Source organism: Nocardia jejuensis NBRC 103114, from assembly GCF_001613145.1.
Classification (GTDB): domain Bacteria; phylum Actinomycetota; class Actinomycetes; order Mycobacteriales; family Mycobacteriaceae; genus Nocardia; species Nocardia jejuensis.
The window spans coordinates 57,672-173,014 of record NZ_BDBU01000024.1 but is presented as its reverse complement, the minus strand read 5'-3'; the positions used below and the strand labels follow the sequence as shown (position 1 = coordinate 173,014).

At 67.5% G+C, this 115,343-nt stretch carries 96 protein-coding genes and 4 tRNA genes (2 of these 100 cut by a window edge); 54 read left to right on the top strand and 46 right to left on the bottom strand.

Annotated elements, in window-relative coordinates; genetic code table 11:
• Window positions 1-63, bottom strand: the 5' portion of a protein-coding gene (locus NJ1_RS19865) for a MarR family winged helix-turn-helix transcriptional regulator (protein ID WP_067696447.1). The gene continues 438 nt to the left of window position 1, outside the view; 63 of the gene's 501 nt are visible here — the first part of the coding sequence; the start codon lies at window positions 61-63; its stop codon lies off the left edge, out of view.
• A gap of 103 nt (window positions 64-166) precedes the next feature.
• On the opposite strand from NJ1_RS19865, the gene NJ1_RS19860 reads away from it, so the two are divergent.
• Together NJ1_RS19860 and NJ1_RS19855 are read left to right on the top strand one after the other, a co-directional pair.
• Complete coding sequence (locus NJ1_RS19860) at window positions 167-1,102, top strand: EamA family transporter (protein WP_067696444.1); 936 nt, start codon at window positions 167-169, stop codon at window positions 1,100-1,102.
• Window positions 1,103-1,270: 168 nt separating this feature from the next.
• Complete coding sequence (locus tag NJ1_RS19855; RefSeq protein ID WP_067696441.1) at window positions 1,271-1,924, top strand: NAD(P)-dependent oxidoreductase; 654 nt, start codon at window positions 1,271-1,273, stop codon at window positions 1,922-1,924.
• Window positions 1,925-2,036: 112 nt separating this feature from the next.
• Here the strand turns inward: NJ1_RS19855 and NJ1_RS19850 are convergent, their stop codons facing one another.
• Window positions 2,037-3,542, bottom strand: coding sequence for a protein kinase domain-containing protein (locus NJ1_RS19850; RefSeq protein ID WP_084478527.1), 1,506 nt, complete (start codon window positions 3,540-3,542; stop codon window positions 2,037-2,039).
• A 92-nt stretch (window positions 3,543-3,634) separates the two neighbouring features.
• Window positions 3,635-4,366 carry a S1 family peptidase gene (locus tag NJ1_RS19845; RefSeq protein WP_067696435.1) on the bottom strand — a complete coding sequence of 244 codons (732 nt, stop codon included), beginning with the start codon at window positions 4,364-4,366 and terminating at the stop codon, window positions 3,635-3,637.
• A gap of 204 nt (window positions 4,367-4,570) precedes the next feature.
• Here NJ1_RS19845 and NJ1_RS19840 point away from each other — a divergent pair, with 204 nt between their 5' ends.
• From NJ1_RS19840 to NJ1_RS19830, 3 genes are all read left to right on the top strand, one after another.
• Window positions 4,571-5,326, top strand: coding sequence for a MerR family transcriptional regulator (locus NJ1_RS19840; protein ID WP_067696432.1), 756 nt, complete (start codon window positions 4,571-4,573; stop codon window positions 5,324-5,326).
• A gap of 202 nt (window positions 5,327-5,528) precedes the next feature.
• Complete coding sequence (locus NJ1_RS40215) at window positions 5,529-6,182, top strand: hypothetical protein (protein WP_067696430.1); 654 nt, start codon at window positions 5,529-5,531, stop codon at window positions 6,180-6,182.
• A gap of 26 nt (window positions 6,183-6,208) precedes the next feature.
• Window positions 6,209-6,811 carry a hypothetical protein gene (locus NJ1_RS19830; RefSeq protein ID WP_157574097.1) on the top strand — a complete coding sequence of 201 codons (603 nt, stop codon included), beginning with the start codon at window positions 6,209-6,211 and terminating at the stop codon, window positions 6,809-6,811.
• Here the strand turns inward: NJ1_RS19830 and NJ1_RS19825 are convergent, their stop codons facing one another.
• A complete protein-coding gene (locus NJ1_RS19825; protein WP_245717475.1) occupies window positions 6,812-8,008 on the bottom strand; it encodes a hypothetical protein in 1,197 nt (398 codons plus the stop codon).
• Window positions 8,009-8,415: 407 nt separating this feature from the next.
• On the opposite strand from NJ1_RS19825, the gene glf reads away from it, so the two are divergent.
• From glf to NJ1_RS19725, 20 genes are all read left to right on the top strand, one after another.
• Window positions 8,416-9,612 (top strand): UDP-galactopyranose mutase, encoded by a 1,197-nt coding sequence (gene glf, locus NJ1_RS19820; RefSeq protein ID WP_157574096.1) that lies wholly within the window; start codon window positions 8,416-8,418, stop codon window positions 9,610-9,612.
• 29 nt (window positions 9,613-9,641) lie between these two features.
• Window positions 9,642-11,555, top strand: a complete 1,914-nt coding sequence (locus NJ1_RS19815) for a glycosyltransferase (RefSeq protein ID WP_174557095.1) — start codon at window positions 9,642-9,644, stop codon at window positions 11,553-11,555.
• 68 nt (window positions 11,556-11,623) lie between these two features.
• Window positions 11,624-12,136 (top strand): phosphatase PAP2 family protein, encoded by a 513-nt coding sequence (locus NJ1_RS19810; RefSeq protein WP_067696786.1) that lies wholly within the window; start codon window positions 11,624-11,626, stop codon window positions 12,134-12,136.
• A gap of 29 nt (window positions 12,137-12,165) precedes the next feature.
• Entirely contained in the window at window positions 12,166-13,110 is a 945-nt protein-coding gene (locus NJ1_RS19805; protein ID WP_067696418.1) for a decaprenyl-phosphate phosphoribosyltransferase, read from the top strand.
• Between the two features lie 46 nt (window positions 13,111-13,156).
• Window positions 13,157-15,097: an arabinofuranosyltransferase AftB family protein gene (locus tag NJ1_RS19800; protein WP_067696789.1), complete on the top strand. Its 1,941-nt coding sequence runs from the start codon at window positions 13,157-13,159 to the stop codon at window positions 15,095-15,097.
• Window positions 15,098-15,413: 316 nt separating this feature from the next.
• Window positions 15,414-16,475 (top strand): alpha/beta hydrolase, encoded by a 1,062-nt coding sequence (locus NJ1_RS19795; RefSeq protein ID WP_422615763.1) that lies wholly within the window; start codon window positions 15,414-15,416, stop codon window positions 16,473-16,475.
• 288 nt (window positions 16,476-16,763) lie between these two features.
• Entirely contained in the window at window positions 16,764-17,861 is a 1,098-nt protein-coding gene (locus NJ1_RS19790; RefSeq protein WP_067696415.1) for an alpha/beta hydrolase, read from the top strand.
• A gap of 300 nt (window positions 17,862-18,161) precedes the next feature.
• Window positions 18,162-19,205, top strand: coding sequence for an alpha/beta hydrolase (locus NJ1_RS19785; RefSeq protein WP_067696782.1), 1,044 nt, complete (start codon window positions 18,162-18,164; stop codon window positions 19,203-19,205).
• 172 nt (window positions 19,206-19,377) lie between these two features.
• Window positions 19,378-20,409: an alpha/beta hydrolase gene (locus NJ1_RS19780; RefSeq protein WP_245717474.1), complete on the top strand. Its 1,032-nt coding sequence runs from the start codon at window positions 19,378-19,380 to the stop codon at window positions 20,407-20,409.
• Between the two features lie 379 nt (window positions 20,410-20,788).
• Entirely contained in the window at window positions 20,789-21,811 is a 1,023-nt protein-coding gene (locus NJ1_RS19775; RefSeq protein WP_067696412.1) for an alpha/beta hydrolase, read from the top strand.
• A 251-nt stretch (window positions 21,812-22,062) separates the two neighbouring features.
• On the top strand, window positions 22,063-23,295 hold the full coding sequence (locus NJ1_RS19770) for an alpha/beta hydrolase-fold protein (RefSeq protein WP_067696409.1): 1,233 nt from the start codon (window positions 22,063-22,065) through the stop codon (window positions 23,293-23,295).
• Window positions 23,296-23,399: 104 nt separating this feature from the next.
• Entirely contained in the window at window positions 23,400-24,413 is a 1,014-nt protein-coding gene (locus NJ1_RS19765) for an alpha/beta hydrolase (RefSeq protein WP_067696406.1), read from the top strand.
• A 214-nt stretch (window positions 24,414-24,627) separates the two neighbouring features.
• Complete coding sequence (locus NJ1_RS19760) at window positions 24,628-26,565, top strand: alpha/beta hydrolase-fold protein (RefSeq protein WP_245717472.1); 1,938 nt, start codon at window positions 24,628-24,630, stop codon at window positions 26,563-26,565.
• A 110-nt stretch (window positions 26,566-26,675) separates the two neighbouring features.
• On the top strand, window positions 26,676-27,206 hold the full coding sequence (locus NJ1_RS19755; protein ID WP_067696403.1) for a DUF732 domain-containing protein: 531 nt from the start codon (window positions 26,676-26,678) through the stop codon (window positions 27,204-27,206).
• On the top strand, window positions 27,203-28,180 hold the full coding sequence (locus tag NJ1_RS19750; RefSeq protein WP_067696400.1) for a cutinase family protein: 978 nt from the start codon (window positions 27,203-27,205) through the stop codon (window positions 28,178-28,180). The genes NJ1_RS19755 and NJ1_RS19750 overlap by 4 nt, the downstream gene beginning before the upstream one ends.
• Window positions 28,181-28,802: 622 nt before the next feature.
• Window positions 28,803-30,725, top strand: a complete 1,923-nt coding sequence (gene fadD32, locus NJ1_RS19745) for a long-chain-fatty-acid--AMP ligase FadD32 (RefSeq protein WP_067696398.1) — start codon at window positions 28,803-28,805, stop codon at window positions 30,723-30,725.
• Window positions 30,726-30,864: 139 nt separating this feature from the next.
• Complete coding sequence (gene pks13 / locus NJ1_RS19740) at window positions 30,865-36,036, top strand: polyketide synthase Pks13 (RefSeq protein ID WP_084478523.1); 5,172 nt, start codon at window positions 30,865-30,867, stop codon at window positions 36,034-36,036.
• Between the two features lie 55 nt (window positions 36,037-36,091).
• Complete coding sequence (locus tag NJ1_RS19735) at window positions 36,092-37,636, top strand: acyl-CoA carboxylase subunit beta (protein WP_067696395.1); 1,545 nt, start codon at window positions 36,092-36,094, stop codon at window positions 37,634-37,636.
• 148 nt (window positions 37,637-37,784) lie between these two features.
• Window positions 37,785-38,366, top strand: a complete 582-nt coding sequence (locus tag NJ1_RS19730; protein WP_067696391.1) for a Uma2 family endonuclease — start codon at window positions 37,785-37,787, stop codon at window positions 38,364-38,366.
• Between the two features lie 270 nt (window positions 38,367-38,636).
• Complete coding sequence (locus NJ1_RS19725) at window positions 38,637-39,242, top strand: hypothetical protein (protein ID WP_157574095.1); 606 nt, start codon at window positions 38,637-38,639, stop codon at window positions 39,240-39,242.
• A 182-nt stretch (window positions 39,243-39,424) separates the two neighbouring features.
• Here the strand turns inward: NJ1_RS19725 and aztD are convergent, their stop codons facing one another.
• The 3 genes from aztD to aztB form a co-directional block, all read right to left on the bottom strand.
• Window positions 39,425-40,648, bottom strand: coding sequence for a zinc metallochaperone AztD (gene aztD / locus NJ1_RS19720; protein WP_067696385.1), 1,224 nt, complete (start codon window positions 40,646-40,648; stop codon window positions 39,425-39,427).
• A 169-nt stretch (window positions 40,649-40,817) separates the two neighbouring features.
• The gene (gene aztC / locus NJ1_RS19715) at window positions 40,818-41,693 is read right to left on the bottom strand and encodes a zinc ABC transporter substrate-binding protein AztC (protein WP_245717471.1); all 876 of its coding nucleotides are present in this window, start codon (window positions 41,691-41,693) and stop codon (window positions 40,818-40,820) included.
• Window positions 41,694-41,908: 215 nt separating this feature from the next.
• Window positions 41,909-44,212 carry a zinc ABC transporter permease AztB gene (gene aztB, locus NJ1_RS19710; protein WP_067696382.1) on the bottom strand — a complete coding sequence of 768 codons (2,304 nt, stop codon included), beginning with the start codon at window positions 44,210-44,212 and terminating at the stop codon, window positions 41,909-41,911.
• Between the two features lie 51 nt (window positions 44,213-44,263).
• On the opposite strand from aztB, the gene aztA reads away from it, so the two are divergent.
• Together aztA and NJ1_RS19700 are read left to right on the top strand one after the other, a co-directional pair.
• Window positions 44,264-44,962, top strand: coding sequence for a zinc ABC transporter ATP-binding protein AztA (gene aztA, locus NJ1_RS19705; protein WP_067696379.1), 699 nt, complete (start codon window positions 44,264-44,266; stop codon window positions 44,960-44,962).
• A gap of 12 nt (window positions 44,963-44,974) precedes the next feature.
• On the top strand, window positions 44,975-45,175 hold the full coding sequence (locus tag NJ1_RS19700; protein WP_067696377.1) for a DUF5988 family protein: 201 nt from the start codon (window positions 44,975-44,977) through the stop codon (window positions 45,173-45,175).
• On the opposite strand, the gene NJ1_RS19695 is transcribed toward NJ1_RS19700, so the two are convergent.
• From NJ1_RS19695 to dprE1, 7 genes are all read right to left on the bottom strand, one after another.
• The gene (locus NJ1_RS19695) at window positions 45,176-45,946 is read right to left on the bottom strand and encodes an alpha/beta fold hydrolase (protein WP_067696374.1); all 771 of its coding nucleotides are present in this window, start codon (window positions 45,944-45,946) and stop codon (window positions 45,176-45,178) included.
• A 180-nt stretch (window positions 45,947-46,126) separates the two neighbouring features.
• Window positions 46,127-49,456, bottom strand: a complete 3,330-nt coding sequence (locus NJ1_RS19690) for an arabinosyltransferase domain-containing protein (protein ID WP_084478521.1) — start codon at window positions 49,454-49,456, stop codon at window positions 46,127-46,129.
• Window positions 49,457-49,588: 132 nt separating this feature from the next.
• Window positions 49,589-52,843 carry an arabinosyltransferase domain-containing protein gene (locus NJ1_RS19685; RefSeq protein ID WP_067696772.1) on the bottom strand — a complete coding sequence of 1,085 codons (3,255 nt, stop codon included), beginning with the start codon at window positions 52,841-52,843 and terminating at the stop codon, window positions 49,589-49,591.
• 100 nt (window positions 52,844-52,943) lie between these two features.
• Window positions 52,944-54,746, bottom strand: coding sequence for a glycosyltransferase family protein (locus NJ1_RS19680; RefSeq protein WP_067696770.1), 1,803 nt, complete (start codon window positions 54,744-54,746; stop codon window positions 52,944-52,946).
• A gap of 279 nt (window positions 54,747-55,025) precedes the next feature.
• Window positions 55,026-57,035, bottom strand: a complete 2,010-nt coding sequence (locus tag NJ1_RS19675) for a galactan 5-O-arabinofuranosyltransferase (RefSeq protein WP_084478519.1) — start codon at window positions 57,033-57,035, stop codon at window positions 55,026-55,028.
• Between the two features lie 496 nt (window positions 57,036-57,531).
• Window positions 57,532-58,293, bottom strand: coding sequence for a decaprenylphospho-beta-D-erythro-pentofuranosid-2-ulose 2-reductase (gene dprE2, locus NJ1_RS19670; RefSeq protein WP_067696371.1), 762 nt, complete (start codon window positions 58,291-58,293; stop codon window positions 57,532-57,534).
• Window positions 58,290-59,765: a decaprenylphosphoryl-beta-D-ribose oxidase gene (gene dprE1 / locus NJ1_RS19665; RefSeq protein ID WP_084478518.1), complete on the bottom strand. Its 1,476-nt coding sequence runs from the start codon at window positions 59,763-59,765 to the stop codon at window positions 58,290-58,292. Before dprE1 ends, dprE2 begins: the two co-directional genes overlap by 4 nt.
• A gap of 108 nt (window positions 59,766-59,873) precedes the next feature.
• Between dprE1 and NJ1_RS19660 the strand changes: the two genes are divergently transcribed.
• On the top strand, window positions 59,874-60,329 hold the full coding sequence (locus tag NJ1_RS19660; protein WP_157574094.1) for a GtrA family protein: 456 nt from the start codon (window positions 59,874-59,876) through the stop codon (window positions 60,327-60,329).
• Between the two features lie 91 nt (window positions 60,330-60,420).
• On the opposite strand, the gene NJ1_RS19655 is transcribed toward NJ1_RS19660, so the two are convergent.
• The 4 genes from NJ1_RS19655 to NJ1_RS19640 all read right to left on the bottom strand — a co-directional run bounded on the left by NJ1_RS19655 (window position 60,421) and on the right by NJ1_RS19640 (window position 66,941).
• Complete coding sequence (locus NJ1_RS19655) at window positions 60,421-61,038, bottom strand: pyridoxamine 5'-phosphate oxidase family protein (RefSeq protein ID WP_067696368.1); 618 nt, start codon at window positions 61,036-61,038, stop codon at window positions 60,421-60,423.
• 379 nt (window positions 61,039-61,417) lie between these two features.
• Window positions 61,418-62,077 carry a Crp/Fnr family transcriptional regulator gene (locus NJ1_RS19650; protein ID WP_067696365.1) on the bottom strand — a complete coding sequence of 220 codons (660 nt, stop codon included), beginning with the start codon at window positions 62,075-62,077 and terminating at the stop codon, window positions 61,418-61,420.
• Complete coding sequence (locus NJ1_RS19645) at window positions 62,074-64,464, bottom strand: adenylate/guanylate cyclase domain-containing protein (protein WP_067696362.1); 2,391 nt, start codon at window positions 64,462-64,464, stop codon at window positions 62,074-62,076. The genes NJ1_RS19650 and NJ1_RS19645 overlap by 4 nt, the downstream gene beginning before the upstream one ends.
• A gap of 14 nt (window positions 64,465-64,478) precedes the next feature.
• Window positions 64,479-66,941, bottom strand: a complete 2,463-nt coding sequence (locus tag NJ1_RS19640) for a molybdopterin-dependent oxidoreductase (RefSeq protein ID WP_084478517.1) — start codon at window positions 66,939-66,941, stop codon at window positions 64,479-64,481.
• 139 nt (window positions 66,942-67,080) lie between these two features.
• On the opposite strand from NJ1_RS19640, the gene NJ1_RS19635 reads away from it, so the two are divergent.
• Window positions 67,081-67,515, top strand: coding sequence for a response regulator transcription factor (locus tag NJ1_RS19635; protein WP_067696359.1), 435 nt, complete (start codon window positions 67,081-67,083; stop codon window positions 67,513-67,515).
• A gap of 194 nt (window positions 67,516-67,709) precedes the next feature.
• Here NJ1_RS19635 and NJ1_RS19630 read toward each other — a convergent pair whose 3' ends face one another.
• The gene (locus NJ1_RS19630; protein WP_157574093.1) at window positions 67,710-68,192 is read right to left on the bottom strand and encodes a hypothetical protein; all 483 of its coding nucleotides are present in this window, start codon (window positions 68,190-68,192) and stop codon (window positions 67,710-67,712) included.
• 394 nt (window positions 68,193-68,586) lie between these two features.
• Here NJ1_RS19630 and NJ1_RS19625 point away from each other — a divergent pair, with 394 nt between their 5' ends.
• A complete protein-coding gene (locus tag NJ1_RS19625) occupies window positions 68,587-69,177 on the top strand; it encodes a DUF4282 domain-containing protein (protein ID WP_067696356.1) in 591 nt (196 codons plus the stop codon).
• A 104-nt stretch (window positions 69,178-69,281) separates the two neighbouring features.
• Window positions 69,282-70,154: a helix-turn-helix domain-containing protein gene (locus NJ1_RS19620; protein WP_067696353.1), complete on the top strand. Its 873-nt coding sequence runs from the start codon at window positions 69,282-69,284 to the stop codon at window positions 70,152-70,154.
• 30 nt (window positions 70,155-70,184) lie between these two features.
• Here NJ1_RS19620 and NJ1_RS19615 read toward each other — a convergent pair whose 3' ends face one another.
• Window positions 70,185-70,610 (bottom strand): MarR family transcriptional regulator, encoded by a 426-nt coding sequence (locus NJ1_RS19615; protein WP_067696350.1) that lies wholly within the window; start codon window positions 70,608-70,610, stop codon window positions 70,185-70,187.
• A gap of 44 nt (window positions 70,611-70,654) precedes the next feature.
• Here NJ1_RS19615 and NJ1_RS19610 point away from each other — a divergent pair, with 44 nt between their 5' ends.
• The gene (locus NJ1_RS19610) at window positions 70,655-72,181 is read left to right on the top strand and encodes an MFS transporter (RefSeq protein ID WP_084478516.1); all 1,527 of its coding nucleotides are present in this window, start codon (window positions 70,655-70,657) and stop codon (window positions 72,179-72,181) included.
• 138 nt (window positions 72,182-72,319) lie between these two features.
• Here NJ1_RS19610 and NJ1_RS19605 read toward each other — a convergent pair whose 3' ends face one another.
• Window positions 72,320-72,886 carry a dTDP-4-dehydrorhamnose 3,5-epimerase family protein gene (locus tag NJ1_RS19605; RefSeq protein ID WP_067696344.1) on the bottom strand — a complete coding sequence of 189 codons (567 nt, stop codon included), beginning with the start codon at window positions 72,884-72,886 and terminating at the stop codon, window positions 72,320-72,322.
• A 5-nt stretch (window positions 72,887-72,891) separates the two neighbouring features.
• Complete coding sequence (rfbA, locus tag NJ1_RS19600) at window positions 72,892-73,767, bottom strand: glucose-1-phosphate thymidylyltransferase RfbA (RefSeq protein WP_067696342.1); 876 nt, start codon at window positions 73,765-73,767, stop codon at window positions 72,892-72,894.
• Between the two features lie 248 nt (window positions 73,768-74,015).
• Here rfbA and NJ1_RS19595 point away from each other — a divergent pair, with 248 nt between their 5' ends.
• Window positions 74,016-75,029 (top strand): alpha/beta hydrolase, encoded by a 1,014-nt coding sequence (locus tag NJ1_RS19595; RefSeq protein ID WP_084478550.1) that lies wholly within the window; start codon window positions 74,016-74,018, stop codon window positions 75,027-75,029.
• Window positions 75,030-75,160: 131 nt separating this feature from the next.
• On the opposite strand, the gene NJ1_RS19590 is transcribed toward NJ1_RS19595, so the two are convergent.
• The gene (locus tag NJ1_RS19590; protein WP_067696341.1) at window positions 75,161-75,862 is read right to left on the bottom strand and encodes a DUF8020 domain-containing protein; all 702 of its coding nucleotides are present in this window, start codon (window positions 75,860-75,862) and stop codon (window positions 75,161-75,163) included.
• Between the two features lie 436 nt (window positions 75,863-76,298).
• Here NJ1_RS19590 and rfbB point away from each other — a divergent pair, with 436 nt between their 5' ends.
• A complete protein-coding gene (gene rfbB, locus NJ1_RS19585) occupies window positions 76,299-77,303 on the top strand; it encodes a dTDP-glucose 4,6-dehydratase (protein ID WP_067696339.1) in 1,005 nt (334 codons plus the stop codon).
• 124 nt (window positions 77,304-77,427) lie between these two features.
• Here the strand turns inward: rfbB and NJ1_RS19580 are convergent, their stop codons facing one another.
• Window positions 77,428-79,041: a DUF2142 domain-containing protein gene (locus NJ1_RS19580; protein ID WP_245717469.1), complete on the bottom strand. Its 1,614-nt coding sequence runs from the start codon at window positions 79,039-79,041 to the stop codon at window positions 77,428-77,430.
• A 98-nt stretch (window positions 79,042-79,139) separates the two neighbouring features.
• Entirely contained in the window at window positions 79,140-80,114 is a 975-nt protein-coding gene (locus NJ1_RS19575) for a glycosyltransferase (RefSeq protein ID WP_067696333.1), read from the bottom strand.
• 155 nt (window positions 80,115-80,269) lie between these two features.
• Between NJ1_RS19575 and NJ1_RS19570 the strand changes: the two genes are divergently transcribed.
• Entirely contained in the window at window positions 80,270-80,815 is a 546-nt protein-coding gene (locus tag NJ1_RS19570; RefSeq protein ID WP_245717468.1) for a GtrA family protein, read from the top strand.
• A gap of 89 nt (window positions 80,816-80,904) precedes the next feature.
• Complete coding sequence (locus NJ1_RS19565) at window positions 80,905-82,803, top strand: glycosyltransferase (RefSeq protein WP_157574092.1); 1,899 nt, start codon at window positions 80,905-80,907, stop codon at window positions 82,801-82,803.
• Between the two features lie 239 nt (window positions 82,804-83,042).
• Here the strand turns inward: NJ1_RS19565 and NJ1_RS19560 are convergent, their stop codons facing one another.
• Window positions 83,043-83,630, bottom strand: a complete 588-nt coding sequence (locus NJ1_RS19560; RefSeq protein ID WP_067696326.1) for a TetR/AcrR family transcriptional regulator — start codon at window positions 83,628-83,630, stop codon at window positions 83,043-83,045.
• 21 nt (window positions 83,631-83,651) lie between these two features.
• Here NJ1_RS19560 and NJ1_RS19555 point away from each other — a divergent pair, with 21 nt between their 5' ends.
• Complete coding sequence (locus tag NJ1_RS19555) at window positions 83,652-84,032, top strand: hypothetical protein (RefSeq protein ID WP_067696317.1); 381 nt, start codon at window positions 83,652-83,654, stop codon at window positions 84,030-84,032.
• Window positions 84,029-84,619, top strand: coding sequence for a hypothetical protein (locus NJ1_RS19550; RefSeq protein ID WP_245717467.1), 591 nt, complete (start codon window positions 84,029-84,031; stop codon window positions 84,617-84,619). Before NJ1_RS19555 ends, NJ1_RS19550 begins: the two co-directional genes overlap by 4 nt.
• Window positions 84,620-84,868: 249 nt before the next feature.
• Here the strand turns inward: NJ1_RS19550 and NJ1_RS19545 are convergent, their stop codons facing one another.
• A complete protein-coding gene (locus NJ1_RS19545; RefSeq protein ID WP_067696314.1) occupies window positions 84,869-85,717 on the bottom strand; it encodes an SDR family oxidoreductase in 849 nt (282 codons plus the stop codon).
• 263 nt (window positions 85,718-85,980) lie between these two features.
• On the opposite strand from NJ1_RS19545, the gene NJ1_RS19540 reads away from it, so the two are divergent.
• Window positions 85,981-87,162: a serine hydrolase domain-containing protein gene (locus tag NJ1_RS19540; RefSeq protein WP_067696311.1), complete on the top strand. Its 1,182-nt coding sequence runs from the start codon at window positions 85,981-85,983 to the stop codon at window positions 87,160-87,162.
• A gap of 33 nt (window positions 87,163-87,195) precedes the next feature.
• Window positions 87,196-88,731, top strand: a complete 1,536-nt coding sequence (locus NJ1_RS19535; RefSeq protein WP_245717466.1) for an alpha/beta fold hydrolase — start codon at window positions 87,196-87,198, stop codon at window positions 88,729-88,731.
• 172 nt (window positions 88,732-88,903) lie between these two features.
• On the opposite strand, the gene NJ1_RS19530 is transcribed toward NJ1_RS19535, so the two are convergent.
• The 4 genes from NJ1_RS19530 to NJ1_RS19520 all read right to left on the bottom strand — a co-directional run bounded on the left by NJ1_RS19530 (window position 88,904) and on the right by NJ1_RS19520 (window position 91,874).
• Window positions 88,904-89,548 (bottom strand): response regulator, encoded by a 645-nt coding sequence (locus NJ1_RS19530; RefSeq protein WP_067696303.1) that lies wholly within the window; start codon window positions 89,546-89,548, stop codon window positions 88,904-88,906.
• Window positions 89,536-89,703, bottom strand: a complete 168-nt coding sequence (locus NJ1_RS39260) for a hypothetical protein (RefSeq protein WP_157574091.1) — start codon at window positions 89,701-89,703, stop codon at window positions 89,536-89,538. The genes NJ1_RS19530 and NJ1_RS39260 overlap by 13 nt, the downstream gene beginning before the upstream one ends.
• Entirely contained in the window at window positions 89,700-91,097 is a 1,398-nt protein-coding gene (locus tag NJ1_RS19525) for a sensor histidine kinase (protein ID WP_067696301.1), read from the bottom strand. The genes NJ1_RS39260 and NJ1_RS19525 overlap by 4 nt, the downstream gene beginning before the upstream one ends.
• Before the next feature lie 294 nt (window positions 91,098-91,391).
• Entirely contained in the window at window positions 91,392-91,874 is a 483-nt protein-coding gene (locus tag NJ1_RS19520) for a MarR family winged helix-turn-helix transcriptional regulator (RefSeq protein ID WP_067696299.1), read from the bottom strand.
• Here NJ1_RS19520 and NJ1_RS19515 point away from each other — a divergent pair.
• Complete coding sequence (locus NJ1_RS19515; RefSeq protein ID WP_067696298.1) at window positions 91,873-92,334, top strand: pyridoxamine 5'-phosphate oxidase family protein; 462 nt, start codon at window positions 91,873-91,875, stop codon at window positions 92,332-92,334. The genes NJ1_RS19520 and NJ1_RS19515 overlap by 2 nt on opposite strands.
• A gap of 115 nt (window positions 92,335-92,449) precedes the next feature.
• Here the strand turns inward: NJ1_RS19515 and rsgA are convergent, their stop codons facing one another.
• The 5 genes from rsgA to NJ1_RS19490 all read right to left on the bottom strand — a co-directional run bounded on the left by rsgA (window position 92,450) and on the right by NJ1_RS19490 (window position 97,236).
• Entirely contained in the window at window positions 92,450-93,553 is a 1,104-nt protein-coding gene (rsgA, locus tag NJ1_RS19510; RefSeq protein ID WP_067696296.1) for a ribosome small subunit-dependent GTPase A, read from the bottom strand.
• Window positions 93,554-93,934: 381 nt separating this feature from the next.
• On the bottom strand, window positions 93,935-94,858 hold the full coding sequence (glfT1, locus tag NJ1_RS19505; protein WP_067696293.1) for a galactofuranosyltransferase GlfT1: 924 nt from the start codon (window positions 94,856-94,858) through the stop codon (window positions 93,935-93,937).
• Window positions 94,855-95,670 (bottom strand): galactan export ABC transporter ATP-binding subunit Wzt/RfbE, encoded by an 816-nt coding sequence (gene wzt / locus NJ1_RS19500; RefSeq protein WP_067696292.1) that lies wholly within the window; start codon window positions 95,668-95,670, stop codon window positions 94,855-94,857. The genes glfT1 and wzt overlap by 4 nt, the downstream gene beginning before the upstream one ends.
• Before the next feature lie 7 nt (window positions 95,671-95,677).
• Window positions 95,678-96,502 (bottom strand): galactan export ABC transporter permease subunit Wzm/RfbD, encoded by an 825-nt coding sequence (gene wzm, locus NJ1_RS19495; protein WP_439957699.1) that lies wholly within the window; start codon window positions 96,500-96,502, stop codon window positions 95,678-95,680.
• 152 nt (window positions 96,503-96,654) lie between these two features.
• Entirely contained in the window at window positions 96,655-97,236 is a 582-nt protein-coding gene (locus tag NJ1_RS19490; protein WP_067696285.1) for a bacterial proteasome activator family protein, read from the bottom strand.
• A gap of 156 nt (window positions 97,237-97,392) precedes the next feature.
• Between NJ1_RS19490 and NJ1_RS19485 the strand changes: the two genes are divergently transcribed.
• Complete coding sequence (locus NJ1_RS19485; RefSeq protein WP_067696745.1) at window positions 97,393-98,598, top strand: cysteine desulfurase-like protein; 1,206 nt, start codon at window positions 97,393-97,395, stop codon at window positions 98,596-98,598.
• A 6-nt stretch (window positions 98,599-98,604) separates the two neighbouring features.
• Here NJ1_RS19485 and NJ1_RS19480 read toward each other — a convergent pair whose 3' ends face one another.
• The gene (locus NJ1_RS19480) at window positions 98,605-99,597 is read right to left on the bottom strand and encodes an NAD(P)H-quinone oxidoreductase (RefSeq protein ID WP_067696282.1); all 993 of its coding nucleotides are present in this window, start codon (window positions 99,595-99,597) and stop codon (window positions 98,605-98,607) included.
• Between the two features lie 349 nt (window positions 99,598-99,946).
• Between NJ1_RS19480 and NJ1_RS19475 the strand changes: the two genes are divergently transcribed.
• The 5 genes from NJ1_RS19475 (at window position 99,947) to NJ1_RS19455 (ending at window position 103,952) form a co-directional block, all read left to right on the top strand.
• Entirely contained in the window at window positions 99,947-101,122 is a 1,176-nt protein-coding gene (locus tag NJ1_RS19475) for a lactate 2-monooxygenase (RefSeq protein WP_067696279.1), read from the top strand.
• A gap of 125 nt (window positions 101,123-101,247) precedes the next feature.
• Entirely contained in the window at window positions 101,248-101,673 is a 426-nt protein-coding gene (locus tag NJ1_RS19470) for a MarR family winged helix-turn-helix transcriptional regulator (protein WP_084478549.1), read from the top strand.
• A gap of 39 nt (window positions 101,674-101,712) precedes the next feature.
• Window positions 101,713-101,797, top strand: a tRNA-Ser gene (locus NJ1_RS19465).
• Window positions 101,798-101,825: 28 nt separating this feature from the next.
• Window positions 101,826-102,875, top strand: coding sequence for a Nickel transporter NicT (nicT, locus tag NJ1_RS19460; RefSeq protein WP_245717465.1), 1,050 nt, complete (start codon window positions 101,826-101,828; stop codon window positions 102,873-102,875).
• A 24-nt stretch (window positions 102,876-102,899) separates the two neighbouring features.
• Window positions 102,900-103,952 (top strand): alpha/beta hydrolase, encoded by a 1,053-nt coding sequence (locus NJ1_RS19455; protein ID WP_067696270.1) that lies wholly within the window; start codon window positions 102,900-102,902, stop codon window positions 103,950-103,952.
• Between the two features lie 26 nt (window positions 103,953-103,978).
• Here NJ1_RS19455 and hisC read toward each other — a convergent pair whose 3' ends face one another.
• Window positions 103,979-105,058, bottom strand: coding sequence for a histidinol-phosphate transaminase (gene hisC, locus NJ1_RS19450; RefSeq protein ID WP_067696269.1), 1,080 nt, complete (start codon window positions 105,056-105,058; stop codon window positions 103,979-103,981).
• A 170-nt stretch (window positions 105,059-105,228) separates the two neighbouring features.
• On the opposite strand from hisC, the gene NJ1_RS19445 reads away from it, so the two are divergent.
• The 3 genes from NJ1_RS19445 (at window position 105,229) to NJ1_RS19435 (ending at window position 106,244) form a co-directional block, all read left to right on the top strand.
• Window positions 105,229-105,918, top strand: coding sequence for a dienelactone hydrolase family protein (locus tag NJ1_RS19445; RefSeq protein WP_067696267.1), 690 nt, complete (start codon window positions 105,229-105,231; stop codon window positions 105,916-105,918).
• A 114-nt stretch (window positions 105,919-106,032) separates the two neighbouring features.
• Window positions 106,033-106,122: transfer RNA gene (locus NJ1_RS19440), tRNA-Ser, on the top strand.
• A gap of 49 nt (window positions 106,123-106,171) precedes the next feature.
• A tRNA-Arg gene (locus NJ1_RS19435) sits at window positions 106,172-106,244 on the top strand.
• A gap of 136 nt (window positions 106,245-106,380) precedes the next feature.
• On the opposite strand, the gene NJ1_RS19430 is transcribed toward NJ1_RS19435, so the two are convergent.
• From NJ1_RS19430 to NJ1_RS19415, 4 genes are all read right to left on the bottom strand, one after another.
• Window positions 106,381-107,097 carry a maleylpyruvate isomerase family mycothiol-dependent enzyme gene (locus NJ1_RS19430; protein WP_084478513.1) on the bottom strand — a complete coding sequence of 239 codons (717 nt, stop codon included), beginning with the start codon at window positions 107,095-107,097 and terminating at the stop codon, window positions 106,381-106,383.
• A 9-nt stretch (window positions 107,098-107,106) separates the two neighbouring features.
• The gene (locus NJ1_RS19425; RefSeq protein WP_084478512.1) at window positions 107,107-107,838 is read right to left on the bottom strand and encodes a DUF998 domain-containing protein; all 732 of its coding nucleotides are present in this window, start codon (window positions 107,836-107,838) and stop codon (window positions 107,107-107,109) included.
• Between the two features lie 161 nt (window positions 107,839-107,999).
• A complete protein-coding gene (locus NJ1_RS19420) occupies window positions 108,000-108,446 on the bottom strand; it encodes a very short patch repair endonuclease (protein ID WP_281202143.1) in 447 nt (148 codons plus the stop codon).
• Between the two features lie 238 nt (window positions 108,447-108,684).
• Complete coding sequence (locus NJ1_RS19415; RefSeq protein ID WP_174557098.1) at window positions 108,685-109,827, bottom strand: DNA cytosine methyltransferase; 1,143 nt, start codon at window positions 109,825-109,827, stop codon at window positions 108,685-108,687.
• A gap of 582 nt (window positions 109,828-110,409) precedes the next feature.
• On the opposite strand from NJ1_RS19415, the gene NJ1_RS19410 reads away from it, so the two are divergent.
• Window positions 110,410-111,012: a putative glycolipid-binding domain-containing protein gene (locus tag NJ1_RS19410; protein WP_084478511.1), complete on the top strand. Its 603-nt coding sequence runs from the start codon at window positions 110,410-110,412 to the stop codon at window positions 111,010-111,012.
• Between the two features lie 40 nt (window positions 111,013-111,052).
• On the opposite strand, the gene NJ1_RS19405 is transcribed toward NJ1_RS19410, so the two are convergent.
• Window positions 111,053-112,003: a prephenate dehydrogenase gene (locus tag NJ1_RS19405; protein ID WP_067696252.1), complete on the bottom strand. Its 951-nt coding sequence runs from the start codon at window positions 112,001-112,003 to the stop codon at window positions 111,053-111,055.
• 58 nt (window positions 112,004-112,061) lie between these two features.
• On the opposite strand from NJ1_RS19405, the gene NJ1_RS19400 reads away from it, so the two are divergent.
• The 3 genes from NJ1_RS19400 (at window position 112,062) to NJ1_RS19390 (ending at window position 113,294) form a co-directional block, all read left to right on the top strand.
• Window positions 112,062-112,601, top strand: coding sequence for a tRNA adenosine deaminase-associated protein (locus tag NJ1_RS19400; RefSeq protein WP_067696247.1), 540 nt, complete (start codon window positions 112,062-112,064; stop codon window positions 112,599-112,601).
• Window positions 112,602-112,713: 112 nt separating this feature from the next.
• Window positions 112,714-113,151 carry a nucleoside deaminase gene (locus NJ1_RS19395; protein WP_067696733.1) on the top strand — a complete coding sequence of 146 codons (438 nt, stop codon included), beginning with the start codon at window positions 112,714-112,716 and terminating at the stop codon, window positions 113,149-113,151.
• A 55-nt stretch (window positions 113,152-113,206) separates the two neighbouring features.
• Window positions 113,207-113,294: transfer RNA gene (locus NJ1_RS19390), tRNA-Ser, on the top strand.
• A gap of 167 nt (window positions 113,295-113,461) precedes the next feature.
• Here NJ1_RS19390 and NJ1_RS19385 read toward each other — a convergent pair.
• The 3 genes from NJ1_RS19385 to NJ1_RS19375 form a co-directional block, all read right to left on the bottom strand.
• Window positions 113,462-113,758: a hypothetical protein gene (locus tag NJ1_RS19385; protein ID WP_067696244.1), complete on the bottom strand. Its 297-nt coding sequence runs from the start codon at window positions 113,756-113,758 to the stop codon at window positions 113,462-113,464.
• A 640-nt stretch (window positions 113,759-114,398) separates the two neighbouring features.
• Window positions 114,399-114,839, bottom strand: coding sequence for a hypothetical protein (locus NJ1_RS19380; protein WP_067696241.1), 441 nt, complete (start codon window positions 114,837-114,839; stop codon window positions 114,399-114,401).
• A 148-nt stretch (window positions 114,840-114,987) separates the two neighbouring features.
• On the bottom strand, window positions 114,988-115,343 hold the final stretch of the coding sequence (locus NJ1_RS19375) for an IclR family transcriptional regulator (protein ID WP_169813170.1). It continues 436 nt past the right edge of the window; the window shows 356 of its 792 coding nt (coding positions 437-792); its start codon lies beyond the right edge, outside the window — the gene reads right to left on this strand; its stop codon occupies window positions 114,988-114,990.

Below are 115,343 nucleotides of genomic sequence, written 5' to 3'. Positions count from 1 at the left end.
AACGTCCACGTCAGGACGTGCTTCCTGCCAGGCCGTGGTGATCAGGTCGATGGCGTCGCTCACTGAGGCTCCTCTCGATGGAAATATTCTTAACGTTGAGATACTTGACGCTGAGGTACCTGGATGCTTTTATCTTAACGTTGAGATTATCAATGAGGAGCCGAAGATGAGCAGCACCCGCACCAGCGCCGCCGGATACGCCGGCACGCTCGCGCTGACCGGACTCGCCCCGCTCGTGTGGGGGTCGACCTACGCGATCACCACCGAATTCCTGCCTCCGGATCGGCCGCTGTTCACCGCGCTCATGCGGGCGCTGCCCGCCGGGCTGCTGTTGCTGGCGGTGACGCGGAAACTGCCGCACGGACAGTGGATATGGAAGGCCGGAGTGCTCGGCGTGCTGAATATCGGCGCGTTCTTCCCGCTGCTGTTCCTGGCCGCGTACCGGCTTCCGGGTGGTGTCGCCGGCGTCCTCGGAGCCGCCGCGCCGCTGATCGCGCTCGGGGTGGCGAGCGTCGCGCTCAACGACAAACTGACCACCCGCAAGGTGGCCGCCGGGGCGGTCGGGATGCTCGGTGTGTCACTGGTGGTGTTGCGCGCCACCGCCGCACTGGACACGATCGGCCTGATCGCGGGGCTCGCGGGTGCGGCCTCGATGGCCGTGGGCACCGTGATGACCAAGCGCTGGGGACGGCCGGAAGGCGTTACACCCCTTGCCATGACGGGCTGGCAGCTCACCGCGGGCGGCATCCTGCTGCTCCCGCTCGCGCTGATCGTCGAGGGCGGGCCGCCCGCGCTGGACGCCCGCGCCATCGGCGGCTACCTGTTCCTCGGACTGATCGGCACCGCCCTGGCCTACAGCCTCTGGTTCCGCGGCCTGGCTCGCGCCAACGCCACCTCGGTCGCCTTCCTCGGCCTGCTCAGCCCGCTCTCGGCCGCCGTCATCGGCTGGATCGCTCTCGGTCAGGCGCTTTCTCCGCTACAGGTGCTCGGCATGGCGATCGCGCTCGGCGGCACCCTGCTCGGTCAGACCACCCCGCGACCCGCCCCGGCCGTAATCCCCGCCGCCCCAGTCGAACCCGCCCTGGCCCGCTCGGCGGCCTGACCCCTCTCGCCCCTGCGCGCTCGCTCGCACGTCCTGTGCGGGCGAGCGCGCCGGTGACGCCGTATCGAGCCGGCCGACGGAACTGGCACCCGTGGAAAACGCTGCCTTCGATCACCGGCGCATCCCTGACCCACCGACGAGCACGACCGAACGAGGAGTTGAAACATCATGCAGATCACCGTTTTCGGAGCATCCGGCGGAGTCGGAAGTCGTGTCGTCGCCGAGGCTCTGAGCCGCGGCCATCGGGTGCGGGCCGTCTCCCGCGATGCGAGCCGCCTGAGCGACCTGCCCGCGGGCGTCGACGTGCGGTCAGGAGACGTCTCGGACCCCGATCAGGTCGCCCGCCTCAGTGCCGACAGCGATGTCGTGATCAGCGCGACCCGCCCCGAACCCGGTCGCGAACACGAACTGCCGGAAGTCGCCGCGGCACTCGTGGAAGGTCTGTCTCGCAACGGAACTCGTCTACTCGTCGTCGGCGGAGCCGCCAGTCTCACCGTCCCCGGCACCGGCAAGACCCTCGGCGAACAGCCCGATTTTCCCGCCGAACTGCTCCCCATCGCCGAAGGCTGCAACCGCCAACTCGCCGTCTTCCGCACCGCCGCAGTGCAATCCGACGGCGGCCCCGTCGACTGGGCCTACCTCAGCCCCGCCGCCCTCCTGGAACCCGGCACCCGCACCGGCGCCTACCGCCTCGGCACCGACCACCTGATCACCGACGACGAGGGCAACTCCGCCATCTCCATGGAAGACCTGGCCGTCGTCCTGCTGGACGAAGCCGAAACCCCCGAACACCACCGCACCCGCTTCACCGCCGGGTACTGACCGAGTGGCTACACCAGCGTGCAGCCATCCCTGCCGCGCCGTGCACCATGCCTGGCGCGTGGTCCACGAATCGTCGTCCGGCAGACTCCGGACGCGGCGAATCGTCCGAGGATCAGCCCGTTACCCGGCAGTTCTCCCCCTGAACCGACGCCCCAGCGGTCTGCTGGGCGATCGCGGCATTCGCGGGTGCGACCTGGGTTCCGCAGGGTGGCAACAGGTCTCGGGTCACCAGGGCCTGGATGCGGATGAGGGCCAGGGCGCGGGAAGTGGAGGACATGCCCTCGTTCACGCTGTCCCGGGCGGCGGGCCGCAGGTCGGTGAGTCGCAGTTCGCGACAGTCCGCCGGGAGTTGCGCGTCGGGGTCGACGAGTTTGAGTTCGTTGTTGGCGTTGACGCATCCGATTCGGTAGACGCCGTGTAGCGGCAGGCCGAATATCGACATGGCCGACCCTCTCACGATCACCACCCGCCCGTTGTCGGCTGCCACGTAGTAGTTGGACCGAATGACGGTGTAGCCCACGGCGAGTCCGATGGCGAGCGCCAGGGTGATCGCGATCGCCACCAGTCGCGCGCGTCCACGCGAGGAGGTGGACGCGCGTGCGGAATCCACGGCCGCGGCCCGGTGCTCGCGGCCATTCGAGTCCGCAGTCGATCCGCCCCGCTGTTCGCGGCCGTCCGGGTCCACTCCCGATCCCGCTCGGTGTTCCGAGTCGGTCCGGGATCCTCTCGGTGAAACCGACTGTCGTACCGCAACTTCGGGGGAGACGCGCCGAGATTCGACAGGGGAGGACACCACCGGCAGACTGCCGGTCGAATGCTGCACCGTTCGCGCCGCCGCCATCAGCGCCGCCGCGGACGGATACCGATCCTCGGGATCCTTCGCCATTCCCCGCGCGATCACCTGATCGAACTCGATCAGCCCGCCCGTGCTCATCGACGGCCGCGGTGGCGGTTCGGTCAGATGGGCGATGATCTGCCGCTCGGCACTGTGCCCGGGAAAGGGTTTGGAGCCGGTCAGGCATTCGTACAGCACACACGCGAGCGAGTACACATCCGAGCGCCCGTCGTACGCCTCGTGCGACAACCGCTCGGGCGCCATGTAGGCGAACGTGCCGATCGTCGCGCCGGAGGTGGTGAGGCCGGTGTCGTCGTATCCGACCGCGATGCCGAAGTCGATGAGGTACGCGAATTCCTCCGGCGTCACCAGAATGTTGGAGGGCTTCACGTCCCGATGCACCAGACCCGCGCGATGCGCCGCGTCCAGTGCCGTCGCGATCTGGCCGAGGTAGCCGACCGCGCGCACCGGGAGCATCGGCCCGCCCTCGAGCAGGGCATCCAGGTCGGTGCCCTGCACCAGGCGCATGTCGAGGAACAGCTGTCCGTCGATCTCGCCGTAGTCGTGGATCGGGATGATGTGCGGCTCGCTCAGCCGGGCGGCGGCATGGGCCTCGCGCCGGAACCGCTCGCGATAGATCGCGTTGTGCGCGTACGCCTCCGGTAGCACCTTCAGCGCGACGACCCGATCGGTTCCGGTGTCGTACGCCCGATGGACCCGCCCCATGCCGCCCTCGCCGAGCAGCCCTAGTAGTTCGTATCTGCCGAATGGAGTTCCCCGCACGCGTCCCGTCTATCACACCCCGGAGGGACGCGTGCGGTGTTGGATCTACACCGTATTGCTATGGCAGTGACCGCTTTTGGTGAGCAAACTTCTCAGAAGACGCGGAATCCCGCGCCCACGCCGCCGTGGCGGTTGATGTCGGCGAGCACCATGGCGATGGTGGTGGAGAGCTCCGGCTCGTGAATGATGTCGCCCGATCCCGTGCAGGCGGGCAGCTCGATGCTGATCGGCCCGGCGTCGAAATTGGTTCCGGCGACGACCATTCCGACGAGGCGGTCACCGAGCAGGACCGGTGCGCCCGAGTCGCCGTGGTTCGCGCAGACCTGGCTGCGGAACCAGTTCCCGGTGGCCTCCCAGACCGGGCCGCAGGTGAAGCCGGTGGTGCGACCGTTCTTGCAGGCGATATCGCCGATCTTCGGCGGTGCGCCGATGCCGGCGATGGTGGACTGCGCGACCTGACGGGTCGGGTCGACGCGCGACGGGTCGAACTGGATGACGGCCCAGTCGTTGTTCGCGCTCTTCTGCACGATCATGCCGATCCCGCCGCTGCGGGTGTATTCGGCGGCGATCCGGGCGCCGACCTCGCCGCAGTGACCGGCGGTGATGCCGACCAGGCGGTTCTCGCTGTCGAAGCCGATGGCGGTCAGCGTGCATTGAGCGCTGGAGGTCGGGTCGTCGAGTTGCTCGACATAGATCCCCGATCCGCCGCCCAACTGCACCGGCGCGACCGCGTCCGCGGTGCCTTCGAGCAGCAGGGTGGAGCTCAGGGCGGTTGCTACTACGGCCGCCCAGGTCAGAATTCGGGCGCGGCCAGCTGTGAACATTGAAATCCTCATCCCCCGGAAAAACGCGTTCGAGCGGCGCGCCGGAAGCCGGTACCGTCAGCGCGCTCGAGGATCGTGACACGGGGGTGTGACACGAACCAAGCCCGGGCCGCGCATTCGCGCGTCGAATATCCTTGACCTTGACGCTACGTCAACTTGCATCCTTGATTCGTCGAGGTGAATACGAGGAGGAAAGGACGCACGGTGGCAACCGAATGGTCCATTCAGGAACTGGCCAGATCGGCCGGGACCACCAGTCGCACCCTGCGGCATTACGGTGAAATCGGCCTGCTGCCGCCCAGTCGGATCGGCGCCAACGGTTACCGCTTCTACGACCAGGAATCCCTCGTACGGCTGCAACGGATTCTGTTGCTGCGAGAACTCGGACTGGCTCTCCCGGCCATCGCCGAAGTGCTCGCCGGACAACGCGATACATCCGCCGCACTGCGCGCGCATCTGGAATTGCTGAAACACGAGCAGGACCGGATCGCGCGTCAGATCGCCTCGGTGCACACCACATTGCGCAAAACGGAAGCGGGTGAGCCACTCATGGCCAAGGAAGTATTCGACGGATTCGACCACTCCCAGTACCGGGACGAAGTCACCGAACGCTGGGGCAAGGACGCCTGGGAGAGCGGTAACACCTGGTGGAACGCCATGTCGGACACCGAGAAACAGGAGCACTCGCAGACCCACCTCGACATCGCCGCCGACTACGGGCGGGCCCGCGCGGCCGGTCTCGCGGTCGAGAGCGAGCAGGTGCAGGCGATCGTCGAGCGGCACTTCCGCTGGGTGACGACCGGCTGGCAGGGAAAGTGCCCGACCTCGGAGTACTTCGTCGGACTCGGTGAAATGTACGTCGCCGACCCACGATTCGCGATCAACTACGACAAGCACGGGGAGGGCACCGCCGTGTACGTACGGGACGCGATGCGCGCGTATGCCGACGCGCGCCTGTAGGGATTTGTCCACACCTTTCACATGCGGCTCCCCCTTCGGTATTCGCCAGGGGGAGCCGTCATTTTCCCGGGCTTGGAATCACGGGCCGGATATGCGTGTCGGTGACGCCTGGTAAACCACGTCACATCGCCGAATATGGCCTCGCCGGACTGTGATTCGGCGCGGTACTATGCGCGCCGAAGTGACGAGGGGGAGAACACCCATGACTTACCCGTACGACCAGCCCGGCTACCCCGGAGCGGAAAACCAGCCGGGCTATCCACAGCAGCCCGGTTATCCCCAGCAATCCGGTTATCCCCAGCCCGCTGGTTATCCACAGGGATACCCGCAGAACGCGGAATACCCCTATCCGCAGCCCGGATATCCGATGTACGGATATCCGCCCGCGTATCCGCCGCCCGCGCCGAGTGGCGGCACCGGCATCACCGCTGCGGTACTCGCGCTGATCGCGGGGCTGCTCGCCGGAATCGGCGGCCTCATCATGGTATTCGTCGGCGCGGACTACAAGTCCAAACCGTCCAGGAGCGGCAGCTATCGGACCGATGACGATCTCGGCTCGGGCCTGCTGCTGCTGGGCTTCGTCCTGGCCGTCGCGGGACTGCTGTGGGTCCTCGGAGCGGTGCTGCTGTTCATGCGCAAGGCCACCGGTCGCGTTCTGCTCATCATCCTGTCCTCGCTCACGATGATCGGCAATCTGATCACCATCGGCAGCGGGACCGGCTCCGGAATCCTCGGATTGATCTTCAGCATCACGATTCTCACGCTCGCGGCGGTCCCCGCCACCGGGCGCTGGATAGCCGCCAAGGACCCGGCCTTCCAGCAGCCCGCTCACGCGTACGCGCCGTACCAGTACTGAATCCGTGTCTCCCGGGGGAGAAAACCTTGTCGTATCCGCATGACCAACCTGTTCACACCGACTCGGAAAACCCACAGCCGCAGGGTTATCCACAATCCGGCGGCTCGATTCCGGGCTATCCGATGCCCGGAATCCCGCTGCCGGGATATCCGCCCGCGTATCCACCGGACCCGGTGAGCGGCGGCACCGCGATCACGGCCGGGGTGCTGGCCACCCTTTTCAGCATCCTGATGGTTCTCGGCGGTTTCTCCGCGGCCGCCATGGCCTGGTCGAAGGACTCGAGCTTCTACGACGAATACGACAGCGTCCCCGAGGGATTCACCACGGTGATGACCGGAGTCGGAATCGGGCTCGGGGTCGTCGGGCTGGTGGGGTTCGTCGGCGCCGTTCTGCTGTTCAATCGCAAGACTTCCGGGCGGGTGATCGTGATCGCGCTGTCGTCGCTGTTCGCGGTCCTGTTCATCGTCTCGTCCCTGGTGGGGGCGCCGGACGGCGGCGGCACCCTCGGCCTGCTCTTCACGGTGCCCACCGCACTGCTGGCCGCCCTGCCTTCGACCGGCCGCTGGATCGCGGTCGGTCGCAAGCCGGAGTTCTCGCAGGAGTACGCGCCCTACCCGCTGGCGCCGTGATCAGGCGGCCGCGCACATCGACTGCATGACTCCGCGCAGGATCGGCATGCCGTAGGTGGTCGGTGCGAAGGCGAGCGTCTGGGCGATGCCCAGCGGGATGGTCACCGACTGTCCCACGCCGCTGAACCCGGCCACGGTCGTGCCCACCGTCATCAGCAGGCTCGCGGTGTCCAGGGTGAGCGTGATCAGGTCGAAGGCGTTCTCCACCTTCACATCCCCGAGCGGGACGGTGTTCAGCGCCTTGCCCTCGTAGATGTCGAAGCCGAGGTTGGCCAGGAAGGTGAGCGGGCCGTAGTCCATGGCGTTGACCAGCGGCCCGAGTTCCTCGATCCGTCGCAGCGTGACGATCTCCGCGACCCGGTTGTCGCGCAGGAACCCCTGCAGGGCAGCGGCATTGCCGTCGACGGCGGCCGGGTCGACCGGAAGTCCCGCGGTGCGGGTCAGGAAATCGCGGGTGCGTTCGACCAGGTCGGAGGTCTTCAACTCGGCGATCGGGGTGCAGGCGCCGTCGGCGCGCGCGAGCTGGTTCGCCAGATCCAGCAGTGGCTGTGGAATCTCGACATGCTCGTCGGGGAATTCGAGCTGGAGCTTCTCATAGGCGTTGGGGCCGTTGCAGTTACGAGCCAGCGACGCCTGCACCGTGCGGGCGAGGGACTTCACGCCGTTGAAGAGCGCGCCCACGATGGGCTTGAGCACGAACCCGACGGTCGGCACCAGACTGGCCGCGAACTGGGCGGGGATCTTCACGATTCGGGTGCCGAGAATGAACACCTCGATCACGTCGGCGACCGTCACCCGCGAGAGCGACAGCGTCTTGTCGATCTGCCCGGTGCGGATCGAGTCCAGGGTGTTCACCAGGTAGGTGACGATCGGATCGTCCAGGAATTGCAGTCGCCCGCCCGGTCCGGCCGGGTCCACGGGCAGACCCTGGCGGTGCACGCGGACCTGGGCGATCGTCTGCCGGAAATCGTTGACCTGCTGATCGAAAGCAGCTTGCTGAACTGGGGGAACAACCGTGCGCACGGCGGTCGCGGCACCGGTGACGATGTCGTCGAAGGAGGCCGTGCCGGTGCCGCAGACCCCGGCGGAGTCGGCGACCTGCACGGCGGCCAGGGTCTCGGACTCGGCGCGGGCCGGCGCGGCGGCCGGAATCAGGGCGACCGTGCTGAGCACGGCGGCGAGGGAGAGCGCGCTCACGAGCGGGGCGAGGCGGGGCACACCTCGCGGAGCGAGACGGGGCAAGCTGGGCGGGGCGGGGCGAGGCGAGGCAAGCGCATGGTGTCGGGGTCTTCCGGATCGAGCGGGCAGGCACTGCCGCGTACAGCTCTCGGCGATGAACTGGACAAACGTTCAGCTCGATTCGGTATGTAATACAGTCCGCGTGACGCGATGGTCGATGCTTCGGTGAACTCTGAGCTAAATCCTCGACAAGCTGTCCCACTCGCCGAGGTCGGCGAATCCGGCGAATATCCGCCCGATCTGCCTGATTGGTCCCGTGAATCCGTACTCTTCGGACGCCGAAATCCGGGCTCGCGGCCCTCCCGTCAACCCCTCCCACCGGAGCCGACGCGCGCCCATTGCTTCTGCCGGTACTCTGGGCACCCGTGACCGTCGCATCCCCCTTCGATCTCGTCATTGTCGGCTCCGGCTTCTTCGGACTGACCGTCGCAGAACGCACTGCCAACCTGCTGGGAAAGCGGGTGCTGGTCGTCGAACGCCGCTATCACCTGGGCGGCAACGCGTACTCGGAGGCGGACCCGGAAACGGGCATCGAAATCCACAAGTACGGAGCCCACCTCTTCCACACCTCCAACAAACGGGTGTGGGATTACGTGAACCAGTTCACCGAGTTCACGGGCTACCAGCATCGCGTGTTCGCCATGCACAAGGGCCAGTCCTACCAATTCCCGATGGGTCTGGGACTCATCTCCCAGTTCTTCGGCCGCTACTTCACGCCCGCGGAAGCGCGCGCGCTGATCGGTGAGCAGGCCGCAGAAATCGACACCAAGGACGCCGCCAACCTCGAGGAGAAGGCGATCTCCCTGATCGGCCGCCCCCTCTACGAGGCGTTCGTCCGCGACTACACCGCCAAGCAGTGGCAGACCGACCCCAAGGAACTGCCCGCCGGAAACATCACCCGGCTGCCGGTGCGCTACACCTTCGACAACCGCTACTTCAACGACGCCTACGAGGGCCTGCCGAAGAACGGCTACACCGCGTGGCTCGCCAAGATGGCCGAGAACGACCTCATCGAGGTCCGCCTGGACACCGACTGGTTCGACGTGCGCGATCAGATCCGCGCCGAGAACCCGGACGCCCCGGTGGTCTACACCGGCCCGCTGGACCACTACTTCGATTACAGCGAGGGCGAACTCGGCTGGCGCACCATCGATTTCGAGACCGAAGTGCTCGAAACCGGTGACTACCAGGGCACCTCGGTGATGAACTACAACGATGCGGATGTGCCGTACACCCGCATCATCGAACCGCGCCACTTCCACCCCGAGCGCGAGTACCCGAACGACAAGACGGTCATCATGCGCGAGTTCTCGCGCTTCGCCCAGACCGGCGACGAACCGTACTACCCGATCAACACCCCCGAGGACCGCGCCAAGGTGCTGGCCTACCGGGAGCGCGCCAAGAAGGAAACCGCCGAGAACAAGGTGCTTTTCGGTGGCCGCCTGGGCACCTACCAGTACCTGGACATGCACATGGCGATCGGAGCGGCGCTGAGCATGTTCGACAACGTGCTCCGGCCGCATCTGGAAACCGGCGCACCCCTGGTGGACGCAGCCGAATGACGACCACCGCCGAAGCGATGTTGGAAGAAATGACCCCCGATACCCGCGCCAAGTCCCTGCTGCAGCGCGTCATCCTGCCGCGCCCGGGCGAACCCCTCGACGTACGCACGCTGTACCTCGAGGAATCCGACACCAATGCCCGTCGCGCACATGCCACCTCGCGCACCTCGCTGTCGATCGGCGCGGAGTCGGAGGTGTCGTTCTGCACCTACTTCAACGCGGTCCCGGCCAGCTACTGGCGGCGCTGGAGCGTGCTGGACTCGGTGGTGCTGCAACTGGAACTGTCCGGCCACGGCCGCGTCGACGTCTACCGCTCCAAGGCGGACGGCTCGCGAATCCACGTGCAGGGCAACGAGTTCAGCACACCCGGCGATTCCGTCGCCGCCGCCGAGTTCGTCGAGTTCGAGGTGGATCTCGGCCCGTTCGAGGACGGCGGCTGGATCTGGTTCGACATCACCACCGACAGCCGGGTCGATCTGCGCAGCGGTGGTTGGTACGCGCCGATCGAGGCGCCCGGCGAGGGCAGCATCGCGGTCGGCATGCCGACCTTCAACCGTCCCACCGACGCGGTGAAAACCATTGCGGCCCTGGGCTCGGACCCGCTGGTGCTGGAGAAGATCAAGGCCGTCATCATCCCGGATCAGGGCACCCGCAAGGTGGTGGACGAGCCCGGTTTCGCCGAGGCCGCCGAGCCGCTGGCCGGTCGCCTGGCCATCCACGACCAGCCCAACCTGGGCGGGTCCGGCGGTTACAGCCGGGTCATGTACGAGGCGCTCAAGACCACCGACGCCGAGTTCATCGTCTACATGGACGACGACATCGAGATCGAGCCGGACTGCATCCTGCGGGCCCTGGCCTTCTCGCGGTTCGCCAAGTCGCCCATCCTGACCGGCGGTCAGATGCTCAACCTGCAGGAGCGCTCGCACCTGCACACCATGGGCGAGATCGTGGACCGATCCATCTTCATGTGGACCGCGCCCGCGACCGTCGAGTACGACCATGATTTCGCGAAGTACCCGCTGCGCGACCGCGACAACTCCAAGTTGCTGCACCGTCGCATCGACGTGGACTTCAACGGCTGGTGGACGTGTGTCATCCCGCGCCAGGTGGCCGAGCAGATCGGGCAGCCGCTGCCGCTGTTCCTCAAGTGGGACGACGTCGAATACGGCTTGCGGGCAAGGGATCACGGCTACCCGACGGTCACCCTGCCGGGTGCGGCGGTGTGGCACATGGCCTGGAGCGACAAGGACGACGCGATCGACTGGCAGGCGTACTTCCACCTGCGCAACCGCCTGGTGGTCGCCTCGCTGCACCTGCCCAACGACGGCCGTCCGATGGTGGTCAACACCGTCAAGGCGACGCTGAAACACCTGCTCTGCCTGGAGTATTCGACGGTCGCCATCCAGAACGAGGCGATCCGCGACTACCTGGCCGGACCGGACAAGCTGTTCGACCTGCTGCCCACCGCGCTGGGCAAGATCCACGCCATGCGCAAGCAGTTCCCGGACGCGGTCGTGGTGCCGTCCTCGACCGAGCTGCCGTTCGCCAGTCATTCCGGCGTCGGCGCGGTCGGTGAACCGGGCAACCCGCTCGCCAAGATCGCCCGCCTCGGCAAGGGTGTGCTGCACAACTTCCGCAGGGCCGACCCCAAGCATCACGAGACGCCGCAGCTGAACGTGCCCACGCTGGACGCGCGCTGGTTCCTGCTCTCCCAGGTCGACGGCGTCACCGTCACCACCGCCGACGGCCGCGGCGTGGTCTACCGCAAGCGTGATCCGCGTCAGGCCATGGAGCTGTTCAAGGAGGCCATGCGCCTGCGCAAGGAACTGGCCGAGCGCTTCCCCGAGGTGCGCGAGCAGTATCGTCGCGCGCATTCGCATCTCACGAGCAAGGCCGCGTGGGAGAACATCTTCGGCGTCGACTCAGGAGACGAATCGAAATGACCGCACCCCAGCCGGCGTCCGACCCGGATCGCGGCCTGCACGTCGTTCCGGACGCACCGCAGGCTCCGGTGGCCTCGCCCGCCGAAGTCAAGATCATCAATGTGGTGCAGGGGACCATCGGCCGGAGCCCGGCCGTGGTCAAGGCCGCACGCGGCATGTCGTACTTCGGTGATCACTCGCTCGGCTGGATCGGCATCGCCGCCGTCGGCGCCCTCGCGGACAAGCCGCGCCGGCGGCAGTGGGCCGGGGTCGCCGTCGGTGCGTTCGGGGCGCACGCCGCCTCGGTCGTGATCAAGCGGGTCGTGCGTCGTCGTCGTCCGCACGATTCATCTGTGCAGGTCAACGTGACGACTCCGGGCAAGCTCAGCTTCCCGTCCTCGCATGCGACCTCCACCACGGCAGCGGCTGTGTTGCTCGGCAGGCTCACCGGGTTACCCTTGCCCGCGGTGCTCGTCCCGCCGATGCTGCTCTCCCGAGTCGTTCTCGGAGTGCACTACCCCTCCGACGTGCTCGCCGGTTCCGCACTGGGCGCTGCTTCGGCAGCCGTGGTGCTCGCCGCCGAAAAGAGACTCGCCAAGTGACCACGCAGGAAGAAAGAGCCCTTGCCGACATGAGCGAAGAGCCGACCGCCACAGACCTGGACGAAGGCGTCGTCAAGGGCCCGCCGAAGACGCTGGGCGGTGGCCTGATCAAGGCGATGCGCCCGCGCCAGTGGGTCAAGAACGTGCTCGTGCTGGCGGCGCCGCTGGCAGCGGGCAAGACCGCGGCCGGCGATATCGTGCTCACCGATGTCACCGTGCTCGCCAACGTCGGCATCGCGTTCGTGGTGTTCTGCCTGGCGGCCTCGGGCATCTATCTGATCAACGACGCCCTCGACGTCGAGGCGGACCGGGCGCATCCGACCAAGCGCTACCGTCCGATCGCGGCCGGTGTGGTGCCGGTCAATCTGGCCTACGCGCTGTCGGTGGTGCTGCTGGCCGCGTCGATTCTGGGTTCCTTCCTGGCCAATTGGCATCTCGCCGTGGTGATGGCGATCTACATCGTCATCCAGCTGGCGTACTGCCTGGGCCTCAAGCATCAGGCCGTGCTGGACATCAGCATCGTGTCCTCCGGCTTCCTGCTGCGCGCGGTCGCCGGTGGCGCCGCCGCCGAGATCCCGCTGTCCAAGTGGTTCCTGCTCGTGATGGCCTTCGGCTCGCTGTTCATGGCGGCCGGAAAGCGCTACGCCGAGTTGAAGATCGCGCTCGACACCGGCGCCAAGATTCGCAAGTCGCTCGAGTACTACACCGCCACCTACCTGCGCTTCGTCTGGACGGTGGCGGCCACGACCGTCGTCATGTGCTACGGCCTGTGGGCCTTCGAGCCGCCGCGGTCGAACAACGTCTGGTTCGCCATCTCGATGATCCCGTTCACCATCGCGATCCTGCGCTACGCGGTGGATGTGGACGGCGGCGAAGCCGGTGAGCCCGAAGAGATCGCCCTGGGGGACCGGATCCTCCAGTTCCTCGCAATAGCCTGGATCGGAGCGGTAGGTGTCGCTGTCTATCTCACCTGACGTGGAAGTGGGAGAAGAGCGAGAGGGGGGCGCGCCGACCGCACAGTTGCCGGTCGGTGGCGTCCGTCGGCGTGCGGGCGAATCGGCCGTGCGCTCCTCGCGACTATCTCGCAGCGTCTTCATCGGTGGGATATTGCTGACCGCGACACTTTTCGCGGCCGGCGGCTGGCAGCGGCGCTGGATCGCCGACGACGGCCTGATCGTGCTGCGCACCGTCCGCAATCTGCTGGCGGGCAACGGCCCGGTCTTCAACGCGGGTGAGCGGGTCGAAGCCAATACCAGCACGGCCTGGACCTATCTGGTCTGGTTCTTCAGCTGGCTGACCCAGTTGCGCCTGGAGTACGTGGTGCTCGGCATCGCGCTCACGCTCTCGGTGCTGGCGGTCGTGTTCGCCATGCTCGGGGCGGCGCGGCTGTGGGGCGGAACGGGTTCGGGCCTGCTGCTGCCCGCGGGCATGCTCGTCTACATCGCGGTGCCCCCGGCCCGCGACTACGCCACCTCCGGCCTGGAGTCCAGCCTGGTCATCTGCTGGCTGGCGGTGCTGTGGTGGTGGCTGATTCGCTGGAGTCAGGCCGAGAAGGTCCGGCTGGGAAGCTTTTTCGGGCTGGTGTTCTTCGCCGGGCTGTCCCCGCTGATCCGGCCGGAGATGACACTGGTCGGCGCGCTGGCCCTGATGATGATCTTCCTCGCGCCGCTGCCCGAGACTCGCCTGCGCCCCTGGGTGTTCCGGGTCGTGGTGGTGGCGGTCGCGGGTCTGGTGCCGATCTGCTATCAGATCTGGCGGATGGGCTACTACGGCCTGCCCTACCCGAACACGGCCGTGGCCAAGGACGCCGGCGGCGCGAAGTGGAAGCAGGGGTTCGTCTACCTGTGGGATCTGGTCGGGCCGTACTGGCTGTGGGTGCCACTGCTGGTGCTCGCGGTCGCGGCGGCGCTGGCGATGTGGTCGCGCCGGGATCCCGGTGCTGCGGACCGCCGGTCGGAAACAGGCGATCAGGCTCAGGACACCAGCCTGCGCGGGCGGATCCACCGCTTCAGCCTCTGGCTGCGCACCCCGGCCGCCGTGGTCACGCTCATGGTCGGCAGCGGACTGCTGCTCGTCGTCTACGAGATCCGCGTCGGCGGTGACTTCATGCACGGCCGCATGCTGCTGCCGCAGTTGTTCTCGCTGCTGCTGCCGGTGGCGGTGCTCCCGGTGCGCGTTCCGGCGGCACTGGCGAACGGCGTGGCCGGAATCCGTGGTCGCGACTGGGCTTTCGTGGCGGTGCTGGCGGCTTTCGCCGGAACCGCGGGCTGGGCGCTCTTCGCGGCGAACACCACGGCCATCAAGTCCGGCACCAAGATCAGCTCCTCGGGCATCGTGGACGAGCGGGTCTACTACGTCCTCAACACCGGCCACGATCACCCGATCCGCGCCGAGGACTACCTGGACTACCCGCGCATGCGCGCCATGGTTCGCGATATCGCGAACACCCCCGAGGGCGGCCTGCTGCTCAATTCCCCGTCCTACATGATGTGGTACGTCGCGCCCGCCCCGGCTCCGGTCCCCGAGACCGGTCCGGAGCACACCGTGTTCTTCCTCAATCTGGGCATGACGAGCATGAACGTTCCGCTGAGCGTGCGCGTCGTGGACCAGATGGGCCTGGCGTATCCGCTTGCCGCGCATACCGAACGGCTCGCGGACGGTCGCATCGGGCACGACAAGAACCTCTACCCGGACTGGGTCGTGGTCGATGCCGGCATGGTCGACAAGCATCCGTGGCTGCCCTGGTACATGGACGAGCGCTGGGTGACTCAGGCGCGCACCGCGCTGAGCTGCCCCGCGACCCAGGACCTGCTGTCCTCCTCGCGTTCGCCGCTGACGTTCGATCGGTGGCGGCACAATGTGCAGCAGGCGCTGGAGTTCTCGAAGTACCGCATCGATCGCGTGCCCAAGTACGAGATCGAGCGGTGCGGGCTCGTGGATCCCACGGCTCCGCCGAAATAAGCACAAAAGCAAGCAACCCCCGCGTCCGAATATGGACGCGGGGGTTTTCGCATTCGGGTGTCGATTACGTGGCGGGTTTGCCGATAGCGCGGGGTGAAGTCCCGAGAACCGAAAGTTGGTATTTGTCCCCATTATCACGCTTCGGGGCTGTGAATCTCGAGTTCCATCTCGATTCGGTAACACCGGGGAGTGGGTTTCACGATAGGCTCCACGAAGACGCTCGCTACGGCCCACAATTCATGTGCCGCAACGGTTGTCGCAATACTAACGGGCTCTTGCGGGGGAGACCCGCGCACAGATGGAAGGCCTGATGAGGATGCGGGGCGTGGGCATGTTCGTTCGGGGGCAGCACAATTCGAGGCCACGGAGATGGCTGCGCGGCACCGTGCTGAGCCTGGCGCTGGCGGCCACGGTGCCGCTCGGTGGAACGGTGGCGGGAACCGGCGTCGCGCACGCCGCGTTCGATCCGTCCGGGTTCGATTTCTGGGTCGACTCGAGCATGGGCCCGATCAAATCGCGCATTTTCCGTGCGGCCGACGGCAATACCGACCGGGTGGTCTACGCGCTGGACGGTCAGCGCGCCCGCGACGACCTCAACGGCTGGGAGATCGAGACCGATGCCGCTCGCGCGCTGACCGCGGCGAACATCAATGTGGTCATGCCGGTCGGCGGCCAGTCGAGCTGGTACGCGGACTGGACCTCCGCGAGCACCTTCCTGGGCGTGCCCGCGGGCACCTCGGGCGGAACCGGCTCCGGTGCGACGCAGGCGCTTTCCGGCGGGCCGGGCAAGTCCACCCCGTACAAGTGGGAAACCTTCCTCACCACCGACCTGCGCAATGCCGTGCGAGATCGATTGGGCTTCAGCGTGACTCGCAACGGCATCTTCGGATTGTCGATGAGCGGCGGCGCGGCGCTGATGATGGCGGCGTTCCATCCCGATCAGTTCGCCTATGCGGGTTCGTTCTCCGGTGCGCTCAGCCTCTCGGTGCCCGGCATGCGTGAGGCCATCCGGGTCGCCATGCTCGATTGCGGCGGTTTCAATGTCGAGGCGATGGCCGCGGCCAAGGACACCGGCAAATGGCAGCATCTGGACCCGTATCAGTTCGCGCCCAAGCTGAAGGCGAACAACACCCGCCTGTACATCTCGGCGGGCAGCGGCCTGCCGCAATCGGTGGACGGCATCAATGCCGCGACCGTCAATGCCATGGGCATCGAGGCGGTCGCCCTGGTCGGCACCAAGTCCTTCCAGACCCGGTACGCCGGTCTCGGCGGCGGCAATGTGGTCTACGACTTCCCAGCACTGGGTGTGCACAACTGGAACAACTGGAACGCCGAACTGACCCGGATGATCCCCGATCTGTCGGCGCATATCGGATGAGCGCGCTCACTTCTCGAGACGGTGGATGCTGATGGTGTGCAAGGCCTTTCGCGTGGTCTCGAGTGATAGCTGTGGCGAATGAGTCCGGCGAGGCGTATTTTGTCTGTTGCGTTCTATCGAGGCGCTGGTCTGGACCACATTCCTCGTAAACAGTGGTACCGGTCACTTTCGTCACAAACTGATAACGCTCCGTCAGTCGAACCACGATAGGCTCCCCGAGACCTCTGCCGTGGTCACGAACACATGGCAGACAGAAAAAGCCGATGACACGAAAGGCCGGACAAATACATGCGAGGCGATAGACGTCAGAGATCTCACGGCGGTTGGCTCAAGAAATCCGTGGTCGGGGTCGCACTGGCGATGCTGATGCCCCTCGGGGTTTCGGTGGCAGGGGTGGGCGGCACCGCGAACGCGGCCTTCGATCCCTCCGGTTTCGACTTCTGGGTCGATTCCGCGTCCATGGGACCGGTCAAGTCCCGAGTCTTCCGCGCGGCCGACGGCAATACGTCGCGCGTCGTGTACGCCCTGGACGGCATGCGTGCCCGCCAGGACCTCAACGGCTGGGAGAACGACACCGACGTCGCGCGTGCGCTCACCGCGGCCAATATCAACGTGGTCATGCCGATCGGCGGCCAGTCCAGCTTCTACGCCGACTGGAACGCCGCGAGCAGCATCCTCGGCTCCGGTGACGGCAGCGGCTCCGCGTCCGGTTCGGGCACGCTGTCCTCCTCGGGTTCGGCCTCGGGCTCCTCCTCGGGTTCGGGCGCGTTCAACCTGCTCTCCGGCGGTCCCGGCAAGAGCTACCGCTACACCTGGGAAACCTTCATCACCCAGGACCTGCGCAACGCGCTCAGCGGTCGTCTCGGCTTCAACCCGAACCACAACGGCATCTTCGGTCTGTCCATGGGCGGTTCCGGTGCGCTGACCCTGGCGGCCTACCACCCGGACCAGTTCAGCTTCGCGGGTTCGTTCTCGGGCTACCTGAACATCTCCGCCCCCGGCATGCGTGAGGCCATCCGCCTCGCCATGATCGACGCCGGCGGCTACAACGTGGACTCGATGGCTCCGCCGTGGGGCCCGCAGTGGCTGCGCATGGACCCGTTCGTCTTCGCGCCGCGCCTGAAGGACAACAACACTCGCCTGTGGATCTCCGCGGCGAGCGCCATCCCCAGCGCGGGCGACGTCACCTCGGTCATGTCGGTCATCCAGGGCATGCCGCTGGAAGCCCTGGCACTGGCCAACACTCGTGCCTTCCAGGTTCGGATGGCCTCGATCGGCGCCAACAACGTCAACTACGACTTCCCGGCGACCGGTGTGCACAACTGGAACAACTGGGCGTCCGAGGTCTACCGGATGATTCCGGACCTGTCCAACAACATCGGGTGATCGCCCGGCCCTTTCAATAGCTCAGGCTTCGCCTGAATCATCGGCAACCGCAGGCCCCCGCCTTTCGAGGCGGGGGCCTGTCGGCGTTCTGCGGGTCGGCGATCGGTACCGACTGGTAGGTCTCTTTACGGACTCGACGGCCGGGACACGACCGACACGGCGAGTTGGTCATTCGATCTGCGCGCAGGATCAGCGATGATGCGTGAACAGTGCCATCGGCCGATGGCGGTCACGGCATGCCAGTTCGAAGATTTCTCTGTCTGCGAGATCGGTTTCAGCTCCAACGAGAGGGTCGGAGAGATGCGGGGTAGTGGTTTCAAACGGGTGGTTCTGGGAGTAGCGGCATCATTGCTGCTTCCGCTCGGCGTCGCAGTGACCGGATCCGGTACCGCCACAGCGGCATTCGATCCGAGCGGTTTCGACTTCTGGGTCGACTCCCCGGTCATGGGTCCGATCAAGTCCCGTATCTTCCGCGCGGCCGACGGGAACACCAACCGCGTCGTCTACGCCCTCGACGGCCAGCGAGCCGGGGAGAATCTGAGCGGCTGGGAGATCGACACCAATGTCGCGCAGGTACTGACCAGCTGGAACATCAATGTGGTGATGCCGGTCGGCGGCATGTCCAGCTTCTACGCCGACTGGAACGCCCCCAGCTCGTTCTTCGGCGTGCCGGGCGGCGCGGGCTCCTCCGCACAGACCGGCTCCGGCGTGACCGAGGTGCTCAGCGCCGGACCGGGCAAGAGCTACCGGTACGACTGGGAGACCTTCCTGAGCAACCAGCTGCGCTGGGCGCTGCGAGATCGGCTGGGCTTCAACCCGAATCGCAACGGCATCTTCGGTCTGTCCATGGGCGGCTCCGGCGCGCTGACCCTGGCGGCCTACCACCCGGACCAATTCAGTTACGCCGGTTCGTTCTCCGGCTACCTGAACATCTCCGCGCCGTCCATGCGCGAGCTGATCCGCGTGGCCATGATCGACGCCGGCGGCTACAACGTGGACTCGATGGCCCCGCCGTGGGGCCCACAGTGGCTGCACATGGATCCATTCGTGTTCGCCCCCACCCTGATCGCGAACAACACCCGGCTGTGGATCGCGGCGGGCAGCGGCACGCCGATGCAACAGGATCTGGACATCCCGCTCGGCGCGGCCGCGGATCGATTGATTCGTGGCGGGCCGCTGGAGACGCTCGCGCTGGCCAATACCAGAGCGTTCCAGGCGCAGATGAATTTCCTCGGGGCGCAGAACGTGGTGTGGTCCTTCCCGCCCGCGGGATTGCACGCCTGGACCAACTGGCAGGACGAGGCGTACCGGATGATTCCGGACATGTCGGCGAATATCGGGTAATAGCTGGTCGGAAGGCCCCGCCTCGAAAGGCGGGGCCTTACTTATCACGATTCCGCATCCCGGCGTGGTTCTCCGGACATCCGCTCCGAATAACGACTTGTAGTGAAACTTCAGAGCGGCAGCGTTTCCGGCAATTCGGGTGTGGTCAACGATGATCACGAAAGGCGAGTCGATGCGGTCTGTTCGAGTGGTCGGTTCGGGAGCGGTACGAGTGGGGCGCACCATGCTGCGCCGCTCGGTGGCGGGGCTGGCCCTCGCTCTGGCATTACCCATGGCGGTGGCCGTCGTTCCCATGGCGGTGGCCGTCGGCGGTGGCGCCGCGCCCGCCGCGGCGTCCTTCGACCCCGGCGGATTCGACTTCTGGGTCGACTCGAGCATGGGGCCGATCAAGTCGCGCGTCTTCCGTGCGGCCGACGGCAATACCCAGCGTGTGGTCTACGCGCTGGACGGACTCCGGGCCCGCAATGATCTGTCCGGCTGGGAGATCGACACCGACATCGAGCGCGTGCTCACGGCCTGGAACATCAATGTGGTCATGCCGGTGGGCGGCCAGTCCAGCTTCTATTCGGACTGGGTGGCGGCCAGTAACACGAACGGCCAGCCGTCGCCCTATGCCTGGGAGACCTTCCTGACCCGGGATCTGCGCGATGCGCTCGCTGCCCGGCTGGGATTCAACCCCAATGGGAACGGCGTACTCGGATTGTCGATGGGCGGTAGCGCCGCGCTGGTGCTCGCAGCGTATCACCCGGATCAGTTCCGTTATGCCGCATCATATTCCGGTTATCTCAATATCTCCGCGCCCGGTATGCGCGAGGCGCTGCGCCTGGCGCTGCTCGATGCCGGCGGCTACAACATCGACTCGATGTGGGGCCCGCCGTGGAGCGAATTGTGGTTGCGCAACGATCCTTTCGTCTTCGCGCCGATGCTGCGCGCGAACGGAACCCGGCTGTGGATCTCCAGCGGAAACGGCGTTCCCGGACCGCGCGATGTGGTGAACTCGCCGCTGGACGCGTTCAACCTGACCAATGCCTCCGGACTCGAGACCGTCGCGCTGGCCAATACCCGTGCCTTCCAGGCCCGCATGGACTCGCTGGGGCCGAGCAATATCGTGTTCGACTACACGCCGGCCGGCGTGCACAGCTGGGGGTACTGGGCCGATCAGGTCTACAAGATGCTCCCGGACATGAGTGCGAACATCGGCTGAATCGGAACGAATCCGGTTCGAACACCTGAGCGCAATGGTCGATCGCGCTCAGGTTTTTTCGTTCGCGAACATCGGTCGGGCGTAAGGCTTTCCAGCCGTTGCCGCGACATCACGAGCGATTCGCGATAAGGTCACCGCACGATTACGGTCGGTTGCGATGGTGGAAATCAGTCACACATTAGCGTGACCTTGCCAACCGCTCGGACGGTCGAATACCCTCCAGCGAGCGCATGTGTAACCAACCGTGGTAGCGCTGCACTCGCATCGAAGCGTCGGGATTCGCTGTGAGTGCGGATCGTGTCTGCGCGCAGTGGCTTCACTGTGCGTGCGAACGCGATACAACTAAAAAACTTCAGCAGTTAGAGAAGGAGCAGTATCCATGCGTTTCGGCAGGTCCGTCATGCCGGAGGGAAGCCGTAGAGCTCACCGCGGCTGGGGCGCACGACTTCTGGCTGCTAGCGCCGCGGCACTGGCAATCCCGACCGCCGCAGCAGTGGCGACTCCCACCCTCGCAATGGCCGCCCCCGCTTTCGGTCCCGTGCATCGCACGCCCGCCGGCGGCTTCGAAGAGTTGATGGTTCCCTCCAGCATGGGACCGGTCAAGGTCCAGGTGCAGTGGGCGCGCAACGGCGGCAACAAGGCCATCTATCTGCTCGACGGCCTCCGGGCCCGCGACGACAAGAACGCCTGGTCGTTCGAGACGAACGCGCAGCAGCAGTTCGAGAACGACGATGTCACCCTGGTGATGCCGGTCGGCGGCCAGTCCAGCTGGTACGCGGACTGGGCGACCGCGAGCAACACCAACGGTCAGAAGTACACCTACAAGTGGGAAACCTTCCTGACCAAGGAACTTCCGGATTTCCTTGCGGGCTACGGTGTTTCGCGCACCAACAACGCCGTGGTGGGTCTGTCGATGAGCGGCCCGGCCGCGCTTCGCCTGGCCGCGTTCCACCGCGATCAGTTCAAGCACGCGTCCTCGTTCTCGGGTCCGCTGAACTGGAACGCGCCGGGTATGCGTGAAGCGATTCGCGTCATGATGCTCGATTCCGGTCGCTTCAACGTGGATTCGATGGCTGCCCCGTGGAGCCCGGCGTGGCTGCGCATGGACCCCGCCGTCTTCGCGCCGCAACTGAAGAACCTGCCGATGTACATCTCCTCGGCCAGCGGCCTGCCGGGTGCGGCCGATGCGCCGAACTCCGCGATCGGTGTCTTCAACACCGGTAACGCCATGGGCATCGAGGCCATCTCGATGGTGACCACCCGCCTGTTCCAGCAGCGGCTCAATTCGCTCGGCATCAACGCGGTCTACGACTACCCGGCTGCCGGTGTGCACAACTGGAAGAACTGGGAAGCCGAGCTGTGGAAGGCTCGCCCGTACATTCTGAACGCTCTGAACTCCTGAGCCCTCGATAGGGCGCAGACGCGAAAAGCGCTGCTGGAGTACCGAAACCGGCCACCCTACGGGGTGGCCGGTTTCGTTGTGGCTCCCCATGAACCCCCTCGGCGCGGTAGAAAATGACTGTGACACGTGTGGCGATCGGTAGACGGGGGAGACGGGGGCGTCGCGGGATCGCGGCGCTCGCGGCGGCCACTTCGGTACTTCTGACAGGGGCGACGGGGGGAACGGCATTCGCCGAACCTGGTGCGGCGCCGGTGAAATCCACGCCGGCGATCCGAAATGTGGTGTGGCTGAGCGAGAGACGGGTGGCGCTGTGGGTCGATTCGCCTGCCATGGGAACTCAGATCCAGGTGCAACTGCTCTTGGCCAGGGAATGGAACAGCAAGCCGGACAGTAGATTCCCGACGCTGTTCATGCTCGACGGGCTGCATGCCGGTGATGATCAGAGCGGCTGGACCGAGAACGCCGGGGCCGAAACGTTTTACGCGGACAAGAACATCACTGTCGTATTGCCGATCGGCGGGGCGGGGAGTTTCTACGCGGACTGGCGGCGAGGGGACAACGGCCGGACCTACCGGTGGGAGACATTCCTCACCAAGGAGTTGCCGCCGCTGCTGGAGCACGACTGGCGCACGAGCGCCGTGCGCGGCCTGGCGGGGCTGTCCATGGGCGGCACCGCGGCCATGAGCCTGGCGGCGCGCAATCCCGGATTCGCGCGGTACGCGGCGTCCTACTCGGGTCTGCTGACCCTCACCACTCTCGGTATGCCGCAGGCGGTTCGGTACACCGTGAACGACGCCGGCGGGTTCGACTCGGACGCCATGTTCGGCTCGGCCACCGACGCGGAATGGGCCGCGCACGATCCGTACGCACTGGCCGAGCGGCTCAAGGGGGTCAGTCTCTACGTGTCCAGTGGGAGTGGACTGGCTGGAGCCAGAGACATTCCGCGCGGCATTCCGGGCGTGAGCACCAACTGGGTCGGCATGGCGCTGGAGGTGCTCTCGCGGTTCTCGTCGCAGCAGTTCGTGGCGAAGCTGAACAAGCTCAGCATTCCGATCCAGGTGAATTACCGTCCGTCCGGCACACATTCATGGCCGTACTGGGATTTCGAGATGCGCCAGTCCTGGCCGCAGGCGGCGTCCGCCCTGGGGGTGGAGGCCGCCAAGCCGGACTGTGCCGCGGCCGGTGCGATTGTGACTGCGGCCCTGGGCAAATCATGGCTGGGCGACTGCCTCACCGGTGAGTTCCCGGTGGCCGGTGGTGTGGCCCAGGACTTCCGGGGCGGGCGGGTGCTGTGGTCGGCGGACTCGGGCGCGCACGCGGTCGGCGGCATGATCGCCGGCGCGTACCAGGGTGCGGCGGGACCGGCTGGGGCGCTCGGCTTTCCGATAAGCGACGAAACTCCCATACCGGGCGGGGCTCGGCAGAATTTCCAGCACGGGTACATCACCTTCGGCAACGGAAAGGCCGAGACACACGCCAGCTGAACGCAGATACTCGCCAGTTAACCCTGCTGCGCCGGTAGAGTGCTCCGCGTCCGTGACGCCCGTCACGTTTGAAGCGTTCCCCTGCGGTTCAGGAGTCCAATCTCATGACAGCACAGGGCGAGTCATGCCCACGCACGGTTCGGATAGTTAAGCGGCAGCAAAGATTTCGTGGATGGCGGCGCGTGCTCGTGCTCGCCGCCGCGTTGGCGGCGTTGCCGGGCCTCGCGGCCCCCGCCCTCGCCGCGCCGGTGCATCCGCTGCATCGCACGCCCGAGGGTGGTTTCGAGGAGTTGATGGTCCCCTCCAGCATGGGACCGGTGAAGGTGCAGGTGCAGTGGGCCGCGCACGGCGGCAACGGCGCGCTGTACCTGCTCGACGGCCTGCGCGCGCGAGAAGACTTCAACGCCTGGACTTTCGAGACCAATGCGCTGCAGCAGTTCGCCCAGGACAACGTCACCCTGGTGATGCCGGTCGGCGGTCAGTCCAGTTTCTACACCGACTGGCGTTCGCCCTCGAGCACCAACGGCCAGAAGGTCACCTACAAGTGGGAGACCTTCCTGACCGAGGAGTTGCCCGCGTTCCTGGAGGGCTACGGCGTCTCGCGAACCAACAACGCGATCGCCGGTCTGTCCATGGGCGGTTCGGCCGCGCTCGCACTGGCCGCCTATCACCGCGATCAGTTCAAGCACGCGTCCGCGTTCTCGGGGTACCTGAACATCTCCGCGCCCGGGATGCGCGAGGCGATCCGCCTCGCCATGCTCGATGCCGGCCGGTTCAACGTGGACTCGATGGCCGAGCCGTGGAGTCCGGCCTGGCTGCGGATGGACCCGTTCGTCTTCGCACCCCAGCTGCGCAACCTGCCGCTGTTCATCTCGGCGTCCTGGGGAATTCTCGGCGTGCACGACGACACCGAGAACCGCAGCGCCTTCAACACCGTCAACGCCGTCGCACTCGAGGCGCTGTCGATGGTGAACACGGTCTCGTTCATGGCCCGTCTCAATCAGCTCGGCATCAAGGCGCACTACAGCCTCCCGATGCGCGGGACCCATTCGTGGGGCTACTGGCAGGACCAGCTGGGAATCGCGCGTCCCGAGATTCTGGCGGCCCTGGGCGCGTGAACCTGTCCATCGTTCGCGGAGGTGACCGCTGATTCTCCCCGCGTGAGGGCCCCCGGGCCGATCGCCGAAGCTCCGGAGACGATGTGCTGACCGTTTGCTGGTTTGCGCGCGTCGTCCCGGAGTTTCGGCATTCCGGGGGTACAACACATATGTGGTCAGAGTTGTTGGTGGGACGAAACGAGCGCGCCGACTATGTTCGGCGATCGCCGCAGCTGTGCTGTTTCCGCTGGCTGCGGGCACCTTCACGGGTATACCCCCGGCGGGGGCCGCACCCGAGGCCGAGACCGCGCCCGCGTCCATCCAGAAGATGGTGTGGCTGAGTGATCGCCGGGTGTCGCTGTGGGTGAACTCGCCCGCGACCGGAGCGCCGGTCGAGGTGCAGTTGCTGCTCGCCCGCGACTGGCACGCCAAACCCGATGCCAGGTTCCCGGTCATGTTCATGCTCGACGGCCTGCGGGCCACCGACGACGAGAGCGGCTGGACCAAGGACGCGGGCGCGGCGGGCTTCTTCGCCGACAAGAACCTCACCGTGGTGTTGCCGATCGGCGGGCAGTCCAGCTTCTACACCGACTGGCTGCAACCGGCCAACGGCCAGAACTACAAGTGGGAAACCTTCCTCACCAAGGAACTTCCGCCGCTGCTGGAAAGCCAGTGGCGAGCCACCAATGCCCGTGCGGTGTCCGGGCTCTCGATGGGCGGCACGGCCGCGATGATGCTGGCCGCGCGCAATCCGGGCTGGGTCCGGCACGCCGCGTCCTACTCCGGCTTCCTCACCCTCACCACGCTCGGCATGCCGCAGATGGTCGATTTCGCGATGCACGACGCGGGCGGCTTCGACTCCGACGCCATGTTCGGCCCGCCGGGCAGCCCGGCGTGGAAGGAACACGATCCGTACGAGCTGGCCGACAAGCTCAAGGGCCTGAGCCTGTACGTCTCCAGCGGCAGCGGCACCGCGGGCGCGAGCGACGCGCAGTCCGACATCCCGGGCATCAGCACCAATTACGCGGGCATGGGCCTGGAGGTGCTGTCCCGCTTGAGTTCCCAGAACTTCGTGGCCAAGCTGAACAAGCTCAGCATTCCGGTCTCGGTGAATTACCGTCCGTCCGGCACACATTCATGGCCGTACTGGGATTTCGAGATGCGCCAGTCCTGGGCGCAGACCGCCACCGCGCTCGGGGTGGACACCGCCGCCTCGGACTGCCGCACCGGGGGCGCCATCGGCCCGCTGGTGCAGGGCAACACCTGGCTCGGCGACTGCCTCACCGGTGAGTATCCGGTGTCCGGCGGCGTCGGGCAGGACTTCCGCGGCGGTCAGGTCTACTTCTCGCCGGCGACCGGCGCGATGCCGGTGGCGGGCGCGATCGGCGGCAGTTACGCGGGACTCAGCGGCCCGGCCAGCGGCCTGGGCTTCCCGGTCGGCGGCGAGCAGCAACTGCCCGACGGCCGCGGGCGCTGGCAGCGTTTCCAGAGCGGATCCATCTACTGGACACCCCAGACCGGCGCGCAGATGGTGCGCGGCGCGATCCTGGACGAATGGGGTAAGCAGGGGTTCGAGGCGAGCGCGGCGGGCTACCCGAACAGCCAGGAGCTGCGGACCCCCAACCGGGACGGCGTGGTCCAGGGCTTCGAGCACGGGCCGATGTACTTCAGCTCCGCGACCGGCGCGCATCTGGTGCAGGGCCTGATCCTGGGCAAGTACTCGCAGCTCGGATTCGAGAACAGCGCCTTCGGTTTTCCGGTGGCCGAGGAAGCGCCGCTGAAGGATCTGGGCCGCTACAGCAGGTTCGAGGGCGGCAGCATCTACTGGAGTCCGCTCTCGGGCGCCTGGGGCGTGCGCAACGGCCCGGTCATGGACGCGTGGGGCGCGCTCGGATTCGAGAACGGCGCACTCGGCTATCCGATCGGTGACGAGGGCCCCGGCGCGGGCGGCACCCAGCAGATGTTCCAGGGCGGCTCGATCACCCTGCGTGACGGCCGGACCCTGGTGGCGACGCTCGACGGCAGGCCGATCCCGCTGCCCGGCGAGGTGTCCAAGCCCGAACCCGCGCCCGCGGCCGCCGCGACACCGGATGCGGTTCAGGGTCTTCCGCTGCCGGTCGAGGGCCTGCCGCTGCCCATTCCGGCGCTCGGGCCGGATGTCCGCCCGAACTGATTCGGTCTGAGAAGTGCATGAGGTTAGCTTGCGAGGGAACCCCAGGGACGCGGCTTGCCGCTAGCCTGGGTGCGACCTTGCGCCCGCAGACAGATCAAGGAATCGAATAAATGCATCGGACCCGTGGAAAGGTATTCGGCATGGTGGCCGCCGTCGCCGCCGCCGGACTGCTCGCCGCCTGTGGAAACAACGACTCGACCGCGACGAGCACGCCCACGCTGACTCCCACCACGACCAAGACCAGCGCGGCGGCCACGCCGGGTGGCGACGCGCCGTCCTCGGGTCAGCCCGCACCGCAGTCGGAATCGGTGCCGTCGGTCAGCGCGACCGAGCGCCCGGCGCCGGTACCGAGCCAGTTCATCACCACCCCGAGTGGTTCGCCCGCGCTCACCGACCGGGACAAGACCTTCCTCGAGGAGCTCAAGAAGAAGGGCATCACCCCGGCCGCCTCGGATATCGCCCTCACCGCGGCGAATCTGGTGTGCCAGGGCAAGGCCGAAGGCGCCTCCGACGATCAGATCCTGACCTACGTGACCGCCATCGCCGGTTCCGATCCGTCCTTCGACGAGTCGAAGATGTCGGTCGAGCAGGCCGGCAAGGTCTACGTCGACGTCGCGACCTCGAGTTTCTGTAACAAGTGACCACCCGACGCCGCTCCGGAAGCCGGTCCAAGCCGGCGGGTTGCCTGCTGCTCGTCGCGCTGGTCGTGATCGCGATCATCGTGGCGGTGCTGCTGTGGTACCTGCTGGCGGGCCGGCTGAAGTTGCCCGGATCCAAGCCGCCGCCGCCCAAGGAGCCGACCTCGCAGCCGGCGACCTGTCCCGACGTGTTGTTCATGTCGGTGCCGGGCACCTGGGAGTCGAACAGCAACGACGATCCGTACAACCCGACCGCGAATCCGGCGTCGCTCATGCTCAACATCAGCAACCCGATCCGGGCGCAGTTCCCGAACGAGCGGCTCGAGGTCTACACGGTTCCGTACGTGGCGCAGTTCTCCAATCCGATCGCGCTGCCGCCGGACGGTCAGGCTTCGTACAACAACAGCCGTTCCGAGGGCACCAAGCGGGGCACCGACAAGCTGGCCGCCACCTTCCGCGAATGTCCGCTCACCACATACGTTCTCGCGGGTTTCTCGCAGGGCGCGGTGATCGCGGGCGATATCGCCGCGCAGATCGGCGAGGGCAAGGGGCCGGTCCCGGCGGCCAAGGTGCTCGGTGTCGTCACCATCGCCGACGGCCGTCGCGATGTGGCGCAACCGGGCCAGGCCACCGAAATCGGCCCTTCGCCCGCCGGTGTCGGCGCCGAGGTCGCGCTCAAGGGCTTGAACGTGCCGGGCATCAGCATGACCGGGCCGCGTTCGGGCTTCGGTCCGCTGGCCGATCGCACCTTCACCATCTGCGCGCCCGGCGACATGGTCTGCGACTCCCCGAATCAGGCGCTCAACCCGCTGAACATCCTCGGCAGCGTGAACACCCTGGTGCAGGCCGCGGGCAATCCGGTGCACAGCCTCTACAACACCTTCCAGGTGGACGAGAACGGCACCACCGCCACCCGGTGGACGGTCGATTGGGCCGCCGGGCTGATCGAGAAAGCCCCGCATCCGGCCCACTCCTGAGCCGTTCCTTACCCGTGAGTCACGACCGACCCCCCAGTTTCGGGGTCACGCTGTAAAGTGCTCCGAGATTGCGCCACCGGCCCCTTCCGGGGCGGTGCCGCAGCATCATCCGGACAGTCAGGAGCAGGTGTTCATGACAGCAGTCGTAACGGTGCGGGCGAGCCTTCGCCGCCACCGTGCGCCGGCCGCGCCGTGGACTCCGCACCCGACTTCGCCGCACCCGGTGGCCGGTGTGTGTCCTACCCCCGCGTACTCGTCTCGCGTGGTTATCGGCACACCGATGGGCCTCGCCCATCGGACCCGGCTCGTGCGGCAACTCACATCCATGTGCCGAGGCGGGGGTATTCCCTGTCCGCAAGGAGGTATTCGCGCCGGTGATCCCGGTGAAGCGGGTCGAGTGAGCTGGGATATGTTCGGCCGCTCCGGAGCATGGCCAGGCGGCTCCTCTGTAACATGTCCCTGGTTTGAGAACATGTAGCCAATAGACGGTCACCGCGCAGACCGCAACACATTTCTGCAGGTTGGCTCTCGCATGGAGCTCCCGCGGGCGAAGAGAGTCGGGGCCTCACAGGTATCAGCGGCCATTGCCGCATGCCGCGTGTGCCTCGGAGGAGAAGAAGGAATGGACGAGACTTTCGACGATTACCTCGACGAAACGGGGAACATCACGATTCCCGAGGGGCGAACCCTCGTCGACTACGTCGAGACGCACACCCACGGTAACGACGCAGATGATCTGGCGTACCGCTACATCGACTACTCACGTGAGCGCGACGGTGAGTATCAAGACCTGACCTGGAGCCAGTTCGGCACTCGGCTGCGCGCGGTGGCCGCCAGACTTCAGCAGGTCACCAAGCGGGGTGACCGTGTCGCGATCCTGGCTCCTCAGGGCCTGGATTACGTCATCTCCTTCTTCGCTGCCATCTACGCGGGCACCATCGCCGTGCCGCTGTTCGATCCGGACGAGCCGGGTCACACCGATCGTCTGCACGCCGTGCTCGGTGACTGCACGCCCTCGGCGATCCTCACGGCCAGCTCATCCGCGGCCGGTGTCCGCCAGTTCTTCCGGTCGCTGCCCGCGGCGCAGCGTCCCCGCATCATCGCGGTGGATGCCATTCCGGACAGCGTGGGCGAGTCGTGGATCCGCCCCGATATCGCGGTCGACGATATCGCGTACCTGCAGTACACCTCCGGTTCGACACGCGTCCCGGCGGGCGTCGAGATCACCCATCGCGCGGTCGGAACGAACGTCCTGCAGATGGTCAACGCGCTGGATCTGAACTGGAATTCGCGTGGCGTGACCTGGCTGCCGCTGTACCACGACATGGGTCTGCTGACGGTGATCCTGCCCGCCGTGGGCGGCAAGTACATCACCATCATGTCGCCGGCCTCGTTCGTGCGCCGCCCCTCGCGGTGGATCAACGAGCTGGCCGCCGTGTCCGACGGCGCCGGAACCTTCGCCGCCGCACCGAACTTCGCGTTCGAGCACGCCGCCGCGCGCGGCCTGCCCAAGAAGGACGAGACGCTCGATCTGTCGAACGTCATCGGCCTGATCAACGGCTCCGAGCCGGTGACCACCTCCTCGATGAAGAAGTTCAACGAGGCGTTCGCGCCGTACGGTCTGCCCAAGACGGCCATCAAGCCCTGCTACGGCATGGCCGAGGCCACCCTGTTCGTCTCGGCCACCCGGCACGAGGACGAGGCCAAGCACATCTACGTCGACCGCTACGAGCTCAACGCCGGTCGCATGGTGAAGGTCGAGCAGGGACACGAGAACGCCATCGCGCAGGTCTCCTGCGGGTACGTGGCGCTCTCGCAGTGGGCCGCGATCGTGGACCAGGAGTCGATCGACAGTCCCGACGGCGCGGTCGAGCTGCCCGAGGGCCGGGTCGGCGAGATCTGGCTGCACGGCAACAACATGGGCATCGGCTACTGGGGTCGCGCCGAGGAAACCCAGAACACCTTCCGTAACCGGCTGGTCAACCGGGTCGAGGCCGGCAGCCACGCCGAGGGTGTTCCGGCCGACGGCAACTGGCTGCGCACCGGTGACTACGGCGTCTACGTCGACGGCGAGCTCTACATCACCGGTCGCGTCAAGGACCTGGTCATCGTGGACGGCCGCAATCACTACCCGCAGGACATCGAGTTCTCCGCACAGGAGTCCTCCAAGGCGCTGCGTCCCGGCTTCGTCGCCGCGTTCGCCGTTCCGGCCAACCAGCTTCCGGCGGAAGTCTTTGCGCAGGACAGCCATTCGGGTCTGAGCTACGACGTCGACGATGCCTCCGAGCAGCTGGTCATCGTGGCCGAGCGCGGCCCGGGCGCGGGCAAGGCCGATCCGGGCCCGATCGCGGACGCCGTGCGCGGCGCGATCTCGTCGCGGCACGGTGTCACCGCGCGCGACATCCTGCTCGTACCGGCCGGTTCGATTCCGCGTACCTCCAGCGGCAAGATCGCGCGCCGCGCGTGCAAGGCCGCCTACCTGGAAGGGACGCTGCGTGGTGGTTACACGCAGCAGGCCTTCCCCGATGCTCCCGACGAGGAGTGAGGCGGAGCATCTAACGTGGAGTGGCGCGGGCCGAAATTTGGTCCGCGCCATTCATGCATGACGCTTGATCGCTCATGACGCTTGATCACTGCCGATTCACTGCCGCGCACCGTACGCAGACAGGTAGCTTGAGGAACTGATGGCTGAGAACGAGGGCATGACCCCCACCCAGACGACCGATACTGCTCCGACGGTGTCCGACAGCGACACCGCGCCGAAGGCCGCCGCCGCGGACATATCGGTGGGCGAGCTTCGGGAGTGGCTGCGCCGCTGGGTCGCCGACGCGACCGGGCAGCCGATCGACAACATCACTGTCGATCGACCGATGGAGGAGTTCGGCCTGGCCTCGCGCGATGCCCTCGCGCTCGGTGGCGATATCGAGGAGTTCACCGGGGTCGTGCTCAACGCGACCATCGTCTATCAGCATCCGACCATCGCGTCGCTGGCCGAGCGAATCGTCAACGGAGAGCCCGACGTTCCCGCCGAGGCCTCCGACGATTCGTTCTACACCGCCGGTTATCAGCCCGGCGCGGCGCACGACATCGCGATCGTCGGATTGTCCACCCGGTTGCCGGGCGCGGGGGACACCCCGGAATCGACCTGGGACTTCCTGATCAACCGCGGTAACGCGATTCGAGACCTACCCGAGGGTCGCTGGTCCGAATTCCTCGGTGATCCGCAGATGCGCGCGGCCATCGAGAACGCCAACACCAAGGGCGGCTACCTGGATCAGGAAGTCGTCAAGAGCTTCGACGCCGAGTTCTTCGCCATGTCGCCCGTCGAGGTGGAGCGGGTCGATCCGCAGCAGCGCCTCATGATGGAGCTGACCTGGGAAGCGTTGGAGCACGCCAGGATTCCGGCGAACACCCTCAAGGGTGAGCCGGTCGGCGTGTTCGTCGGCAGCTCCACCAACGACTTCATGCTGATCGCGGCCGCCAGCCTCGGCGCGCCGAAGGATCCGAACACGCCGCTGTCCGCCGAGGCCTACGCCCTGATGGGTGCGTCCACGGCGATCATTCCCAACCGCGTGTCCTACTTCTACGACTTCCGCGGTCCGTCGGTCGCGATCGACACCGCGTGCTCGTCCACCCTGGTCGCGGTGCACGAGGCGGTGCGCTCGCTGCGCCTGGGCGATTCCGACGTGGCCCTCGCGGGCGGCGTGAACATGGTGCTGGCACCGGTGGCGAGCCTCGGCTTCGACATCAACGGCGCGATCGCCAAGGACGGCAACCTCAAGGCGTTCTCCTCGGACGCGGACGGTTTCGTCCGCTCGGAGGGCGCGGGCATGGTCGTGCTCAAGCGCCTGGCCGACGCCGAGCAGGACGGCGACACCATCTACGCCGTCATCAAAGGCAGTGCGGTCAACAACGACGGCCGCTCCAACGGCCTGCTGGCGCCGAACCCGGACGCCCAGGCCGATGTGCTGCGCCGCGCCTACCGCGATGCCGGAATCGCCCCCTCCACAGTCGATTACGTCGAGGCGCACGGCACCGGAACACTGCTGGGCGACCCCATCGAGGCGGACGCGCTCGGTCGCGTCATCGGCCGCGGCCGTGATGCGGACAAGCCGGCGCTGCTGGGTTCGGCCAAGTCCAACTTCGGTCACCTGGAGTCGGGCGCGGGCGCGGCCAGTCTCGCCAAGGTCATCATGGGCCTGCAGCACAACGTGATTCCGCCGAGCATCAACTTCGCGGGCCCCAACCCGTACATCCCGTGGGATCAGGCGAACCTGAAGGTCGTCGCCGAGCCCACCGAATTCCCGCGCTACAGCGGCACGGCCACCATCGGTGTCTCGGGCTTCGGTTTCGGTGGCACCAACGCGCACGTGGTGATCCAGGAGTACGTGCGCGCCGCCGCCGCCGAGCCGGTGGTGCCGGAGCCGGTCGAGGAGGCGAGCGCCGATCTCGACCTCGTGGCCACCGATCCGGTGACCGAAGCCGAGCGAATCGTCGAATCCGCCGCACCGGAACCGGAGTGGAGCAACCGCGAAGAGCCGCTGCCGCTGATCATCCCGGTCTCGGCGTACCTGCCCTCGCGCCGCAAGCGCGCCGCCAAGGATCTGGCCGACTGGCTGGAATCGGAAGCGGGACAGGCGACTCCGCTCGAGGACGTGGCTCGTTCGCTGGCCAAGCGCAACCACGGCCGTTCGCGCGGCGTGGTCGTGGCCACGACGCGCGAGGAGGCGATCGCCGGTCTGCGCGCCATCGAGGCGGGCAAGCCGGGAGCGGGCGTGTTCACCGCCGATGCCCCGTCCGCGCGCGGCGCGCTGTGGGTGATGGCCGGTTTCGGTGCGCAGCACCGCAAGATGGGCAAGCAGCTCTACACCGAGAACTCGATCTTCCGTAAGGCCGTCGACCAGGTCGACGAGCTGGTCGTGGACGAGGCCGGGTACTCGATCGTCGAGATGATCCTGGACGACTCGCAGGACTACGACATCGGCACCGGCCAGGTCGGCACCTTCACCATCCAGGTCGGTCTGGCCTCGGTGCTGCGGGCGCACGGCGCGGAAGCCGAAGGCATCGTCGGACATTCCCAGGGTGAGGTCGCGGGCGCGTACATCTCGGGCGGTCTGCCGCTCGAGGACGCGGTGCGGGTCATCTGCGCGCGCTCGCGGCTGATGGCCGAGGGCGAGGCCATGCTGACCGACGATCAGGTCCGCAATATGGCGCTGCTCGAGTACAGCACCGAGGACATCGAGCGGCTGCGCGTCGAGTTCCCCGACATCGAGGTCGCGATCTACGCCGCGCCCACCAACACGGTGATCGGCGGTGTGCCGGACCAGGTTCAGGCGATCGTGGCGCGTGCGGAGGCCGAGGGCAAGTTCGCCCGCGTGCTGCCCACCCGCGGCGCCGGGCACACCTCGCAGATGGACATGCTGCTGGGCGAACTGGCCGCCGAACTGGCGGGCATCGAACCGACCAAGCTCAAGCGCGATCTGTACTCGACCGTCCACAAGGACACCGTCTACCGCGCTGGCCACGACCCGGTGCACGACGTGGACTACTGGTGCACGAACATGCGCGGGTCGGTCTACTTCACCAATGCCATTCGTCAGGCCGTGGACGCGGGCATCACCACCTATCTGGAGCTCGCGCCGCATTCGGTCGCGCTCATGCAGGTCATGGGCACCACCTACGCCATGGGTGTGCACAACGCCGCGCTGATCCCCACGCTCAAGCGCAAGGAGGACGAGGCCGGCGGCATCGTCTCCGCGCTGGCGCAGCTGTACGTGCACGGCCACAAGGTGGACCTGGCCTCGATGCTGCCCGCGGGCGGCTACGCCGACGTGCCGCGCACCGCGTTCCTGCGCAAGGAATACTGGCCCCGCACAGCGGGATTCGGTGGCTCGGGCAGTGGCCGGATCCCCGGCTCGCACGTGGCGCTGCCGGACGGCCGTCACGTGTGGGAGATCCAGGCCGGTGCCGTCACCGATCTCGGTGCCCTGGTGAATGCCGCTGCGGCGCAGGTGCTCTCGGATGTCAGCCTGGGCGCCTTCGTCGCGCACGCGGCGATTCCGACGCTCGGCACGCTGACCACCACCCTCACCCCGCATCCCGGCGGCGCGTCGGTGCAGGTGCACGCCAGGGACGGCGGTGAGTTCCGCCCGGTCTTCGACGCCGTCGTCACCTCCGGTGCACCGCTGCCGGAATCGGCTGTGCCGCAGTCGGTCTCGGCCGCTCCCGCGGTGAATCCGTCCGCGCAGGTTCAGCTCGCCGAGTCCACCGGTGATCGCTGGGATCCGAACGGCACGCAGACCATCGAGGCGCGGCTGGCGATCATCGCCGCCGAATCCATGGGCTACGCCGTCGAGGATCTGCCGATGGAGATCCCGCTCATGGAGCTGGGTCTGGACTCGCTGATGGCCATGCGCATCAAGAACCGCGTCGAGTACGAGTTCGACATCCCGCAGCTGCAGATCGCCGCCGTGCGTGACGCCAGCCTGTCGGAGGTCGGCAAGGTGCTGCGCTACGCCATCGAGCATCGCGATCAGCTGAACGACATCGCGGCCCGCCAGGCCGCCGGTGAGGACATCTCGGTCGGCGAGGATCTGGTCTCGGCGGCCCGTGCCGCCATCGCCGCGGGCGAGGATCCGCTGACGGCGCTGCCGTCGGCGGTGGCGGGCAAGCGGGAAGCCACCGAGATCGTGCCGGAGGTCGCCGTCGCCGACGGGAGTTCCGCCGCCGATTTCGACGGCGCTCCGCCGGTGGCCGAGACCGACAAGGACAACGTCCCGCCGCGCAACGCCCCCGAGCGTCTGGTCTTCGCGACCTGGGCGCTGGTGACCGGCAAGTCGGCCGGCGGCATCTTCAACACCCTGCCCGCCGTCGACGACGCCACCTTCGACAAACTCCTCGCGCGGCTGTCCGAGCGAGCCAAGGCGCAGATCGATCCCGCCGAGATCAAGGCGTGCACCACGATCGAGAAGATCGCCGACGTGGTCGCCACGTACCAGGAGCACGGCGACGACGTCGAGGGCTTCGTCCGCACGCTGCGCGCGAAACAAGCCGGTTCGACCGCTACACCGGTCTTCGTGTTCCACCCCTCGGGCGGCAACACCCTGGTCTACGAGCCGCTGCTGAAGCGGATCCCGGCCGAAACGCCCATGTTCGGTTTCGAGCGGGTCGACGGTTCCATCGAAGAGCGTGCGCGTCAGTACATTCCGGAGATCCGCAAGCGTCAGCCCGAGGGGCCGTACGTGTTCTACGGATGGTCGCTGGGTGCGGTGTTCGCGCTGACTGTCGCGCAGCTCATGCGCGCCGAGGGTGCGGACGTGCGTGAGGTCGGGCTGATCGATCTCGCGATTCCGAGTGAGCCCGAGCGCAATACGCCCGAGGAGCGACTGGAGCGGATCAAGCGCTTCCAGAGGTTCGCACAGAAGACCTACGGCTTCAACGGTGAGCTCGACGAGGAGCAGCTGGAAGAGCTTGCCGCAGCGTCGGACTCGGAGCAGATGGAAATCATCATCGAGCTCGTGAAGTTCGCCGGGGTCGACATTCCCGGTGGCGTGCTCGAACACCAGCGCACCTCGTGGATCGAAGGCCGTGCGCTGCAAGCCGTGACACCCTCGCGGTACGACGGTCACGTGGTTCTCTACCTCGCGGATCGCTACCACGATGGAATCATCGAGCTGGAACCGCGTTTCGGTGAGCGCCTGCCGAACGGTGGCTGGAGCGAGCACATCGCGGATCTGGAGATCATCCACATCCCGGGTGATCACCTCCAGATCATCGACGAGCCGCGAATCTCGACCATCGGCGCCGATCTGTCCGAGAAGCTCGTGGAGATCGACACGCGCACGCGCACGAAATAGCCCCACCGCGAAAAAGGTTCTGCGAAAGTAGGTTTTCTGCCGAAGGGAGCCCCCGTTGAGCACTACCGCCGAGAAACTCGCCGATCTGCGACTCAAGCTGGATGTCGCCAAAGAGCCGGCGGGAGAAGCGGGAGTCGCCAAGCGGGCCCGAAAGGGCATCCCTTCGGCACGAGACCGGATCAAAATGCTGCTCGATCCGGGCACCTTCGTGGAAATCGGTGCGCTGGTGCGCAATCCGGGCGACCCCAAGGCGCTCTACGGCGACGGCGTCGTCACCGGTCACGGACTGGTGGAGGGGCGCCCGGTGGCGGTCTTCTCCCATGATCAGACCGTGTACGGCGGTTCGGTCGGAGAGATGTTCGGCCGCAAGGTCGCCGGGATCATGGAATTCGCGGCCAGGGTCGGCTGCCCGGTGGTCGGCATCAACGATTCCGGCGGCGCGCGCGTGCAGGAGGCGGTGACGTCGCTGGCCTGGTACGCCGAGCTGGGCCGTCGCCAGGAGCCGCTTTCCGGTCTGGTGCCGCAGATTTCGATGATCCTGGGCAGTTGTGCGGGCGGCGCGGTCTACGCGCCGATCAATACCGATGTGGTGGTGGCGACCGAGGCCGCCTACATGTTCGTCACCGGCCCCAAGGTGATTCGCGAGGTCACCGGCGAGGACGTCAGCCTCGAGGAACTCGGCGGCGCGCGCAGCCAGGCCGAGTACGGCAATATCCACCACGTCGCGAAAGACGAAGCGGCGGCGTTCGACTGGGTCCGCGAATACCTCGGCTATCTGCCCTCCAGCTGCCAGGAGCTCGCGCCGATCGTGAATCCGGGTCTGGAGCCGGAGATCACCGATTCGGATCTGGAGCTGCGCGGCATCGTCCCCGACGCCGACAATGCGGCGTACGACATGCACGAGATCCTGCTGCGCATCTTCGATGACGGCGCCTTCCACGAATTCGGTGAATCCGCGGGCAAGAACGTCATCTGCGGCTTCACCCGGGTGGACGGCCGCACGGTCGGCGTGGTCGCCAATCAGCCGATGGTCTACGCCGGAGCCCTCGACGCGCGCGCCTCGGACAAGGCCGCGCACTTCGTGCGCCTCTGCGACGCCTTCGAGATTCCGCTGGTCTTCGTGGTCGACACCCCCGGCTTCCTGCCGGGCGTGGAGCAGGAGAAGATCGGCGTCATCAAGCGCGGCGGCCGCTTCATCTTCTCCTTCGTCGAGGCCACCGTTCCCAAGGTCACCGTCGTGATCCGCAAGTCCTACGGCGGCGGCTACGCCGTCATGGGCTCCAAACAGCTCGGCGCCGACGTCAACCTGGCCTGGCCCACCGCTCGGATCGCCGTCATGGGCGCGGAATCCGCGGTCACCCTCATCGGCGGCAAGTCCATCGAGGCCGCCCCCGAGGACCAGCGCGCCGCCATGCGCCAGCAGATGATCGACTTCTACAACGCCACCATCGCCACCCCCTGGGTGGCGGCCGAACGCGGCTACATCGACTCGGTGATCGATCCCGCCACCACCCGCCTCGAAATTCGCCGAGCCCTCCACCTTCTCCGCGACAAGCGCCTCCCCCGAAACCCCCGCAAACACCACCTCCTCCCGCTCTGATCGGCTCGGACGTGTTGCCCCTCGGAGGAGACGAGCCCACCGGCCCCGGCGGCGGATGCGACAATGGTGCTCGAACGCACGACCCAACCCGCGTGCCACGCCCACAATTCGGGCCACTGTGCGCGTGGCGAGTACCTGGAGGCGGACGATGACGGCCGAGGCTGTGCCAACCCCGCACGGGCGTCCGATCAGCGTGGCAGAATTCGACGCTCTGCCAGTGGACACCAGCCATCGTTACGAGATCGAGAATGGACTCTTGCTCGTGAACGCTCGCCCCGCGCCGCCTCACAGTCGTGCCATCATCCGTCTGATCGGTCAACTCAATGAGCAACTGCCGCCGGAATGGGAGGCGTTCGCGGAGTTGGAGGTCGAACTAGTCGGCCGATCGCCACGTCGTGTCCCCGATGTCGTGGTGGTTCCGGTCGACGTCGATGAACAGGTCCGGGTGCGCAGCGAGCAGATCGTGCTCGCGGTCGAGGTCGCTTCCACCGAGAATTCCGCGGTTCGCGATTACTCGATCAAGGCCGGCGAGTACGCCGCGAACGGCATCGCCCACTACTGGGTGATCGACATCCTGGAGGGGGAACCGGTCGGCCTCACCGTCTACACCCTGGACGAGACAGGCCAGTACCGCATCTCCCAGCGGGTAACCGGGGTAGCGAAGGTGGACATGCCTTTTGCGCTGACGATCGATCTCGATTCGCTGACGTCGCGGCGGGGTGGGCGGTAGGGTCTCGCGGCAGGTGTTCTCGCCGTACAACTTTCGCTGTAGCAGCGTAGTCGCGGGCAATTAGGGCATTTGCCCGATACCGGGCCGAACTTTTTCTCTTTACCGTTATCGCGGGATTCGTCATGCCTCGGCGTGCCGTCGCCGTCGGGTCCGACGCCCCTGGAAACAGGGGCGGTGGAATTGAGGGCGGGGCGAAAGCGTAATGGGCGCAGGCGCTTCACGGACATTCCGGACGAGTGTGGGTCGGGGATCAGTAGGAGGACGGGTCGGATGAGGGTTGTGCGCAAGGGTTTACGCGGGCGTGCGGGGCTGGGTTGTGCGGTTCTGGTGGCGGCGGCAGGATTGGGGCTCGCGGGGTGCTCCGATCCTGGTGATTCCTCACCGACCGTGGTCAAGGGCTCGGGAACCGTCACCGTGACGACCAGCCCGAAGGGTAGCGCCACCGGTACGACCGCTGCGCCGCAGGCGAATCCGGGTGGCGCGGGCGGTGGCCAGGGTGCACCGGGCAATTCCGGCGGAGTTCCGGCCGCGCGACCGGGCGGAGGCGGGCAGGCTACTGTCGCCGAGATCGGCGGCGAGGGGCCGCCGCCGGAACATCTGGGCGTGGATCACTACGTGAAGTGCACCGACAAGATCAACTATGCCGGTGATCCACGCTCCAACGCGGAGATCAATCTCCTGGGCGAACAGAACGGCGGCGACTGCCCCGCCCCGGTCTCGGCCACCACGTCCCCGGCCACCAGCGCGGCGACCACCAGTACGGCGGCCACGACCACGGTTGCCCCGACCACCACGGAAGCTCCGAAGACCACCCCGCCGGCAACCACCGAGGCCCCGGTCACCACGGTCGCCACCAGCGAGAAGCCCGCCGCCTGAGACGAATCGTTCGGGGTGCGCGCAGGGGTGCGCCCCCCGGATTCGAGATCGCGTGCGGGATCGGCCTTCTCGATCGAGGAGCCGATCCGAGGAAGCCGATCGAGGGCTCAGGCCGGCGGCGAACCGGGGCCGGACTCGTTGCCGTGGACTGCCCCGGGGAACAAGGCCGCGGCGACGCGCGGTCAGTGGGCGCTGGTACCGGACAGTTCGTTGGGCGTCGCGGAGAGCGTCGCGGTGGCGGTGATTTCGCCGGTGGTCAGGTCGATGCGGCGAATGGTCTTGGTCGCGGGGTCGGAGACGTAGGTGTCGTCACCACGGACGAACAGGTTCGGGCGGGGGGACTGCCACTTCAGGGGTTCCTCCCAGGCGGGCAGGACCGGGATGGTGCGGGTGACGGTGCCGGATTCGGGGTCCAGGACGTGGATTCGACCGTCGGTGCCCAGGATCAGCGCCTCGCCCTTCGGGCCTCGGGCGAAGGAGCGGAAGGTGTAGCTGGTGCCGAGATCCACCAGGCGAAGAGTGTCGGTCCGGGTGTCGATGAGGGAAACCTGGTGGGGGCGTTCGAGTTCGGCGTCCGGGTCCTGCTTGTAGTCGCCCAGCACGACGGGTGAGGTGTCGGTGCCGGACTGATTGCCGATGCGGCCGTACGGGGTGGGGCTCGCGACCTTGGTGATCTTGCCGTCGCGGTAGACGAGAACTCCGTTCTGGCAACCGATCACGACGGCTTCGCCCTGGGCGGTCGCTTCGCCGTGCACGCCGGGGCAGTCTTCGCTGCGGGCGATCTCTGTGCGGTTCTTGTCCAGAACCACCATGCCGGTGCGCTTCTCCTCGGTGCCGAGGGTGAGGACCAGGTTCCCGTTGGCGAGTTCGATGGCGACCCCGTGGTGCGGAGCGGCGGCCCGGTAGGTGTCGACCTTCGGCGTGCCGCCTTCGAGCTGGCTCGGGTCGAAGATGCGGACCTCGCCGGTGCCGTCGGTGAACAACACGGTGTGATTCGCATGGCGCACAACGTGTCCGGGCTTCGGGCCGGGGAATTCGATATCGGTGAGTTCGGCGTGCACCGCGTCCAGGATGCGGAAGCCGTCGGCGGTGGAGACCACGACGTGGTGGTCGTCGCCCGCCGGGTTGACCCGGTTGTAGCCGTCGAGTTTCACCTCGCTCGCCACCTGGAGGGTGTTGCCGTCCAGGAGGTAGACACCGCCGTCGTAGGTGACCGCGAGCGGATCGGTGATCGGTGCACGGTCGGAGTGGGACTCGGACTTGTCGTCCGCTCCGCACGCACCGAGGGCGAAGACGGTGGCGGTGAGGCCGGACAGCGCGACGGCCTTGCGGGTGCGCGAGGCGGGCCTGCGCGGGGCCGCGGGCCGAGCGTGCCGTTCGGAGGACTGTGCTGTGCGTAACCGCATGGGTGACTCCATCTTTCGTGAGATCTGGGGACGACTACCTGGGGATGACTGTGGAAGACCGCGCAGCGACGATTCGGGAAGCCCGAGGCGTCCATGGCTGCTCAGTGGCGATGCGGGTGCCGATATCGGGGGGAGGGATGCGCACGGGATCGTTCGCGCCGGGGCCGATTCACGCGGTGAGCCCGGTGACGATGGCGTCGGTGTTGGCGCGCATCATGGCGAGATAGGTGGGCGCTCCGCCGCCGGGCTCGGTCAGCGACTCGGAGTACAGCGGGATCACGCGGACCCGCAGGCCCGCGTGTTCGGCCAGCACCTGGGCCAGACGATCGGAACGGGAGGAGTCGGCGAAGATCGCGCGGACTCCGGCGGCGCGCACGGTGTCCGCCAGCCCGGCCAGATCCGACGCGCTGGGGGAGGCCAGCGTGGTGCCACCGGGGATCACCGCCCCGATCACCTCGAACCCGAAACGCTCTGCCAGATAGCCGAACACGTGATGGTTGGTGACCAGCTTGCGCTGCTCGGGTGCGAGGGCGGCGAACCGCTCGCGCATCCATCCGGTGAGGGTGTCGAGTTCGGTGAGGTAGCGATCGGCATTGCCCCGCACCGCCGTCGCGTCGATCCCGGACACCTGCTCGATCACCCGGTCGCGGATCACCTCGACCGCCCGCCGCACCCGCACCGGATCAGTCCAGAAGTGCGGATCGGGAGAATCGTTGTCGCGGTATCGAATCGGATCGACCGCGGACCCGACCGCCAGGGTCGCCACCCCCTGCTGCTCGGCGCTCTCCACATTGCTCCGCACGCCGGTCTCGAGGCCGAGCCCGTTGTGCACGATGAGCGCCGCCGCCTCCAGCTGGGCGGCCTGCCGCGCCGACAACGCGAACTGATGCGGATCGGCGTTCGGGGCCATCAGCACGCTGACCCGCGCCGCGTCACCCACGATACTGCGCGTGATATCGCCGAGAATGTTTGTGGTGACGATGATTTCGCGCTCGCGACCTTCGCCGGTGGAACAACTCGCTATCGCCGCGAGCAGCGCAGCCACGAGCCACACTCGGATCGAGATCGCGACGAGCCGAGGGCCGAGCAACCCGTTCGGAGTCCCCGGACCTCGGTCCTCATCGTGCGCCCCGGTAGAAGCGCTCCCACGGCGGTCGCTGCCGCGCACGCGGGTCGAACCGACCGCGACCTGCTTTCCGCCGAGTGGTTCGACCCGCGTGCGCACCCGCGGTGAGTGGCTGCCCGTCGCGCGCGAAACCTTCACAGCCCGGTCTCCACGAGGTACGACGGTGTGATGTCGAGGGGAAAGGTCCGAGCGAGTCGGAGGTCGTCGCGGTAGTCGATCTCGTAGATCGCCCGCCCGGCCTCGTCAGTGATATACGCCCGGTTCGAGTCCACCGTGATCACCGGTGCGACGCCCGCGGCAGGCAGTGCGGTGATCGGCCGTGCCCGAGCGATTTCCGATCCGGACGCGATGTCGAATGCGCGCAGCGTCCCGTCTGCGGTGAGCGTCAACAGCGGAGCCGTGTCCCCGGCGGAGTTCGCCGCCACGACCGGCCCGGCGGCGACGAACGTCCAGGCCTTGCGCGCCACGTCGAGCACCCACACCCCGCGCTCACCGGACTTTGCCACGAGCGTCGAACTCCCGGGTCGATGGGTGAACTCAGTCGCCCGATCGCTCTCCGAAACCGGCTGTGGATAAGCGATTTTCGACGCCGTGAAGGCGCCGTCGGCCTGCTTCACCACCACGGCCCCATCGGCACAACCGAATACGGCCCCGCGCCGCGTCACCGCCTGCCCGCTGGGCGCGGGACAACTCTCGCTCAACTCGCTGATCAGCGACCCGTCCCGTGCGCGAATCTCCATTCGCCCACTTCCGGGCAACGTTACGACTAGCCGCTCCCCGTATGGCACCGCCATCCCCTCGACAGTCCCCAGCGCGACGATCTCGCCCGCCCCGAGTGCCGTTCGATCGAGCAGTACGGTTTTCGCCACCGACCCGACAGCCGCCACCGCGGCATCGCTGTGCACCATCGTGACCAGGGCGCGCGCCGAGCCGCTTTCGCCGGTGGCCGAAGGACTCCGCCCGGACTCCGAATTGCCACCGGACTCCGAACCGCCGAGCGCCGGTACCGATTCGCGGTGTGACGGGGGCGAACTGTCCGGCGGCGCGCCCGAGCCGCCGGGGGACCGGGCCGAGCGATCGGGTGACGGTGCCGAACCTCCGGGCACCGCCGCGATCCGGGCCGGTTCGATTCGACCGACCTCACGCGCGCCGGCTCGGTAGTAGTGCACGTGGTCGCCGTGATCCACGATCCACGATCCGCCGTCGATGACCCGGACCGTCCCGCCGCTGACCGAGTACGCGAACCGTCCGTCTCCCAGCAGACGCTCCACTCGCCGCGCATCGTTCTGCCGAGCGTCCGCCGATCCGGCCTCGGCGACCTGCCCGTTCGTCAGATCGACGATCCGGATCGCTCCACTCTCGCGGTCCGCCACCACCAGCCGTGGCTGTTCCTCGGCGGTCTCCTCGGCCCCGGCGATGTACCCGTGCGGTCGTTCGTCCGCGCTCTCCGCGCCGCGATCCGCACCGCACCCGGCCACAGGCAGCGCCATCGTCGCGATGGCGGTCAGCACGAAGGTTCTCCCACGCTGCCCGCCGCGCGGTACTCGGGCAGAGCCGAGCGGCAGCGCGTGAACCACCGGACCCGGAGGCGTCCCGCCACCACCGCCGGTTCGCCGGGCGCGCAGCCGATCTCGGACCTGCGCCGCCACTGCCGACACGAAGAACGACGCGACGGCGACTCCGGCGATGGTGGCTCCCGCCGCTGTTCCGGCATGCCAGGAGATGGTCAGCCCGGCAACGGTCGCGAGCCCGCCCGACAGCGCGGCCAGCAGCATGATCACCGGAATTCGGTTGCTCCAGTAGGTGGCTGCCGCCGGTGGTGCGATGAGCAGACCGAAGACCAGCAGGGTGCCGACGACATGGAACGAGGAGACGATCGCCAGGGTGACGAGGGTGAGCAGGGCCGCGTGGGCGACTCGGGGGCGGAGTCCGAGGGTCGCGGCCTTGCGCGGATCGAAGGTCAGGGCCACGAAGGCCCGGTGACCGAGGATCGTGATCGTTGCGGCGATGCCCAGTGCCGCAACGAGATACGCGATGTCCGGGTCGCGGATGGCCAGCACATCCCCGAACAGGAACGAGGTCACCTCCACCGCGAAGGATTGGGATCTCGACACGATGATCACACCCGCCGAGAGCATTCCGGCGAAAAGCAGTCCGATCGCGATATCGGGGGTGAAGCGCGGGTTTCTCCCGAGCACGCTCACCCCTGCCGCCATGGCGGCCGCGCTCACCGCCGCGCCGAGCAGCAGATTTCCGCCGAGCAGCGACGCCACCGCGACACCCGGCAACATCCCGTGCGCCATGGCGTCACCGAGAAATGCCATGCCGCGCACAACGATCCACGTGCCGGCCAGTGCGCACACGCAGGACACGAGCAGTCCACCCCACAGTGCGCGCTGTACGAACGACACCTCGAACGGGGTGATCAGCCAATCCATGAGGCGTGACGGTATAGTGAAAATGATTTTCACTTCAAGTAAGGTGATGTAGTGCACAATCCAGACGCCCCGGCGATCCGAATCGACGCGCTGTCCGCCGGCTACCCCGGAAGGACTGTGCTACAAGGAGTCTCGGCCGAGATCCCGAGCGGCCGGATCACCGCCGTCGTCGGGCCCAACGGATCGGGCAAATCGACGCTGCTGAGCGTGCTCGCGGGCGTGCTCGCACCCGTGTCGGGCACGATCGAGCGGGCGAGCCGATGCCGCCCGGCCCTGGTCGTGCAGCACAGCGCGGTCCCGCTCACCCTGCCGATCACCGTTCGCCAGACGGTGGCGATGGGCCGGTGGTCACAGCGCGGTCCCTGGCGGCGGCTGACCCGGCACGACCGCCTGGTCGTGCGGATCTGCCTGGACCGGTTGGGCATCGCCGAGCTCGCGGACCGGCGTCTGGGCGCGCTCTCGGGCGGCCAGCGCCAACGCGCCCTGCTGGCTCAGGCCCTGGCCCAGGAGTCTGATCTCCTGCTGCTGGACGAGCCCGCCTCCGGTCTCGACGCCGACGCTCGGCGGGACATCTCCGAGCTGCTCGTTGAGCTCGCCGACACCGGGGTCACCGTCGTGCAGGCGACCCATGACGACGCCGAAGCATCCCGCGCTCACCACCGCCTTCTGCTGCACGACGGCCACGTCAGAGCGGGTCGGCGCGACACCCCCGATTACGTCGAATCGATCGGTCGTCCGGTCCCGATGTGAGAGCCTTCAGCTATGAGTAGCTCACCGAAGGCATTACTCGAAGGCGGTCCCGACGAGCTGAAGCAGCGGATCGTGACGATCACCCCGCCCGGCATAGAGCTGCGGGTGGCGTTCGGGGGCGGCTACGAGAGGTTCAAGGTGACACCACGCTGGGAGGACACCCCGGAGGGCAGCCTTCCGGTCTACGAGTGGGTCTCCCACGTAGACGCGTGATCAGGCCGGTGCGGCGCGGCGGATGGGCTGTCGCGTCGGCACCGGATCCTTGCTGAGGAAGTCCGAGACCAGGCCGTAGACCTCGCTGGGCTTCTCCATGACCAGAAGATGTGACGTGCCGGGCACGACGGCCAGCTCGGAGTCGGGAACGGCGCGATAGAGCGCGATCGTGTGCTCCAGCGTCACCGCGTCGTCGTCCCCGGACATGACGAGCGTGCGCGCGCGGACCGCGCGCAGCTCCGACTCGGTGAGACTCGGCTGAGTGCGGCCCATGTCGGCCACCTTCCGCGCGAGCACCGGGAAGTGCTCCTCCCCGTCCGGCGACACCTCGCCGTGGCGTGCGCCCAGGTAGCGAATGGTGTCCTCGGCGGTGAGCTCGTCCAGGATGCTCGGCAGCACGCCGTCGTGATGAAAGTTGCCGCTGATCATGACGATTCGGCGCACCAGATCAGGGCGCTTCAGCGCGACCAGCAGCGCCACGTTCGCGCCGTCGCTGTGCCCGACCAGGTGCGCGGGCTCGCCGACCACCTTCTCCAGGAACGCGATGGTGTCCTGCGCCATGTCCTCGTACGACAGCGGACCTTCCACATCGGGGGTGTGCCCGTGCCCGCGGCGATCCGTGCGGTACAGCCGGAACCGCCCGACCAGGGTCTCCATCGCGGGTGCGAACATCCGGGAATCGACCAGTCCGCCGTGCAGCAACACCACTGATTCGCCGTCACCGTGTACGTCGTACCAGGTAGCCACATCGCCGAGCTGAACGTTTGCCATGGCCCCATTCTCCCGGTCGTGGCCCGGCGATCTCACAACGGGTGCCCGGTCGCGGTGAATCACCCGCGACCCGGATACGGGAACAGCCGCCCGGATCGCGTTCGGAGACGCGATCCGGGCGGCTGTTCGTCGAGGAAATCGATCAGCTCCTCGGGTGAATCGATCAGCGCGGTCGGCGGATCAGAACACCCGCAGCTTGCCCGGTGACCAGAACCCCGAGCGGGTCTCGGTGCCGGTCTGGATCTCGGCCGCCTTGGCCGGGTAGTACTGCTCGTACTGCTCCAGCGAGCCCCAGTCCCGCGCCCAGTCGTCCTTCAGGTAGGTCGGGATGGTCTTGGACTCGGCGAGCATCTCGGTGAATCCGAGCGGTCCGCCGTTCTCGCCCGCCTGCCAGGTGTTGGTGGAGCTGATGGCCAGCGGACGGTCCGGCAGGATGCGGTAGTTCGGCACCTCGGCCACGCCGTAGCGGTGGTCGAACGGCCGCTGGCACGGGAACTGCAGGCCCACGGCCCAGTCCTCGAGGATCGGCTGTTCGGACCCCAGGAAGGTGTTGATCGTCTGCAGCTTCGGCACCCGCGGCGGGGTGAACGCCAGCCACTGATCACCGATCAGGATCGGATCGTTGGCCACGATGCGCACCGCGTTCACGTCCGAGGGGACCGCGTCCATCGGCACCCGCAGGTTTCGCCACGACGGGGCCGGGCCGACGTCGCGCGGTTCGTAGAACGACTTCAGTTCGGTGACGGAGCCGTCCGGGTTCTGATGGCCGTACTGCACCAGCAGCGACTGGCCGTAGGTCATATTGCCGGTGTCGTCGTGCGACATGACGCGTCCGGCCGCCGAGATCACGATGAGCGGCGAATCGTCCGAGCGGGCCGGCAGGGCGTACCAGCTGGAGGTCAGGTTGGCGGGCTGCTGCACGCCGTCCTGGTAGCTGCCCATGATCGGGGTGGTGGCCGGGTCGAGGCCGAACGGCAGCGCGACGGTGCTGCCGTTGACGCCCTCGGCGCCCTGCCCGCCGCCGGTGCCCGCGCTCTGGCCCTTCTCGAAGGCCGGGCCGACGGTCTGGGTGGAGGTGTTGCCGGTGCCCGGCTTCACCTCGACGCTGTCCGCGTCCAGTTTGTCGGGAACTCCGTTGGGGGAGAAGCCGATCGGTCCGCCGCCCGCGAGCGGGTCGTCGTTCTTGGGCGGGTTGGCCGGATCGATGATCGGCCTCAGGTTGCCGCCGTTCGGATTCGCCTCCACGAGAACGTCATTGGCCAGGCCGCACGAATTGCCGCCCAGCGCGTCGAAATTGGAGCGGGCCAGCGAGTACGCCGGGTACTGCGTCGCCGCGCCCTTGGCCAGCGACAGCACCTCGAACAGCACCATGAAGGCCGCGATCACGGTCAGCGGGATGGCCGCGAACTTGCGAATCCGCTTGCCGCGCTGGGTCTTCCCGTTCTCCATCGGCTTGGCATAGCCCTCGCGCAGCGACTGCCAGGCGACCACCGCCAGCGCCAGCCCGAACAGGACCAGCATCAGGGTGTTGGACTGGTAGCCGTGCAGCGAGACCCGCTTGTCGTACCAGGGCACACCGTAGCTGGACACGTACCAGTAGCCGTTGATGCCCGAGAACGAGAGCGCCAGCAGGAACAGCAGTCCGGCCAGGAACACCGAGCGGTTCTTGCGCGAGCGCAGCGCCGTCGCCGACACCGCGACCGCGGTGACCGCCGCCAGCGCACCCGCGATACCGGCGTAAGCGCCGAAGTGGTGCGTCCACTTGGTCGGGTTGAACATCATGAAGAAGATGGTTCCGAAGACCACGCCCATCAGCCGCCACGTCGGGCCCGAGGCGATGCCCGGCACCCGCCGCCTGCGCAGCAGCACCAGCAGGGTGGTGATCAGGCACAGGATCATCAGCAGGAAGGCGAAGCGGCGCGCGAGCGAGCCGTCCACGGTCTCCACGAACAGGTAGTAGTAGCGCAGGTAGTCCTCGTACCAGGCCAGGTTCGGGCCGACGGCCTGGCGCACCCGGTTGGCCTCCATGATCCCGGCGAAGGTCTGATCACCGAAAACGACCACCAGCACCAGGAATCCGGCCGCGGCTATCGGCGCCAGGAGTGCGAGGTCACCGAACTGCTTGCGCCGACGCACCACGATCGCGACCAGCGGCCGGATTCCGGCGAGCAGCGCCGCCACACACATCAGACCGGTGGGCGCGGCGGCCAGCGTGAACGCCGCGACCAGGACCGCGACGGCGGCGGGCAGCAATCGTGAAGTGGCGATGGCCCTTTCGATCGACACCCAGGTCAGCAGCGCGCCGAGCGCGACGATCGGCTCCGAGCGCAGGCCGTTGTTGTAGGGCATCCAGAACGCGAGGAACACCAGACCGCCGGTGATCAGCGCGACCTTGGAGGTCGCCACACCGCGTCCGAGCCGGGGCACCACCTCTCGGCTGATCACCATCCAGCACAGAATTCCGCAGAGCAGCGCGGGAATTCGCACCCACGGGCTCGCGGTGGAGATCTCCGCGAAGGCCTGGATGACGTAGTAGTACCAGCCGAACGGCGCCTCCGGGACGCCGAACCATCGGAAATAGTTGGCCATGTAGCCGGCGTGCGGGGCGACCCGCACCATGCTCATGATGTAGCCGTCGTCGGAGGTGTTCGCGCCGATGAAGTGCCACAGCACCAGTGCGCCGATGACGCCGCCGTCGGTCCAGGTCGGCTTCAGCCAGTGCGCCGGGAAGATGCGCCGGTGCCCGCGTCCGTCGCTGGTGTCGAGCGTGGCGAGCGCGCCCATGGCCAGCAGGGTCAGCAGCACCGCGGCGACGATCGCCACCATCTTGTAGACCGAGGGCGAGGAGGAGAATCGCGAATCCACCGTCATGTGGAACGAGAGACCCTGCGGCACCTCACCTTTCATATCGGTGAAGACGCCGACCACCTGCGGGCGCAGATCGCCGTCGAGCTTGCCGTCGACCGGCACCACGACGGTTTCCTTGCCGCCGTCGGCCCGCGTGCGCTCGACGGTGCGGGTCAGACCCTCGAAGGTGGCGGAGGTCTTGTCGATGTCGGAGGTGATCACGATGGCCGAGCACTGGCTCATCTCCGACCGCGCGGCCGTGGCCACCACCGCGTTGCGATCCAGGACGTCTACGTTCTCGCCCGACACGCGAACGAACATGGATTCGAGGTCCGCGCCCTTGCCGCGCGGCGGCGCGGTTGCCAGCAGGATGCCCCCGCGCGGGTCCAGTTGCTCCACCGCCGTACACGGAATGCTGATGCTCAGATCCAGTGGCACCTGGGACATCAGCGGCGCCTGCACATTGCCGAGCGTCCCGTCCTGCGGCCAGTTGACCACCGCGGTGGTCTGCTCCACCGGAAGGAACGGCGTCGTCAGCGCGAACAGCGCACCGAGCAGACCAGCGACGATCGCTATCAGCTTCGCGACTCGATAATCGCCCGGCGTGGCCGGGTCGGTGGCCGGTGGATTCGGCTTGGTCAGGACAGCGGAGGCGTCGGGCACGGTTGCTGATCGTAGCTTCCCGGACCGATAGTGGCCCTGTTCACTCTCGTGCGAGACAGGTTGTCCCCTCTCGGGCCGAAGACACGCGTGTCACACTCGCGCGGACGCGCCGATGCGACACGCGTGCAGCATTCATCGGGCGCGAATCGGAGCGTCCTTCGCCAGCCCCGAACGAGTGTCGACGGTGACGCTCAACTCGGCCGGTTTCGCATCGGGCGCATACGGAGTGAACTGCTCGAGCGAGCCCCAGTCCCGCGCCCAGTCGTGGTTCAGATAGGACGGGATGGTGGCGGACTTCAGCAGCAGTCCGGTCCAGCCGAGCGGTCCGCCGCCGATATCGTCCTGCCAGGCATTGGAGGCGTCCGCGCCGACGCGGTCCGGCAGGATGCGCCACATCGGTACCTCGGCGACGCCGTCGTGGTGATCGAACGGGCGCTGGCACGGGAAGGCCAGCCCGACATGCCAGTCCTCCAGGACCGGATCGGTATGTCCGACAAGGGAATCGAGTGACTGCAGCTTCGGCACGCGGGGCGGGGTGACCGCCAGCCACTGCTTGGGCGTGATGTCGGCGTCATTGGCGACCAGGCGAACGGCGTTGGCCCCCACCGGAATCTGGTCCAGCGGCACACGCAGATTGCGCCACGACGGATTCGGGCCGATATCGATGGGCCGGATGCGTCCGACGCTGTCGTCGGCGACCTTGCCGTCGGCGTCGCGGGTGCCGTACTCCAGGAACAGATCCTGGCCGTAGGTCTCCACGCCGTCCTTGGTGAAGGAGCGAATGCGTCCGGCGGCGGTCACCACCAGCACCTTGTAGGCCGAATCCGTGCGCACCGCGGAGTCGAAGCGGTACCACTCGGTGGTGAGGGTGGAGACCTTCTGCTCCCCGGAGCTGTAGCTGCCCAGGATGGGGGTGGCGGCCGGGTCCAGGCCGAACGGCAGCGCGACGGTGCTGCCGTTGATTCCGGTGGCATCGCGGGTGCCGCCGCCGGTGCCCGCTCCGGTGGTGTTGGTGGTCTTGTTGTCGGAATCCTTGGTGACCGAGTTCGCACCGCCGGTGACGGTCTCCTCCGCGTCCGCGGTGAGGTCGGTGGCGACGCCGTCGGGGGTGAATCCGGTGTTCTGCGCGGCCAATCCGTCCGCGTCCGAGCCGCTCCACGGGTGCAGCAGCGATCCCTTCGTATTCGTCTCCACCAGTACGTCATTGGCGAGCGCGCACGAATCACCGGTCAGCGAGCGCAGGTTCGACGCCGCGATGGAGTAGGCCGGGTACTGGGTGACCGCCGCCTTGGCGAGCGAGAGCACCTCGAACAACACCAGCACCGCCGCCGCGATGGTGAGCGGCATGGTCGCGAATTTGTCGAACTTGCGGGTCTCGGGCTTGCGATAGGGCTCCCGGTAGTGCTGCCACAGCGCGAAGAGCAGGCTCAGGATCGCCAGGCCCAGGAACAGTGTGGAGAAACCCTTTCCGGCGACCAGGGGAGCCTTGTCGAACCACGGCACGCCGTAGGAGGACACGTACCACCAGCCGTTGGACCCGGTGAAGGTCATCGCGAGCAGGAAGAACACGGCCGCGGTGAACAGGGTGCGATTGCGGGGGGAGCGAATTCCCTTCGCGCCCACCGCGACCGCGGCCAGCGCCGCCACCGATCCGGCCAGTCCGGCGTACACGCCGAAGTGATGCGTCCACTTGGTGGGCGTGAACATCATCAGGAACAGCGACATGAAGATGATGCCCAGAATCCGGGCCGACGGCCCGCGTGAGGTGCCCGGAATGCGGCCGTTCTTGCGCAGCATCACCGCGAAGCAGACGGCCAGGCACAGCAGCATGGCCAGGATGCCGAACCGGCGCGCGAGCGACCCGTCGGGGGAGAGCATGAGCAGCGAGTCCCAGCGGGTGCGCTCGTCGAACCAGGCCACGTTCGGGCCGATGAGCGTGCGAACCCGGGTGGCCTCCAGCACCGAGGCGATGGTCTGATCGGCGAAAACGACCACCAGGACCAGGGTTCCGGCCGCGATGCCGGGTGCCAGGAGCGCGCCGTACCGCAGCAGCGCCGAGCCCCGGGACCCATCGCCCCTGCCGCGCTCGAGGATGGCCAGGACCACCGGTCGCGATCCGGCGATCAGCGCGGCGATGCAGATCAGGCCGGTCGGGCCGGCCGCCAGCGAGAAGCCCGCGATCAGCACCGCGACGGCCGCGGGCAGCAAACGCCTTGTGGCAATGGCGCGTTCGATGGAGCACCAGGTCAGCAACGCGCCCGCGGCGATGATCGGTTCCGGGCGCAGGCCGTTGTCGTACGGCATCCACGCGGCCAGGAACACCAGGCCCGCGGTCCAGACGGCCACCTTGTCGCGCCGCACCCGAGCGCCGAGCCGCGGCAGCACCTCGCGACTGATCACCAGCCAGCACACGATGCCCGCCAGCAGGGACGGCAGACGCATCCACGGGCTGGCATCGCTGATCCGGGTCATCCAGACCAGGACCTCGTACGGCCAGCCGAACGGGGCCTCGGCCACACCGAACCAGCGGTAGTAGTTGGCCATGTACCCGGATTCCTTGGAGGCCCGGGCCATATTGAGGATGTAGCCGTCGTCGGAGGTGTTCGCGCCGATGAAATGCCAGAGGACCAGCGTGCCCAGCACGGTGACGTCGGCCAGGCTGAATCGCCACCAGTGCGCGGGCAGGAAGCGCCGGGCCCGGCGGCGGTCGCCGGTGTCGAGCAGATGCAGGGCGTACAACGCGATCAGCGTGAACACCACCGCGCCGATGATGGCGGCCTGCTTCATCCAGCTCGGGCTCGAGGTGAAGCGCGCGTCGATGTCCGCGACCGCGACCGCGCCGCGCAACTGCTCCCGCGTCAGATCGGTGAACATCCCGACCACCTGCGGCCGGGTGTCACCGCCGACCTTGTTCGCGAACGGCGTCCCGTCCTTGCGCGCGGCGCCGGTGATCTCGACGTTCGTCGCGGTGGCGTCGGAGTGCAGGCTCAGCGATCCGCCGTCCCGGATCTCCGAGATCGGTACGGACAGCAGCGGAATCAGCCGCAGCAGCACCGACACCGTCCTGCCCAGCTCCGGTTCCTCGCTGACCTTGATCACCAGGCCCTTGTTCGCCGCCTGCCCCGAAGCCACCGGGACGGTCGAGAACAAGGTGCCGTCCGGAGCGTCACGCAGCAGCTCGTACGGCAGGTTCACATCGAGGTTCAACGGGACGTAGGACACCAGTGGTGCCTCGACATTGGCGGAATCCCCCTGCGGCCAACTCAGCGTCGGCCGGTCCTGCCGCACGGGCAGAACAGGAGTCAGCACCGCCAGCAGGATTCCGAGAATCCCGGAGATCAGGGCGACGAGTCGGATACGAGGGAACGCTCGGGTGTCTTCGCGCACGAGCACCGATGCTATAGACCGTCCGGATCGGTTCGCCCGCACGGGAGCGTTCTCCGCGACCATGTCCGCGGCCGCGCCGGCGGTTCCCGGTGGTCCTGGGTCAGACGAGGGCGCGGACGTCCCACAGCCAGACGCCGTCCACCTGCTTGGCCTCGATGCCCAGGAGTTGATCCATGGTGAGGCGCAGGACGTCGGCATTGTCGGTGGGCGGCAGCACGACCACATCGGCCCGCCAGTAGCGCAGATCCTCGAGGGCCTGGGCGCGGGCGGCCTCGTCGACGACCGGCACCCGGTTGGACTGCTGGGCGCGGATCAGGAGGCTGGCGGTGGGGCGGTCGTCGGGACCGTAGCGGCCCTTCTTCTCGGTACCGGTGGGGCCGACGAAATAGCCTCCGGCGAGCGGGAAGTCGAAGTCGGCGTCGGCCTGCCAGCGCAGGGCGCGCGCGTCGGGCGGAGACGGCGGCGGCGCGATCACCACGGAGCCGTCCGAAACGTACTGGCGCACAGTGCCGTCCGCGAAGAAAGCGGGTGTGGGGGCGCGCTGCACCACCGGCAGGATGGTGGGGGTGAGCGGCAGCAGGGCCAGGATCAGCGCGCCGAACCAGGCCAGCGGCCGCCAGTCGGTCGCCGATTCACGCCAATACTCGAGGGCGCGTTGGGTTGCCACCGCGAGCATGACGCCGATGGCCGGAATGGCGGCCATCGTGAAACGCGATTCCAGCACCGAATTGAGCAGCGGTACCTGCTCGAACCACTTCCACGGCAGCGCGAAACCGCTGTCGTGGCGGCCGAACATGAGCGTCGCGCCCAGCGACAGCACGGTGAATCCCACGATGACGGTCACCGCGGCCCGCACCACGCGCTCGCGCCACATGAGTACGGCAGTGACGGTGAGCAGGATCAGCAGCGGCCAGCCGAAGTACGAATTCTCCTCGGTGGCATTGATGCTCACGTTCTGCTGATGCGAGAACACGCCGCCGAGCGATTCGGACGGGAACTGGTACAGCGATTTGAAGTCGTTGCCCATCGGACCGTGATCGATGGAGCGGTAGGACTGCGGGCCGAAGAACTGCCACCAGAGCGGAATCTCGGTGAGCGCCACCGTGATCAGCGCCGCCAGCAGCACGGTCGGGGTGATGGCGCGCAGGGCGCGCACACCGGCGCGCGGGGAGTGCAGGTAGTAGACGAGCGCGAAGACGCCGAAGGCGAGCGCGAAGATGAGGAGCGGCTCCTCGCCCAGCGCGATCTGCAGCGCCACCAGCAGGCCCAGCACGAACGCGTCCCGCAGCCGGCGGGCCTTGCGGGCCTCGGCCGGGGCGTTCGCGCGCCGGGCCAGCTTGATGATCTGCAGCGCGATCAGCGGAAGCAGGGCCAGTACGACGAAATTCGGGTGCGCGTTGGCGTGCGAGATCATCGCCGGTGCGAAGCCGCAGAACAATCCGCCCACGGCCGCAGCGGTTTTGGAGGTCACCAGTTCCCGGGAGAACAGCCAGTACCAGGCGAAGGCGGTGCCGAACAGGCCGAGCGTGAGCACCAGCACGAAGGTGACGGTGGGTCCGAACAGCAGCGTGACCGGTGTGAGCGGTACGCCGACGCCGAACATGGCGGTATTGGCCATCATGTTCACGCCGTCGGGATAGTTCTGCAGCACGGTGCCCAGCGGATTCTGCAGGTTCGCGATCCGGTGCGCGGTGACGGCGAAGAACCACTCCCACATGGTCTGGTCCTGGCCGCTCTTGATCAGGTAGCCCCGATCGGTGTGCAGCCATTGCCCGGACAGCACCAGCACCGCGAGCGACAGATACCCGGTCGCGACGAGCAGGTCGGCGCGAGCCAGGCGGATGCGCCGGGCGACCCGCGCGGGGCGGGTCGGCGTGGGGGGAGCGGACGTTCCGGAGTCCACAGCCGGTGCGGTGCGGTCGAGAACCGCGACCGCCGATCCGTCTTCGTTTGTCCGGTTGGTTGCCCACCCCAGTGCCACGCGCAAACTCCTGCCTTCACAATCAGGCGCTCACGCTACCGGTAAGGACTGAGAGTGCGCTGGCAAGTGCGAGAGCTATCCACGGAAACGCCGATTTATCCCCGGAATCGGCGGCTTTTTCGGGGATAAAGTGACCCTTGTCTCGTTCTCCGATAACGATTTCCGGCGAGGCGATTTGTATGTGACCTGGGACACAACGGATCAGCGGCGCACCACAAGGGTGAACGGCCCGAAATCGGTAACCCGGAAGTGTTCGCTCTCGAACAGTGCTGCCGGGAAACTCACCGTGTACCGCTTCACATTCGGATCGTTCGGGTAGACATCCTCCGCCAGGCGCAGCGTGTATTCGTTTCCGGAGCGGCGGAACAGGAACGCGTCGGGGGCCCGCCACACGCAGTGATTCAGTGCGTCCTGCAATTCCTGTGGCGACTTCAGCTGTGACCAGCGCTTGATCTCGGCGGCGCGTGCCGGGAAATCCGCGAGCGGATTGGCGTAATGCGAAGTGAGGGCCTGGAATCCGAAGTACGGGTAGATGGACAGGAAACTCATGTCCGCGGTCAGCACCACGCTCTCGTCGCGCCGACGGCCGGTCTGCTCCAGCAGGGCCGCGTCGATCGCGGCGTAGTGCGAGACCGCCGAGGGCGGGCGCTTGTCCGCGCGAACGCCGCTGCCGTCGGTGTCGGTGTACGCGGTGGTGATCTCCGAGGCCAGCACGTGCGGAATCTGCTGGCTGAAGGCCACCGCGCCCAGCACCGCGACCACGGCGGCGGCGGGGCGGAATCGGTCAGGTTCGCCGAGCGCCTGATAGATCGCCCGTGCACCCTCCACGAAGCCGAAGGATCCGGCCGCCGCCAGCAGCGCGAGCAGGATCGGGTCGAGCCGGAACGAGAGCAGCGTGGTCCCGGCCGCCGTGGCCAGCATCGACAGCAGGCACCACAGGTAGACCGCCAGCACGCCGATGCCGAGCGCCTGCGCCCGCCGCGAACTGCCCGCCCGCACCACCAGCCAGATCGTCCCGAGCAGGCAGAACATGCCGAGCGGATCGAAATCGAGCATGGGCAGCGGCAGTCGCGAACCGGATTCGGGCAGGTAGTGGAACGCGCTCCCGGACGCGAAGTTCGCCTTCCCGCTCACGAACTTCAGCAGGAAGGGCAGCCACACGGTCAGCGCCAGCAGGCCCGCGACCGCGCCCATGGCGATCAGCCGAACCAGAATCGGCCATACCGCTCGCCACACGGTCGGGACCGACTCGCGTGCGCGGCGAGCCGCACTGCGGCCGCGCAGTGCCAACCCGAGCGCGATCACGGCCATCACGCAGACGGTGAAGACGACGACGGCGAAGTACAGCGTGTAGAACGTGGCCGCCAGGCCCAGGAACAGGCCCGCGCCGATCACCGCACCCCAGCCGCCGGCGGTCGACGGGTCCGGCTCGGCGGGCCGGTACAGCGCGCCCCAGGCCAGCAGCAGGGCCGGGCCGAGCAGCAGTACGAGCGGCGCGCTGTACGCCTCGGGCGAGCCGTAGGCGAGCACCACCGCCGTGGTGGCCGCGGTCACCGCGACCGCCCATTCGGCGCGAACCAGCCTGGACCACAACACGAGTGCGATGACCGCGGCCACCGCGAGCCCGATGATGGCGAACGGCTTGAACGCCTCCCACCCGGCCATCCCGGTGAGGTTGGCGAAGCGTCCGCCGAGCCAGAACCAGCCGCCCGGATAGAACGGCGGAATCTCGGCGTAGTTCATATCCCGCAGTGCCGCACTGTCGGTCAGCCGCGTCAGGTACTGCGTGCGGAACTCCTGATCCACCGAGAGCCCGAACAGATACAGCTTGGTGGCGGCCAGCGGCATGCCGAGCGTGACGGTGACGAAGGCCGAAAGTCCGGCCCAGGACAGCACTTTGGCCAGCAGCGGGCGGCGGTGTGCGCGAATCAGCACGATGGCGATCACCAGCACGGCGATCGCGGCCACCTGCCCGGCGGTGGTCAGCGCGCGGGTCACATTCGAGGAGTTGAACGCCGGCCACTGCACCCGCGCGAAGGCGAGCAGGCCCACCCCGGCCACCCCGGATGCGACGACGGCCGCCAGGATCGCTTCGCCGAGGGCACTGCCCGCCGGCCGGGCGAGTCTCGCGACGCGGCCCGGCGAGTCGGGTGCGGGGTTCGGGGCGGGCGCGGGATTCGCCGGGGCCGTCTCCGGTGCGGTGCTGCTCATCGGCCCGCCCCGTTCACATCCGGCGCGTCCACGCCGTATGCAGCCAGCTGCTCGATGTTTCGCACTCCGCCTCCGGATTCTCGGTCACCGTGCCCGGCGCCCCACTGGACGCCGCGCGTCAGCCTACTTACGTTGTATGTGCGATGTCGCCACGTCATCCCCGTGCGATGTCGCCCGTCATTCCGGTTCGACGTCGTCACGTCATGCCGGTTCGATGTCGCCCTGTCATCCTGGCGCGCAACTTGGTCCCGGTGTGACGTAGCCCCGTCATCGCGGCGCGCTTTCGGCCGGGATCCACACCGCGGCCGCTCGACGAACAGGGTGGGTCGCGGCTGAAAGCATGCCGGAACGACGGTTGGTGAATGCTCACGCAAGATGGTCGGCGAGTTCGCTCGAACGGTTGACGAGATCGCGTAAGACGGTTGATGAGCGCACACAAATGGAACTGCCGCACCTGCGAATGCGGGTGCGGCAGTTCCGAGTTCGCGGGCAGACCCTAGATGGGCAGCTTGCGGAAGATGGGGCGCGGGACGTGGCGCAGGATCATCATGACGTACCGGAAAGTGCCCGGGGCCCAGACGATTTCCTTGCCCTTCTGCGAGGCGGCCACCGCGAGGACGGCCACGTCCTCCTTGTTCACGGTGAGCCCGTTCTCCTTGGCGTGCGCCGAGAGCTTGGTGCGCACCATGCCGGGGCGGATGACGGTGACGCGCGGGCCGAACTTGGCCAGCGCCTCGCCGAGGCCCAGGTAGAAGCCGTCGAGTCCGGCCTTGGTGGAGCCGTACACGAAGTTGAAGCGCCGCACACGCTCACCGGCGACCGAGGACATGGCCAGAATGCGGCCGAAGCCCTGCGCCTTCATCTTCGCGCCCAGCAGCACGCCGACGGACACCGCGGCGGTGTAGTTGATCTGGACCATGGTGACGGCCTTGCGCTGGTCCTGCCAGAACACCTCGCCGTCGCCGTCGATGCCGAACGCGACCACGGCCACGTCGACGTCACCGCTCGCCCACGCGGTGTCGATGACGGCCGGGTGACTGTCGGTGTCGAGCGCGTCGAAGTCGATGACCTGCACCTCGCTCGCGCCGGCGTCCTTCATCTGGCGCTCGGCGTCCTCGCGCAGCGGGTCGCCGGGCAGCGCCGCCAGGATGATACGGGCGGGCCCCTTCTTCAGGTACTCCGAGACGATCGCCAGACCGATCTCCGAGGTACCGCCGAGAAGCAGAATGGACTGCGGATTCCCTACCGCATTGATCACTGAAGCTCCAGCCTTCGCGCCATATCGGACATGAAAACGCCTGTGGGGTCCACGGATCGGCGAATCTTGATCCACTCGTCGATGCGGGGATACATCTTGTGGAAGGACTCCGCGGTGGTGCGGGAATCCTTCGCGGTGTACAGCCGGCCGCCGAATTCCAGGACCCGCTTGTCGAGATCGGAGACGAGCTCGTTGAGCCCCGCACGAATCGGGAAGTCTACGCAGATGTTCCAGCCGGGCATCGGGAAGCTCAGCGGCGCCGCATTGCCCTGGCCGAACAGCTTGAAGACGTTCAGCGCCGAAATGTGCCCGGATGCCTGAATGTCGATGATGATCTTCTTGAATTCCTCGACCGCTTCGGTCGGCACCACGAACTGGTACTGCAGGAATCCGGCCGGACCGTAGGCGCGATTCCACTCCGAGATCATGTCGAGCGGGTGGTAGAACTGCGTCAGGTTCTGCACCTTGCCGGTGTAGTTACCGCCCATGGCGTAGTACGCCTCGCCGACCGCGCCCAGGGTGAGCCGGTTCGCGGTGAAGCTCGGGAAGATGTTCGGCACCGTGAGCAGTTGCGGCGCATCGAACTTCAGCGGATTCTTCTGCTTCTTCGCCGGCAGCTCGTCGACCTTCGCCAGCCGGCCGCGAGTGATGCACGCGCGCCCCAGCTTCGGCTGCGGGTTCATCACGTCGAACCACGCGCTCGAGTACGTGTAGTTCGCCTCGCTGCCGTCGCTGTGCGCCGCGATGGTCTCGTCCAGCGTGGTGGTCTTCACGCCGTCGTTGATGAAGTACGCGGACTCCGTCGGGATCATCTCGATGGTCGCGCGCAGGATGATGCCGGTCAGCCCGTTGCCGCCGACGGTCGCCCAGAACAGCTTGGCGTTCTTCTTCGGCCCGATGGTCTGCACCTTGCCGTCCGCGGTGAGCAGATCGACGGACCGGACGTGATTACCGAAAGAACCCTCGCTGTGATGGTTCTTGCCGTGAATATCGGAGGCGATGGCGCCGCCGATGGTGACCTGACGCGTCCCGGGTAGCACCGGAACCCACAGCCCGAACGGCAGCGCCGCCTTCATCAGCTGATCCAGGCTGACGCCGCCGTCCACGTCGACCATGCGCGAGTCGCGGTCGATGCGGTGGACGCGGTTCAGCGCGGTCATGTCGACGACGAGCCCGCCGGAGTTCTGCGCGTGGTCACCGTAGGAGCGGCCGAGGCCGCGCGCGATGACGCCGCGTCGCAGATGCGCGGGCTTCGAGTCGTTGTCCTCCGCGACCATGGCGACCGCACGGGCGATGAGCTCCGGGTCACTGGTCGAGAGAACTTCGGCGGTGGTGGGTGCGGTGCGACCCCAACCGGTCAGAGTGCGAGTCCGCGTCGGAAGGGCGAACGAGCCGCCGTTCGACGCTGTGTCCGCACCGTCGCTCGCCGAGATATCGGCGGCGGCCGTGGTGGTCTGAGCTTTCGTGGACATCGGGATAGAGGCTACAGGCATAACCGGATCGAGGCTTGTGTCCTATCTCCCCGGCGGTACTGTCTCGAGCGACCTGCGAGCAGGCCGCTGGAGGTACTCTCGTGCGCTGTGACCGCGGAACCCCATCTGCCCCTGCCGCCCGAGCTGCCCGTCGTCGACGAACCGGGTGGTACGGACGTTGATCTGAAGACTCAGATCATCCGATTCGCGGCGACCGGCGGCCTGTCGGCCATCGTCGACTTCGGCCTCTACACGCTGATGTTCAAGGTGTTCGGGCTGCCGCTGCCGGTGGCCAAGGCCATCAGTTTCATCGCCGGGACCACGACCGCGTACCTGATCAACCGGCGCTGGACCTTCAAGGCCGAGCCGAGCCGCAAGCGCTTCATCGCGGTGGTGATCCTGTACGCGGTGACCTTCGCCATCCAGGTCGGCATCAACCAGGTCTGCTACTACGCGCTGCCGGACGAATGGTGGCGGATCTGGCTCGCCTTCTGCGTCGCCCAGGGAACCGCCACGGTGATCAACTTCATCGTGCAGCGCGCGGTCATCTTCAAGATCCACTGACGGATCATCCAGGATGAACAAGGCCCCCGCCGACCGGCGGGGGCCTTAGTTCTCTCGAGGTTCTTTCCAGGACGCCTTTGTTCTGCCGGCCTCAGGACTCGACCAGGTCTCGTGCTTCTTCTTTGACGTGGAAGTAGTCGCCGCCCTTGGCGCGCATATTGTCGGTGCCCCACTCGCGATTTTCGCGCTGGGCGGGCACCAGGTGCGGGATGTGCTTGCGGCAGTGGATGTACGCCTCTTCTATGTCCACCACCACCCAGCGCTCGGGCTGGCGGCCGCGTTCGCTGTCGGGCAGGTCGGGGACGCAGCGGCGCATGAGGGTGTCGTCGACGACCCGGGCCGTCCCGTTGATGTGCAGCCCGATCAGGTCCTGCACGAAGTCGACCATGAGGATCCCGATGTGCGGGTTCTCCAGCATGTTTCCGAGGCTCGCCAGGACGCCGTTGCCGCGATACTCCGGGTAGGTGACGGTTCGTTCGTCGATGACGTGCAGGAAGCCGGGTCTGCCCGCCCGGAAGCTGTTGTCGCACTCACCGTGTTTGTCCGCGGTGGCGATGAACGCCATTTCCATCCGGGCGATGAATTCGATCATGTGGCGGTTGAGCTGATTCCGGACTTGATCCTCGTAGAAACGCTCTGCCCGATCCTGGGTTCCGTAGCGTTCCTGGAGTTCTCGCTCGCCGTCGCTGCCGATTCTGTTACCGGGCATCGTGCGCCCCCTTTGGTAGCTGAATACCGGATAGAAGAGGCTCGGCCACGAAACTAGGCCGTATGAAATCCTATCCGGTCTAACCATTTTGGTGTGGCGAATGGGTGAACCGGCGAAAAGGCCTGTTGGGGCGGGGTCGAGGGATGCTGGTCACACCTTCTCGGGCGAGGATCCTCCCGTATGGAAGCTTCGGCAAGGGACCTTCGTCGCTTAGCTGCGATGATGCTGACCTTGCTTCGGCTATCGAAATATCGAGTTACCCGGCGCGGGCTGGGATTTCGCGGTAGTGGTTAATCCCTTTTGCTCGGATATGTCCGGCTTCCTTCGGGCGTCATCCCCCCTTGCGCAACGGATCCGGTGGCGCGGAGGGGTGCGGGAATCACCGCGCCTTGCGCTCCAGCCCCGCCCGATCCACGACCAGCACCGATCCGCGGCCGAGCCGCACCACGCCCTGATCTTCCAACTCCCGCAACACCTTGTTGGCGGTGGCGCGCGTGGTCCCGGCCATGGACGCCAGATCCTCCTGGGTGAGCCGCACTGTCGAGGGCCGATCGTCCCCGTCCCCGTACACCCGCGCCAGATGCGCCAGCCGCCGCAGCACCCGCGTCTCCACCGGGAGGTACAGCGCCTCCAGCACCGCGGCCGAGAGCCGACGCACCTGTGCCGCAAGCGATGTCGTGAGGAACCGCTCCACCTGCGGATGCTCCGCGCGCAGTCGTTCGAGCTGCCGCCGATTCAGGGTCAGCGTCTGCGCGTCGGTGACGGCCACGATGGTCGCGGTGCGCCGGGCATCCGGGCTCAGCAGGGCCTGCTCGCCGAACATGTCGCCGGGGCCCAGGATGGTCAGCGTCGCGGTGTGCCCGAGCGGCGTGGTCACCCGCACCACCAGCCGGCCCGCCGTGATCAGATGCACGCAGTCGCCGGGATCGCCCTCGTGGCAGACGATGTCGCGACGCTGGAACCTCCGGGGCGTGCAGGCCGCGATGAACTCGCGCCGCTCCTGCGGCGAGAGTCCTTCCAGCAGTTCGAATTCCGTCATCGCAGCGCCACCAGTTCGTACACGGTCACCGGCAGACTCTTCCCCTTGATGTCGAAATCGCCCAGGCACGTCACCTCGGCCCGGTCACCGAGCCGTTCGCGGGTCAGCGGGCCGACCGCCACGGTGCCCGGTTCGGCCAAACCCTCCAGGCGCGCGGCCAGATTGGTGGTGTCCCCGATGGCGGTGAAGTTCCGCATCTCGCGCGCGCCGACGTTCCCGACGATGGCGGGACCGGTGTTCACCCCGACCCGGAACATGGGCCACTCGCCGTGCGCGCCGTTCCCGCGCTCGCGCACCGCGGCCGTGGCCCGCTGCAGCGCCAGCCCGGCCCGCGCCGCCCGCAGCGCGTGATCACGTTGCCGCACCGGCGCATTGAAGATCGCCATCACCGCGTCGCCGACGAACTGCACCACGGTGCCGCCCTCGGCCAGGATCTCCGGCACGATCGCCCCGTAGTAGGTGTTCAGCATGCGCATGACCTGTTCCGGCCCGGCCTGCTCGGCGAACGGGGTGTAGCCGCGCAGATCCGCCATCAGCACGCTGACCTCGTGGATCTCACCGCCCAGCCCGGCCTGCGAGGGGTCCGCCAGCAGCGCGTTCGCCACCTGCGGTGACATGTACGACCGGAACAATCCGTCCAATTGCTGGTAGAGCCGGGCGTTTTCGAGCACCACCGAGGTCTGCGCCGCGAACGACCGCGCCACCGCGTGCTCGGCCGGACCGAGCCCGGCGCCCGCCGCCGGATCGGCGTACGGCAGCGGCGCGGCCGGCGCCCGCGTGCCGGTTCGGGATGTCGGAACCGCGGGCCGCCAGCCGAATCCGCGAGTCCGGCCGCGCACGCGTGAGCCGGGCGCGGGCACGGTGAGTTCGGCATCCGACGCCTCGTCGCCGACCGGCCGATCGATCCCCGATTCGGCAGGGAGCGCACCGGTTGCCGGATCGGCCGAGTCCGGTGCCGTAGCAACGGGAATCGCTCGGGCCCGGGTACCTACCGAGTGTGGTCCGCGATCGCCGACTCCGCCCGCGCCCGGATCGGCCGCACGTCTCGAAGCGCCGCCCGCGCTGCCGGCTTCGGCAAGCCCGTACGCCGGGCCGGTGTCCTCGATCGCCGCCGGTGCAATCGTGCCCGTGGCCGGGCGGGTCAGTTCCAGCACTCCGGCCTGAATCCCCTTGACGTGCAACGGGAATCCGAAGGAAGCCGGATTGGGTGGGCCGCCGTCGGCGAAGACCAGCCGGCCGCGCCGCAGCAGGCCGATCCGCACCACGTCGCGGTCGAAGGCGGATCCGGCCAGCCGCTGGATCTCGGCCAGCAGCTGCGTCTCACCGCGAATCACGCTGGAGCGCTCACCGACCGCCACCAGCGCGCCGAGCCGCCGCACCTGCTCGCGCTCGTTGCCCAGCGCCTGCGCGCCCTGCTGCAGCACCGCGATCTGGCGTTCGGTCAGTCCGAAACGCCGGGCCAGCTGCTGACCGACCGCACCCAGCGGTTCCGTGGCCGGAACACCGCCGCTGGCACGGGTTTCCAGCGCGGCGACCATCTCCTCCAGGGCGTGGTCGTAGTCGCGCTGGATGGCGACGATGGTGCTGCGCTGGGTGACGCTGTCGAACAATCCGCGCGCGGATCCCTCCTTGCGGAAGGAGCGGTGCGCGCTGATCGCGATGAGCGCGAAGGCCGCCCCCAGCAGCACGTGCCACTCCCACCACGACACCCGCCAGCTGCGGCCGAAGCCGACCGCGAACAGCGCCTCGGCCAGCAGGATGAACGCCGTGAGCACACTGAGCAGGATGGTCCCGCGAGTGCGCAGGTACAGCACCGCGTACGCGCCCGCCGCGATCAGATAGCAGGCCGCACCGACGAAGGCCAGCGCCACCAGCGGCCCCTGCGCCTCGGAGTGATCGGGCGGGGTGTCGAAGGGCGGGACCCGGGTGAGCGAGAGCAGCGCCCACACCGCCATCAATGAAAGGGGCAGGACGGCAAGGATTTCGGTGATTCGGTGAACCCGCGCGGTGGGCCGATACTCCACCACCGAGCCCAGTGCCGCCAGCCCGCCCAGCACCATACCCACCGGAACGGCGACCGTGAAGCCCACGTTCGCGGACGACAGGATCACCCCCGGCGTGGCCAGCGCGTGCAGGCCCAGAAATCCCGAATTCAACTGGAACACCAGCGAAACCAGCACCAGGCGCATGTCCCGGTGTGCCCGCGCGGCCCGCAGCAGCAGCACGCCCAGCGCCAGCGACAGCACCGCGGCCCCGAGGATCAGCCAGAAGTGCACGCCCTGGTGCATGTACATGTGATCCAGCTCCGGGCGGCTGATCAGCAGCCACAACCCGGCGGCGGGCAGCGCGACATGTACTGCCCACAGCAGTATTCGAATCGGCGACATTCTCTTTTCCGGTGTCAGGCCCTGGTGAGCGTCACCGGTACGCCGTTGAACACGGCGTTCCCGGACGGCGCGTCCACGAGCGAATCATCGGTCAGCGCATTGGCGTTCACTCCGGCGTGCTCGCGTGCGACCTGCTGGTTGCTGTCCTGATGTCCCCACCCGTGCGGCAGGCTCACCACCCCGGGCATGATGTCCGGCGTCTGTTCGAGCTCCACGGTCACCGAGCCTGCCGCCGACTTCACCACGGCGTGCCCGTCCAGACCCAGCCGCGTGGCGTCGTCCGGATGGATGTGCAGCGTGCACCGATTGGAGCCGCCCACCAGCGGCGCGACATTGTGCAGCCAGCTGTTGTTGGATCGCAGCTGCCGCCGCCCGACCAGCACCATCTCCGGCGGGGCATCCCGCAACCGTCCCCGCAATCGCACGACATCATCCAACAGCTCCCGGGGCGCGAGCTCCACCTTTCGTGACGCTGTTCGCAGTGCGCCCGGCAGGCGGGGCCGCAACGGTCCCAGATCGATCCCGTGCGGGTTGTCCAGCAATACCTGCAGGTTCAGCCCGCTCGAGTACACCCGGGCCTCGGATTCGCCACCTCCCGCGGAGCCCGCGGGCGCACCGGGTGCTGCGACGTCGTGCACCGGGACACCGGCCGCACTTCCCGCCGCCGTGCTCGCATCGTCGCCGGGGGAGGCGCCGAGAGCCTGCGCCGTGGCATCGCCCGCACCACCGGCGCTCGGGACGCGGTCCGCGGGGGCTTCGGGCGCACCGTCGCCGGGGCGGGTCCGGTCGGCAGCGTCTCGGGCGGCCCGGTTCGCCGCCGGGTTCCATTCGCCGTACGGTCCGAGTTTGAGCATCATGTCGATGCGGTGCTCGGTGGTGTTCTCGCCCAGGAGTTCGTGGCGGCGCTCCGCCATGCCGGCTTTGTGCAGGGTGCCCGCGATGACGATCTCGTCGACGACGGTGAGCGGGTCCAGACCGGGCTGGGGGTCCTGGCCGCTGACCGCCAGCGCGAGCCGCGCCATGACCTCGGCCTCGGAGAGCTGCTCGGGCTCGGTGCCGGTGCCGGTCGTGCGCAGCGGAATCAGCGGTCGCGAGTAGCGGGCGTAGTTGTGCACGGCGAACTGCAACAGCGCGAAGTCGTAGTGCGGGGACTGCAGGATGCGCGGCGGCGGGAGGATCACGTCGGCGTGCCGGGTGGTCTCGTTGAGATAGCGATCCACGCTGACCATGAACTCGAGGCTCGCGAAGGCGTCGTCCAGACGGGTGCTGCTGGGTGCGGAGCGGACCGGGTTCCCGGCCACGGTCACCATCGTGCGGATCCGGCCCTCGCCCGGTGTGAGGATCTCATCGGCGAGCGTGGCGACCGGCAGCTCGCCCATGGCCTCGGGGAGCCCGCGCACCCGGCTGCCCCAGCGGCCGAGCCGGAACGGGCGGCTGCGCACGATGCCCAGCGCCGCGCCGTTCGCGAACATGGCCCCGCCGGGCGAATCCAGATTGCCGGTCAGCACGTTCACCACATCCACCAGCCACTGCGTGAGGGTGCCGAATTCGGCTGTGCACGTGCCGATTCGCGCGTAGACGGCCGCGGTCGGCGCGGCGGCCAGCTCGCGGGCCAGCCGCACCACGGTCTCGGCCGGGACGCCACAGCGCTCGGCGACCTGATCCGGAGTGAAAGGCGCGGCGGCGGCGCGCACGTCGTCCAGTCCCTCGACCTCGACGCGCACCGCGGTGAGATTCTCCGCGAACAGCGTGTTCACGATCCCGAACAGCAGGTAGGCGTCACTGCCGGGGCGCACGAACAGGTGCTCGTCGGCCAGTTTGGCGGTGCGGGTGCGGCGCGGATCGACCACGACGAGCCGGCCGCCGCGCTTCTTCAACGCCCGCAGCCGCCCCGGGAAATCCGGTGCGGTGCAGAGTGATCCGTTGGACTCCAGCGGATTCGCGCCCAGCATGAGCAGATAGTCGGTGCGATCCAGGTCCGGCACGGCGACGGTCAGCGGATCACCGAACATGAGCCCGCTCGACACCTGCTTGGGCATCTGGTCGGCGGTGCTGGCGGAGAAGAAGTTCCGGGTGGCCAGCGCGCGAATCAGCAGCGGCACGTACAACGCGCCCGCGACGGTGTGCGCGTTGGGATTGCCCAGATACAGCCCGGCCGACTGATTGCCGTGCTCGGCGGTGATCTGCGGCAGCCGCTCTCGGATGATCCCGAACGCCTCGTCCCAGCTCGCGGTCCGCCAGCGGTCGGTGGCCCGGTCCCGGATCATCGGCGCGGTGAGCCGGTCCGGGTCCTCGTCGAGATGGCCGAGGGTCGCGCCCTTGGGGCAGATGAACCCGCGACTGAACGGATCGGCATGGTCACCGCGTACGGAAGTGATGTGGTCGGCACTGTCCACCGTGAGCTCGAGGCCGCACACGGCCTCGCAGAGTGGGCAGGTGCGCAGCAGTGTCCGATGACTGTCCGTGACATGGGTCATAACCAATGATCGCGCGGGAAGGCCGAAGGCGAAACACTTGCGCATCAACTCGGTCGTCCCCGCTTGTGTCGGCGAATTGACACACGCAGCGTGTGGACGCGAACAGACCGGCGCCGCAGCGCGGGCGAAGCTGGCTGACATGCGGTTCTTGGAGCGAACAGAAGCCCTCGAAGCCCTGAGCCGGGCCTGGGAGGAAGTCGCCGCCGGTCGTGGCACGGTGGCCGAGGTGTCGGTCGACGGGGAGCGGGGACTGGTCGTGCGCGCTCCGGAGACGGTCCCGGAACCGCCGGGCCCCGGAGTCCCCCGGCTCACCGGCCGCCAGCAGGACGTTCTGGATCTGCTCTGCGCGGGTCTGACGAATGTCGAGATGGCCGAATACCTGGTGTTGTCGGTCCGGACCGTCGACCATCACGTCTCCGCTGTGCTGCGCAAACTGGGTGTCACCAATCGCCGAGCGGCCCGCGCCCTCGCCCTGAACCAGCCGGTTCCACAGCGGACCTCGCATGTCGGGCGGCCCAGGACCGCTCTGTCACATGGGGATTCGACTCGCGTGCGGGTTTTGCACAGCGCCTAGCGGGTATCGCTCAGCGCATAGGTGATCTCAGAGTTTTCCGCCGGGACTCCCTGACCGAGAGGTCGGCCGGTTTCGGCCGTCTACCCGGCCTGATACCGAGCATCGATCATTTCGCAACGTTTTCCCCCGGATACAGCGAAACCCGCGAGTGCCGGGGTGCACTCGCGGGTTTCGCGACGGACTTATCTGGAACCTCAGGAGGCGATACGCGCGACTCCGGGCTTGACTCCCTTGGCGGCGGCGGCGCGCACCGCGGCGGCCACCGCGACCACCGGCGGGACCCAGCGGGCCTCGCCCGGGGCGACGGCCCAGCAGGTGGAGCCGGTGGCGATCTGGGTCGGCGGCAACGGGATGCCGGCACCGTCGGTGTGGACGATCACCCCGGCCGCGCGCAGCGCCTCGATCGCCATGGTGGCCTTACGGATGCCCGTGACCAGGTGGATCTCGCGGCGCTCGGTGCCCGGGATCTCGATGACCGGCCCGGTCAGGTCGTTGGCGCGCAGGTAGCGGCGCACGAAAGCGGCGGTTTCGCCGGTGATCTCGATGCCCGAAATCTGGTCATCGGTGATCAAGCAAAGGCCGTTGGCCGTCTCGGCGACCGTCCAGCCGCGCTGGATGCATTCCTGCGCGGATTCCTCGACGGCAGACGAAAACGTCTTACGCACTGGATTCTCCATTCCCCGGTAGATCTAGAACCTGCTCTGTGCCTGGTATCGGCACAAGAGGTTCGGAGCGTTACACATTCTGTGTGACGCGAGTCCGGTTGTTGACCTTGAAACGACAACCTCCGGTCTGTTTGGTCCAGATCCGGACAGTGTCGCTTTTGCGACAGACGGCCCCCGGGGGGCGCTGCCTGCAACAACGGCGTCAAGGGCGATATCGCTCGCGGGGGCGGATTCGTGAACATCTACCCGATACGTGTTCTAGAACACACCGTGGCGGTCTACATCGCGGCCGTGCGAGCGATGAGACTTTCTTCGAGCGGCCCCGACCCTGGAATGCTGTCGGGGCGCGACGCCGTGCTGCGGCCGTCGAGTGTCGAAAAGGTCTGCGGGAGAGGGGAACGTCGGCATGACCGACCAATCAGGCGGGACCGGACCGGAATTCGGTGACCTCGAGGATCTGGAGGAGATCGAGGCGGAAGGGCGCTGGGCCGCCTTGAAGGAAACGGCCGCCCGCCGGATGTCCCGCCGCGCCGCGGATGAGGTCGCCGAGGGGGAGCAGCCGGTCGAACCCTTCGCCAGCCCAAGCGCTTTCGGCTCCTGGGCGGTCGAGGCCGCGCGAGCGCTGCTGGACGTGCAGTTCCATCGTTCCGCCACCCGCACCCTGCTGCCGCTGGCCTATGTACTCGGCTTGGCGAGCGCGTTCGCCATCCCGATCGTGGGCACGATCGGACTGTGGCGGGTCTCGGCGTGGCTCGGCGTGGTCTTCGGGCTGGTCTTCGCAATTCCGTTGGGGCTCACCATCGCCGCGGTGGTGCGCCTGCTGCTGGAGTTCGTGCTCAACGCCTCGCGTCTGGCGAGCCGGGTCGAGCACATCTCGGTGCTCGCCGACGATCTGTTCCAAGCGCTCTCGGATGTGGCGGAACCTGTCAATCAACTCTCGGAAGACATGCGTGCGGTGCAGTTCTGGCGCTATCGGAAGCGTTCGGCACGCAAATAACCCGCTGAAAACCGCGATCGTGGCCACCGGACCGGGCCGTTCATCCATGGATCGGTGAGTTTTCCTGTGCAACAATGCGATCGCACACGTTTTCAGGGGGATTGATGGCGCTACCGCAGGGGATTACCGGATCGACCATGCCTCGGCGACAACTCGGGCGTCAGCTGCGCGACCTGCGAAATCGCGCCCGCATGACGACCCGGGTGGCCGCACAGCGACTGGAATGGTCCGAGGCCAAGATCTGGCGGATCGAGACCGGTCAGACCTCGTTGCGCAGCCTCGATGTCGAGGCCATGTGCCGGATCTACGGCGCCCCGGAAGAGGCGATCGAACCGCTCACCACGCTCGCCCGGGAAACCAAGGCGCGCGGCTGGTGGACCGAATTCAGCGATGTGATCGACGAGGGGTACGAGGTCTACATCGGTCTGGAAGAGGCCGCCGCCCGGCTGACCACCTATGAGAACGAGCTGGTCCCGGGCCTGTTGCAGACCGAGGGCTATCTGCGGGCCGTGCTGGCCGCGGGCTATCCGGGCATCTCGGCGGAGCAGATGGACCGGCGCGTCCGGGTCCGCACCGCCCGCCAGGCACTGCTGACCCGCGCCGATTCACCGCTGCAGCTGGACGTGGTGATCTCCGAGGCGGTGCTGTGGCATCGCATCGGCGGCGACGAGGTGACCCTCGGTCAGCTCGATCAGCTGCGCAAACTCGGTGAACTCCCCAATGTCCGGCTGCGCCTGGCGCCCGCGGACTGCGGCTATCACCACGGGATGGACGGCGGGCGCTTCGTCCTGCTGGAGTTCCCGACCGCGCCGAACGAGGCCACCGAACCGCCGGTGGTGTACGTCGAGTCCCTCACGGGCGCTTCGTATCTGGACAAGGAGCCGGATGTGGAGCGTTACCGCGAGGCGTTCGCCTCGGCCACGGCGCTGGCCGTGGACGCGCTCCCGATGATCGACACCATTCGCGACACGATCTGAGAACCGGGCCCGCCGCGGGGCGGGCCGGGATCAGCTCAGTTCCTGCTCGAGCACGCCCCGATGCGTCGGCGCGGCCTGCGCGTGCACCTCACGACCCTTGTCGGTGAGGCACACGAAGATCGCCCGGCGGTCCTCGGTACACAGCGTGCGGCCGACCAGTCCATCGCGCTCGAGCCGGGCGACGGCCCGCGAGAGGGCGCTCTGGCTGAGGTAGATGTCGTTGGCGAGATCGCTCATCTTGTAGCTCTCGCCGCCGGCCTCGATGAGCCGGTCCAGGGTTTCGAATTCGCTGAGCCCGATGTGGTGGCGGCCCTGCAGCTCCTTCTCGAGAGCGCACGAGGTCGTCGCGTGCCGGGTCAGCAGATCACGCCATTCGGCTACCAGACCAGTCGTTTCGGTCGGTGACTCGACCGACGCGGTCGGGGGCAGCTCGACTGACGTTGTCGGCTTCGGCATGCCCAGATCTTAGACCTCGGCGCAGTCTCATGCAACCGCATTAAATGCTTGTGCATTTGATGCACACGCATGTACTGTCCGTTCTCGTGACTTCCACCGAGACCCGCCCCGCAGTGAGCAACGCGGCCGACTCCACGCAGTGGACCGCCCGGCTCTGGGGCATGCTCATCACCCTGTGCATCGTGCTGTTCCTCGACGGCCTCGACGTGTCGATGATCGGCGTATCGCTGCCGTCCATCGGCTCCGAACTCCACCTCGAAACCTCCACCCTGCAGTGGCTGGTCAGCGGTTACGTCCTCGGCTACGGCGGCCTGCTGCTGCTGGGCGGCCGCACCGCGGACCTGCTCGGCCGCCGCAAGGTCTTCCTGATCGCGCTCGCGGTCTTCGCCCTGGCCTCGCTGGCCGGTGCGCTGGTCAGCTCGCCCGCGCTGCTCATCCTCACCCGATTCGTGAAGGGCCTGGCCGCCGCGTTCACCGCGCCGACCGGTCTGTCGATCATCACCACCAACTTCGCCGAGGGCCCGGCCCGCAACAAGGCGCTGTCCATCTACACCGTCTTCGGCGCCGGCGGCTACTCCATGGGCCTGCTGTTCGGCGGCCTGATGACCGGCCTCGGCTGGCGCTGGACGTTCCTGCTGCCGGTCCCGATCGCGCTGGCCGCCCTGGCCGCCGCGGCCTACCTGGTCCCGAAGGACAAGCCCGCCGAAGAAGGCGGTCACGACCTGTTCGGCGCGCTGCTGTCCACGGCGGGCATGCTGCTGCTGGTCTACACCGTCGTCTCCGCGCCCGAAGCGGGCTGGACCTCGGTGCGCACCCTCGGCTCGTTCGTGGCGGTCATCGCCCTGTTCGCCGCCTTCGTCGGGGTCGAGAAGCGCGTCCGGTACCCGCTGGTGCGCCTCGGCATCCTGCGCAAGCCCACCCTGTGGCGGGCCAGCGTGGCCATCATCGCGGTCGGCGGCTCGTACTTCAGCTGGCAGTTCATCACCACGCTGTACCTGCAGGACACCCTCGGCTGGACGCCGCTGCACCTGGCCCTGGCGCTGCTGCCCGTCGGCGTGCTCGTGGTCGCCTCGGCCTTCGTCTCGGACAAGCTGGTCGATCGCTTCGGCACCGGTCCGATCATCGCGATCACCCTCGCGGTCATGGCCGTCGGCTACCTGATGTACCTGCGCCTGGACACCGCGCCGGACTACCTCACGGTGCTGCTGCCCGCGGTCCTGCTGATCGGTATCGGCTGGGTTGGCTTCCCCGCCATCAACATTCAGGCCACCAGCGGTATCGAGGACGACGAGCAGGGCCTCGCGGCCGGCGTGCTGCAGACAGCCATGCAGGTCGGCGCGGCCATCGTGCTCGCGGTGACCACCGCCATCGTCACCTCGAGCCACAGCGCCGACGCCAGCCCCGGCGCCATGCTCGACACCTACCGCCCGGGTCTGCAGTTCGCCGCCGGAGTCGCCATCGTCGGCGCGCTGGTCGCCTTCTCCGCCTTCCTCCCGAAGGTGCGGGCGCGGCGCAACGAAGCCGCTGCCGTCGCGGCCGCGCGTGAACCGGAGGTCGAACTGGTCGGCTGACGGACGAGCCCGCCGAGCCCGCCGCTCACACGGGCCGGACGGGGGACACGAAAAACGCTGGGGCGCACCACGACTGTGGTGCGCCCCAGCGTTCGTTCATCGGAAGCGAGCGGTGCCGCCGCCGGACGTGCGGGAGGGTCAGTGCGGAAGTTTCAGGTCCGCCAGGCGCGGGGCCGCGGCGTCCTTGGGGGAGCGCACGAAGGTCAGCGGCTCGCCCCTGCGGTTCACGCTCGGCCACTCGATCGCCAGATCCGGATCGAAGGCGTCCAGATCCCGGTCGAATTCGGGCGAGTACTCCAGCGAGCACAGGTAATTGACGGTGGAATCGTCCTCGAGCGAGAGCAGCGCGTGTCCCAGCCCCTCGGACAGGAACACCGACTTGCGCTCCACGTCGTCGATGATCACCGCGTCCCAGGTGCCGAAGGTCGGCGAGGCCGGGCGCAGGTCCACCACCACGTCCAGGAACGAACCCCGAACGCAGGTCACGTATTTGGCCTGTCCCGGCGGATCCTCGGTGTAGTGGATGCCGCGCAGCACCCCGGCCGCCGAGGTGGAGATGTTGACCTGCAGCAGTTCGAAGGGGCGGCCGACCGCCTTCTCGAACTCCGAGGCCTTGAACGCCTCGGTGAAGACCCCGCGCTCGTCCCCGTGCAGCCGCGGCGTGAATTCCCACGCCCCCGGCACGGACAGTTCTCGAATTCGCATCTCGTCTACTCCCACGCTCGCCCGTGCTCCAGCAGGCCCATCAGGTATGTGCCGTATCCGGAGCGCACCAGTGGTTCGGCCAGCGCGGCCAGCTGGGCATCGTCGATGAAGCCCAGTCGCCAGGCCACCTCTTCCGGAACGCCGATCTTGAGGCCCTGTCGCTCCTCGACCGTGCGCACGTAGTTGGCGGCGTCCAGCAGCGAATCGAAGGTGCCGGTGTCCAGCCAGGCGGTACCGCGCGCGAGCACCTCCACGTGCAGGCGTCCCTGTTCCAGGTATGCCCGATTGATGTCGGTGATCTCGTATTCGCCGCGATCGGACGGCTTCAGCTCGCGCGCGATCTCGATGACGTCGTTGTCGTAGAAGTAGAGCCCGGGGATCGCGTAGTTCGATCGCGGCCGCTGCGGCTTCTCCTCGATGGAAATGGCCCTGCCGTCCGCGAATTCGACCACGCCGTAGGAGGTCGGGTCCGAGACCCGGTAGGCGAAGACCGCGCCGCCGTCGAGGTTGTCGAACCGGTTCAGCTTGGTGCCGAGTCCGGGACCGTGGAAGATGTTGTCGCCCAGCACGAGTGCGGCGCTCTCGCCGCCGATGTGGTCCGCGCCCAGGACGAAGGCGCGGGCGAGGCCGTCGGGTTCGGGCTGCACCACATAGGTGATGGAGATGCCGAACCGGCTGCCGTCGCCGAGCAGCCGCGTGAAGGCGGCGCTGTCCTCGGGGGTGGTGATGACCAGGATGTCCCTGATCCCCGCGAGCATGAGCGTGGACAGGGGGTAGTAGACCATCGGCTTGTCGTACACCGGGACCAGCTGTTTGCTCACCCCGCGCGTAATGGGGTGCAGCCGTGACCCCGTGCCGCCCGCCAGGATGATTCCGCGCATGTCACGACAGTCTGCCAGTTCGGTCGCGGGGAAGGCCGGTCAGGTTCCGAGTGGACGGCGAATCGATCACGCACGTTTACCGGGCATACCAAATGGTCGATAACTGTTGCGTAGGTCACGTTCTCATGGTGTTCTGAAACGACGCTTTGTGAGATGTCAGCGCCGACTCTCCCGCGCCGGTTACCGAACCGCTCGGTCTCTGGTCGACCGGTTCGGCGCGCCAACAATGAGGTAGGTGCGCGATGTCCATGGCCAGCAACAACACCCGCAACACACACTCGTCGACCGGCAACGACCAGCCGGTGGCCAACCCCCATGGAATCAGCGCCTACGCCCGGGCGCTCACCCTCGCCTGCCGGACCATGATCCGCCCCATGGGCGAGATGGCCACGGTGACCGAGGCCTCCATGCCGGTGGTCAGCGGCGTCATCAACAACCTGGCCAAACTGCGCCCCACCCCGCGCGGAGTCGAGCGGGAGGAAGTGCGGCTCAACGGATTCCGCATCGAGATCGTGCGCCCGGCCGGTGCCCGCAGCTCGCTGCGCGACGGCGCGGTGATGTACATGCACGGCGGCGGCTTCTTCCTCTGCGGCCTCGAGACCCATCGACCCGTGGTGGCCTCCATCGCCCGCCGCACCGGACTGCCGGTCGTCAGCGTCGAATACCGGCAGCTGCCCGTGACCGACATCGCCGGATCGGTGGCCGACTGCCTGACCGCGTACCAGTGGCTGCTGAGCCACGGCGCGGATCCCTCGCGCATCGTGTTCGCGGGCGATTCCGCGGGCGGCTACATGACCTTCGCGACCGCCCTGCGGGCGCGCGACGCCGGACTGCCGGTGCCCGCCGGACTCGTCGGCCTGTGTCCCGCACTGGATCTGGACTGCACCGAGAAGCGGGCGCATCCGAACTACCACCGTGACGTCCTGATCCCGCTGTCCGCGCTGGAATCGGTGGTGAAGCTCGGCGCCGAGGTCGACGGGCGACTGGATCCGGAGATGTCGCCGGTGAACGCGGTCCTGGCCGGACTGCCGCCCGCACTGCTCATCGTCGCGGAGGACGAGGTGCTGCGGCGCGACAGCGAGATCATGGCGCAGCGGCTGGCCGGTGCGGGAGTGCCCGCGACGCTGGAGATCTGGCGCGGCCAGGTGCACGCCTTCATGGCCATCTTCCCGAGCATGCCCGAGAGCCGGGCGGCGCTGGCGCATGTCGCGCAGTTCGTGCGGGCCAGGCTCGAGGCCGGGGAGATCGCCCGCACGGCGTGAGAGTGGCGGGGCCGAGATTCGGAAGAGTCCCCGATATAGCGAGAAGCCCCGCCCGGGTGGTCCGGACGGGGCTTCTGCCGTGATTCGTGTCGTAAGACGACTCGAGCCGTATTACTCGGCCGGGGCCGCGATTACTTGGCCGGGGCCGCGATCGACGGCTGGTTGATCGTGGTGAAGTACTGCACGGCGGCCAGGATGGCGACCGGGGCGGTGATGAACACCTGGCCGGCGATGGTGCCGAGGAAGCCGACAGCCGCGGCGCCCGCGACGCAGCCGCCCAGCGGGCCGAGGCCGAACAGGGTGGCCAGCGCGCCGGTGGCGACCAGGCCGAGGGCCGCGCCCGCGACACAGCCGAGGGCCGCGCCGCCGATGCCGCCGACCAGGGTCGCGACGGTGGCGCCCAGGGCGATGGTGTCCTTCATGCGGTTCCAGGCGGCCTGCTCGCGGTCGTAATCGCTCTTCCAGGGGGCCTGGTTCTCGTAAGGCAGGGAGACCGGCTTGTAGACGGCCTTCTCCATGGTGAGCTCGGGGGTCAGGGTCGCGGTGTGATCCTTGATCTCCGCGGCGATCGGGAAGACGAAGTCGTCGACGCGCAGGTTCAGCTCGGCACCGGCAACGGTGGTGCCGTTGGCGGCCTTGACCTTGAAGATGCCGTCTTCGACGACCATCGAGCCACCATCGGTGTTGATGATGGTGTTGGTCGGGGAGTTGGTGGCCGTGTAGTTGATCACGTCGGCCTCATTGGCGGCCGGCGCGGCGTTGACGGTACCGGCGGCGACGCCCATGGCGGCGATCAGCAGCGCCGACGTGGCGGCGAATTTCCTCATCAGCATTTGGTGCAAACCTCATCAAAGAGCTCGGGGGGACATGAGGAATCGAAATGGAGATCAGCTAACGAGCGGTGAACCAGCCGTGACCGTTCGTTCAAATTCCGTTCACCGAGCGGATCATGCGCGCGGAGAACTTCCGGAAATGTGCTGCGTAAGTACGGTTTTGATAGTCGGATCTGATCCACCGGTTCGTTACCAAACGGTCTGTTAGTGATTAAGGTCACACGCAATGGGGGAAAGTGCGCGGTGTTTTCGATCCGAAATGACCGGCCGCGTCGAGAAATTGCGACATTAAGGATCCCGCCGTCCATTCGATGTCGAAATTTTGTTTCGTTCTCGTGTCCGATTCCGCTCCTGAGGAACGGCTCGAAGGTGTAAAGCGCGCAACACTTCCGGGCCGTCCGGCGCCCCCGCCGCGAAGCGACGTAGTGTTTCTCTCGTGCGACTGCTCGTAACCGGTGGCGCCGGGTTCATCGGCGCGAACTTCGTTCATCAGACCGTGACTCGTCGACCCGGTGTGCAAGTCACCGTGCTCGACAAACTCACCTACGCGGGCAACCGCGCCTCACTGGCCTCGATCGCCGACCGCATCGAGTTCGTGCACGGCGACATCGCCGACACCGCACTGGTCGATCGACTGGTCGGAGGTGTGGACGCGGTCGTGCATTTCGCCGCCGAATCACACAACGACAATTCCCTCGCCGATCCGTGGCCGTTCATCCAGACCAATATCGTCGGAACGTATTCGCTGCTACAGGCGGTGCGCCGGCATCAGGTGCGCTACCACCACATCTCGACCGACGAGGTGTACGGCGATCTGGCGCTGGACGATCCGACGGCATTCAGCGAGGTCACGCCCTACAACCCGTCCAGCCCCTACTCGGCGTCCAAGGCGTCCAGCGACATGCTGGTGCGGTCCTGGGTGCGCTCTTTCGGAGTGCGGGCCACACTCTCCAACTGCTCCAACAACTATGGCCCGTTTCAGCATGTGGAGAAATTCATCCCGCGACAGATCACCAATCTGATCGACGATGTGCGACCGCGTCTGTACGGCGCCGGACATCAGGTGCGCGACTGGATCCACGTGGACGACCACAACAGCGCGGTGTGGGAAATCCTGGACCGCGGTCGTATCGGCCAGACGTATCTCATCGGGGCCGACGGTGAACGCGACAACAAATCCGTCGTGCAGTTCATCCTGGAGGCGTTCGGCCGCGATCGGGACGACTTCGATCACGTCACCGATCGCCCCGGCCACGATCTGCGCTACGCCATCGATTCGACGCTGCTGCGCACCGAACTCGGCTGGGAACCCGAATACCGCGACTTCCGCAAGGGCCTGGACGCCACCATCGAGTGGTACCGCGACAACGAATCCTGGTGGCGCCCACAGAAGGACGCCACCGAGCGGGCCTACGTCAGCGCCGGGGAGAAAGTCCTCTGACCCGAGGCGCCACCGACCGGCGTTCGCGATATCGCCGAACCCGCCTGGAGCACTGCCGAAAACGGGCCCGCCGGATAATCCGGCGGGCCCGTTCGAGTTCCTGGGGAGAGAAGCCAGCGAAGCCTCAGCCCCACACGATGGTGCTGTATTTGACGATCGCGGCGATCAGGGCGACCGATGTCGCCGCGACCACCGTGATGGCCGGACCGCGCGTGGGAATCGAGCCTCGGGCATCGCTGAGCCGCAACGGCATCCAGCGCAGCAGCACCGCCAGGGTGAGCAGCGCGAGCGGCACGAAGTAGCGGCCCTGCACACCGTCGATCATGAAATACCCGACCGGGGTGAAGGACATGTACAGCGTCACGTAGATCATGGCGACACTCGCCAGCATGGTCAGCAGGACCAGCCAGGTGCGCAGCCGGTTCGCGCCCTGCGCGCCCGTCATGCGGTCCGCCACACCGATACTCACCGCGAAGGCCAGCAGGCTCGCCACGATGGTCAGCGCGGGCACGTCGATGTACGCGAAGCCGAGCTCGCCGAAGAACTGGGTGAACCAGCGCTGATCGCGGCGGGCGATGCTGTCGCCGAAGACGCTCAGGAAATGCCCGGGGTCGCCGAGGATCTCGTGCAGCTGATCGCCCGGGCGCACCGAACCCCACTGCTCCTGCGAGCGCATCAGGCTCATGCCGTCGCCGGTCGGTGCCGCGATCTTCATCCACACCGCGAAGGCCGCGCCGCCCAGAGCCGCGCTCGCCCACGGCAATACGCGCTGCCACGGTGCGATCCGGTCGGTGCCGCCGAAACCGAAGCGCTCCGCCGGAATCAGCACGATGAGCATCGCCAGCAGCACGTAGGTGGGCTTGCAGACCGGCAGCGCGATGGCGGACACGATGGCGAGCACCGTCTCGGGCCTGGTCAGTCGCTGACCCAGGAACAGCGCCTTCACGATCAGCGCCGAAATCAGCAGGGCCAGTGCGTTGGTCACCGTATCGGCGGTGACCGTGCCCGCCTGGAAGACGGCGATCGGCAGCACCGCCACCGTCAGCGCCAGCCACTGCACCCGATGTCCGCGCAGCGCCCGCAGCGCGAAGCCGACGATCACCAGGTAGGCGAGCAGCCCGGCCCAGCGGGTGGCCAGCACCATGCCGCCGACGCTGAAGTCCAGGGCCTGCGCCACCCGGATGCCCGCCGCGGCAGGCAGATACGGGACGGGGGAGTACGCGGCGGTATTGGTGAACCAGACCGGCTTGGTGGCGTCGGAGACCGGGGCCGAGCCGAGCAGGTCGTAGACCTCCGAATCGGCGACCATCGGATCCGGCTCGTCCGGATTGTTGCGGTAGTCGTCGAACGCGTAGCCCATCAGGGCGTCGATGCTCACCGGGATGTCGCCGCCCCATGCGGGACCGCGATCGTCGTGGATCTTCTGGGGCGTGATCCCGCCCTGGGACACCTGATAGGCGCGCCCGAACTGGGTGATCTCGTCGTGGCCCCAGAACGGCGGCGTCAGCACCGAGAACACCGCGCCGAAGACTCCGGCGATCAGCACGAAAGCCACAGCGGCCGAGCCGAACCGGCGCTCGATCCGCTCGAACACGCCGCGCAGATCACGCGATCGCGAGGCGGACGCGGCGGCCTCGAGCTTCGGGGCCTCGAGCTTCGGGGCCTCGGACTTCGGCGCTTCGGCCTGCGCCGTCTCCGACTGCGCGGGTTCGGCGATCGTGTCGTTTGCTTCGGTCACGGTTTCAGATTGTGCACCTGCGGGATCCCCGGGTGTTCCCGCACCGGGCGAGGCCGGATCTTTGTCGGGCGTAGCAGCGTCCGGCTCGGTCCGGATCGTCATCGCCGCGAACCGCCCGAGGGCTCGGTCGCGGGCTCGTCGGCGCCGACCGCCGAATAGTTCAGATACACCAGGCGTGCGGCCTCGTGCCGCGAGCGGCGGATGCCGTCCAGGATCAAACCGGCGGTCCAGGCCAGGCTGCCCAGCAGCAGCAGCGTGAAGCCGAGGAAGAGCGTCGGGAAGCGCGGAACCTCGTGGATCCGGTAGAACTCGATCACTATCGGCGTGATCAGGATGATCGAGATCAGCCAGGCGAGCGTGCCGAACAGACCGTAGAAGGCCACCGGCCGCTCGTGCCTGGCCAGGCCGATGATCAGCCGCAGAATCTTGAAGCCGTCGTGATAGGTGCGCAGCTTGGATTCACTGCCCTCGGCGCGATCCTTGAATCCGACCGCGACGGCCGACTGCGGCACGCGCAGATGCAGCGAATGCACGGTCAGCTCGGTTTCGATCTCGAATTCCTTGGAGACGGCCGGGAAGCTCTTGACGAAGCGGCGCGAGAACACCCGGTATCCGCTGAGCATGTCCTCGACATTCTCGCCGAACACCTGCGCGACCACGCCGTTGAGCACCTTGTTGCCGGTCTCGTGGCCCGCCCGGTACGCGGACATGCCGTCGAGTTCGCGGCGCACTCCGAGAACATGGTCGTACGGCCCGGACAACAATTCCTCGATCATCCGCGGAGCCGCGGACGCGTCGTAGGTGTCGTCACCGTCGATCATCAGATAGACGTCGGCATCGATATCGGCGAATGCGCGGCGCACCACATTGCCCTTGCCCTTGCGGTGCTCTCGGCGCACGATCGCCCCGGCCTCGCGGGCGCGTTCCGAGGTCGCGTCGGAGCTGTTGTTGTCGTACACGTAGACGACAATGCCGGGGACCGCAGCCAGCAGGTCGGTGACGACCTTCGCAACAGCTGCTTCCTCGTTGTAGCACGGCACGATCGCGGCAATGCGAAGCTCGGTGGAGTCCACCCGGTCAATCCTCTGATCTGATCGGAAGGCGAATACGAACGAACACGGGGCAGGGTACCGGGTAGTCGGGTCGACGTGCCCGTTCACCCTCGCTTTTTCGAGTATTCCCGGCCACCCCGGGTTCCAACCCCGGCGTGTCGGGGTACCGTTCCCCGGTGTCCAGCAGGGAATCGGCGGTAGTGGGCGAGACCGCGCCGGAATCGTTCGTCACCAAGGTCAAGACCGCATTGCGGCAGGGCAGCGCCTTCCTGGTGGTGGGTGGAATCGGCTTCGTGGTCGATGCGGGCACCTACAACCTGCTGGTGTTCGCGGGCGGGGAGGGCCCGCTGTTCCATCAGCCGCTGCTCGCCAAGATCATCGCTATCCTCGTCGCCACCGTCGTCACCTATTTCGGCAACAAATGGTGGACCTTCTCGCACAAGAAGGGCGGCAGCGCGGCGCGCGAATACCTCTTCTACGCGCTGTTCAATGTCATCGCCATCGGACTGCAACTGGCGTGCCTCGGGTTCTCCCGCTATGTGCTGCACCTGTCGACGCCGTTGGCGGACAACATCTCCGGAACATTGATCGGCCAGATGGTGGCCGTGGCGTTCCGATACTGGGCTTACGACAAATTCGTGTTCACCGGCGCACGCGAGGATGATGGCGGTAACGGTTCCGGCCCGACCGGCTCGAACCCATTGCCGAGCCCCGGCAACTGATATCCTCTGCCCGCCGAGCGTGACAGTGGGTGTGCGTCCACACGTCGGATGTGCCGGTATCTGTTTATTCGAGGGATGTCGAGGGATTCATGGATGCGTCGGCTGGACAAGCCGTGACCGAAATCAATGAGACCGCCGGAGCCCCCGCGGCCCTGCGTTCGGATCACAAGGCGCCCGAACGCCTGGTGCTCGCGCGCGGTCTCTTCTCCGGCCCCGCGCCGAAGATCAACGACGATCTATACGCGGTCGTGAAGGGCGGCAAGGCCACCCGCGAACGGTTCAGCCTGCGACTGGACAAGGGTGCGACCGCGCACACCAACACCTACTTCGGTCGTTTCGCCGCCAGCTACTGGCAGCGCTGGACGCACGTCACCGAGGTCGAGGTCGCGATGACCCTCGAGGTGGCGGGCAAGACGAACGTCCGCCTGGCGGCCTCGGACATCGCCGGGCACCGGCGCATCGTCGCCACCGCGCAGACGCGTGAGAGCGGCCGCGTGGTGCTGAGCGCGCCCCTGGACATGTTCATCGACGGCGGCGCGCTGTGGCTCGAGATCGACGCCATCGGCGGCGAGGTCACCGTGCGCGACCTGGAATGGACCACTGCCGCACCCGATCACGTGCGCCCGGTGGCCATCGCCATCTGCACCTTCAATCGCGCCGCGGACTGCGCCACCACGGTGGCCGCGCTGGCGTCGGACGCGACCGTGCTGGCCGCCATCGACGCGGTGTACGTGGTGGACCAGGGCACTGACCTGGTGCAGGATCAGGTGCTGTTCACCGAGACCCAGCCCAAGTTCGGCAACAAGCTGGTCTACATCCGGCAGCCGAATCTCGGTGGCGCGGGCGGTTTCACACGCGGGCTGTACGAGGTGTCGGCCGCCAACGAGCACGCCGACGTCATCCTGATGGACGACGACATCCTGTGCGAGCCGGAAACGGTGTTGCGGCTCAACGCTTTCGCGAACATGACCGTGGAGCCCACCCTGGTGGGCGCGCAGATGCTGTTCCTGTTCAATCCCGACTACCTCAATGTCGGTGCGGAAGAGACGAATCTGGCCACGCTGCGGCACGGCCAGAAGGTGGCCAAGGCGCTGCGCAACACCAGCATGCTCAAGAAGCATCAGGAACGCCGTGTGGACGCCGGCTACCAGGCCTGGTGGACCTGCCTCATTCCCGCCGAGGTGGTCAAGAAGATCGGCCTGCCGGTCCCGATCTTCTTCCAGTGGGACGACGTCGAATACGGCCTGCGCGCACGGGAACACGGTTTCCGCACCGTCACCCTGCCCAATGCCGCCGTCTGGCACGCGGACTTCTACTGGAAGGACTTCGACGACTGGGCGCGCTACTTCTCCTCGCGCAACTCGCTCATCGTGTCCTCGCTGCACCACGATCTGGACCCGAAGGCGATCACCCGCCAGCTGCTCCGCGAGATCGGTGAGTACCTGGTCGGCATGCAGTACGGCTTGGCGCACACCACATTGCAGGGCATCGAGGACTACCTGCGTGGTCCGGATGCGTTGCGGGACGGCGGAATCGCCGCCCTGGCCGCCGCGCGCGGCTCGCGTGGCGACTATCCGGAGACGATCAAGCATCCCGCCGCGACCGCTCCCATTCCGAGTTCGCACGTGAACGTGTCCCGGGCCGGCGGCGAACCCAGCCGCCCGTTGCTGATCCTGTTCAAGCGCGCGCTCAGTCAGTGGACCGGCCGCACCGTCCCCGGCCTGGTCGGGGTCACCCGCGAGGACGCGCACTGGTGGCACGTCGGGCTCTACGACCACGTCGTGGTCACCGATGCCTCCCAGTCCGGCGTCCGGATCCGCAAGCGCGACAAGGAAACCGCGCGCCGCCTGCTGATCCGCGCCTACCGCACGCTGAAGAAGCTGCGCGAGGAACTCCCCGCCCTGCAGCAGAGTTGGCGCGCCGCCATGCCGGAGCTGACCAGCCGCGAGAACTGGGAACGCCTCTACGGCATCGAGCCGAAGAAGTAACCTGCATCGAGCTGCGAAGCGGCCGTACCCGATCGGGTACGGCCGCTTCGCTGTCTCGGCACCACGGCCGCCTCCGAGGCGTGCGAATCGTGGTGCCGACACCGCGCGTGCTGGGGTTCGGGTGCCGGCAGGACTGGGCGCTGGGAATTCGGTTGTAGGGCACCAGAGGTCGTCCTGTGATGTCGTCACCCGGTGTGCTCGGCCGCATCCGGAGCTGTCGGCCGGCCAGGGAGGTCGGATCAGTCCACGGTCAGGAGGGCGCGGGTCGCTGCCGCCAGGTCGTCGTCGAGCCAGTCGGGGAGGGTGTCGGCGTGGGCATGGCGGCGCAGGGCGGCGTAGGGGAGGTCCACGACGGCGCGGCTGACGGCGTCGATCTCGCGGGGACCGTCGGCGCCGTAGACGGCCAGAGCTATGCGCCGGAGTGCGGCGATCAGGGGTTCGTTCATGCCCGCGAGCCGGTCGCGGAACTCGGTGTCGGGCGCGCCGTCGAGGAGATCGCTGGGGCGCAGGTTGAGCAGCAGCTTGGCGTCGTCGCGGGATTCGCGGCCGAAGGCGACCGCGGCGGCGCTCATGGCGACGGCGGCCTCGACCGGATCCTCGGTCGCGGCGGCGGCGAGCACCCCGGACTGGAAGCGTTCCAGGGCCCGGATCCAGGCGGCCGTCAGGACGCCGTTGCGGTTGCCGAAACGGTGATACAGGGTGCCCACGGGTGCACCGCTGGCGTCCGCGATGGCCGCGACGCCGGCGGCCCGGGGGCCGTCGCGTAGGACCAGCGTGCGCGCTGCGTCGAGGATCACGTCGGTGTCGTGCTTGCGGGGTGGCGCCATGTACTAGTACGTTCCTTCTATATGGAGCGTTTGCCTTATATCGATGAGTATTCCAGGTCGATCGCCGCGGACCGTACCCGGACGTGGACCGCCCTCCTGCGTACGACCTGCAAGAACCCCGACGATCTAACCTCACTTCCGCGCGGATTCGTGCTCGACGAGGCCGACCCGCCGCAACGACTGGCCGCCAAGGGCAGGCACTGGTTCTCCCGCTACGCCTTGACCTTCACCCTCGAGGAGGAGTCCCCGGGCCGGACGCGCGTCACCGCCGAAACGCGGGCAGCCTTCCCCGGTATTCACGGCCGCGTCTACCGGGCCCTGGTGATCGGCAGCGGTGCTCACACGCTGGTGGTGCGAGACCTGTTGCGCCGCATCGCCCGCGCGGCCGGAACCGCGTCATGACCCGCGGCGGCGAGGGTCTCGATCCCGCCGACGGTGGCGTCCGGCCGCACGATCGAGCCGGGGCTCGCTGCCGGGACCGATGGATCCCCGGCCGCTCCTGGGGATCCACCGCAGCCGAGCGAATCGCGAAAATGCCCTGCGACCGACATCTTTCCGACCCGGTCGTCGTCTGCGACCGGGCCGTATCGATCGCGGCCCCGCCGCATCTCGTCTACGCGTGGCTCTGCCAGCTGCGCGTTGCCCCCTACAGCTACGACCTGTTCGACAACTGGGGTCGACCCAGCCCCCGCGACCGCGACCCCCACCTCACCGAACTTGCCCAGGGCCAGCGCTTCATGACCCTGTTCGAACTCATCGACCACACCCCCGGCGCGCAGATCACCTTGCGCGCCAAGGGCGTAGCGGTCACCTACGCCGTCCGCCCGGACCAGGCAGGGGAGGGCGCCCGCCTGCACGTTCGAGCCCGCTTCCGTGGCCGGTCCTGGATGATCGCCCCGCTCCTGCTCGGCGACTTCGTCATGATGCGCAAACAGTTACTGACGCTGCGCGATCTCGCCGAGCGCGAGGCCGCTTCCGCGCCCGGGTAGCGGAGCGCTCAGCCGAACGAGCCGCTCGCCGGGGCCGGTGGATCGTTGTCCACGACCGCTTTCCGGTAGTCGATCGAGCTCGGACGGCTGGGGACCAGCGAACCCGGCTCCCAGACCGGCGGTTCGGTCTTCCAACTGCCGTCCGGCTGCAAGGACGGCGGTTTCTGCTCGGACCGGCCCGGCTCGCTCCGGTTGGTCTACCGGTCGGGGACGGGAAAACGTTTCATTCGCTACCGATTCGGTTTCGGGTCAGAGGAACAGGTCGGTGCTGAGCTCGCCGTCGCCGGGGACCACCCGGTACTTGTCCAGGTCTGTGATGCCGTGCGCGGCGAGGACATCGTCGTCGATGAAGAAGTTGCCGGTGGTGTCCTTGGCGGGCGAGGTGAGGACCAGATAGGCGGCATCGGCGTAGATGGCGGGGGTGCGGGAGGTGGAGATCATCTCCGCGCCGCCGAGCAGATTCTCGACCGCGGCGGTGGCGATGGTGGTGCGCGGCCACAGCGAGTTCACGCCGATGCCGTACTTGCGCAGCTCTTCGGCCAAACCCAGTGTGGTGAGCGACATTCCGTACTTGGCGATGGTGTAGCCCAGCGCCATGCCCGCCCATTTGGGATCCAGGTTCAGTGGCGGGGACAGGGTGAGGATGTGCGGGTTGCGGCCCGCCTGCGCCGAATCCTTCAGGGCCGGAATGCTCAGCTTGGACAGCAGGAAACTGCCGCGGCAGTTGATGTCCTGCATCAGGTCGTACTTCTTCATGGGCAGCAACTCGGTGGGGGACAGGTCGATGGCGGAGGCATTGTTCACCACCATGTCGATCCCGCCGAACTCCTGAATCGTGCGCTGCACCGCGTCGGAGACCGCACCGTCGTCGCGCACGTCACCGAGGTATTTCAGCACCGTGCCACCGGCCTCCTGCAGTTCGGCGGCAGCGGTGTGGATGGTGCCCGGGAGTTTGGGATGCGGGGTGTCGGTCTTGGCGATGAGGGTGATGTTCGCCCCGTCCGCGGCCGCCCGCTTCGCGATCTCCAATCCGATTCCGCGACTCCCGCCCGACATGATCATGGTCCGGCCCGCCAGTGGCTTCAGTGCTTCCGTCATGGTCAGCTCCTGTTCAGTCCTGTTTCGCCCCGACATCGATCATCCGCGCGTCTGCGAGTGCGCGGGGCGAAAGCCCTCCGATTCGGACAGTAGGCCTCATTCCGCGTCTATGCAACTAGTTGCATAGAGGTAGTGCGGGCACTACCGCGCGCCGGGCGCCCGGACCACCCGCGACTCGGGTGCGCGCGGCATCGGAAACGCGGGGCCCGATTCCTAGGCTCGAAGCAGCCGGAGAACCCGGCTAGAACAGGAGGAACGCCTACATGACGACACTTCGGCGGCCGCGCAGCCGGATCGCGCTGGCCGGGCTCGGCATTGTCGCCGTACTCGCCACGCAGGCCTGCGGGACGGCGGAATCGGAATCCGCGCCCGGCGACGCGGAGCGCTCGCACGCACTGACCCGGGCGCTGGATGATGTGGTGCGCAAAGGATTTCCCGGAGTTCAGGTCGTGAGTGACGGACCGGACGGGCACCGCACGGTCAGTGCCGGTGTCGGCGATCTCGCCACCGGCGCGCCGTTCCCGGAGAACGCACAGGTCCGAATCGGCAGCAATACCAAGACTTTCGTCGCCACCGTGCTGCTGCAACTCGCCGCCGAGGGCACGCTCGACCTCGACGCCCCCATCGAGCGCTATCTCCCGGGAGTGGTGCGGGGCAACGGGAACGACGGCAATCGCGTCACCGTGCGTCAGCTGATGCAGCACACCAGCGGCCTGCCCGACTACGTCGGCGCCGGCAACCCCGAAGCGATGACCGCCCCGAATCCGGTGCTGGTGAACGCGCTGTCGGACGAGGCGCGATGGCGGCAGTACGCACCGGCCGAACTGGTTCGCATCGCCATGTCGCAGCCGCCGCAGTTCGAACCCGGTACGCGTCAGGTGTACACGAACACCAACTACATCCTGCTCGGACAGCTCGTCGAGCAGCTCACCGGCCGACCGGCCGCCGAGGCGGTCCGCACCCGCATCCTGGAACCCCTCGGTCTGCGCGACACCTACACCCCCGCCGCCGGCGAAACCGTCATTCGCGGACCGCACCCGGTCGGATATCAGACCATCGACGGGAAGCGCGCCGACTTCACCGATCTGAACCCGGCCTGGGCGTCGACCGCCGGTGACATGGTCGCCACGGGCTCGGACGTGAACCGATTCTTCACCGCGCTACTCGACGGAAAACTGCTGCCCGCAGCGCAATTGGAGCAGATGCGCAAGACCGTGCCGTTCGATCGGATGCCGGGTTCCGGCTACGGACTCGGGCTGATCGATCAGCCCGTCTCCTGCGGTAAGCGGGTGTGGGGCCACGGCGGCAGCATCCCCGGCTACGAGACCCGCAACGGCGTGGCCTCGGACGGTCGTGCGGTCACCGTGATCGTGAACCAGCTTCCCGACAGCGCCGAGACCGACAAGGTCGTCGCCGCGGTCCTGGACGCCGCACTGTGCGAGTGAGCGGAGCGGACAATGGGACAGAGAGGAAAAACCGTGCGTAACCCGAAGACCTCCGGCCGCGGAGTGCGGGTCCTGATCGCGACCGCGTCCGCGGCCGTCGCCGCGGCGACAGCCGCGGTGCTGGTTCCCCACGCCGCCGCCGATCGCGCCCCGGCAGCCGACCTGAGTCGCTACTACGGCCAGCAGCTGACCTGGAAGACCTGCGCCGATCCGGAGATCGACAAGGCAGGCGCGCAGTGCGCCGATGTCACGGTCCCGGTGAACTACGCCGATGCGCAAGGCGCGACGATGACCGTGGCCATCTCGCGCTACCCGTCCCCGGATCCGTCGAAGCGGCGCGGCATCATGCTGTCCAATCCTGGCGGCCCGGGCGGCGAAGGCCTGGATTTCCCGATCGCCTTCGGTGCGGCCATGACCCCCGAGGTGCGCGCACAGTACGACCTGATCGGCATGGATCCGCGCGGCGTCGGGCTCTCCACTCCCGTGCGCTGTGGCTGGCGGACCGGCTTCGGTCTGCAATCGGCGGGAGTCGATGCGAAGAGCTACGCCGAATCCGTTGCCTTCCAAGCGGATCTGGCGCTGAAGTGCGCGACGAACGAGGGTGATCGGTTGCGGCACATCACCACTCGCAATACCGCTCGCGATATGGATGTCGTTCGCGGCATCCTGGGTGAGGAGCGGATCAGTTTCTTCGGCACCTCGTACGGCACCTACCTCGGGTCGGTCTTCACCCAGATGTTCCCCGAGCGCAGCGATCGGATCGTGCTGGACAGCGCCGTGGATCCGGCGCGGTACGGGGCCGTGCGGATGGTGCAGGACATGGGCCCCGCCAACGAGGCCGTCTTCGAGACGTGGGCGGGGTGGACCGCGGAACGGGACGGCGAATTCCACTTCGGCACGACCCGAGATCAAGTGCGCACCAGCGTTCTCGACATGATCCGGCGCGCGGCCGATCGGCCGATCGACCTGGACGGCTACGAAGTCGACGATCACTGGATTCCGATGATCCTGTTCGCGGGACTCGACGATCCCCGGAACTACCCGAAGGTGGCCTCGCAGCTGCGGCAGCTGGCCGATGCCGCCGAAGGCACAGCGGTGCAGGTGGATCCGGGACTGGCCGACAGCCTGAAGTTCATGCTGCGCGCCGAGCCCGTGGAGAACTCCGTGCAGATGGCGATCATGTGTGGCGACGCCGCCGTCGAGCGGGACCCGACCTGGTACTGGCGCAATATCGAGGCCTCGCGGGCCACGCTGCCGGTGTTCGGCGCGTTCGCGAACAACATCACGCCGTGCGCGTTCTGGGCTCCGCCCGTGGAACCCACCACGGTCGTGAACAATTCGGTGCCCACCCTGATCGTGCAATCCACCGGCGACACCCGCACCACGTACGGGAACGCCCTCGGTATGCACAGGGCGCTCGACGCATCCCGCCTCGTCACGCTCGAGGATGTCGCGATCCACTACATCTTCGGCCGGTACCCGAACGCCTGCGTCTATGCCGCGGTCAACACCTACTTCGGCGAAGGCACGCTCCCCGCAAGCGATTTCACCTGCCGGAACGACAGCTGACAATTCCGTGGCTGAATCGGGAGTTCCCCCTCCGGCCGGTCGGGGAACTCCCGCTGTCTCCGGATATGCACATATATGCATAGACTGTTGATGCCTGTGGATCAATCGGCGGGCTGAGCCCCGATCGGGTTCCTCGGCGGCGCAGCACTATTGCCCGCCGCCGAGGGCGGCATCAGGCGTTGAGGTAGGCCAGGACCGCGAGCACCCGTCGGTGGCCGACCTCGTCGGCGTGCAATCCGAGCTTGGCGAAGATGCTCCGAATATGTTTGAGCACAGCCCCTTCGGACACCACGAGCCGCCCGGCGATGGTGCTGTTGTCCAGCCCCTCCGCCATCAGCGCCAGCACCTCTCGCTCGCGCGCGGTGAGCGCGGACAGCGGGTCATCTGCCTTGCGCCGCACCAGGAGTTGCGAGATCACCTCGGGATCCATGGCGGTGCCCCCGTCCGCCACCCGGCGCAGCGTATCGAGGAACCGGTCGACCTTCCCGACACGCTCCTTGAGCAGATACCCGACCCCGCCCGCCCCGTCCCCGAGCAGTTCGGCGGCGTAACTGTCCTCGACCCACCCCGAGAGCACCAGCACCGGCAGCCCGGGATGAATCCTGCGCGCCTGCACCGCCGCCCGCAGCCCGTCATCGGTGAAGGTCGGCGGCATCCGCACATCCACCACCACCGCGTCGGGCCGATCGGCGCTCACCACCGCCAAGAAATCATCCGCGTTGTCCAGCGCCGCAACCACCTCGATCCCGGCGCTGCTCAACAGCAGGACCAATCCCTCGCGCAGCAGCGCGTCGTCCTCCGCGATCACCACCCGCACAGCGACTCCCTCCACACCACGGTGTCCTCGTTCCGCACTCCCGGCCCGTCGCTATCCGCCAGTCGCACAGCGGCATTGCCGACGATCCGCGCGTCCGGATCGCCCGCGCCCAGCGGTGCTGTGCGGTGCGCGCCGCGCACAGCACCGCTGCTCACGATCCGCACGGCAACTCCACGCGCACCACGGTGGGCCCGCCCTCGGGGCTGCTCAGCAGCATCCGCCCGTCGAGCGCCTCGGCCCGCCGCCGGATTCCCGCCAACCCGCCGCCCTCTCGCTCCCGCGCGTTCCCGAGTCCATCGTCCCGGACCTCGACGGTCAGCGTCTCGGCCGCACCACCCAGCGTTACCGAAACCTGCTCGGCCCCGGAGTGTTTGGTCGCATTGGTCAGCGCCTCGGCGATCACGAAGTAGGCAGCGGCTTCCACGGCCGCCGGTCTGCGAGCCGTCTCGCGTATCTCCTGCTCGTCGATCTCGGCGCCAACGCGTGTGCTGCCCAGATCGATATCGCCACCCGGGGTGTAACCGTCGTCCGATCCGACCGGCCGCGGGCTCTCGTCCGCATCGAGCGGTTCCCGCGCACCGAGGCGTCCGCTCTCGCCGAGCCAGTCGATGTCGACGGTGCACGGGATGGGGCTGCGGGCGGCCAGGGCCGACACCGCGCTGGGCAGACCGCGATCCGCGAGGACCGGGGGATAGACGCTGCGAACCACGTCGCGCAGTTCGGCCAGGGCGTCGGTGGCGGTGTCCTGGGCCCTGCGCACGAGATCGGCGGCGCGTTCGGGATCCTGTTGCCGCAGTTGGTCGGCCAGTCCGAGCTGCATGATCACCGCGGCGATGCGCGCCTGCGCCCCATCGTGCAGATCGCGCTCGATGCGCCGCAGTTCCGCTCCGTGCGCGTCCAGCGCGGCCGCCCGGGTCTCGGTCAGTTCGGTGACCCGCGCCGCGAGCGCACTTTCCGACGGTCCGAGCGCCGCCCGTGCGGTCAGCGCCTGCCACCGAGCGACCACCGGAATCTGCAGCACCAGCACCGCGAGCGGAATCGCGAGCAGCGCGCTCAACCAGGCCGGACCCCACGAGTCGACGGGTATCCCGAAGTTGTCGACGGTGTTCTCCGGCGCGAACCGCCAGTACGCCGGAATAGCGAGCTGATTGATCAGCGCGAGCGGCAGCGCCACCGCGAAGAGCCCGATCGGCACCCCCAGCACCGCGTGCAGGGCCACCCATCCGATGTCCCGCATATTGGCCACGTCCCGGAACACCGTCGCCAACTGCCGCCGCAACGGCCCGTCCAGCGTCTGATAGACCCCCGGAATCGGTTCGCCCAGCCGCCCGCCCGCGCGCAGCCGCTCCAACCCCGTCAACGGCCGCAGCAGCCGAATCGTCTCCGGTATCGCCGGAATCCCCACGATCCCCAAACTCAGCGCCCCGACCAGGAACAGCACGACCAGCGCGACCAATGCCAGCGCTCCGGTCACAGCCCCCACCGCCAAATACCAGACCGCCCCGGGCAACTCCCGCAACCGCCGCCCGGCCCACCGCAGTAGGGTCATCTCCCCACACCCGCGCCCAGCGCCGTCATCCCCACCGGACACCCGGACGACAACCCCTCGGCCACCTGCGGCAATACCTCAGCGCGATACACGCCACCACACTATCGGCCGCCCCCGCCCCGGGGTTCCCGCCGACCCGTGAGTCGACCCCGCCCCGCGACGAGCGCGCACCCCTCCGGAAGCGACTGCGGACGGGCCGTCGCTTCGGCTGGGGTCCGCTGGACTCCACGCCGCAGGACCAGCCGGACGAAACCGTCACCGCGACATGCCCGCAGCGGCCCAACCGGGACGCGGTCAGTGGGGTGGGCGGACGCGGCGGTTGCGAATGGCCTCGGGTTCGCCGAGGCGGGCGATGATCGCGGCGAGCAGTGCTCGGCCGTCTTCCATTCGGGCGGAACCGAATTCGGCGGTGAGTTCGTCGTGGAGTTCGCGGCGCAGGCGACGAGTCGCCTCGACGGCCGCGAGCGCGTGGTCGGTCAGATGCAGGAGGCGGGTGCGCGCGTCGGCGGGGTCCGGTTCGCGCCGCAGCAGATCGCGGCGTTCCAGATCGGCGACCGTCTTGGAGGCGGCCTGCTGGGTGACGCCCATGCGCTCGGCGAGAGCCGTGATCGACAGGGGCGCGGCCACCACGTGCTGGATCACCACGCCGTCGTTGAAGCGCAGTTCGCCGAAGCCCTGTTCGCCCAGGCGCCGCTGGATCTCGTCGGTCATCGCCCACCCGGCGAACAAGGAGGTGAGAGACAGATCCAGGGTGTCGGGCGTAGGATGCACAACCATGGTTGTGAAATCTAGCAGAGTGCCGCCGGAGTTGGCCGAGGACTTCATCCGTGTCGCGCACCGAATCGTGTGGTGCACCCTGGCCACCGTCGATCGCCGCGGCCGGCCCCGCTCCCGAGTCGTCCATCCGATCTGGGAACAGACACCGGACGGCGTGGTCGGGCGGCTGTTCACCCGCCCGACTCCACTCAAACTCGCCCACCTGACCGCGACCCCGCACGTGTCCTGCTCGTACTGGGATCCCCGGCACGAGGTCGCCGTCGCCGAATGCCGAGCCGACTTCCAGGACGATCCGCAGTCGCGAAAGGACCTGTGGGAGCTGTTCGCGACGACTCCGGAACCACTCGGCTACGACCCGACCATCCTCGGCGGAACCGATCACCTCGACCCGAACATCACCGTTCTCCGCCTCACCCCGTGGCGACTCTCCACCGGCGGCCACGCCTGGCTGGCCGCCTGACACCCGGTGCGCTCGGGAGCCGAGGTCGAAGGTGGGGGTGGCCGCCGGACTGGCCACCCCCGTCCTCGTTTTCCACCGGATCGACCATCTCAAACGTGATGATCGACCGCGGGCTTCATCGCCGCCCGCCGCCGCGCTCCCGGTAGGTGCGGCGCTGCTGCTTGACGATGCCCTTCCACACCTTGGTGCGCTCGGTGCGCAGCCGGTGATCGGTGCGGGAGGCCATCCATTCGTTCTCCCGGATCAGCTTGCGGTAGCTGTCCAGGCGACGCTGGGGCAGGGCCCCGGATTCGATCGCCGCGAGCACCGCGCACCCCGGTTCGCCGGTATGCGAGCAATCGGCGAAACGGCAAGCCTCGGAGAGGGATTCGATATCGCTGAAGGTGCGTCCGATGCCTTCGGAGGCGTCCCACAGACCCACCGAGCGCAGGCCCGGGGTGTCGATCAGGGTGCCGCCGCCGGGGAGCGGGCGCAATTCGCGATGCACCGTGGTGTGCCGGCCGCGCTTGTCGCCGTCGCGAACCGCGTTGGTGGCGAACACGTCCGAGCCCAGCAGGGCATTGGCGAGGGTCGACTTGCCCGCACCGGACGGCCCGATCAGGGCGACCGTGCCGCTCATGACGGCCGACAGCACGTCCATGCCGAGCCCGGAGGAGGCGCTCACCGACAGCACGGTCGCGCCCGGCGCGGTCGCCCGCACCTCGTCGAGCGAAAGATCCTCGGCCAGATCGGCTTTGGTCAGCACCACGACGGGCTGTGCGCCCGATTCCCACGCCAGTGCCAGCAGGCGCTCGATGCGCCCGAGGTCGACGTCGTCGCCCGGCAGGCACACCAGCACGGTGTCCACGTTCGCGGCCAGCACCTGATCCGCGGAGCGAGCCCGCGAATCGGAGTGACCCGAGACCGCGGCCCGCACGATGGCGGTGTGGCGTGGCAGCAGCTGCCGCACTTCACGATCGGCGTCGAGGCCGACCCAGTCGCCGGTGCACAGTCCGCTGATATCGGAATCCGGACGCGGCAGGCGGGCCCGGACGACGGCGGCGGTGAAACGGCTCTGGTAGTCGGAGGTGGGCAGCGGTGCGGCGACATCGCATTCGCTGCGTTCCATGCGCAGGACGCGAGCGGGAATCAGGGAGTCACCGAGTATCGGCAGATAGCGCGAGGCGAGGTCCGCGTTCCAGCCATAGGGGGAGAGCAGGTCGAGATTGTCCGAAGACATGCGGGGGAGTCCTTCGTCGGGCCGAGCCCGAACGGACTCAGCGCAAGAAATTCGAGGTGGATACGTGCACAGCGGTCACGGCACGAGCCGCGATACGTCGCCGGGGCACGACAATCCGCACTGTCGTCCTCACGTGAATCCACCTCCTCATCTCTCCCAGGGCATTCGCAGCGGCGAACACCGTCGACCAGAACGAGCACAACCTTCTCAGGCGCGCGAAAACACCGCAACCGATTTATACACAGTCCTGCACAGGCTCACTTGTGCACATGGTTATCCACAGGATCGAACATGCGTTCGACCCTGGTCCGGGTGCTGCTTATCCACAGAACGAGGGTAGTTATGCACAGGCATGGGCGCTGTGCACAACCCTCGGGGAACTCAGGACTTGGGCTTGTGGAACTGCTCGCGGCGGCCGAGCCGCTGCAGTCGCAGCCACTCCATCAGCCCCGCCGGATCCTTCTGCTGAACCAGGAAGAACCACCCGAATCGAGCAAGCTCCTGCGGCAGCAGTTTGCGCATACCGGGCTGAGCCATCAGGTAACCCCGGTTGCGGTAGGTGTAGTGCCGCTTCACCGGATCGTCCGGATACTGCGTGTGCATCCTGCCGCCCAGGATCGGCTTGAACTCCGCCGAACCGTTCGGATGCAGATACGCCGTCTGCAGACAGGTGCCGAAAGGCAGCCCCGAGCGGACCAGCCGCCGATGCACCTCGACCTCGTCACCGCGCACGAACAACCGCAGATCCGGCACGCCGATCACGTCCACGGCCTCCGCCGAGACGAGCGCGCCGTTGAACAGCGAGGCGATGCCGGGCAGGAAGTCGTCGTCGCCGAGCTCGGACCGCAGTCGCCGCCACACCACGCCGCGGCGCAGCGGGAACGCCAGCTGGTCCGGATCGTCGATATCGCAGACCACGGGCGAGACCTCGACCAGCCGATGCCGCTGCGCGCAATCGAACAGCGTGGCAAGCACATCCGGCCCGTCGGGCCGGCCGTCGTCGTCGGCCAGCCAGACCCAGTCCGCGCCCAGGGTCAGCGCGTGCAGCATGCCGAGCGCGAAACCGCCCGCACCGCCGAGATTGTGCTCGGACCCCAGGTATGTGGTCTCGATCGGCTGCTCGCGCACGAGCTCGCCCACCTCGGCCTCGTTGCCGTTGTCCACCACGATGAGATGGTCGATCGGCCGCGACTGGCTGCTGAGCACCTTCAGCGATTCCGCGAGCATCTCTTTGCGTTTATGGGTGACGACGATCGCGACGATGCGCGCATCGTCCGCGAAATAGGGGGTGGGCTGCTCGCTCATGCGGGATTCCGTTCGGCTTCACGTTCCAGATCCCGCAGCACCGTCGCCACGTGATCGCCCGCCTCGGGGCCTTCGTAGGCACGAACGACTTCTTCGATACCGCCGTGCAGTCTGACCTGTCCGTGGTCGATCCACATAGCCGAATCGCAGAGCTGAGCCAGGAATTCGTTGGAGTGACTGGCGAAGACCAGGATTCCGGAGCGGGAGACCAATTCCTGCAACCGGATTCGCGCTTTCTTCATGAAATCGGCGTCGACCGCGCCGATGCCCTCGTCCAGCAGCAGGATCTCCGGATCGATGGAGGTGACCACGCCCATCGCCAGGCGCACGCGCATACCGGTGGAGTAGGTGCGCAGCGGCATCGCCAGGTAGTCGCCGAGTTCGGTGAAGTCGGCGATCTCGTCGATCTTGGCCAGCATCTGCTTGCGGGTCTGCCCGAGGAACAGTCCGCGAATGATGATGTTGTCGTATCCGGAGACCTCCGGATCCATGCCGACGCCGAGATCGAAGACCGGCGCCACGCGTCCGCGAATCCGCGCGCTGCCGCGGGTGGGTTCGTAGATGCCCGAAAGCAGCCGCAGCAGTGTGGATTTGCCCGCGCCGTTGTGCCCGACCAAACCGATCCGGTCGCCCTCCTTGAGCGAGAGGTTGATGTCGCGCAACGCTTCCACGACCACCACATCGGATTGGTTGCGCCCGATGGCGCCACCGGCCGAGCCCAGCACGGCCTTCTTCAGCGAACGAGACTTCGCGTCGAAGATCGGGAACTCCACCCACGCGTTCTGGGTTTCGATACTCACATGGTCGGTCATTGAGCCTTCACACCCAGTAGGGGACTCGGGAACGGAACTTCTTCATGGCCAGTATCGCGACGATGCCGCCGAGGACGGTGATGCTCAGCACCACGATCCAGCTGCGCAGGTGGATCGGATCGCCGAGCAGCGGCGCGCGCACGATCTCCAGGTAATGGTAGGTCGGCACGAGCTCGGCCAGCTTGGCGCGATCGCTCGCGGTGCCGGTCAGCGCCGTCGGCTTCCACATCACCGGGGTGAGCACGAAGAGCATGAGGGTGGTGCTGCCCAGGATCGGTGCCAGATCGCGGTAGCGGGTGCTGAAGATGCCGAACACGATCGTCACCCAGAGCGCGTTGAGGAAGACCAGCAGCAGACCGGGAATCGCCAGCAGCGCGGACCAGTGCAGATGCCGCCAGATGCTGAACGCGAGCACCATCACCACATAGATGATCAGGTTGTGTGCGAAGAACAGGAATTGGCGCCACACCAGGCGATATACGTGCACGCTCAGTGCCGAGGGCAGCTGTTTGATCAGCCCCTCGTTGGCGATGAAGACGTCCGAGCCCTCGATGATGCTGGCGTTGATCACGTTCCAGACGATCAGCCCGACGGTCACGTACGGCAGGTACGAACTCAGCGTCTGCCCGAACAACGTGGCGTAGAGGACACCCATCGCGGCGGCCTGCAGGCCGGTCGCGATGGTGATCCAGAACGGGCCGAGCACCGAGCGCCGATAGCGCTGTTTGATGTCCTGCCAGCCCAACGCCAGCCACAACTCTCGCTGGGAGAAGCCGTCCCGGAAGTCCTTGAAGGCGCGGGCGAAGGACTGGGAGTCCGATACCAGCGTCACCGGGGGTTCGTCCGGACGCGCTTCGGCCGTGGCCGAGTCGGGGGGAGCAGCAGCAGGCACAGCACCCGACCCTATCTAATAGCCTTCGATTTGCGTCGGGAACCTGCCTGCGACCGCGACTTGCCGAGCCGACGGGGTCGCGCTCGTCACGTTCACAGGTACTGACCGGTGCCGGTCGCGCCGCCGGATTGACGGGGATCGATGGTGGTCGCGCCGGGCGGCAGCTGGCGCATCTGCTCGAGCTGAGCGCGCGCGGCCATCTGCTGTGCGAACAGCGCGGTCTGGATTCCGTGGAACAGACCTTCGAGCCAGCCCACCAATTGTGCTTGGGCGATGCGGAGTTCGGCGTCCGACGGAACGGCGTCCTCACTGAACGGGAGAGCCAGGCGCTCGAGTTCCTCGCGCAGTTCCGGGGCGAGGCCCTGTTCGAGTTCGAGGATGGAGGAGCGGTGGATCTCGCGCAGCCGGGTGCGACTGGCATCGTCCAGCGGCGCGTGCCGGACCTCTTCGAGCAGCTGTTTGATCATGGTGCCGATGCGCATGACCTTTGCCGGCTGCTCGACCATATCGGCGAGCGATTCTTCCTTTTCGCGAGATTCATCGGAATTGCCCTCGCCGACAACCTGTCCGGTGAGCGGATCACCACCGGGCAGCATGTTCGCCGGAATGGCCACGGGTTTGCCCTCGGGACCGATCACGACAATGGATTCGGGTGCACCGTCCGACTGCGTCATGCCCCCATCATTCCGTGACTCCGGCGAACGCGCTAAGGGGGTGTCCGATCCGTCCCTGTCTGCTTTGTGTGTTCCGCCCAGCTCGTCCGGTTCGGTGACGAGTGGTCGTGAGGCTACCGTTACGCTCGCAAGCTCTCTCCCCTTAGAGTGGCCACCATGACTTACGACGTCGCAAGGGTGCGGGGCCTCATACCGTCCCTGGGCGACGGCTGGATCCATCTGGACCCGCAAGCGGGCATGCTGGTTCCGGATTCGGTATCACGCGCCGTATCAACGGGTTTCCGAACCTCCGCCTTCTCCCATACCAATCGGCACGGCGCCGCCAAGCGCAGCGCCGCGATCCTCGAGGCCGCTCGCGAGGCGGTCGCGGATCTGGTGGGCGGCGATCCCGCGGGCGTGGTGCTGGGTCCCGACCGAGCGGTACTCCTGGCCTGGCTGGCCGAATCGCTGAGCTCCCGCCTGGGCCTGGGCACCGGGATCGTGCTGTCGCGCCTGGATGACGAAGCCAATGTCGCGCCGTGGCTTCGGATCGCCAATCGCTATGGCGCACATGTGCGCTGGGCCGAAGTGGAAATCGAGACCTGCGAAATGCCCGCCTGGCAGTTCGAGGAGCTCATCGGTCCCACCGCCCGGCTGGTCGCGTTGACCGCCGCCTCCCCGATCGTCGGCTCCGCGCCGTCGGTGCGGGTGGCCGCCGATCGCGTGCACGAGGTGGGCGGCCTGCTGGTCGCGGACTGCTTCGGCGCGGCCCCCTACGCGCTCATCGACATCGACGAACTCAATGCCGACGTCATCGCGCTGAGCGCACCGGCGTGGGGCGGACCGCAGGTCGGCGCGCTGGTCTTCCGCGATCCCGCCTTCCTGGACCGCATTCCCTCCATGTCCCTGAACCCGTACGCCAAGGGTTCGGAGCGGCTCGAGGTCGGTCACCACCAGTACGCGCTACTGGCGGGCCTCACCACCTCCATCGACTACCTGGCCGGAATGGACGAGCGCGCGACCGGAACCCGCCGGGAGCGCCTCGAGATCTCGATCACCTCGCTGCAGGACTACCACGATCAGCTCTTCGAGCACCTGATGACGACCCTGGATCAGATCCCCAACCTGACCGTCATCGGCCGCGCCTCGACCCGCATTCCGACGGTCAGCTTCACCATCGCGGGGATGCAGGCGGAGAAGGTCTCGGCCAAGCTCGCCGACGCCCGGATCGGCACGCTGAGCGGATCGCACGGCGGCAGCCGCCTGCTGGACGCGCTCGGTGTGAACGACGAGGGCGGCGCGGTCACCATCGGGCTCGCGCCGTACACGACCAAATTCGAGATCGACCAGCTCGGCCGCGCCCTCACCGCCCTCGACACCTGAGCGGACTCAGTCTTCGCGCACGCGCAGGATCACCTTGCCGACCGTGTCGTCCGAGTCCAGCAGGCGGTGCGCCTCGGCGGCGTCGGCCACCGGCAGTTCGGCCGAGATCACCGGCACGACCGAGCCCTCCGCGACCAGGGGCCATACCCGCCGCCGCAGCTCCGCGACGATCTCGGCCTTGCTCCCGCGTCCGGTCGCGGCCCGGCGGCGCAGATTGGTGGCGTGCACGCTGCCGCGCTTTCCCAGCAACACCGCGAGATTCAATTCCGCGGTGACCCCGCCCTGCATGCCGATGATCACCAACCGGCCGTCCTCGGCGAGCGCGTCCACATTGCGGGCCAGGTACTTCGCGCCCATATTGTCGAGAATCACGTCGGCACCGTCACTTTCGGATTTCAGCACCTCCACGAAATCCTCTTCGCGGTAATTGATCAGGATGCTCGCACCCAATTCCTGACAGCTATCGAGTTTGAACTTCGACCCCGCGGTCACCGCCACCCGCGCGCCCAGGCTCCGCGCCACCTGAATGGCGTGCGTGCCGATCCCGCTGCCGCCACCGTGAATCAGCAGTAACTGGCCCGAACGCAGGCCCGCGGTCATGACCAGGTTCGACCACACCGTGGCGGCCACCTCCGGCAGCGCCGCCGCGGCGGGCAGGTCCCAGTCCTCGGGGACCGGCAGCACCTGGGTCGCGGGCACGAGCACCCGCTCGGCGTAGCCGCCGCCGGACAGTAGCGCGCACACCCGATCGCCGGGACGCCAATCCTGTACTCCGGGACCGATTTCCGCGATCACGCCGGAACACTCCAGGCCGAGCGTCTCGCTCGCGCCGGGCGGCGGCGGATAGAAACCCTGCCGTTGCATCAGGTCCGCGCGGTTCACCCCCGCGGCCACCACATCGATCGACACCTCGCCCGGACCGGGCGCGGGCAGATCGGGAACCTGGGCCCACGTCATCACTTCGGGACCACCGAAACCATCGAGCGTCACCGCATACATGAAACCGAGGGTACGGCGCGGGCTCAGCGATTACTGTCAGGCCATCTTCGGCGGGAGCACAGGATCCTGTCAGCTTTTCCCGGCACAGTGGAATCGACACAACGAACCAGGAGATTCCATGATCGCGATGTTCACCACCCTCGGCGCACTGATCGTTCTCACCGCAATGGCCATTTCCGGTTTCGTCGCCCAGGAATCCTCCCGAGAGCTGGTTCGGGTACGCCGTCGCTGACCGTTCGGACATCCGCCGGATGGACTGTTTCCGGCCGGAACCTTTCCGGAAGTTACGCTCCAGGAAAGAATTTCCGACACCCCCCACCGTGGGGTTGAAGGTACTAGCGTTCCGAGAATGAGCAGTTTCGTCGATTTCCAGAACGAGATCTATCTTTCGGGCCTCGCCGGTAAAGTGCCATCGCTGCCGATCACGGCGGCCGGCCTGCAGGAGCGCGCTCGGGAAGTCCTGGAACCGGCGGCCTTCAACTACGTCGCGGGCAGCGCCTCCGCCGAGCGCACCGCGCACTCGAATCTCGTCGCCTTCGAGAAGTATCGGCTGCTGCCCCGCATGCTGCGCGGCGCGAGCGCTCCCGGAGCCCGGGACCTGTCGGTCGACGTGCTCGGCACCCATCTCGCCGCTCCGATTCTGACCGCACCCATCGGCGTGCTCGGCCTGCTGCACGAGCGCGGCGAAACCGTCGTCGCGGACGTGACCCGGGAACTCGGCATCGGCATGGTGCTGTCCACCGCGGCCTCCTCCACCATCGAGGAGGTCGGCGAGCGCGCGGGGGACTGGTGGTATCAGCTGTACTGGCCCAACGACATGGAACTGGCGCGCTCCTTCGTCGAACGCGCCGAAAAGTCCGGAGCCAAGGCCATTGTCGTCACCGTGGACACGCCCGCCCTGGGCTGGCGGCCGCGTGATCTGGAACTCGGGCATCTACCGTTCCTGCACGGCCAGGGCATCGCGAACTATCTCTCCGATCCGGTCTTCCGGGCCAAGCTCGCCGCGCCGCCCGAGGAGAGCGAGGACGCCATGCGCGCGGCCATCCTCACCTGGGTCGGCACCTTCGGCAATCACGGCCTGCGCCCGGCCGACATCCATCGGCTGCGGGACTGGACCGAACTGCCGATCGCGGTGAAGGGCGTGCTGCATCCGGACGATGCCCGTCAGTGCGTGGACGCCGGGGCGGACGCGGTCATCGTCAGCAATCACGGCGGCCGTCAGGTCGACGGTTCGGTCGCCGCGCTGGACGCGCTGCCCACCATCGTCGCCACCGTCGGCGATCGCGCGGACGTGCTCTTCGACTCCGGAATCCGCACCGGCTCCGATGTGATGATCGCGCTCTCGCTCGGCGCGAAAGCGGTCCTGTACGGCCGCCCCTGGGCCTACGGACTCGGTCTCGCCGGAGCCGACGGCGTCCGGCACGCGCTGCGCTGCATTCTCGCGGATTTCGATGCGGCCATGGGACTTTCGGGCTGCACCGGCGTGAGCGACCTGAGCCGCACCATGCTCTCCTCCTATCGGTGAGCGATATTCCCCGCTCGGCAGGGCATCTCGCGTGCCGGCTTGGATACACTGACCCGGTGGCGGTCGAACCCGGGGCCCAGCCGAGATGGCTCACCCCGGAACAGCAGCGAGCCTGGCGGGCGTACATGGACGGCAGCCAGCGTCTGCTGGCCGACCTCAATCGGCAGTTGCAGCGCGACAGCGATCTGTCCTTCGCCGACTACCGCATCCTGGTCAAACTCTCCGAAGCGCCGAATCGTGCACTGCGCATGAGCGACCTGGCCGACGGGGTGATCTCCTCCCGCAGCCGGCTCACCCATCAGGTGCGGCGGATGGAGAAGGAGCGGATGGTGCGCCGCATCGCCTGCGAGGACGACGGTCGCGGCGTGCTGGCCCAGCTCACCGACAAGGGCATGCGGCGGTTGCGAGCCGCGGCCCCCGGACATGTGGCCGCGGTCCGCCGCTATTTCGTCGATCTGCTCACCCAGCAGCAGCTGGCCGCGGTCGCCTCCGCCCTGGACCTGGTCGACCAGGCTGCCGACCAGCGCTCCGCGTCGCGGTCCGACGCGTAGGTCAGATTCCTCCGGGGGCGCTGCTAACATCGGACGCCTGGAAGCATGGCAGAGCGGCCGAATGCACTCGCCTTGAAAGCGAGCGTCGCGAAAGCGACCGGGGGTTCAAATCCCTCTGCTTCCGCAAATCTCGAACGATGAGGGTGTGCTTCATGCGCGGTTGGATCGGTATGGGCCTCGCGGTCCTCGCGTTGCACGTCATCGGCTGGGGCACACTGCTGCTGTTCGTGGTGCCCGGGCACCACGTGGTGCAGGGCTCGGTCTTCGGAGTCGGGCTCGGCGTCACCGCCTACACCCTCGGCATGCGCCACGCGTTCGACGCGGACCACATCGCCGCCATCGACAACACCACCCGAAAGCTGGTGGCGGAGAACGGCAGAGCCAAGACCCACACCGTCGGGTTCTGGTTCGCGCTCGGGCACTCCAGCATCGTGTTCATCATGGTCGCGCTGCTCGCATTGGGCGTGCGGGCGCTGGCTGGTCCGTTGCAGGACGAGGGGTCCTCGCTGCACCGGTGGACCGGACTGTGGGGCACCAGCATCTCGGGAAGCTTCCTGATCGCGATCGGCCTGTTGAACCTCGCGGCCCTGATCGGCATCTGGAAAGTGTTCCGGCGCATGCGCACCGGCGAATTCGACGAGGAGCGACTCGAGCAGGCGCTCGAGGAGCGCGGCCTGCTCAACCGAGTCCTCGGGCCGGTCGTGAAGCTGGTGCGCAAACCCTGGCAGATGTACCCGGTCGGGCTGCTCTTCGGCCTCGGTTTCGACACCGTCACCGAGGTCGGCCTGCTGGTGATCGCGGGCGGCGCGGCCGCCACCGGGTTGCCCTGGTACTCGATTCTCGTACTGCCCGTGCTGTTCTCGGCGGGCATGGCGCTGTTCGACTCGCTCGACGGTTCCTTCATGAGCTACGCCTACGACTGGGCCTTCGCCCGGCCGGTCCGCAAGATCTACTACAACCTGGTGATCACCGGGCTGTCGGTGGCGGTGGCGCTGCTCATCGGCGTGCAGGAGATCATCTCGATCTTCGTCGAGAAGCTGAACGTCACATCGGGATTGATCGCCTGGATCGGCAGGCTGGATCTCGGTGACCTCGGTTTCATTATCGTCGGTTTGTTCCTGCTCACATGGGTCGTCGCCCTCGCGGTCTGGCGGTTCACCGACGTGGAAACGCGCTGGGAGCGGGATCTCGCCGCCGACTGACGGTTTTCTGGTACAGATGGTCGGGTGGTTAGCCGCCGTCGCGTACGGCGTCGCTTGGCCGGCGCCCTTGTCAGCGCCGCACTGCTGGTCGGTGTGGTGACCTTCGAAGCTCCGCTCTCGATCGCTGATCCACCCGTCGATTCCGGCTCCAACGAGGAGGCACCGCCCTCGGTGGACCCGGTGCACCCGCTGTACGCCACCGTGCGCGACGTTCAGCCCATCACCGACCGCTGGCTCACCGTGTCGGTCGCGTCCCCGGCCATGGGCCGCACCGTCGACGTCCAGGTGCTGCTGCCCGAGCATCGCGACGCCCCGCGACCGACGGTCTACATGCTCGACGGCCGCAGCGCGGCGGTCGAGGTCAACAACTGGACCGACAAGGGCGGTGCGGGGCAGTTCTTCGCCGACAAACCGGTGAACGTGGTGTTCACCCTCGGCGGCCCGGCCAGCTACTACACCGACTGGCTGCACGCGGACCCCAAGCTCGGCACCAATCGCTGGGAAACCTTCCTCACCCGAGAACTGCCGCCCCTCATCGACGCCCGCTTCGAGGGCAACGGCGTCAACGCGGTCTCGGGCGTCTCCATGGGCGCGGAGGCGGCCATGATGCTGGCGACCCGCAATCCGGGGCTGTATCGCGCCGTGGCGGCCCACAGCGGCTGCTACGCAATGAGTTCCGAGTTCGGTCAGGCCCAGGCGCGTGCCGTGGTCGGCACCTTCGGCGGAGATCCGGACAATATGTTCGGCCCGTCGGACGACCCGCAGTGGGCGGCGCACGATGTCGTCTCCCACGCGGGAGCGCTGCGCGGCGACGCGATCTACCTGTCGTCGGGCAGCGGCCTGCCCGGCGAACACGACGTCACCGGCAATCCCGATCTGCGCCAGGCGATTCTGTTCGGCGGGCCCATCGAAGCCGGCGCCTCCATGTGCACCGCCCAGCTGGCCGCGCGCCTGGCCCAACTGGGCATCCCCGCCACAGTCAACATGCGCCCCACCGGAACCCACTCCTGGCCCTACTGGGCGGACGAACTGCCACGCTCCTGGCCGACCCTGGCCGCGGGTCTGGGACTCGGCTGACAGGCCTCTGGAAGCCCGCTACGAGGTCAGCCGATGAAGCGCGCGAGGGTCTCCGGTGCCGTGGCGAAGGCCAGGAACAGATCGTTCTCGTGCGGGTCGCCCGCGGTGACGCGGACGCCGTCGGTGCCGTAGGGGCGCACCAGGACTCCGGCCTCGGCGCTGGCTTCGCCGTATTCGGCGCTGCGGTCGCCCAGGGGCAGCCAGATGAAGTTGGCCTCGCTGCGGGGGACGCGGTAGCCGACCGCGATCAGGGCGTCGCGCATCCGGTCACGTTCGGCGACAACGGCATCGGTGCGCTCGAGCAGTTCGTGGCGAGCCTCGAGAGAGGCGATGGCCGCGGCCTGCGCGACCCGGTTGAGACTGAACGGGATGTGCACCTTCATCAGCGCGGTGATGACCTTCGGGTCGCCGACCGCGTAGCCGACGCGCAGCCCCGCCAGGCCGTACGCTTTCGAGAAGGTGCGCAGGACAAGCACATTCGGCCGGGTGCGGCCCACATCCACGCCATTGGGGGCCTCGTCGCCGCCGATGCGCAGGTACTCGAAGTAGGCCTCGTCCAGCACCACCAGCACATCCGCGGGCACCGAGTCCACGAAGCGTTCGATCGCCGCACGGCCGTGCGCCGTACCGGTCGGATTGTTCGGGTTGCACACGAACACGACCCGGGTGTTCGGGGTGATCGCGGCCGCGAGCGCGTCCAGGTCGTGGGTGAATTCGCTGTCGAGCGGAACCTGCACGGCCTTCGCGCCCGCCACCCGGGTGACGATCGGATACGCCTCGAACGAGCGCCAGGCGAACAGCACCTCGTCGGTCGGCTCCAGACAGGTGATCTGCACCAGTTCCTGGCAGATGGCCACGCTGCCGCAACCGGCCGCCACGTTCTCGACCGCGACGCCGTTGAACTCCGCGATGGCGGCACGCAATTCGAGGGAGGCATTGTCCGGATACCGGTTCACCGTCTCCGCGGCCTCCGCGATCGCCTTGGCGACCGACGGCAGCGGCCCCAAGGTGGTCTCGTTACTGGCCAGCTTCACCACACCGGGCTGGCTGCGGCCGGCGACGTACGCCGGAATGGCATCGAGGTCCGGGCGAATGTGCGCGCTCACCCCTCCACCCTATGTCGCGCTCGCGGAGCGGATGCCGGTGGTGTCGAGGCTGTTGCCGGAGGTGCCCGGTCGGAGTCCCTGCGCGGTCGGCGAATCCGGAAATTCTCCGGGGTCCGCACACCGTCGAGAACCTTTATCCCGAATTTACCTAGCGCAACTACGCTGACGATATGTCGGGCCTTTACCGAGATCGAGCACCCGCGGACGACACCACCGGAGTCCCTCTCACCGTGATCGAACCCGATGGTCACGCGCGTGGCGGGATCGTCGTTCTGCACGAATCACGAGAATTCACCGAGCAATTGCTCGAACTCATGCGCTCGCTCGCCGCGGACGGCTGGACGGTCCTGGCTCCCGACCTTTTCCATCGGGACAACGGCACCGTGCCCGAGCGAGTGTTCGGCGCCGACCTGTTCGACGATTTCGACGCCTGTTTCGACTGGCTCACCGGACACGGGGTGTACCGCGACTGCATCGGCGTCCTCGGATTCGACTCCGCGGGCACCGCGGCCGCCCTGGTCGCCGCCAACCGGCGGCTCGGTGCGGCGGTCAGCGTCGCGGCTCCCGGCATCGACAACGCGCTGCATCCGCACGCGCCGGCGCTCGTCACCGCGACGCCCGGTCTGCAAGCGCCGTGGCTCGGCCTGTTCGGCGACGACGACCCGCTCACCCCGCCCGAGGAGGTGGCCCGCCTGCGCGATGCCGCCGGCCGCGCCGACGTCGCCACCCTCGTGATCACCTACCCCGGCCTGCATCACCGCCCCGATCACCCCGGCTTCGACCCCGCCGCCCGCGACGACGACTTCGTCATCGACGCGCAAACCAGAATTTTCGAATGGTTCGACAGCCATCTACGTTGATGATCATGCTCATTTATCCCCGCTGACCAGCTGATTTGGAGTCTTGGTCGGGCGATGTGTAATCTTTTGCCCGGCGGTTCGAAAGGACCGGCGCCCTCGTAAGAGAAGGCTCCAGGAGGCGTGCCAGAGCGGCCGAATGGGACTCACTGCTAATGAGTTGTCCCTTCACGGGGACCGGAGGTTCAAATCCTCTCGCCTCCGCCAAGCCCGGTTTTTCCGGGTCGCAGTACCGCAGTACCAACTGAATAAGCATGCGCCCGTAGCTCAACGGATAGAGCACTTGACTACGGATCAAGAGGTTAGGGGTTCGAATCCCTTCGGGCGCACAGTAACGGTCCCGCACATCTGGTGCGGGACCGTTTTCCGTTTCGGCTCACCATGATTCACGCGGGCGCGAACCGCCCGCTCGGATGATTCGCCGGCGCTGTGCCGAGCTTCACAGCGACAGCGCAGCGCGTCCGCTCACTTCCAGGCGGACAGGTTCGGCAGGTCGCCGGTGAGGTCGGTGCCGGGGGAGCGGCCGATGAGCCAGGCGGCCAGGGACGCGGCCGGGCCGGTGATGGTGGTGGACGGGGCGCCCACGGTGCCCGTGTAGCCGGTGTCGGTGGCGGTGAGGGTGAAGCCCGCGCCCTCGGCGGCGACGGTGTCGGCCACGGCCTGGGGGAGCAGGCGCGCCACGAAGTCCGCCGGCCAGTCGGCGGGGGCGTAGCCGACGTTCAGGTCCACGTGGTGGATCTCGATCTCCAGCAGGCGCATCCACACGACCTGGGTGGCCGTGATCTCGCCGCCCTTGCGGTTGCGGACCGTGCTCTCCCAGCGCTCGGGCGGCATCACCCGGGCCAGTGCCAGCCAGCGTTCGGAGGCGGCGGTCAGATCCTCGAGCTGTTCGCGCAGTGGTCGGGGTGCGCCCGCCTCGATATCGGCCTCGCGCAGGAATGTGCTTGCGTACTGCGGGGTTTCGATGCCGGTGCGGGCCCACAGCAGCAGGTTGACCAGACTGTCCGCGTTGCGGGACAGATGCGCGAGCACGTGCCCGCGGGTCCAGCCGGGTAGCGGCGACGGTTCCACGACGTCGACATCGTGCAGGCCCGACACCGCGCCGAGCAGGCGCGTGGTCGCGGCGGCGACGGTGTCCAGCCGTGTGGAGATATCGGTGATTTCCGGTGCGTCGCTCGTCACACCCCGACCCTACCTATGGGAGCTGGAATCGCGTTCGGCCACAAGGATTTGCACGGCCAGCGCGATCAGCCACAGCGACATCGCCCCGACCTGGATCCGCTGGGCGATGCCGAGGCCGTAATTGCCGGGCAGATTGTCGGCGATCAGCATCCAGGCCGTCACCGCCGAGCCGACGATCAGAATCCACAGGCCGGTGTGCCGCAGGATCGGCCAGCGCTTGTACTTGAACGCCGCGACGCTGAACGCGATCATCGCGATGTAGATCGAGAACACCGCCAGCGTGCTGGTGAGCGCGTGAATCTGATGCAGCTGCGGGAACAGTCCGGTATCGACGTAGCGCTTGGGCACGGTCGGATCGTCGGGTTGCAACGGCATCTGCGCGTCCATGATGGTGGAGGCGCCGAAGCAGGCCAGCGCGATCCAGCCGATGTTCGAGTACAGCCGCCGCGAGAACAGCAGCAGCCCACCGATGCCCGCCACCAGCAGTAGCGCGCCCGACACGGTGTCACCCGTGGTGAACACCCAGCGGAACGGCGCGCCCTTCTCGGCGAGCTGGCTCAGGAAGGTGTTGGTGGGATCGCTGGGGATCGGGAGCATGAACTCGAGCACCCACGACGAGTAGCCGATGCCGGCGATGCCGATCAGGATCGCGATGATCCACCTCAGGACCCGCCGCCATCGCTGAATCGGAGGAGACTCGCTCGGGGCCGCGGTCGCCTGTTTCTGCTCGGTTGGCGTCATCGCCGTGCTCGCTTTCGCTGGCTCAACTCACTCTCGCGCCCTGCCCTGCTCACCGCCGCGGGGCCGAAGCCCGCGACCGATACCTGCCTGCACACTGTTCTCCCCGGACTGGTCGGACGGTCCGGTCTTCCTCCATTGTCACCCATCCGCGAGCCGGGTCCTCACGGCGTGCGCGCCAGTTCCCGCAGGACCAGGTCGGCGGCGGTATTCGCGCTCTCGTGCTCCCACACCCGGACCACGGTCCATCCGGCCGCCGCCAGCCGGGTATCGGTGTCCCGATCGCGGGCCACGTTCCCGGCCAGCTTCTCGGACCACCATTGCGCATTGTTCTTCGGGAATGTCGCGTGCTCGGGGCAGCTGTGCCAGAAGCATCCATCCACGTACACGGCCACCTTCCGACGCGGGAACACGAGATCGGCCCGCCGCCGCAGACCGGGCAGCGGGGGCTTGTCCACGAAGAACCTCGCACCCCGCCGATGCAATTCCCGGCGCAGCGCGATTTCCGGCTTCGTCCCCACCCGCCGCTGCTTGGCCATGCGCGCACTGGTCGCCGCGTCGGTCGTCGGCTTCGCCTTCGGGGTGGATTTCGCGGGCGTGCGTTCGGTCACCGCTGCCTCGCGATCGGATCGAGCCGCTGTGCGCTCCGGCGGCGCGGGTTCACGGGCACATCCCGCAGTCTCGCGATCCGATCCCGGGACCTCGCGATCCGGCGTCCCGGGCTCGCGGCCCGGCGTCGCGGTTCCGGTGCTCCGACGCGTCCGCTCGCCGGTGTGTGTTCCGCTTCGGTTGCGCGATGGCTCATCCGGGCTCCCTGCTGGTACGACATCCCACCGAGGAGCTCGCACCTCAGGCGGCCTCGCGGGGGAATCCTCCCATCCGATCGAGGTGGTTCTCCATATCCTCGATGAATCCGGGGGGAAAGCGCAGCGAGCCCATTCCGGCGCGGCGCAGGAAGCCCGCGGTGGCGCGCGCCGAGAGCAGCCGGGAATCGTCGAGGAACCAGCGCAGATCCTCGTACGGCGCGTGAACGGGCCAGGTGGACACCGGAACTCGCCCGACGACTCCATTGTGTCCCCAGGCGGCCGACGGCCAGCTGCGGCGAGTGTGCGGTTCACCGGCCGGAACCGGATCGTCGGCGGGGTTCGCCAGGCGCTCGCCGATCCAGGAGGCCATGCGCACGCTGACCGCATTGCCGACCAGTTTCCAGCGGTGGCCCTTGCGCACGCCGGGAATGTCGAGAGCCGGTGCGGTCCACTCGCGGTCGAAGCCCTGCAGGCGCTCGACGTCGGTGATGCCCGGTGTGACGATCTCGCCGGAAGGTAGTCGCACCGCCGGGGGACTCGCGATCCCCAGACCGGATCCACCCTTGAGTGTCGGCACCGCGTTCACCGCCCAGCCCAGGCCGCGGGTGCCCTCGGTCCAGTAGAACCCGCACGGATCGTTCGCCGGATCGCCGACCGTCCGGGGTCCGGCGTCCGCGCCGAACAGGATCGGCCGCGGATCCTCGGTGCGCGAGGCCAGCATCAACACCCGCTCGCGACGCTGCGGCAGCCCGAAGGCTCGCGCGTCGACCACGCGATAGGCCCAGGTGTATCCGAGTTCGGTGAGCGCGTCGGTGATGTGGCGCATGGCCGCGCCGCCGCCGAGCTGCAGCATGAACGGCACGTTCTCGATGAGCAGCCAGCGCGGACCGCGCTTGCGCTTCACCAGGCGGAACACCTCGTCCACCAAACCCGAACGCGCACCGGTGATTCCGGCGGTGCGCCCGGCCTGGGACAGGTCCTGGCACGGGAAACCCGCGGCCACCAGATCGGTCCCGTCGGGCAGTGAACGCAAACGCGTCACGTCCGAAACCAGTGGCACGCCCGGGAAGTGGGCCGCCAGTACCCCCTGTGCGCCCGCGTCGATCTCGCACAGCAATTCGCTGCGCCAGCCGTACTCCGAAAGTCCGAGTTCGAGTCCGCCGATGCCGGCGAACAGGCCGACCATCCGCGCGCCCGTCACAGCAGTACCTTTCGCCCCGGATCCCCAATGCCGCAGGAGACGTTACTCGAGTCGAGTGGCGCCTATCGCCCGCGCCCGGGTGCGGACCCCGCGCAAACCTCTTCTCACCTGCTTCGACGCCGCGCAATATCACCCGCCGGGTCGGAGTGCCCGGCTCCCTCGAACTCCGGCGTGTCAGAACTGGTCGGCCTGTAAATATTCGCCAAAGCCGCAAACATCCCACGCGGAGGTACTCCGTCGTGCCGCGTCGGTGTCGCATGTCGTGGCGACCGATGAGCTGACCGTCGTGGCGGTGGGGTCCGGCGAGATACCTCGGAGTGGATATCGGGGCGCCGATCGGAGGTGGCGCAGATCTCGAAAGCCGGCGTGTCGTCCGTGGACAGGACGGGTATTCGCACCGGGGGTGCGGTGGTGCGGGTGCGGATCATGAGGGGACCCACACCACCGCATCCCGATCAGCCGGATTCGATCGGGATCGCGCTTGTCCGAATCATGAATTTCGGTCGATGGGTGTGAGCTGGCCGCGTGGTCGCGAGGGCGGGCCCATGCTGGCACTACGGTGAGAGGGTGACGGAGAGTGGGAGTGAGGACTCGAAGCCCGAGGCGGCGAGATGGCCGTCGATCCTGACCTGGCGGGCTCACAACGGGTCGCGCATGGAATCGGCGCGAGTAGTGCTCAACGGCAATCGGATTCGCGCGGCCGGGCGCATCATCGCCGGTGCGTGCGAGGACCATCCGGCCTTCAGCGCCTCCTACGATCTGGTCACCGACGAGAACGGTGTGACCAGGCGTCTCTCACTCCGCAGCACCCTGGCCACCGGTGAACGGCACGCCTCGATCGCCCGCGACGAGGAGAACTACTGGCTGATCGACGCCGGCGGCACGCATGTGCGCTCCACCTTCGGCGGCGCACTCGACGTGGACGTGGTGCTGAGCCCGTTCTTCAATACGCTCCCCATCCGGCGCTACGGTCTCGCGCACGCGAGCGAGGACGTGCAGGTCCCGGTCGTATACGTCCGGTTGCCGGATCTGCTGGTCCAGGAGGCCAGCGTCACCTACAGCAGCGGTGCGGACGGCATCCACGTGCTGTCACCGGTCTCGAGCGCCACCGTCACCACCGACGACGACGGGTTCCTGCTGGACTACCCGGGGCTGGCCGAACGGATCTGAGCCGGGTGCCCGCCGGAGCCCGGACGTCGAGTCCTACGGCTCAGTCGAGGGTCTTCAACACCCCACCGCGCCGTCCGGCATCGGCGAGCTGGTCGAGCCAGTCGTGGTCGCCCGGCCGGATTCCGGTGATGGCCCACCGCTGGTTGTCGTCGTAGTCGACGCGTGCGGAATGCCCGGCCGCTGTGAGATCGGCGATATCGCCGCTGTCGCGAAGGGTGTCCCTGGCCGCGCCGAGTACGCGCAGGGTGTCCTGCAGCACCTCGAGCAGCGCGGCGGCATTGGGTTCGCAGATCGCCCGAACCAACTCCGGTGCGGTCGCCGCCACGCGCGTGCCGTCGCGGAAGGATCCGGCCGCGAGCCCGAGCGCGAGATTGCCCCCGGCCGCACCCTGAATCGCGAGCGCCTCGGCGAGCACATGCGGCAGATGCGAGATCCGCGCGACCGCGCGATCGTGCTCGTCCGACAGCACCGGAACCACCACGGCCCCGCAGTCCAGAGCCAGCCGCGCGACCCGCGTCCACGGCTCGGCGCGCACGCCCGCATCCACGCTCAGTGCCCACGCGGCATCCTCGAACAGGTCGGGAGCCGATGCGGCCCAGCCGGATTCGCTGGTCCCCGCCATCGGATGACCGCCCACGAAGTGCGCGCCCAGCTCGTGCCGGTGCACGGCCTCGGCGACCGGCGCCTTCACGCTCACCACGTCGGTGAGCACACAGTCGGGTGCGAAGGACTTCACATCCGACAGCACGGTGTCCAGGGCGGGCATCGGCACGCCGATCACGATGATCGCGTCGCGTTCGGCGGCCCGGCGCAGCACAGCCTCCACATCACTGGTGACGTCGAATCCATCGGCGCGCGCGCTCTTCGATCCCGCCGCCGAGCGGTTGTAGCCCCACGCCTCGTACCCGGCCGCCGCGGCGGCGCGCAGCACCGATCCGCCGATCAACCCGGTACCCAGGACACACACAGCTGCTTTCGGATGGCCCGTCATTCGATCAGATTCGCATACGACTTCAACATTTCCCCCGAAGCGGACTACCGTTGCGCCCATGGCAGCACAGCGCTCGAGCACGAACAGCGCGACGTCGGATGAGTTCGACGACGTGGAAGGGTTCGCAGTGGCCGTTGTCCGCGAAGAAGCCAACTGGAAGGTGACCCCGCTGAGCGCGGCGGCACTGAACAGTCTGTCCGCGGCCGAGCACGAGCTGCGTGATCTGCGGAGCTCCGGCGCGGTATTCGGCCTGCTCGACATCGACGACGAGTTCTTCATCATTCTGCGCCCGGGTCCGACTGGTAGCCGCATCCTGCTGTCGGACGCGACCGCCGCAATCGACTACGACATCGCCGCGGACGTCCTCGAGCAGTTGAACGTCGAGATTCCGGACATCGACCCGGACGAGCTCGACGACATCGAGCCGTGGGAGGAGGGCGACCTCGGCGTCCTGTCCGATCTCGGCCTGCCCGAGCCGGTGCTGGCCGTCATCCTCGCCGAAACCGATCTCTACCCCGACGAGCAGCTCGGCATGATCGCCCGCAGCCTCGGCTTCGCCGACGAGTACTCGTCCGCACTGGACAAGCTCCCGCGCTGAGCGGATGACCTCGGCCCCCCAACCCCCCGGCGCTGTCCCGAACCCCCGGTTCGGTGGCAGCGCCCTTTCGTCGGCGCTCGGTCCCGGCAGTGCGCTGGCCGCCGATGAGGCGATGATCCGCGCGGCCATCGACGCCGCCGCGCTGGCCGACCCCCGCGACGTCCCCGTCGGCGCCGTCGTCTTCGATGCCGACGGCCGCGAACTGGCCCGGGCCGCGAATGCCCGAGAGGCACTCGGCGACCCCACCGCCCACGCCGAAGTCCTGGCCCTGCGCGCCGCGGCCCTCGTCGCCGGCGACGGCTGGCGACTCGAGGGCGCGACCCTCGCGGTCACCCTCGAGCCGTGCACCATGTGCGCCGGCGCGATCACCCTGTCCCGGGTGGGCAAACTCGTCTTCGGAGCGTGGGAGCCCAAAACCGGTGCCGTGGGCTCCCTCTGGGACGTTGTACGTGACCGACGTCTCAACCACCGCCCCGAAGTCCGAGCCGGCGTCCTCGAATCCGAATGCGCCGCTCTGCTCGACTCCTTCTTCCAATCCCACCGCCCCTGACCCCCTCCCGGAGCCGATTTCAGTTTCCGAGGCTCTCTCCGGTAAAGTCACCACCGGTGGCGTGTCCGAGCGGCCTAAGGAGCACGCCTCGAAAGCGTGTGAGGGGTAACCCCCCTCCGAGGGTTCAAATCCCTCCGCCACCGCTCACGCCCCTCACCTGTTACGGCAGGTGAGGGGCTTTTTGCACCGCAAGAGTCTTCACCGGCGGAACACAGGGCGTGCGCCTCTGACTCGGGCGACCGTGCACCGGAAGCGCCGGCGGCACTGCTCATCGAACTGTCTCTCCGGATCTGTAGATCCCGGCGCCGGATCAGCCGGAGACGACTTGCCAGCGGGCCTGTTCGGCTGTCGCCGAGGGCTTTCCGTTCCACTGGTGTTCCTGGTAGTCCGCGTCCTTGATCTTCGCCTGGTCCCGATACGCGTCGGACAGATCGGAGACGAACAGTGCGTAGGTGCGTTCGCCGAGTTCGGTGGATTTCAGGGCCGTCGCGATCGTGGTCGCGATCGGCCGCAGCGCGTCCGCGCTGCTGGATCCCTTGACGCACAGCCCGATAGCCACGCCCACCAGCCCGGGCTCGGTCTTGTCCTGGCTGACTCCTCCGGTCACGATCCGAACGTTGTCCGGCAGTGGCAGCGTGGACAGGAACGCCCCGAGGTCGACATCGGTGACCCCCTTGGGCGGTGAGCAACTTTCCCCCGACGGTGCCGGTCCTTGGTCGACCGGCGCAGCACCCCCGACAGGTGCCGCATCCTTCGAGGTATCGGCCCCGCACCCCGCCGACAACCCCACAGCACCCACGATAGCCAGAGCAGCAAGAACTTTCATGATCGGCTCCCCTCGATGTGATCCGCGGGACGCTACCGCGACAAATGATCACACGCCCATGAGTTGCGAAAAGTTTGCACATTTTGTCAGTGGTCGAGCAGCGGGACATGGGAGCACCCGCGCTGGGCTGTTTCGCCGAATCGTCCAGCAGTCTTCCCGCAACAGCAAACGACTGCTTCCGAGCGGACCATGCGCCGAGCTCGGTTGCTGACTAGCCGGTAAAGCGTGCTCAGCTCCAGTTCGAGTTCGGTTCGAGCCAGATGCCATGCTCAGGAGGACTCGTGCATTCGACTGTTCGATCGAGGGTCGCCGGCCCCCGGGAGCAACGTCAGTTCCGGTGACCAGATAGACGATCGAGTTCGCTGCCGACGAGCTCCGCATCAGGAAACCCGATGCGGAGCTTGATATTTCGCCCAATCGGTCAGGAAATGTTCCAGTCGTTGTATCGGGTCCACCATTCGGCGGTTCGGCTCGAATCCTGCTCCTGCGCGTGGCCGCGGAGGTAGCCGTCGTCGAACCAGCTTCCCTGGTAGAGGCCAACTTTCCCGTCATTTCGCCATTCGATGGTGAAGCTGATGCTCTTGCCTTGAATGACTCCGTTCGTGATGTCGCCGCGCTGGGTCAGGGTGCGGGCGGTTCCGGAGAAGGTCGTGCCACCGGCGTCCGGTGTGACCAGGACGTGAAATCCGAGTGGGTCATCGGTGGTGCCGGACGGGCGCTGATTCACGTCCCAGCCGGTCAGCAGGATGATCGTTCCGGGCGGGAGCGCCGGTGCGGTGACCGTCCCGGAGACGGTGAGGGCGGCAGTGGTGCCGAGTACGAAGAGTCCTGCGCACAGTAATCGTTTCAACCGAGGGAACATGGAGACTCCTGGATCAGGTGGTGGTGCACGAACTTTCGTGCTGTACCTGATAACCGGATGTGTTCCCCCGATGTTTTTTCCGGCGCGTTTTCGCAGGTCGGGTCGTGCGCCCGTATCACTCAGTGACACGGACGGTGCGACGCCGGGATCAGGGCCGGGCCGGTGGATGACCCGATGGGGTGGGGATGGCCGGTACCGGGGTGATCGAACGCATTTCGCGGCCGATGGCGTCGGCGGCGGCGATCAGGGCGCGCTGCGTGGATCGCTGAGCGGCCGCCGAGCTTCGGCCGGTGATGCCGATGACTCCGACCGGCTGCTCGTCGGCATCGAGGATGGCCGCTGCCACACAACTCCAGCCGGGTGAAACCTGTTCGCGCTCATAGGCGAGCCCCGTCGCGCGGGCCTGTTCTATCAGCAGTCGTAGCTCACGGGGCGAGGTCGCCGAGTGTCGTGTCAGCGGTTCGCATCCTGTGCGAATGATCCGCTCGCTGAGTTCGGCGTCGA

Coding starts and splice junctions, on each gene's coding strand:
- NJ1_RS19405 (WP_067696252.1), bottom strand. CDS start 112,003: ATGACGGGCCATCCGAAAGCAGCTGTGTGTGTCCTGGGTACCGGGTTG.
- NJ1_RS19695 (WP_067696374.1), bottom strand. CDS start 45,946: ATGGCAAACGTTCAGCTCGGCGATGTGGCTACCTGGTACGACGTACAC.
- NJ1_RS19605 (WP_067696344.1), bottom strand. CDS start 72,886: ATGCGAATTCGAGAACTGTCCGTGCCGGGGGCGTGGGAATTCACGCCG.
- NJ1_RS19565 (WP_157574092.1), top strand. CDS start 80,905: ATGGATGCGTCGGCTGGACAAGCCGTGACCGAAATCAATGAGACCGCC.
- NJ1_RS19425 (WP_084478512.1), bottom strand. CDS start 107,838: ATGACGCCAACCGAGCAGAAACAGGCGACCGCGGCCCCGAGCGAGTCT.
- NJ1_RS19650 (WP_067696365.1), bottom strand. CDS start 62,077: ATGACGGAATTCGAACTGCTGGAAGGACTCTCGCCGCAGGAGCGGCGC.
- NJ1_RS19470 (WP_084478549.1), top strand. CDS start 101,248: ATGGACGGCAGCCAGCGTCTGCTGGCCGACCTCAATCGGCAGTTGCAG.
- NJ1_RS19640 (WP_084478517.1), bottom strand. CDS start 66,941: ATGACCCATGTCACGGACAGTCATCGGACACTGCTGCGCACCTGCCCA.
- NJ1_RS19515 (WP_067696298.1), top strand. CDS start 91,873: ATGGTTGTGAAATCTAGCAGAGTGCCGCCGGAGTTGGCCGAGGACTTC.
- NJ1_RS19525 (WP_067696301.1), bottom strand. CDS start 91,097: ATGACCCTACTGCGGTGGGCCGGGCGGCGGTTGCGGGAGTTGCCCGGG.
- NJ1_RS19615 (WP_067696350.1), bottom strand. CDS start 70,610: ATGCCGAAGCCGACAACGTCAGTCGAGCTGCCCCCGACCGCGTCGGTC.
- rfbA (WP_067696342.1), bottom strand. CDS start 73,767: ATGCGCGGAATCATCCTGGCGGGCGGCACGGGGTCACGGCTGCACCCC.
- NJ1_RS19620 (WP_067696353.1), top strand. CDS start 69,282: ATGGCGCTACCGCAGGGGATTACCGGATCGACCATGCCTCGGCGACAA.
- NJ1_RS19395 (WP_067696733.1), top strand. CDS start 112,714: ATGATCCGCGCGGCCATCGACGCCGCCGCGCTGGCCGACCCCCGCGAC.
- NJ1_RS19700 (WP_067696377.1), top strand. CDS start 44,975: ATGAGTAGCTCACCGAAGGCATTACTCGAAGGCGGTCCCGACGAGCTG.
- pks13 (WP_084478523.1), top strand. CDS start 30,865: ATGGCTGAGAACGAGGGCATGACCCCCACCCAGACGACCGATACTGCT.
- NJ1_RS19630 (WP_157574093.1), bottom strand. CDS start 68,192: ATGGAGAATCCAGTGCGTAAGACGTTTTCGTCTGCCGTCGAGGAATCC.
- NJ1_RS19645 (WP_067696362.1), bottom strand. CDS start 64,464: ATGTCGCCGATTCGAATACTGCTGTGGGCAGTACATGTCGCGCTGCCC.
- NJ1_RS19635 (WP_067696359.1), top strand. CDS start 67,081: ATGCGGTTCTTGGAGCGAACAGAAGCCCTCGAAGCCCTGAGCCGGGCC.
- NJ1_RS19860 (WP_067696444.1), top strand. CDS start 167: ATGAGCAGCACCCGCACCAGCGCCGCCGGATACGCCGGCACGCTCGCG.
- NJ1_RS19775 (WP_067696412.1), top strand. CDS start 20,789: ATGCGTTTCGGCAGGTCCGTCATGCCGGAGGGAAGCCGTAGAGCTCAC.
- NJ1_RS19845 (WP_067696435.1), bottom strand. CDS start 4,366: ATGTTCACAGCTGGCCGCGCCCGAATTCTGACCTGGGCGGCCGTAGTA.
- NJ1_RS19855 (WP_067696441.1), top strand. CDS start 1,271: ATGCAGATCACCGTTTTCGGAGCATCCGGCGGAGTCGGAAGTCGTGTC.
- NJ1_RS19780 (WP_245717474.1), top strand. CDS start 19,378: ATGCGGTCTGTTCGAGTGGTCGGTTCGGGAGCGGTACGAGTGGGGCGC.
- NJ1_RS19445 (WP_067696267.1), top strand. CDS start 105,229: ATGTCGGGCCTTTACCGAGATCGAGCACCCGCGGACGACACCACCGGA.
- glfT1 (WP_067696293.1), bottom strand. CDS start 94,858: ATGAGCGAGCAGCCCACCCCCTATTTCGCGGACGATGCGCGCATCGTC.
- NJ1_RS19545 (WP_067696314.1), bottom strand. CDS start 85,717: ATGACGGAAGCACTGAAGCCACTGGCGGGCCGGACCATGATCATGTCG.
- NJ1_RS19805 (WP_067696418.1), top strand. CDS start 12,166: ATGAGCGAAGAGCCGACCGCCACAGACCTGGACGAAGGCGTCGTCAAG.
- NJ1_RS19655 (WP_067696368.1), bottom strand. CDS start 61,038: ATGCCCGGTAACAGAATCGGCAGCGACGGCGAGCGAGAACTCCAGGAA.
- NJ1_RS19415 (WP_174557098.1), bottom strand. CDS start 109,827: ATGGTCGGCCTGTTCGCCGGCATCGGCGGACTCGAACTCGGACTTTCG.
- NJ1_RS19475 (WP_067696279.1), top strand. CDS start 99,947: ATGAGCAGTTTCGTCGATTTCCAGAACGAGATCTATCTTTCGGGCCTC.
- NJ1_RS40215 (WP_067696430.1), top strand. CDS start 5,529: ATGACTTACCCGTACGACCAGCCCGGCTACCCCGGAGCGGAAAACCAG.
- NJ1_RS19490 (WP_067696285.1), bottom strand. CDS start 97,236: ATGACGCAGTCGGACGGTGCACCCGAATCCATTGTCGTGATCGGTCCC.
- NJ1_RS19480 (WP_067696282.1), bottom strand. CDS start 99,597: ATGTATGCGGTGACGCTCGATGGTTTCGGTGGTCCCGAAGTGATGACG.
- NJ1_RS19485 (WP_067696745.1), top strand. CDS start 97,393: ATGACTTACGACGTCGCAAGGGTGCGGGGCCTCATACCGTCCCTGGGC.
- NJ1_RS19755 (WP_067696403.1), top strand. CDS start 26,676: ATGCATCGGACCCGTGGAAAGGTATTCGGCATGGTGGCCGCCGTCGCC.
- nicT (WP_245717465.1), top strand. CDS start 101,826: ATGCGCGGTTGGATCGGTATGGGCCTCGCGGTCCTCGCGTTGCACGTC.
- NJ1_RS19555 (WP_067696317.1), top strand. CDS start 83,652: ATGGAGCGTTTGCCTTATATCGATGAGTATTCCAGGTCGATCGCCGCG.
- NJ1_RS19765 (WP_067696406.1), top strand. CDS start 23,400: ATGACAGCACAGGGCGAGTCATGCCCACGCACGGTTCGGATAGTTAAG.
- NJ1_RS19400 (WP_067696247.1), top strand. CDS start 112,062: ATGGCAGCACAGCGCTCGAGCACGAACAGCGCGACGTCGGATGAGTTC.
- NJ1_RS19550 (WP_245717467.1), top strand. CDS start 84,029: ATGACCCGCGGCGGCGAGGGTCTCGATCCCGCCGACGGTGGCGTCCGG.
- rsgA (WP_067696296.1), bottom strand. CDS start 93,553: ATGTCTTCGGACAATCTCGACCTGCTCTCCCCCTATGGCTGGAACGCG.
- NJ1_RS19560 (WP_067696326.1), bottom strand. CDS start 83,630: ATGGCGCCACCCCGCAAGCACGACACCGACGTGATCCTCGACGCAGCG.
- NJ1_RS19625 (WP_067696356.1), top strand. CDS start 68,587: ATGACCGACCAATCAGGCGGGACCGGACCGGAATTCGGTGACCTCGAG.
- wzt (WP_067696292.1), bottom strand. CDS start 95,670: ATGACCGACCATGTGAGTATCGAAACCCAGAACGCGTGGGTGGAGTTC.
- NJ1_RS19790 (WP_067696415.1), top strand. CDS start 16,764: ATGCGAGGCGATAGACGTCAGAGATCTCACGGCGGTTGGCTCAAGAAA.
- NJ1_RS19590 (WP_067696341.1), bottom strand. CDS start 75,862: ATGCTGATGAGGAAATTCGCCGCCACGTCGGCGCTGCTGATCGCCGCC.
- NJ1_RS19380 (WP_067696241.1), bottom strand. CDS start 114,839: ATGTTCCCTCGGTTGAAACGATTACTGTGCGCAGGACTCTTCGTACTC.
- NJ1_RS19595 (WP_084478550.1), top strand. CDS start 74,016: ATGGCCAGCAACAACACCCGCAACACACACTCGTCGACCGGCAACGAC.
- aztD (WP_067696385.1), bottom strand. CDS start 40,648: ATGCGGTTACGCACAGCACAGTCCTCCGAACGGCACGCTCGGCCCGCG.
- aztB (WP_067696382.1), bottom strand. CDS start 44,212: ATGGATTGGCTGATCACCCCGTTCGAGGTGTCGTTCGTACAGCGCGCA.
- NJ1_RS19730 (WP_067696391.1), top strand. CDS start 37,785: ATGACGGCCGAGGCTGTGCCAACCCCGCACGGGCGTCCGATCAGCGTG.
- fadD32 (WP_067696398.1), top strand. CDS start 28,803: ATGGACGAGACTTTCGACGATTACCTCGACGAAACGGGGAACATCACG.
- NJ1_RS19785 (WP_067696782.1), top strand. CDS start 18,162: ATGCGGGGTAGTGGTTTCAAACGGGTGGTTCTGGGAGTAGCGGCATCA.
- dprE1 (WP_084478518.1), bottom strand. CDS start 59,765: ATGTCCACGAAAGCTCAGACCACCACGGCCGCCGCCGATATCTCGGCG.
- NJ1_RS19675 (WP_084478519.1), bottom strand. CDS start 57,035: ATGAGCAGCACCGCACCGGAGACGGCCCCGGCGAATCCCGCGCCCGCC.
- NJ1_RS19520 (WP_067696299.1), bottom strand. CDS start 91,874: ATGGTTGTGCATCCTACGCCCGACACCCTGGATCTGTCTCTCACCTCC.
- NJ1_RS19610 (WP_084478516.1), top strand. CDS start 70,655: ATGCTTGTGCATTTGATGCACACGCATGTACTGTCCGTTCTCGTGACT.
- NJ1_RS19540 (WP_067696311.1), top strand. CDS start 85,981: ATGACGACACTTCGGCGGCCGCGCAGCCGGATCGCGCTGGCCGGGCTC.
- NJ1_RS19815 (WP_174557095.1), top strand. CDS start 9,642: ATGACCCCCGATACCCGCGCCAAGTCCCTGCTGCAGCGCGTCATCCTG.
- NJ1_RS19795 (WP_422615763.1), top strand. CDS start 15,414: ATGCGGGGCGTGGGCATGTTCGTTCGGGGGCAGCACAATTCGAGGCCA.
- NJ1_RS19725 (WP_157574095.1), top strand. CDS start 38,637: ATGAGGGTTGTGCGCAAGGGTTTACGCGGGCGTGCGGGGCTGGGTTGT.